The sequence below is a fragment of the Alcaligenes sp. 13f genome (assembly GCF_020496585.1).
Lineage (GTDB): Bacteria > Pseudomonadota > Gammaproteobacteria > Burkholderiales > Burkholderiaceae_B > Alcaligenes > Alcaligenes phenolicus.
Map to the genome: position 1 here is coordinate 1 of NZ_JAHKKC010000006.1, position 115,343 is coordinate 115,343.

Annotated in this window: 105 protein-coding genes and 1 pseudogene; 68 read left to right on the forward strand and 38 right to left on the reverse strand. The window is 55.2% G+C overall.

The genetic code is table 11. The features are described 5' to 3' along the window. Window positions 1-181: 181 nt before the first annotated feature. Complete coding sequence (locus tag KOE80_RS06285) at window positions 182-1,498, reverse strand: M20 metallopeptidase family protein (protein WP_026482608.1); 1,317 nt, start codon at window positions 1,496-1,498, stop codon at window positions 182-184. A gap of 132 nt (window positions 1,499-1,630) precedes the next feature. Next, window positions 1,631-2,404 (reverse strand): AraC family transcriptional regulator, encoded by a 774-nt coding sequence (locus KOE80_RS06290; RefSeq protein WP_226348644.1) that lies wholly within the window; start codon window positions 2,402-2,404, stop codon window positions 1,631-1,633. A gap of 97 nt (window positions 2,405-2,501) precedes the next feature. Here KOE80_RS06290 and KOE80_RS06295 point away from each other — a divergent pair, with 97 nt between their 5' ends. From KOE80_RS06295 to KOE80_RS06320, 6 genes are all read left to right on the forward strand, one after another. Continuing rightward, window positions 2,502-3,626 carry an MFS transporter gene (locus KOE80_RS06295; RefSeq protein ID WP_226348645.1) on the forward strand — a complete coding sequence of 375 codons (1,125 nt, stop codon included), beginning with the start codon at window positions 2,502-2,504 and terminating at the stop codon, window positions 3,624-3,626. A 170-nt stretch (window positions 3,627-3,796) separates the two neighbouring features. Then, entirely contained in the window at window positions 3,797-5,035 is a 1,239-nt protein-coding gene (locus KOE80_RS06300; RefSeq protein ID WP_226348646.1) for an MFS transporter, read from the forward strand. A 4-nt stretch (window positions 5,036-5,039) separates the two neighbouring features. After that, a complete protein-coding gene (locus KOE80_RS06305; protein WP_162090358.1) occupies window positions 5,040-5,903 on the forward strand; it encodes an alpha/beta hydrolase in 864 nt (287 codons plus the stop codon). Beyond that, window positions 5,900-6,892 carry a VOC family protein gene (locus KOE80_RS06310; RefSeq protein ID WP_226348647.1) on the forward strand — a complete coding sequence of 331 codons (993 nt, stop codon included), beginning with the start codon at window positions 5,900-5,902 and terminating at the stop codon, window positions 6,890-6,892. Before KOE80_RS06305 ends, KOE80_RS06310 begins: the two co-directional genes overlap by 4 nt. A gap of 10 nt (window positions 6,893-6,902) precedes the next feature. Beyond that, window positions 6,903-8,060 carry an FAD-dependent monooxygenase gene (locus KOE80_RS06315; protein ID WP_045931363.1) on the forward strand — a complete coding sequence of 386 codons (1,158 nt, stop codon included), beginning with the start codon at window positions 6,903-6,905 and terminating at the stop codon, window positions 8,058-8,060. Between the two features lie 71 nt (window positions 8,061-8,131). After that, window positions 8,132-8,587 (forward strand): MarR family winged helix-turn-helix transcriptional regulator, encoded by a 456-nt coding sequence (locus KOE80_RS06320; protein WP_035273713.1) that lies wholly within the window; start codon window positions 8,132-8,134, stop codon window positions 8,585-8,587. 8 nt (window positions 8,588-8,595) lie between these two features. Here the strand turns inward: KOE80_RS06320 and nudC are convergent, their stop codons facing one another. Both nudC and KOE80_RS06330 read right to left on the reverse strand, forming a co-directional pair. Then, window positions 8,596-9,357, reverse strand: coding sequence for an NAD(+) diphosphatase (gene nudC, locus KOE80_RS06325; RefSeq protein WP_060185054.1), 762 nt, complete (start codon window positions 9,355-9,357; stop codon window positions 8,596-8,598). A gap of 611 nt (window positions 9,358-9,968) precedes the next feature. Beyond that, entirely contained in the window at window positions 9,969-10,901 is a 933-nt protein-coding gene (locus KOE80_RS06330) for a YicC/YloC family endoribonuclease (protein WP_063690191.1), read from the reverse strand. Window positions 10,902-11,048: 147 nt separating this feature from the next. Here KOE80_RS06330 and KOE80_RS06335 point away from each other — a divergent pair, with 147 nt between their 5' ends. The 7 genes from KOE80_RS06335 (at window position 11,049) to KOE80_RS06365 (ending at window position 19,751) form a co-directional block, all read left to right on the forward strand. Then, window positions 11,049-12,167 (forward strand): metallophosphoesterase family protein, encoded by a 1,119-nt coding sequence (locus tag KOE80_RS06335; RefSeq protein WP_226348648.1) that lies wholly within the window; start codon window positions 11,049-11,051, stop codon window positions 12,165-12,167. Next, the gene (locus KOE80_RS06340) at window positions 12,157-14,778 is read left to right on the forward strand and encodes an AAA family ATPase (protein ID WP_226348649.1); all 2,622 of its coding nucleotides are present in this window, start codon (window positions 12,157-12,159) and stop codon (window positions 14,776-14,778) included. The genes KOE80_RS06335 and KOE80_RS06340 overlap by 11 nt, the downstream gene beginning before the upstream one ends. Window positions 14,779-14,807: 29 nt before the next feature. Beyond that, window positions 14,808-15,545 (forward strand): ribonuclease PH, encoded by a 738-nt coding sequence (gene rph / locus KOE80_RS06345; RefSeq protein ID WP_026482596.1) that lies wholly within the window; start codon window positions 14,808-14,810, stop codon window positions 15,543-15,545. Between the two features lie 153 nt (window positions 15,546-15,698). Beyond that, complete coding sequence (gene rdgB / locus KOE80_RS06350; RefSeq protein ID WP_009453909.1) at window positions 15,699-16,310, forward strand: RdgB/HAM1 family non-canonical purine NTP pyrophosphatase; 612 nt, start codon at window positions 15,699-15,701, stop codon at window positions 16,308-16,310. Window positions 16,311-16,314: 4 nt separating this feature from the next. Beyond that, a complete protein-coding gene (gene hemW, locus KOE80_RS06355; RefSeq protein ID WP_226348650.1) occupies window positions 16,315-17,529 on the forward strand; it encodes a radical SAM family heme chaperone HemW in 1,215 nt (404 codons plus the stop codon). 227 nt (window positions 17,530-17,756) lie between these two features. Next, the gene (gene glnA / locus KOE80_RS06360; RefSeq protein WP_021446603.1) at window positions 17,757-19,169 is read left to right on the forward strand and encodes a type I glutamate--ammonia ligase; all 1,413 of its coding nucleotides are present in this window, start codon (window positions 17,757-17,759) and stop codon (window positions 19,167-19,169) included. A 123-nt stretch (window positions 19,170-19,292) separates the two neighbouring features. After that, a complete protein-coding gene (locus KOE80_RS06365) occupies window positions 19,293-19,751 on the forward strand; it encodes a GNAT family N-acetyltransferase (RefSeq protein ID WP_226348651.1) in 459 nt (152 codons plus the stop codon). Window positions 19,752-19,807: 56 nt separating this feature from the next. Here KOE80_RS06365 and KOE80_RS06370 read toward each other — a convergent pair whose 3' ends face one another. Further along, entirely contained in the window at window positions 19,808-20,737 is a 930-nt protein-coding gene (locus KOE80_RS06370; protein ID WP_060185059.1) for a LysR family transcriptional regulator, read from the reverse strand. A gap of 102 nt (window positions 20,738-20,839) precedes the next feature. On the opposite strand from KOE80_RS06370, the gene KOE80_RS06375 reads away from it, so the two are divergent. After that, complete coding sequence (locus KOE80_RS06375; RefSeq protein ID WP_196784021.1) at window positions 20,840-22,033, forward strand: MFS transporter; 1,194 nt, start codon at window positions 20,840-20,842, stop codon at window positions 22,031-22,033. 125 nt (window positions 22,034-22,158) lie between these two features. Next, entirely contained in the window at window positions 22,159-22,920 is a 762-nt protein-coding gene (locus tag KOE80_RS06380) for a MauE/DoxX family redox-associated membrane protein (protein ID WP_226348652.1), read from the forward strand. A gap of 95 nt (window positions 22,921-23,015) precedes the next feature. Here KOE80_RS06380 and KOE80_RS06385 read toward each other — a convergent pair whose 3' ends face one another. The 3 genes from KOE80_RS06385 to KOE80_RS06395 all read right to left on the reverse strand — a co-directional run bounded on the left by KOE80_RS06385 (window position 23,016) and on the right by KOE80_RS06395 (window position 26,597). After that, window positions 23,016-23,798, reverse strand: coding sequence for an ABC transporter ATP-binding protein (locus KOE80_RS06385; protein WP_060185062.1), 783 nt, complete (start codon window positions 23,796-23,798; stop codon window positions 23,016-23,018). Further along, window positions 23,795-25,459: an ABC transporter permease gene (locus KOE80_RS06390; protein WP_226348653.1), complete on the reverse strand. Its 1,665-nt coding sequence runs from the start codon at window positions 25,457-25,459 to the stop codon at window positions 23,795-23,797. Before KOE80_RS06390 ends, KOE80_RS06385 begins: the two co-directional genes overlap by 4 nt. A gap of 94 nt (window positions 25,460-25,553) precedes the next feature. Then, window positions 25,554-26,597 (reverse strand): Fe(3+) ABC transporter substrate-binding protein, encoded by a 1,044-nt coding sequence (locus KOE80_RS06395; protein ID WP_026482587.1) that lies wholly within the window; start codon window positions 26,595-26,597, stop codon window positions 25,554-25,556. Between the two features lie 308 nt (window positions 26,598-26,905). On the opposite strand from KOE80_RS06395, the gene KOE80_RS06400 reads away from it, so the two are divergent. The 6 genes from KOE80_RS06400 (at window position 26,906) to KOE80_RS06425 (ending at window position 33,380) form a co-directional block, all read left to right on the forward strand. After that, window positions 26,906-27,682 (forward strand): ferredoxin--NADP reductase, encoded by a 777-nt coding sequence (locus tag KOE80_RS06400; RefSeq protein ID WP_042480593.1) that lies wholly within the window; start codon window positions 26,906-26,908, stop codon window positions 27,680-27,682. A gap of 73 nt (window positions 27,683-27,755) precedes the next feature. Next, a complete protein-coding gene (locus tag KOE80_RS06405) occupies window positions 27,756-28,142 on the forward strand; it encodes a Rid family detoxifying hydrolase (RefSeq protein WP_026482586.1) in 387 nt (128 codons plus the stop codon). Between the two features lie 12 nt (window positions 28,143-28,154). Then, on the forward strand, window positions 28,155-30,236 hold the full coding sequence (gene recG, locus KOE80_RS06410; RefSeq protein ID WP_226348654.1) for an ATP-dependent DNA helicase RecG: 2,082 nt from the start codon (window positions 28,155-28,157) through the stop codon (window positions 30,234-30,236). A gap of 37 nt (window positions 30,237-30,273) precedes the next feature. Continuing rightward, window positions 30,274-31,239, forward strand: a complete 966-nt coding sequence (locus tag KOE80_RS06415; RefSeq protein ID WP_009453943.1) for a LysR substrate-binding domain-containing protein — start codon at window positions 30,274-30,276, stop codon at window positions 31,237-31,239. 392 nt (window positions 31,240-31,631) lie between these two features. Next, a complete protein-coding gene (locus KOE80_RS06420) occupies window positions 31,632-32,099 on the forward strand; it encodes a Dps family protein (RefSeq protein ID WP_026482584.1) in 468 nt (155 codons plus the stop codon). Between the two features lie 156 nt (window positions 32,100-32,255). Continuing rightward, complete coding sequence (locus KOE80_RS06425) at window positions 32,256-33,380, forward strand: branched-chain amino acid ABC transporter substrate-binding protein (protein WP_026482583.1); 1,125 nt, start codon at window positions 32,256-32,258, stop codon at window positions 33,378-33,380. 88 nt (window positions 33,381-33,468) lie between these two features. On the opposite strand, the gene KOE80_RS06430 is transcribed toward KOE80_RS06425, so the two are convergent. The 4 genes from KOE80_RS06430 to ugpB all read right to left on the reverse strand — a co-directional run bounded on the left by KOE80_RS06430 (window position 33,469) and on the right by ugpB (window position 37,812). After that, window positions 33,469-34,554 carry a sn-glycerol-3-phosphate import ATP-binding protein UgpC gene (locus tag KOE80_RS06430; RefSeq protein WP_021446598.1) on the reverse strand — a complete coding sequence of 362 codons (1,086 nt, stop codon included), beginning with the start codon at window positions 34,552-34,554 and terminating at the stop codon, window positions 33,469-33,471. A 20-nt stretch (window positions 34,555-34,574) separates the two neighbouring features. Continuing rightward, a complete protein-coding gene (gene ugpE / locus KOE80_RS06435; RefSeq protein ID WP_021446597.1) occupies window positions 34,575-35,417 on the reverse strand; it encodes a sn-glycerol-3-phosphate ABC transporter permease UgpE in 843 nt (280 codons plus the stop codon). A gap of 21 nt (window positions 35,418-35,438) precedes the next feature. Then, window positions 35,439-36,323, reverse strand: a complete 885-nt coding sequence (gene ugpA, locus KOE80_RS06440; RefSeq protein WP_226348655.1) for a sn-glycerol-3-phosphate ABC transporter permease UgpA — start codon at window positions 36,321-36,323, stop codon at window positions 35,439-35,441. 181 nt (window positions 36,324-36,504) lie between these two features. After that, window positions 36,505-37,812 (reverse strand): sn-glycerol-3-phosphate ABC transporter substrate-binding protein UgpB, encoded by a 1,308-nt coding sequence (gene ugpB / locus KOE80_RS06445; protein ID WP_226348656.1) that lies wholly within the window; start codon window positions 37,810-37,812, stop codon window positions 36,505-36,507. Window positions 37,813-37,990: 178 nt separating this feature from the next. Here ugpB and proC point away from each other — a divergent pair, with 178 nt between their 5' ends. The 6 genes from proC (at window position 37,991) to KOE80_RS06475 (ending at window position 44,007) form a co-directional block, all read left to right on the forward strand. Further along, window positions 37,991-38,830, forward strand: coding sequence for a pyrroline-5-carboxylate reductase (proC, locus tag KOE80_RS06450; protein WP_226348657.1), 840 nt, complete (start codon window positions 37,991-37,993; stop codon window positions 38,828-38,830). Between the two features lie 335 nt (window positions 38,831-39,165). Further along, window positions 39,166-40,287: a high-affinity branched-chain amino acid ABC transporter substrate-binding protein gene (locus tag KOE80_RS06455; RefSeq protein ID WP_080723679.1), complete on the forward strand. Its 1,122-nt coding sequence runs from the start codon at window positions 39,166-39,168 to the stop codon at window positions 40,285-40,287. Window positions 40,288-40,391: 104 nt separating this feature from the next. Beyond that, window positions 40,392-41,321, forward strand: coding sequence for a high-affinity branched-chain amino acid ABC transporter permease LivH (gene livH, locus KOE80_RS06460; protein WP_009453959.1), 930 nt, complete (start codon window positions 40,392-40,394; stop codon window positions 41,319-41,321). Next, window positions 41,321-42,544 (forward strand): high-affinity branched-chain amino acid ABC transporter permease LivM, encoded by a 1,224-nt coding sequence (gene livM, locus KOE80_RS06465; RefSeq protein WP_226348658.1) that lies wholly within the window; start codon window positions 41,321-41,323, stop codon window positions 42,542-42,544. Before livH ends, livM begins: the two co-directional genes overlap by 1 nt. Continuing rightward, window positions 42,541-43,305 (forward strand): high-affinity branched-chain amino acid ABC transporter ATP-binding protein LivG, encoded by a 765-nt coding sequence (gene livG, locus KOE80_RS06470; RefSeq protein ID WP_042480621.1) that lies wholly within the window; start codon window positions 42,541-42,543, stop codon window positions 43,303-43,305. The genes livM and livG overlap by 4 nt, the downstream gene beginning before the upstream one ends. After that, window positions 43,306-44,007, forward strand: a complete 702-nt coding sequence (locus KOE80_RS06475) for an ABC transporter ATP-binding protein (protein ID WP_045931346.1) — start codon at window positions 43,306-43,308, stop codon at window positions 44,005-44,007. It begins immediately after the preceding gene. A 254-nt stretch (window positions 44,008-44,261) separates the two neighbouring features. Here the strand turns inward: KOE80_RS06475 and KOE80_RS06480 are convergent, their stop codons facing one another. Continuing rightward, on the reverse strand, window positions 44,262-44,876 hold the full coding sequence (locus KOE80_RS06480) for a glutathione S-transferase family protein (RefSeq protein WP_226348659.1): 615 nt from the start codon (window positions 44,874-44,876) through the stop codon (window positions 44,262-44,264). A gap of 65 nt (window positions 44,877-44,941) precedes the next feature. Further along, the gene (locus KOE80_RS06485) at window positions 44,942-46,849 is read right to left on the reverse strand and encodes a S9 family peptidase (RefSeq protein ID WP_063690248.1); all 1,908 of its coding nucleotides are present in this window, start codon (window positions 46,847-46,849) and stop codon (window positions 44,942-44,944) included. Between the two features lie 153 nt (window positions 46,850-47,002). Between KOE80_RS06485 and KOE80_RS06490 the strand changes: the two genes are divergently transcribed. The 5 genes from KOE80_RS06490 to KOE80_RS06510 all read left to right on the forward strand — a co-directional run bounded on the left by KOE80_RS06490 (window position 47,003) and on the right by KOE80_RS06510 (window position 52,581). After that, window positions 47,003-47,974 (forward strand): D-2-hydroxyacid dehydrogenase, encoded by a 972-nt coding sequence (locus tag KOE80_RS06490; protein ID WP_226348660.1) that lies wholly within the window; start codon window positions 47,003-47,005, stop codon window positions 47,972-47,974. 3 nt (window positions 47,975-47,977) lie between these two features. Continuing rightward, window positions 47,978-48,766 (forward strand): SDR family oxidoreductase, encoded by a 789-nt coding sequence (locus KOE80_RS06495; protein ID WP_226348661.1) that lies wholly within the window; start codon window positions 47,978-47,980, stop codon window positions 48,764-48,766. Window positions 48,767-48,778: 12 nt separating this feature from the next. Continuing rightward, a complete protein-coding gene (locus KOE80_RS06500; RefSeq protein WP_226348662.1) occupies window positions 48,779-49,822 on the forward strand; it encodes a type I glyceraldehyde-3-phosphate dehydrogenase in 1,044 nt (347 codons plus the stop codon). Window positions 49,823-49,872: 50 nt separating this feature from the next. Next, window positions 49,873-51,270, forward strand: coding sequence for a class II fumarate hydratase (gene fumC / locus KOE80_RS06505; protein WP_226348663.1), 1,398 nt, complete (start codon window positions 49,873-49,875; stop codon window positions 51,268-51,270). Between the two features lie 153 nt (window positions 51,271-51,423). Next, a complete protein-coding gene (locus KOE80_RS06510) occupies window positions 51,424-52,581 on the forward strand; it encodes a PQQ-dependent sugar dehydrogenase (RefSeq protein WP_413228924.1) in 1,158 nt (385 codons plus the stop codon). Between the two features lie 56 nt (window positions 52,582-52,637). Here the strand turns inward: KOE80_RS06510 and KOE80_RS06515 are convergent, their stop codons facing one another. Next, window positions 52,638-53,063 (reverse strand): universal stress protein, encoded by a 426-nt coding sequence (locus tag KOE80_RS06515; RefSeq protein WP_226348665.1) that lies wholly within the window; start codon window positions 53,061-53,063, stop codon window positions 52,638-52,640. 251 nt (window positions 53,064-53,314) lie between these two features. On the opposite strand from KOE80_RS06515, the gene KOE80_RS06520 reads away from it, so the two are divergent. After that, the gene (locus tag KOE80_RS06520; protein WP_226348666.1) at window positions 53,315-53,653 is read left to right on the forward strand and encodes a c-type cytochrome; all 339 of its coding nucleotides are present in this window, start codon (window positions 53,315-53,317) and stop codon (window positions 53,651-53,653) included. Window positions 53,654-53,701: 48 nt separating this feature from the next. On the opposite strand, the gene KOE80_RS06525 is transcribed toward KOE80_RS06520, so the two are convergent. The 8 genes from KOE80_RS06525 to KOE80_RS06560 form a co-directional block, all read right to left on the reverse strand. Continuing rightward, the gene (locus KOE80_RS06525; protein ID WP_226348667.1) at window positions 53,702-54,589 is read right to left on the reverse strand and encodes an AraC family transcriptional regulator; all 888 of its coding nucleotides are present in this window, start codon (window positions 54,587-54,589) and stop codon (window positions 53,702-53,704) included. Between the two features lie 147 nt (window positions 54,590-54,736). Beyond that, window positions 54,737-55,510 (reverse strand): aldolase, encoded by a 774-nt coding sequence (locus KOE80_RS06530; RefSeq protein WP_226348668.1) that lies wholly within the window; start codon window positions 55,508-55,510, stop codon window positions 54,737-54,739. A 74-nt stretch (window positions 55,511-55,584) separates the two neighbouring features. Next, window positions 55,585-55,986 carry a RidA family protein gene (locus KOE80_RS06535; protein ID WP_035271572.1) on the reverse strand — a complete coding sequence of 134 codons (402 nt, stop codon included), beginning with the start codon at window positions 55,984-55,986 and terminating at the stop codon, window positions 55,585-55,587. Further along, a complete protein-coding gene (locus KOE80_RS06540; RefSeq protein WP_226348669.1) occupies window positions 55,964-57,442 on the reverse strand; it encodes an aldehyde dehydrogenase family protein in 1,479 nt (492 codons plus the stop codon). The genes KOE80_RS06535 and KOE80_RS06540 overlap by 23 nt, the downstream gene beginning before the upstream one ends. Continuing rightward, window positions 57,435-58,958, reverse strand: a complete 1,524-nt coding sequence (locus tag KOE80_RS06545; protein WP_226348670.1) for an FAD-dependent monooxygenase — start codon at window positions 58,956-58,958, stop codon at window positions 57,435-57,437. The genes KOE80_RS06540 and KOE80_RS06545 overlap by 8 nt, the downstream gene beginning before the upstream one ends. Before the next feature lie 157 nt (window positions 58,959-59,115). Continuing rightward, window positions 59,116-60,333 (reverse strand): cyanate transporter, encoded by a 1,218-nt coding sequence (locus tag KOE80_RS06550; RefSeq protein ID WP_226348671.1) that lies wholly within the window; start codon window positions 60,331-60,333, stop codon window positions 59,116-59,118. Between the two features lie 51 nt (window positions 60,334-60,384). Further along, the gene (locus KOE80_RS06555; RefSeq protein ID WP_226348672.1) at window positions 60,385-61,059 is read right to left on the reverse strand and encodes an ankyrin repeat domain-containing protein; all 675 of its coding nucleotides are present in this window, start codon (window positions 61,057-61,059) and stop codon (window positions 60,385-60,387) included. Window positions 61,060-61,163: 104 nt separating this feature from the next. After that, window positions 61,164-62,117 carry a LysR family transcriptional regulator gene (locus KOE80_RS06560; protein WP_226348673.1) on the reverse strand — a complete coding sequence of 318 codons (954 nt, stop codon included), beginning with the start codon at window positions 62,115-62,117 and terminating at the stop codon, window positions 61,164-61,166. A gap of 139 nt (window positions 62,118-62,256) precedes the next feature. Between KOE80_RS06560 and KOE80_RS06565 the strand changes: the two genes are divergently transcribed. From KOE80_RS06565 to KOE80_RS06580, 3 genes are all read left to right on the forward strand, one after another. Further along, window positions 62,257-62,574: a DUF4148 domain-containing protein gene (locus KOE80_RS06565; protein WP_226348674.1), complete on the forward strand. Its 318-nt coding sequence runs from the start codon at window positions 62,257-62,259 to the stop codon at window positions 62,572-62,574. 138 nt (window positions 62,575-62,712) lie between these two features. Then, window positions 62,713-65,175 (forward strand): heavy metal translocating P-type ATPase, encoded by a 2,463-nt coding sequence (locus KOE80_RS06570; protein WP_226348675.1) that lies wholly within the window; start codon window positions 62,713-62,715, stop codon window positions 65,173-65,175. A 77-nt stretch (window positions 65,176-65,252) separates the two neighbouring features. Next, complete coding sequence (locus KOE80_RS06580; protein ID WP_319002381.1) at window positions 65,253-66,233, forward strand: LysR family transcriptional regulator; 981 nt, start codon at window positions 65,253-65,255, stop codon at window positions 66,231-66,233. 23 nt (window positions 66,234-66,256) lie between these two features. On the opposite strand, the gene KOE80_RS06585 is transcribed toward KOE80_RS06580, so the two are convergent. The 8 genes from KOE80_RS06585 to KOE80_RS06620 all read right to left on the reverse strand — a co-directional run bounded on the left by KOE80_RS06585 (window position 66,257) and on the right by KOE80_RS06620 (window position 74,632). Next, the gene (locus tag KOE80_RS06585; RefSeq protein ID WP_226348676.1) at window positions 66,257-67,666 is read right to left on the reverse strand and encodes an aspartate ammonia-lyase; all 1,410 of its coding nucleotides are present in this window, start codon (window positions 67,664-67,666) and stop codon (window positions 66,257-66,259) included. Window positions 67,667-67,754: 88 nt separating this feature from the next. After that, on the reverse strand, window positions 67,755-68,333 hold the full coding sequence (locus KOE80_RS06590; RefSeq protein WP_226348677.1) for a prolyl-tRNA synthetase associated domain-containing protein: 579 nt from the start codon (window positions 68,331-68,333) through the stop codon (window positions 67,755-67,757). After that, entirely contained in the window at window positions 68,323-69,639 is a 1,317-nt protein-coding gene (locus tag KOE80_RS06595) for an MFS transporter (RefSeq protein WP_226348678.1), read from the reverse strand. The genes KOE80_RS06590 and KOE80_RS06595 overlap by 11 nt, the downstream gene beginning before the upstream one ends. Window positions 69,640-69,895: 256 nt before the next feature. Beyond that, window positions 69,896-70,336: a YtoQ family protein gene (locus KOE80_RS06600; RefSeq protein ID WP_060185080.1), complete on the reverse strand. Its 441-nt coding sequence runs from the start codon at window positions 70,334-70,336 to the stop codon at window positions 69,896-69,898. A 170-nt stretch (window positions 70,337-70,506) separates the two neighbouring features. Then, window positions 70,507-71,475: a cyclase family protein gene (locus KOE80_RS06605; protein WP_371477525.1), complete on the reverse strand. Its 969-nt coding sequence runs from the start codon at window positions 71,473-71,475 to the stop codon at window positions 70,507-70,509. A gap of 102 nt (window positions 71,476-71,577) precedes the next feature. Beyond that, window positions 71,578-72,249: a DsbA family protein gene (locus KOE80_RS06610; protein ID WP_226348679.1), complete on the reverse strand. Its 672-nt coding sequence runs from the start codon at window positions 72,247-72,249 to the stop codon at window positions 71,578-71,580. Window positions 72,250-72,352: 103 nt separating this feature from the next. Beyond that, window positions 72,353-73,285, reverse strand: coding sequence for a LysR family transcriptional regulator (locus KOE80_RS06615; RefSeq protein ID WP_051316187.1), 933 nt, complete (start codon window positions 73,283-73,285; stop codon window positions 72,353-72,355). Window positions 73,286-73,432: 147 nt separating this feature from the next. After that, window positions 73,433-74,632 (reverse strand): tyrosine-type recombinase/integrase, encoded by a 1,200-nt coding sequence (locus KOE80_RS06620; RefSeq protein ID WP_226348680.1) that lies wholly within the window; start codon window positions 74,630-74,632, stop codon window positions 73,433-73,435. A gap of 189 nt (window positions 74,633-74,821) precedes the next feature. Between KOE80_RS06620 and KOE80_RS06625 the strand changes: the two genes are divergently transcribed. The 4 genes from KOE80_RS06625 (at window position 74,822) to KOE80_RS06640 (ending at window position 79,891) form a co-directional block, all read left to right on the forward strand. Further along, the gene (locus KOE80_RS06625) at window positions 74,822-75,889 is read left to right on the forward strand and encodes a DNA-binding protein (protein WP_060185084.1); all 1,068 of its coding nucleotides are present in this window, start codon (window positions 74,822-74,824) and stop codon (window positions 75,887-75,889) included. 582 nt (window positions 75,890-76,471) lie between these two features. After that, complete coding sequence (locus KOE80_RS06630; protein ID WP_226348681.1) at window positions 76,472-78,061, forward strand: multicopper oxidase family protein; 1,590 nt, start codon at window positions 76,472-76,474, stop codon at window positions 78,059-78,061. A gap of 150 nt (window positions 78,062-78,211) precedes the next feature. Further along, window positions 78,212-79,414: a formate-dependent phosphoribosylglycinamide formyltransferase gene (purT, locus tag KOE80_RS06635; protein WP_115633666.1), complete on the forward strand. Its 1,203-nt coding sequence runs from the start codon at window positions 78,212-78,214 to the stop codon at window positions 79,412-79,414. Window positions 79,415-79,432: 18 nt separating this feature from the next. Then, window positions 79,433-79,891: a hypothetical protein gene (locus KOE80_RS06640; RefSeq protein WP_226348682.1), complete on the forward strand. Its 459-nt coding sequence runs from the start codon at window positions 79,433-79,435 to the stop codon at window positions 79,889-79,891. A gap of 74 nt (window positions 79,892-79,965) precedes the next feature. Here KOE80_RS06640 and pap read toward each other — a convergent pair whose 3' ends face one another. The 3 genes from pap to KOE80_RS06655 form a co-directional block, all read right to left on the reverse strand. Continuing rightward, a complete protein-coding gene (gene pap / locus KOE80_RS06645; RefSeq protein ID WP_060185086.1) occupies window positions 79,966-81,495 on the reverse strand; it encodes a polyphosphate:AMP phosphotransferase in 1,530 nt (509 codons plus the stop codon). Between the two features lie 352 nt (window positions 81,496-81,847). Further along, complete coding sequence (mobH, locus tag KOE80_RS06650; RefSeq protein ID WP_264180204.1) at window positions 81,848-84,139, reverse strand: MobH family relaxase; 2,292 nt, start codon at window positions 84,137-84,139, stop codon at window positions 81,848-81,850. A gap of 159 nt (window positions 84,140-84,298) precedes the next feature. Further along, window positions 84,299-84,838 (reverse strand): hypothetical protein, encoded by a 540-nt coding sequence (locus tag KOE80_RS06655; RefSeq protein WP_131071802.1) that lies wholly within the window; start codon window positions 84,836-84,838, stop codon window positions 84,299-84,301. 530 nt (window positions 84,839-85,368) lie between these two features. Between KOE80_RS06655 and KOE80_RS06660 the strand changes: the two genes are divergently transcribed. From KOE80_RS06660 to KOE80_RS06765, 22 genes are all read left to right on the forward strand, one after another. Further along, on the forward strand, window positions 85,369-85,923 hold the full coding sequence (locus KOE80_RS06660; protein WP_045931322.1) for a hypothetical protein: 555 nt from the start codon (window positions 85,369-85,371) through the stop codon (window positions 85,921-85,923). Beyond that, complete coding sequence (locus KOE80_RS06665; RefSeq protein ID WP_226348684.1) at window positions 85,920-87,152, forward strand: hypothetical protein; 1,233 nt, start codon at window positions 85,920-85,922, stop codon at window positions 87,150-87,152. Before KOE80_RS06660 ends, KOE80_RS06665 begins: the two co-directional genes overlap by 4 nt. 11 nt (window positions 87,153-87,163) lie before the next feature. Continuing rightward, the gene (locus tag KOE80_RS06670) at window positions 87,164-87,724 is read left to right on the forward strand and encodes a hypothetical protein (protein WP_223254036.1); all 561 of its coding nucleotides are present in this window, start codon (window positions 87,164-87,166) and stop codon (window positions 87,722-87,724) included. A gap of 11 nt (window positions 87,725-87,735) precedes the next feature. Then, entirely contained in the window at window positions 87,736-88,527 is a 792-nt protein-coding gene (locus tag KOE80_RS06675; protein WP_021446581.1) for a transglycosylase SLT domain-containing protein, read from the forward strand. Next, window positions 88,517-89,068: a PFL_4695 family integrating conjugative element protein gene (locus tag KOE80_RS06680; protein WP_045931319.1), complete on the forward strand. Its 552-nt coding sequence runs from the start codon at window positions 88,517-88,519 to the stop codon at window positions 89,066-89,068. Before KOE80_RS06675 ends, KOE80_RS06680 begins: the two co-directional genes overlap by 11 nt. Further along, window positions 89,058-91,322 carry a type IV conjugative transfer system coupling protein TraD gene (traD, locus tag KOE80_RS06685; protein ID WP_226348685.1) on the forward strand — a complete coding sequence of 755 codons (2,265 nt, stop codon included), beginning with the start codon at window positions 89,058-89,060 and terminating at the stop codon, window positions 91,320-91,322. The genes KOE80_RS06680 and traD overlap by 11 nt, the downstream gene beginning before the upstream one ends. Further along, window positions 91,319-92,101 (forward strand): TIGR03747 family integrating conjugative element membrane protein, encoded by a 783-nt coding sequence (locus tag KOE80_RS06690; RefSeq protein WP_226348686.1) that lies wholly within the window; start codon window positions 91,319-91,321, stop codon window positions 92,099-92,101. Before traD ends, KOE80_RS06690 begins: the two co-directional genes overlap by 4 nt. A 40-nt stretch (window positions 92,102-92,141) precedes the next feature. Continuing rightward, window positions 92,142-92,468, forward strand: a complete 327-nt coding sequence (locus KOE80_RS06695; protein ID WP_003799953.1) for an RAQPRD family integrative conjugative element protein — start codon at window positions 92,142-92,144, stop codon at window positions 92,466-92,468. Window positions 92,469-92,490: 22 nt separating this feature from the next. Then, complete coding sequence (locus KOE80_RS06700) at window positions 92,491-92,742, forward strand: TIGR03758 family integrating conjugative element protein (RefSeq protein WP_045931317.1); 252 nt, start codon at window positions 92,491-92,493, stop codon at window positions 92,740-92,742. A gap of 45 nt (window positions 92,743-92,787) precedes the next feature. Continuing rightward, window positions 92,788-93,198 (forward strand): DUF2976 domain-containing protein, encoded by a 411-nt coding sequence (locus KOE80_RS06705; protein ID WP_081045521.1) that lies wholly within the window; start codon window positions 92,788-92,790, stop codon window positions 93,196-93,198. A gap of 15 nt (window positions 93,199-93,213) precedes the next feature. After that, on the forward strand, window positions 93,214-93,753 hold the full coding sequence (locus tag KOE80_RS06710; RefSeq protein WP_009454033.1) for a TIGR03750 family conjugal transfer protein: 540 nt from the start codon (window positions 93,214-93,216) through the stop codon (window positions 93,751-93,753). Continuing rightward, window positions 93,750-94,550 (forward strand): PFL_4703 family integrating conjugative element protein, encoded by an 801-nt coding sequence (locus KOE80_RS06715; RefSeq protein ID WP_080584946.1) that lies wholly within the window; start codon window positions 93,750-93,752, stop codon window positions 94,548-94,550. The genes KOE80_RS06710 and KOE80_RS06715 overlap by 4 nt, the downstream gene beginning before the upstream one ends. A gap of 11 nt (window positions 94,551-94,561) precedes the next feature. Further along, window positions 94,562-95,722 carry a TIGR03749 family integrating conjugative element protein gene (locus KOE80_RS06720; RefSeq protein WP_045931316.1) on the forward strand — a complete coding sequence of 387 codons (1,161 nt, stop codon included), beginning with the start codon at window positions 94,562-94,564 and terminating at the stop codon, window positions 95,720-95,722. Between the two features lie 15 nt (window positions 95,723-95,737). Continuing rightward, a complete protein-coding gene (locus KOE80_RS06725) occupies window positions 95,738-97,312 on the forward strand; it encodes a TIGR03752 family integrating conjugative element protein (protein WP_226348687.1) in 1,575 nt (524 codons plus the stop codon). Continuing rightward, on the forward strand, window positions 97,299-97,808 hold the full coding sequence (locus tag KOE80_RS06730) for a TIGR03751 family conjugal transfer lipoprotein (protein WP_045931315.1): 510 nt from the start codon (window positions 97,299-97,301) through the stop codon (window positions 97,806-97,808). The genes KOE80_RS06725 and KOE80_RS06730 overlap by 14 nt, the downstream gene beginning before the upstream one ends. Further along, window positions 97,798-100,719 (forward strand): conjugative transfer ATPase, encoded by a 2,922-nt coding sequence (locus tag KOE80_RS06735; protein ID WP_226348688.1) that lies wholly within the window; start codon window positions 97,798-97,800, stop codon window positions 100,717-100,719. The genes KOE80_RS06730 and KOE80_RS06735 overlap by 11 nt, the downstream gene beginning before the upstream one ends. Further along, the gene (locus tag KOE80_RS06740; RefSeq protein WP_226348689.1) at window positions 100,716-101,195 is read left to right on the forward strand and encodes a TIGR03757 family integrating conjugative element protein; all 480 of its coding nucleotides are present in this window, start codon (window positions 100,716-100,718) and stop codon (window positions 101,193-101,195) included. The genes KOE80_RS06735 and KOE80_RS06740 overlap by 4 nt, the downstream gene beginning before the upstream one ends. A gap of 9 nt (window positions 101,196-101,204) precedes the next feature. After that, window positions 101,205-102,551: a TraU family protein gene (locus KOE80_RS06745; RefSeq protein ID WP_226348690.1), complete on the forward strand. Its 1,347-nt coding sequence runs from the start codon at window positions 101,205-101,207 to the stop codon at window positions 102,549-102,551. Window positions 102,552-102,570: 19 nt separating this feature from the next. After that, window positions 102,571-103,962, forward strand: coding sequence for an integrating conjugative element protein (locus KOE80_RS06750; RefSeq protein ID WP_222668021.1), 1,392 nt, complete (start codon window positions 102,571-102,573; stop codon window positions 103,960-103,962). Next, window positions 103,959-104,360: a hypothetical protein gene (locus KOE80_RS06755; protein WP_226348691.1), complete on the forward strand. Its 402-nt coding sequence runs from the start codon at window positions 103,959-103,961 to the stop codon at window positions 104,358-104,360. Before KOE80_RS06750 ends, KOE80_RS06755 begins: the two co-directional genes overlap by 4 nt. A 15-nt stretch (window positions 104,361-104,375) precedes the next feature. Next, window positions 104,376-106,004: a conjugal transfer protein TraG N-terminal domain-containing protein gene (locus KOE80_RS06760; RefSeq protein ID WP_226348692.1), complete on the forward strand. Its 1,629-nt coding sequence runs from the start codon at window positions 104,376-104,378 to the stop codon at window positions 106,002-106,004. A 265-nt stretch (window positions 106,005-106,269) separates the two neighbouring features. Continuing rightward, on the forward strand, window positions 106,270-108,135 hold the full coding sequence (locus tag KOE80_RS06765; protein WP_226348693.1) for a hypothetical protein: 1,866 nt from the start codon (window positions 106,270-106,272) through the stop codon (window positions 108,133-108,135). A 257-nt stretch (window positions 108,136-108,392) separates the two neighbouring features. Here the strand turns inward: KOE80_RS06765 and KOE80_RS06770 are convergent, their stop codons facing one another. The 4 genes from KOE80_RS06770 to KOE80_RS06785 form a co-directional block, all read right to left on the reverse strand. Then, the gene (locus tag KOE80_RS06770) at window positions 108,393-109,409 is read right to left on the reverse strand and encodes a DUF4365 domain-containing protein (RefSeq protein WP_226348694.1); all 1,017 of its coding nucleotides are present in this window, start codon (window positions 109,407-109,409) and stop codon (window positions 108,393-108,395) included. Window positions 109,410-109,856: 447 nt separating this feature from the next. Beyond that, window positions 109,857-110,183, reverse strand: a complete 327-nt coding sequence (locus tag KOE80_RS06775; protein WP_226348695.1) for a type II toxin-antitoxin system PemK/MazF family toxin — start codon at window positions 110,181-110,183, stop codon at window positions 109,857-109,859. Further along, window positions 110,180-110,332: an antitoxin MazE-like protein gene (locus tag KOE80_RS06780; RefSeq protein WP_319002387.1), complete on the reverse strand. Its 153-nt coding sequence runs from the start codon at window positions 110,330-110,332 to the stop codon at window positions 110,180-110,182. Before KOE80_RS06780 ends, KOE80_RS06775 begins: the two co-directional genes overlap by 4 nt. Window positions 110,333-110,560: 228 nt before the next feature. After that, a complete protein-coding gene (locus KOE80_RS06785; protein WP_226348697.1) occupies window positions 110,561-110,932 on the reverse strand; it encodes a hypothetical protein in 372 nt (123 codons plus the stop codon). A gap of 151 nt (window positions 110,933-111,083) precedes the next feature. Between KOE80_RS06785 and KOE80_RS06790 the strand changes: the two are divergent. From KOE80_RS06790 to KOE80_RS06815, 6 genes and pseudogenes are all read left to right on the forward strand, one after another. Beyond that, a pseudogene (locus tag KOE80_RS06790) lies at window positions 111,084-111,892 on the forward strand (SprT-like domain-containing protein). A gap of 92 nt (window positions 111,893-111,984) precedes the next feature. Then, the gene (locus tag KOE80_RS06795; RefSeq protein ID WP_226348698.1) at window positions 111,985-112,473 is read left to right on the forward strand and encodes a PH domain-containing protein; all 489 of its coding nucleotides are present in this window, start codon (window positions 111,985-111,987) and stop codon (window positions 112,471-112,473) included. 21 nt (window positions 112,474-112,494) lie between these two features. Further along, window positions 112,495-113,253, forward strand: coding sequence for a DsbC family protein (locus tag KOE80_RS06800; protein ID WP_131071809.1), 759 nt, complete (start codon window positions 112,495-112,497; stop codon window positions 113,251-113,253). A 12-nt stretch (window positions 113,254-113,265) separates the two neighbouring features. Further along, window positions 113,266-113,865, forward strand: coding sequence for a hypothetical protein (locus tag KOE80_RS06805; protein WP_131071810.1), 600 nt, complete (start codon window positions 113,266-113,268; stop codon window positions 113,863-113,865). A gap of 11 nt (window positions 113,866-113,876) precedes the next feature. Next, window positions 113,877-114,767 carry a hypothetical protein gene (locus KOE80_RS06810; RefSeq protein WP_052695811.1) on the forward strand — a complete coding sequence of 297 codons (891 nt, stop codon included), beginning with the start codon at window positions 113,877-113,879 and terminating at the stop codon, window positions 114,765-114,767. 102 nt (window positions 114,768-114,869) lie between these two features. After that, the gene (locus tag KOE80_RS06815; RefSeq protein ID WP_226348699.1) at window positions 114,870-115,190 is read left to right on the forward strand and encodes an H-NS family nucleoid-associated regulatory protein; all 321 of its coding nucleotides are present in this window, start codon (window positions 114,870-114,872) and stop codon (window positions 115,188-115,190) included. Window positions 115,191-115,343: the final 153 nt, after the last annotated feature.

Below are 115,343 nucleotides of genomic sequence, written 5' to 3' on the forward strand. Positions count from 1 at the left end.
GGTCGCCCGGAACCAAGGAGTCCAGCGTGACCATTTCCCATTCATGTTGATAAGCAGTCGGGGTCTTAAGCATGAACGTATTATGAACAAGCCTGCTGTTTTATGGGAGGGTTTGTCAGCAGTCTGACCGCGCCGTAAATGGCGCGGTTTTTTTGTTCTCCATCTGAAACCATCAAGATGGCTACGGTTTTTTGTGATCCATCATATAAGTCAAAGAGCTGGCCACCAAAGCACGAGTGCCGATGCGCAAAGCCTTTTCATCAATCATGAATTCAGGCGAATGGTTAGGTGCTCCCATCTTGTCCGAATAGGGCGAGGCGTTCAGACGCCAGAAAACCACGGGCACGTTCTTGCCAAACGCACCGAAGTCCTCGGAGCCCATGCCAGGAGCCACTTCCTTGGCACCAATCCCGTCAGTAGCCAGATCCAAAGCTGGAATCACGGTTTGGGTGGCTTTAGGATCGCTGACCAGAACTTCATAGCCCGTGTCGATACGCACAGTGGCCTTCAAATCATGGTTCGCAGCAATGTTTTGCGCATAACGCTGAATCAGCTCATGTGCCGTTGCCTGGTTCTGCTTGGACAAGGAGCGCACGGTGCCGCTGATGTCAGCACTTTCTGGCAATACATTGGGGCGGTTACCGCTTTGCAACGAGCCTACCGTCACTACTGTGGTGCCGTCCTGGGGATTGGTACGCTGGGCAATGATGTTGTTCAAGGCCACAACGGTTTCAGCCGCAGCAACCACGGGCGAGGCCGCATTCCAGGGCGAGGAGCCATGGCCGCCTTTACCAGCCAAAGAGATGGAGAACACATCGCCACTGGCCATCAGGCTGCCTTGGCGGTAGCCGATACTGCCAGCAGGGTAGGAGGGTCCAATGTGCTGGCCCATCACCACATCCACTTTAGGCTGGTCCAGCACGCCTTCGGCCATCATGGCGTTGGCACCGCTCAAAGGTTTGCCAGGGCCTTGTTCTTCCGCAGGCTGGAACAGCAGCACAATCGTGCCGGGCAGTTCATCGCGCATGTCCGAAAACACCTTGGCTGCGCCTAACAACATGGCCACGTGAGTATCATGACCGCAAGCGTGCGATACCGACACTTCCTTGCCTTGCCAGGTGCCTTTGGCAACGGACTTGAAGGGCAGGTCATTGCGTTCCTGTACAGGCAGGGCATCCATATCGGCTCGCAGGGCCACAACCGGGCCCGGCTTTCCACCTTTCAATACGGCCTTGACGCCAGTTTGCGCAATGCCGGTCTGGATCTGATAACCGGGCATCGTTTCCAAGGCCGCCTTGATATAGGCGGCTGTGTTGTGCTCTTGGTAAGACAACTCGGGATTCTGGTGAATGTGGCGGCGCCATTCAATAACCTGCTGCTCCAGCGCATCGGCCTTGCTCAAAGCCGTATCCATCATGGGATTGCTGGCTTGCGCCAAAGCCGTACCGGCCATTAAACATGTTGCTGCCAACAGGCTCAGGCGAAATGAATGCTTCATAGGGTCCCCTCTCTTTTTTAGTCGTAATAGCGACTGATCATAGCACTGCCATATACAGTAAACGGAGCAATTCTTTGACACTTATACTAGTTGAATCCCCTAGTGCAGTGCGATGCTTATCCTTATAAAGGGCTAATCAAAATAGCGTTTTTGCCGACCGTAATGGCCGGGAGTCAGCCCTGTCTGCTCCTTGAAAAAGGCAATAAAAGCGCTGTCGCTGGCAAAGCCCAGGTCCGCAGCCAGGCGGGTCACCTGGCCCCCGGTAGAAAGTTGCTCAATTGCCTTGAGCAAACGCCATTGCTGTCGCCACTGTTGGTAATTCAGGCCGGTATTCCGCTTGAACAATCGGCTGATTGTTTTCTCGCTCGCTCCCAAATAACTTGCCAATTCATTCAGGGCGGGGGGCAGCGTATCCAGCGGGATTTGCCGTAAGCGGCTATCTTGGGGCAAGGGCAAAAACAGGGCTTGATCGGGTGCGCGTTGCAGCTCGTCCAGCAAGACCAGCATGACATGCAAGCCCGGAGGCTGATCCCAGTTTTCATCCAGATCCGCTTGAGCGATACGGTCCAGCGCGGCGGTCAGCAAATCGTTCGCTGCCAGCAACTGGACCTCCAGGGGTAAATCAGGGTAGTGGGTCGGGTCCAGATACACCGATCGGTAATCTACTTGTTCGCTCATTTGCGCCTGATGCGGCAGCAAAGCGGGAATCCAGATCAAGCGCCCTGGCGGCAACAAACACAATTGCTGATCCAGGGTGACAGTAATGCAGCCGCTGTGCGTGTACAGGATCTGACCCCAGGGATGTTGGTGCAGGCCGGAATCATGTTGCGCCAAACGGGCGGCAATACCCAGCACATGGCGGCCTGTCAGATCGGGAAAGGGGGCACTGACTTCTAACCAAGGCATGATTGTCCGATTTCATGGGTTTTTAATCAGAATACGTGTAATAGAAAAAAATGACCAGAGCTACGCTGATTCTTTTCAAATTGATGTGTGAATTGACATGACTCGTTTTCTTCTCTTGATGATCGCTCTGATCATGTTTCCGCAGGTGGTGGAGACCGCCTATAGCCCCGCCTTGCCGCTTATTGCCCAGAGCTACGCGGTATCGGCCAGTGAGGCGGGGCAAACCTTGTCCGTCTACTTTATTGCCTTTGCGCTCGGTGTACTGTTCTGGGGTTGGCTATGCGACCGGGCAGGGCGCAGGCCAACTGTTCTGGCTGGTTTGACGGTGTATGGACTGGGCTGTCTGCTGGCCCTGTTCAGCCCGAACTTCACTGTGCTCTTGTTGGCCCGCATGATTAGCGCATTTGGTGCGGCGGTCGGCTCCATTGGCGTGCAAACCATGTTGCGGGACCGTTATCAGGCCGAAGAACTGGCCAAGATTTTCGGCACCATTGGAGCGGCGCTGGCGCTAAGTCCTTTGCTGGGTTTGGTCATGGGTGTGGTCCTGTCCTCGGGTGCTGAAGTGATGCCAGTTTTCATCGGCTTGCTGGTTCTGGCCTTGGTTCTGCTGGGCATCAGCCTATTGCAGCTTCCTGAAACCTGCCCCGCACAAATTCAGCACAGCAGTTTGTGGCAGGTTCTGATTCGCTTGTTGAAAGATCCCGCGATCTGGCAATCGGCCTTGCTGGTAGCTTTGTTCAACACCACGATTTTTGCGTTTTATCAATGGGCTCCCTTCTTGCTGCAAGGCCTGGGCTCGGACAACCGACCCATGATGATTGCTGGTGTCCTGTTGGCTGCGGGCACGTTCATGGGTGCGTTTTTGAACCGCCGCTGGCTGGCAGCGGGGCAGTCATCTCACCATCTGATCTGGCGAGGCATCGCGCTATTGGCGGTATCGGCTGTTGGTCTGGAATTTGCAGGCAAACACCTGATTTTTCTGCTACCGGCCATGCTGCTTGCGCTGGCTTACGCGGTCGCCATTCCTAACCTTTTGTCCGGCGCCTTGCAGCACTATCGCTCGGTAGCGGGTATGGCAGGTGCGGTCTTTGGCCTGATGTACAGCCTTCTGCTGGGTCTGGGCTTGGCCTTGTCAGCCTTGTGGGGGGATCTGGCTGATGTGACCCTTATTTGTGCCGTTCTGGCCGCTATTTGCCTGGCTTTACCCCTGAAAAGGACCTGAGAAAAACCCTGACATGCCATTCGTAAGGCCCCTCACCATAGGGTATATACCAATACATATGTATTGACATAGATTAAGCCGAATCACCATAATCCTTCATGTTTAAAGCAATTAAAGAGTGTGTCTGACAAGCACTCTGCTTGAACATTTATCCAAAAGGAGAGGATGACATGGTGGAACAGGGGGTTATGGGTAGTCCGCTCGACAAGGCCAAGCCACGCGGCACAGTGGCCTTGCTCATGCTGTTGATGGCCGTGATGGGCGAAATGTGCCTGGCGGCCGACTTTTATGGCTTTGCAGCCGTTATCAAAATTGTGTCGGCAGACCTGTCACTTAGCCCCGCGCAAGCTGGCTTGGTGCAGGGCGCTTTCGGTGTTTCGTTCGCGCTGGGCATGTTGTTCTGGGCACCACGTGGTCGTTCCATGAGTTCGGCCCGTTTGTACCTGATTGGCTTGGGTGGCAGCGGCTTGCTGATGCTGTTGCAAACTCAGGCGCAAGATTTCGCGCAGCTCTTTCTGCTACGTCTGGTTGTGGGCTTTTTTGACTCCGCCGTCTGGGTCGGGTCCATGAAAATCGTCATGCAGTGGTTTGCGCCACGCCGCCAGGGCCTGGTGCTGGGCATTATTCTGGCCGCCTATTCGCTGGCCATTACCCTGGATTTTGCCCTGGGTCTGCCTTACGCCATGGCGCATGGCTGGCGCGCTTTCTTTCTGGTTCTGGGCGGGCTGACGTTAAGCGCCTGTTTGATCACGCAACTGGTGGTACGCGCCGGTCCTTATCAAGATCCACACGACAAGATCAAAACCGATGCCGGTGTGTTGCGCTCCATTGCTGCACGTCCCTGGATTTGGGTGGGCATTCTGGCGATTTTTGGTGCCTTGTTCTCGGTTGCGGCAACGGCTACCTGGTTGATTCCTGCCCTGATTGATGTGCAGAAAATGGCCCCCGAACAGGCTCCCTTGTTCGGCACCATCATGGGTTTGTCCCAAGTCTTTTTCCTGATTCTGGGTGGTTACGTCAGCGATCGCTTCACCCGTGTTGGCGTGATGCGTGTGGGCATGTGGCTCACCATTCTGGCGGCCAGCGCCTGCGTTCTGGTTGCCTGGCAGGCATTGCCCTACAGCGGCTTGCTGATCGTGGCCATTCTTTGCGGCGTAGGGGTGTTTCATGGCGGCGCCATTTTCAGCTACGTGGGTGAACGCTATGGCGTGAACCTGGGCCCTTGTGCCGCTGGCTATGCCGAGATGGGCGGTGTGTTCGCCACCTTCGTCGCACCGTCCTTGTTGGGCCTGCTGCTGAGCCTGACTGGTTCCTACATCTGGGCCTTTGGCAGCTTCCTGGCTGTGGAAGTGCTGGTCTTCATTGGTTTCCTCCTATTGAACCGCTTGCCATCGGCACAGGCGGAATAAAGAAATGAACAAACTCGTTTTCGATCCGGCAGACCTGGAGCAATACCGGCTCCAGGCCTCGGTGGCTGATTTTGACGCTGAAATGGCCGCCTACAAGCAGGCCAGCGAACGGGCCCGCGCTGCCTTGGGCACCTGTTTCAGCACCCACGCTTACGGTGATGACCCGGCAGAAAAACTGGATATCTATGCGGCCAGCCAGGCCGGTGCCCCGGTTTATCTCTTCATTCATGGTGGCTACTGGCGCATGTTGTCCAAGGACGACTCGGCCATGATGGCGCAAAGCCTGCATGCCGCCGGTGCCACGGTGATTTGCCTGGACTACGGTCTGGCTCCGGCTTACCGCTTGCCGCAAATCGTGGCGCAATGCGAACGCGCCTTGCAATGGGTTCACGCCCACGCAGCGCAATTTAATGGCGACCCGCAGCGTATTCATATCAGTGGCAGCTCGGCAGGAGGCCATTTAAGCGGCATGTTGCTGGCGGCCGATGCCCAACGTGAACAGCGTCTGATCCACAGCGCCAGCATTCTCAGCGGCGTGATGGATTTGCATCCCATCTTGCAGACCGCCGTGAATGACTGGCTGCAGCTGGACGAAGAACAAGCCCAACGTTACAGCCCGGCCTTGCATCCCCCCGCGCAGGGAGTTCCTGTGCTGGTGGCCTGGGGCGCACTGGAACCGGCCGTCATGCAAGAACAAAGCCGTCACTACGCCCGGCAATGCGAGCTGGCGGGCTGCCTGTTGCAAAGCATGGCCGTGCCGAACCGTAATCATTTCAACGTCTTGATGGATCTGGAACAGAGCGACAGCGCATTGACGCTGGCCGTGTTGCAGACCATGAATCGTCATACCCAGGAGGAGAGACTATGACACAAGCAACTTCCCACTCCACCCAAACCGCGTGCTTTGAGCCCCGCCGTCTGGGCCACGTCAACCTGTGGGTTGATGAGCTGCAACGCGGTGAAAATTTTTACAGCCAGGTTTGCGGCCTGAAAGTGGAATTTACCGAACCTGATCTGGTGGCCACTTTTTTGGGTACCGGCCACACGCCTCATGACCTGGGCATGATGGAAACGACCAAAGGCGTGAATCGCTATGGCCGCGATGGTCTGCTGCAACTGCCCGGAACAATCGGCCTGAAACCCGGCCTGAATCACCTGGCCTGGGAGCTGGAAAACGAGGCTGAACTGGTTGCAGGCTGGAAGCGCGCAAAAGAGCAGGGGCGCGACATTGACATGACCGTGGATCACCAAGTGGCCCATAGCGTCTATATGTTTGACCCCGATGGCAACTACAACGAGTTCTACTGCGACACCATTAAAGACTGGCGTAGCGTGCTGGGTGGCCCCATGGAGTTGCTGACCAGCCGCTGGGACCCTGAAAGCCAGGAACCCTTTACCGAAGGCCGCTACGATTCCGACCCGATTCTGGAAACCGTGGCCGACGCCCCGGTGCAACCACGCCGCGTCACCCACGCCGTATTGCGTACCGCCCAACTGGACGCCATGCGCCGCTTCTATACCGACGTCGGTGGCCTGGAAGTAGTTTATGAAAACGAACACGTTGTCTACTTGCGTGCCGGTCTGGCCAATTATGATTACAGCCTGATCCTGGTCCGTGACGAAGAAGCCTCCTTCTCGCATGGCAGTTTCGAGCTGGCCAGCGTCCAGGATCTGGAACAAACACTGGAGCGCCTGAAAGCCCGGAACATCACTCCCGTTCACGATGTAAATCTGCCTTGGAAGCGCGCTTTCTTCTTGCGTGATCCCGATGGTTTGCTCAGCGAGTGGTACGTGAATCTGGCTGGCGACCGCGTTCTGGATAGCAATCACTCTTTGCCTTTGTGGGCGCAAGTTTAAGGAAATCAGCATGTCCGATAAAAAACTAAGTGCCTTGATCGCAGGCGGTGGCCTGGGTGGCTTGGCAACCGCCGCCGCTTTGGCGCAACGCGGCTGGGATGTCACCGTACTGGAACGCCAGTCTGAATTGCGCGCCAATGGCTCCGGTATCTATATCTGGGAAAACGGCCTGCGCGTTCTGAAAGCCCTGGGGGCTTACGAACAAGCGATTGAAGGCGCTTTCTACGGTAGCCATTTTGAGCAGCGCGATCTGAATAATGAAGTTATCGATTGCGGCCCCACACCGCCCGATCGTCGCCTGATTACCGTGATGCGCTCGCAATTGCTGAAATCGCTGGAGCAAGCGGGCAAGCGCGCGGGCGTGAAAGTTCGCACCAATGTCGAAGTCATCGCCGCCAGCGCACGCGGGGAAGTTCAACTGGCCTCGGGCGAGCGTCTACGCGCTGATCTGGTCGTGGGTGCCGATGGTATCTGGTCGCGCATCCGCCAATCTCTGGGTCTGGAACTGGTGCACGAGCAAACCCGTGAGGGAGCCCTGCGCACCATGATCGAGCGCAAGCCAGGCGACACCGATGAACAAGATGCTCAAAAATACATCGAGAACTGGAACGGTCTGCATCGCTTGCTGATTACGCCGGTCAGCGAAACCCAAACCTATCTGGCCCTGACTTGCCCGCACGACGATGTGCGCGCCAGCAATACCCAGATCGACAAGGAATACTGGTCCGCCTTGTTCCCGCATTGGGCGCACCTGATTGAACGTGCTGATGGCCCGGTCAGTTGGGGTCGTTACAGTGTGACGCGTTGCAAAACCTGGTCCAGTGGACGCACGGCGATTCTGGGTGATGCCGCCCACGCTCAACCGCCCAACCTGGGGCAGGGTGGGGGCATGGCCATGCAAAATGGTCTGGCTCTGGCCACCTTCCTGGAAAAGGTACAGGATGCGCGCGATATCCCTGAAGCTCTGGAAGCCTGGGAAAACAATGAACGCGAGATTGTGGAGCACTGCCAGAAGTGGTCCTGTCTGTATGGCGAGATCAGTGCCTTGCCCGATGCCGTGCGTACGCAGGTCGTGCGTTCTGCCATGGCCAATCCCTGGAGCTACGCGCAGATTTTCCGCGCCGCCAGTCACACGCCTACCGGAACCGTCCAAGCAGAGCTCTGCTAGTATACTGACGGTCCGCTTGTCGCTCCGGTTTCATGGGGCGGCAAGCGCAGGACTGACTCTCCCAAGGCATTATGAGCAAAACTCCCGTCTCCATCCCTGACAGCAGCGTAGAAACCAATCTGGCTTTCCAGATGGCCAACATTATCTACAAGTTGGACCAAACGCTAAGATCGACCACCCTGCGTGAACACAATATGACCTATGTACACTTTCGGGTCTTGCAGTACCTGTGGGATAAGGACGGGCGCAGCATCGGGGAAATTGCCAAGGCCATCGTGGTACATCAGCCGGTCTTGAGCCGGGTGATTGACCAAATGGAAGAACGCGAATTGGTGCAGCGCCGCACGGACGAAAACGACAGCCGCTATATGCGTGTGTACCTGAGCGAAACAGGCCGTGAGCGCTATGCGCAAGTCTGGCCCGCCGCCAAAAAAATGATTGATGATGCTCTGTCGGTGCTCAATCCGAATGAGCGCGAGGATTTGGGCCGTATGCTGCGCAATGTCGCCGCCCATCTGGCAACCTGAGTCGCGCTTTAAGTCTTGGCCTGGCCCGGTAAATTGGCCCGAATCAAACGGCCCGCAATGGAGTCTGTATGGGGCAGATCGGGCAGGGCGTCACCCGGGCCAAACCAGCGCGCGTCATTGATTTCGTCAGCTTGAATGCGCAAATCCCCCCCGGCGTACTCGGCGGTATAAGCCACCATTAAAGAATGTGGGAAAGGCCAGGACTGACTGCCGAAATACTGAATATTGTCCACGCGCAGCCCCACTTCCTCCATAACCTCACGGTGAATGGCTTCTTCCAGGTTTTCACCGGCTTCCACAAACCCGGCCAGAGCCGTGTAGCGCGCCGTCGCGTAAGTGGAGTGACTGGCCAACAAGATACGGTCCTTGTCGCGGATCAGTACCATCATGGCCGGGGAGATGCGGGGATAGGCCGAGAAACCACAAGAGGTGCAGCGAAAGCACAGTTCATGCTTCACACGCTCCATGGTCGAACCGCACACACCACAGTAACGATGGCTGCGCGCCCATTCCGAGACTTGAAAAGCCCGATTCACCATACTGGCTTGATCTCCCAACTGCGACAGCACGCCGCGCAAGTGACGGAAGGTAAAGCCATCCGGAGCCGGGGTCTCGGCCGCTACGTGGCAGGCAAAATCCTGACAATCGTCACCTGGAGAAAGAGCATGCCATTGCGCCGGCGCTAAATCCAGTGCGGGTTTGGCAGGAATCAAGGCTTGTCCTTCCTGGCTGCTGACCAATATTTCATTTTCACGAAAAATGAAATTCATGTGTTTTCTGTCCTTTAATAAGCCGCCTAAGAGCAGCACAGCGCTGGCTATTGTACGGGAAGGACGGAGGCAGAAAAAAGCGGAGAAAAACCCAAGGGGCCGAGCAGGGCATTCAGACAGCGGCCAGAAAAAACCGCCGTTTTAAAACCAGAAACACAACTGTCAAAAAGGTGACGTGTTACCTGGCCTTGTCGAGAAAATCCCAGGACAAAACCGGCAAGCCACCTAATTAGCAGACAGATAATTAAGCATGAATTTATTTAAAACCGGTGATTCGTTTTTAAACTTTTAAAATCGGATTCATTATTTATAAAAACCATTTCTTATTTTTGTTTTATTTTTTTGTTTTAAAAATCGCTATTTTATTTTTATATATTAAGGCGGCTTATAAAGTGTCTGTATTTATTCCTGGCTTTACTAGACCACTTTCAAAAAAAACAGCAGCAGAGAGTTTAGGGCTGTTCAGAAAAAGCCCACAAAAAAACCGCCTGGCCTGAGCAAGACGGTTTTCTTGAAAAAACCGCATAAAACCTGGGGTTTACGGCGGTTTAAGCACACAGCAACTGAAGAAACAAACAGCTGGCAGACAAAAAATACGCTGCTGGCTGGTTTTACTCGATGTTTTGGGTCTGTTCGCGCAGCTGCTCAATGCACAGCTTCAGGTCGATAGAGGCACGCGTCATGTCCATGCTGCCTGCCTTGGAACCCAGGGTATTGGCCTCACGGTTCATCTCCTGGAACAGGAAGTCCAAACGCTTGCCGGTACTGCCTTGGCGCGTGCTTTTCTTGTTGGACGCCACACTGGTATCGCCGTTCAGAATCAGCTCCAGCTCGGTCAAATGCGAACGCAGGCGAGCAAGTTCCTCGGCCACATCAATACGCAGGGAGAAAACAGCCGCTTCCTGGGCGACGCGGGCAGACAGCTCTTCGCCCGAAATCAGGGCAAAACCATCCGGGCTGGCTTGCAGCAAGGCGTCATGCAAGCGGGTGGCAATCTTGTTCTTTTGCTCGGTCAGAATCGAGGGCAGGTGCTGCTCGACCTCGTCCACAATGGCGCTCATGTCCTGGCGAATATCCAGCATGGCTTGTGCCAGACGCTGGCCTTCGCGCTCTCGGGTCGCCTGAAAATCCTGCAAGGCCGCCTCGAAAGCCTGGCTGATCATGGGCAGCCAGACTTCGGGGTCCATGCCCGAATTATTGCCGCTTTGATTGCTCAACAAGGTATGCAGCTCCGGTGCAGGCAGGTCAGGAATGGCGACGCGAGCCACTTGCAGCATCTGTGCCGTGCGCTCCACCGCTTCCATATCCAGGCTGCGTTGCTGATCCGTGCCGCTACGGGCAAAGTTGACCCGCAATTCCAGCTTGCCGCGCTGTACGCCCTGGGCGGCCAGCTCGCGCAGCAGATTCTCCGCAAAGCGCAGTTCCTCGGGCAAACGCAGATTCAGGTCCAGAAAGCGGTTGTTGACGCTGCGCATCTCGATATTGATGGTGCCTGCTTCGGACTCGGCCTTGGCGCTGCCAAACGCGGTCATGCTACGGATCATGGGTGGGTCACTTTAAGAATGGAATAAAGCCGCCAATTGTACTCTCAGGTCCCGGCTTTGGCCGCTCCTCTTGCCGCGACAAAGCTCTATACTTCAGGTATTCAAGGCCTCCAAGGGCCGATTTTTTTATCATCACTAAGGGCAGTCATGCTACGAATCCTGCATACAGCCGATTGGCAAATAGGTCGCCAGTACTCGCGTTTCGAGCTGGAGGACGCGGCCGCGCTGGCTGAGGCGCGTTTCAAGGCTATCGAGAAGCTGGCCGCGCTGGCTGCAGAGCATCATGCCGATTTGTTGGTAGTAGCAGGCGACGTCTTTGATTCGCAGACCCTGAGCGACCGCAATCTGCGCCGCAGTTTCAATGCCATGGCGGGTTTTACCGGCCCCTGGCTGCTCCTGCCCGGCAACCATGACGCGGCTTTGAGCGAAAGCGTCTGGACACGCGCGCGGCGATTGAACTGCATGCCCGATTACGTGCATGTGCTTGATACACCGGCGCTTTTTCTGCTGGATAGCCTCAAGCTTGCGGTCCTGCCTGCGCCTTTGACCCAACGCCAGACCTATCAGGACTTGAGCGACTGGTTCGATCAGGCCGAAAGCCCGGCAGGCTACTGGCGTTTGGGTTTGGCACACGGCAGCGTCAGCGGGGTGCTGGAGCATCTGGACAGCCATAACCTGATTGATCAGAACCGTGTACAGCGCGCCAAACTGGACTATCTGGCGCTGGGCGACTGGCACGGCACCGTCAAAATCAACGAACGCTGTTACTACAGCGGCACACCCGAGCCGGACCGCTTTCGGGATAACGATTCCGGCCAGGCCTTGCTGGTGGAAATCAGCGAACCGGGCGCAACGCCTGTGGTTCAAGCCTTGCCGGTTGCCCAGCACCCTTGGCGCAGCATCCAGCACCATTTGAATGACGACACGGATCTGGACCTGCTGGAGCGGGAGTTGAATGCCTTGGCCGATCAAAGCGTGGTGGAGCTGGAGCTGTCGGGCCAACTGAGCCTGAGCGGTTTTGAACGTCTGGAGAGCATTCTGGGACAGGCCCAAGCTCGTTGCCGCGCCTGGGACTGCCAACGCGCGGCCTTGCGTCTGGCACCTTCTGAAGAAGATCTGGACGCCTTGCAAGCCGATGGCTATTTGCAGGCCGCATTGAAACAGTTGCAGGAGCTGCGTCACGGCAGCCAGCAGCAAGCCGCTGAAGATGCCTTGCTGATTCTGGCCGGTTTGCTGCGCGATAAGGAAGGTGGTCATGCACATTAAGTCCCTGCGCGTAGAGCAATTCAAGCGCTTTCGCCAGCCCGTCTCACTGGATAAGCTGGAGCCGGGCCTGAACATCATCAGCGCCCCGAACGAGGCCGGTAAAAGTACCCTGGCCGAAGCCCTGCGCACGGTGTTTTTCGAGCGTTATGGCACAGGCAGTCTGACAAAAATCCTGCCTTGGGGCGATTCTTCAGCCGCACCGGAAATCGAGCTGGATTTCAGTCTGAACGGCCAGGACATGCGACTGAGCAAGCGTTTCCTGAAGCGCAAACGCTGCGATTTATACATTGGTAATCAGCATCTGGACAATGACGAGGCCGAACAATACTTGGCTCAGCAAATGGGCTTTGAGTATGCCGCCAAAGGCAGCAGCCAGGCCCGTAACTGGGGCGTGCCGGGCCTTTTATGGATTGAGCAAGGGCAGGGCCAGGACCTGCGCAGCTCGGTCGAACACGCCAGCGGCACCTTGCAGCAGGCATTGGGTAGTGAAATTGCTGATCTGACCAGTGCAGACGGAGATTATCTGATCGAACAGGCCCAGCAACAGCTGGACCAATATGTGACTCAGGCTCAAGGACAGCCGCGCGGCGTCTGGCTGGCAGCGCAGAAAGAAGCCAAGGAGCTGGAAGAGCAGTTACAGAGCCAGCAGTCTGCCTTGCAGCAGTATCAGCAATGGGTGGACGAACTGGCGCAGGCCCGCAAACAAATTGCCCATGCCGAGGCTAACCGTCCTTGGGAGCAGCTACGCGAGCAAGCCAAACAAGTGCAGGTTCAGTTACTTCAAGCCCGCCAATTGCAGGAACGCGCCAAGGAACTGCAACAAGCGCTGAGCATGTTGGCAGAGCGTGAAAAGCTCTACCAACAAGCTGGGGAACGCGACCAGGAATGGGCTCGCCAACGCAGTCAGCGCGCCGAGCAGGTCAAATCCTTGGGAGCCAAGCTGGAGCAAGAGCAGGGCACACTCAACAACCTGAACCAGCGCCTGGAGCAAGCGCGCAGCCATAAAGACGCCAGCCTGCTGGAGCAGGAGCGCGCCCGTACCTGGCAGCAATGGTTTCAGGATCAAGCCAGCTTTGAGGGCACACAGCAGCAATTGCAGCAGGTGCAAGGGCAACTGGAAGAACTGGGCAAGCTGGAAACCCAACTGGCGCAATGCGGGGCCGCCTTGGTGCAGCTGAAAATCAGTGACGAGGCCCTGGACCAATTACGCCAGCAGCACCAGCTGATTCAGCGTTTGCAACACCAGCTTGAGACGATTTCCACCGAATTGCAGATCGAACTGCAAGACGGAGCCAGCCTGTTGCTGGATGGCGCATCCATTCAGGGCCAGCACCGCGCCCACCTTAGCGCCAGCACTCTGATTGAGCTTCCAGGAATGGGCCAGTTGCGCATCATTCCAGGCGGCCGCGATCTGGGCAAGGTGCAGCAGCAATTGGCGCAAACCCAGCAGGAATACGCACAGGCACTTGGCCAACTGGGCGGAAAAAGCCTGGAAGAGTTGGAACGCCGCCGCGAACAATATCGGGAACAAGAGCAGCAAGATCGACTGTTACGCAGCTCCATGAAAGCACTGGCCCCACAAGGCAAAGCGCACTTGCAAGGTCTGGTTCAGGCGGCTCAACAACGCGTAGCCCCACAACGCCCACAAGGCGAGGCCATCGAGGCCTCGGAGCTGGGCCGTATCGCCCAGGCCGCCACCATGGCCGAGCAGCAGTACCGTGCGCTGGAAAGCGACTGGCATGATGCCCGCGAAGCCGTCGCCCGCACCCAGGCCCGTCTGGAACAGGCCCAGGCTGAAGCCAATAGCCTTGAACAACAATGGGCTGACCCACAACGCCAGCAAGCACAGCAGGAGCGCGAGCAGCAATGGGGACAACTGCGCCTGCAACGCGAGCAGCAACTGGCCGATCAAAAGGCGTTGGAAGCCGAACTGGCCGCCTTGCCCGTCTCGGTTCTGGAGCAGGACCTGGAACGTCTGGAGCGCAGCGCCCAGCAGCAGGAGCAAAGCTATAACGAGGCCCGACTGGCCGCCCAACTGGTGCAAACCAAGCTGGAAACCCACGGTGCGCAAGGCCTGGAAGAGCAAATCGACCAGACCTCGCTACGTCTGCACGACTGCCAGCGCCGTTGTGCCACTTACGAGCGCCGTGTCACAGCCCTGCGCCTTTTGTTGTCTGTCCTGCGAGAACAGCGCAACGCCTTGACCCAGCAATTGCACGAGCCTTTGCAAAAGCACATCAACCACTATCTGCGTCTGCTTCTGGGCAAGGCACGGGTGGAGTTGGACGAGTATCTGGCCCCGCGCTGGCTGCAACGCGATAGCGGGCAAGGGCTGGCCGACGATATTGATGGCCTGAGCTTTGGCGCACGCGAGCAAATCGGCCTGATTGCCCGTCTGGCCTATGCGGATTTGCTGCAACAGGCAGGCCGTCCTACCTTGCTGATTCTGGATGACGTACTGGTCCACAGCGACAACGATCGCCTGGGGTCCATGAAGCGCATTATTCACGACGCTGCCCAACGCCATCAGATCCTGCTTTTCACCTGCCAGGCCGATAAGTGGATGGACATGGGTGTTGCGCTACGGCCCGTCCCGCAAGGCGTACAATAGGCGTTTTGAATTTTGTCCGGAGCCTAGCCTTGTCTGAAAACGCTACGATTGCACGCCCCTCGGGTCGATCTGCTGCACAATGCCGTCCTATCGAACTGGTGACCGGGTTTACCCGTCACGCCGAGGGCTCGGTCCTGATCCGTCTGGGTGAAACCCATGTTCTGTGCAATGCCAGCGTGCTCGACAAAGTCCCTCCCTTTCTGAAAGGTAAGGAACAGGGCTGGGTAACAGCGGAATACGGCATGCTGCCTCGCTCCACGCACACGCGCTCGGACCGTGAAGCGGCCCGTGGCAAACAAAATGGCCGTACCCAGGAAATCCAGCGTCTGATCGGCCGCAGCCTGCGCGCTGTCTTTGATCTGAAAGCCCTGGGCGAGCGCACCATTCACATTGACTGTGATGTTCTGCAAGCCGACGGCGGCACCCGCTGCGCCAGCATCACTGGGGCCTGGGTCGCAGCCAGCCTGGCCGTACGCAGCCTGCAAGAGCAGGGCAAGCTGCAAGCCTCGCCCATTCTGGATCAACTGGCGGCCGTCTCGGTCGGCGTGTTCGAATCCAACCCCGTCCTGGACCTGGACTACCTGGAAGACTCCGCCTGCGGCGTGGACATGAATATCGTCATGACAGGCAGCGGTAATCTGGTGGAAGTGCAGGGCACCGCCGAAGGCCAGACTTTTGCACGCCCCACCTTGAATCGCTTGCTGGATCTGGCCGAACAGGGCATTGCCGAGCTGATGCAAGCCCAGAAACAAGCCTTGCAGGGCTGATCGCGATGAAACGGGTCTGTCCTGCTCCCTGCGCGACACTGCCAGGTAGCGGGACAAACCGCTATTGGGACGCCGTCCCATGCAGCACACACTGCCTGGCACGGCGCCTTGCCATTTTTACTGAACAGGGCGCTTTGCCGCCTGCTGCGACTTATGAACACTGAATCCAAGCGTGTCGTCCTGGCCTCCAACAATGCCGGCAAGCTCAAGGAGTTTTCCGCCATCCTGGCCCAGGCCGGTATCAGCATGGTTCCTCAAGGCCAATTGAACATTCCCGAGGCCGAGGAACCCTTTGCCACTTTTATCGAGAATGCGCTGGCCAAGGCCCGTCATGCCAGCCAATTAAGCGGCTTGCCCGCCTTGGCCGATGACTCCGGCCTCTGTGTGCGCGCCCTGGACGAAGCCCCCGGCGTATATTCCGCCCGTTTTGCCGCTCGCGAACTGGGCGGTGAAAAGTCCGATGCAGCCAATAACGCTTTGCTGGTCCAGCGTCTGCAAGGACAAAGCGACCGTCGCGCCTGTTATGTGGCTGTTCTGGTGTATGTGCGCCATGCCCAGGACCCACGGCCTATCGTGATTGAAGGCGTCTGGGAAGGGGAGATTCAGGATCAACCCGCTGGCGAGCACGGCTTTGGCTATGATCCTCACTTTTATCTGCCAGAGCTCAAGCAAACTGCGGCGCAGCTCTCTCCTGAAGTGAAGAACAAATACAGCCACCGGGCGCAAGCCATGCAAGCCTTGTTGGCCCGTCTGGCCGCCGAGTAACACCATGACTGTTTTCTCTCCCGAGGTACGCATCCGGCCTGGCTCCGGCCCGGCCACCTTGCTGCCCAGCCTGCCACCCTTGTCCGTCTACGTGCACGTGCCCTGGTGCGTGCGCAAATGTCCATACTGTGACTTCAACTCACACGAAGCACCCGCTGAACTGCCCGAAAACGAGTATCTGGACGCCTTGCAGGCCGATCTGGAACAAACCCTGCCGCTGGTCTGGGGCAGGCAGGTAATTTCCGTATTTATCGGTGGTGGCACGCCCAGTCTGCTGTCAGCCCAGGCGCTGGACCGCATGCTGGCCTTGCTGCGTTCCCACCTGAACTTGCTGCCCGACGCAGAAATTACGCTGGAAGCCAATCCTGGAGCTTCCGAAGCCTCGCGCTTCATGGATTTTGCACACAGTGGCGTGAACCGGATTTCTTTGGGCATTCAGAGCTTTAACGATGAGGCCCTGAAAGCGCTGGGCCGCATTCACGACAGCCAGCAAGCGCAACAGGCTATTGAAGCCGCCATGAAAGCCGTGGACCGCGTGAATCTGGATGTCATGTACGCCTTGCCGGGCCAGACCCCAGCGCAATCCGAGCAGGACATTTTGCAGGCCATGTCTTATGAGACCGAGCACTTGTCGCTCTACCATTTGACCTTGGAACCCAATACCGTCTTCGCGAAATACCCGCCGGTCTTGCCCAATGACGACGACAGCGCCGCCATGCAGGACCGCCTGATCGAGCTGACCGCCAGCCGCGGCTGGAACCAGTACGAGATCTCGGCCTACAGCAAGCGCGGTGGCCATAGCCGCCACAATCTGAATTACTGGGAATTTGGCGACTATATCGGCATAGGCCCGGGAGCCCACGGCAAGCTGTCCTTTCACGACCGCATTATTCGTACGGCTACCACCCGCAGCCCGGCGCAATGGATGCAGAACGCCATCAAGCGCGACGGCAGCCACTATGCTCACAATGCCCGTGTCACACCCAAAGACTTGCCCTTTGAGTTCATGCTGAACGTGTTGCGCCTGAAAGAGGGCGTACCCGCCCAGTACTTCCAGGAACGCACGGGTGTGCCCCTTGCGAACATCCTGCCCGTGATCAAGCGCAATATCGAGAAAGGTTTGCTGGCTTCCGATCCGGTTCGTATTCGAACCACCGATTTAGGCTGGCGATTCTTAAATGATTTACAGGAAGCATTCCTTCCTGATGAAGGTTCCTGACATTTAATTGTTTATTTAAGACATTTTTTATTGTGCATCTGCACAATTGCTCTACAATTAATTTCTGGTAAGTCCTATGCCATAACTACTTTATCGGTATTGCGCTGTTTGGATCAGATTCAGCGGCAATCCCGATAAACGTAATTAAGACCTGCCGTAGTGGGTTACACAATGATCCGCGCCACTCCTCCTCACTTTTTGTTAACGTCATTGACGCTGGAGTAACCATGTCCTCCCCCGAAGATGTTCTGAAGATCATCGCCGAACGCGAAATCACGTTTGTCGATTTCCGCTTTACCGATACCCTGGGCCGTGAGCACCACTTGACCACCCCCGCACACGCGGTGGACGAGGATCGCTTTGAGTCTGGTGTCGCCTTTGACGGCTCTTCCTTGCCTGGCTGGAAAGGAATCGAAGCCTCGGACATGTTGCTCATCCCGGACGCCAAAACCGCCCGTATGGACCCGTTCCGTGAAGAGCCCACCCTGATTCTGACCTGCGATGTGGTCGAGCCTTCCGATCTGAAAGGTTACGACCGCGACCCACGTTCGTTGGCCAAGCGTGCTGAAGCCTACCTGCGCTCCAGCGGTTTGGGCGATACCGCGTACTTTGGTCCCGAGCCGGAATTCTTCGTGTTCGACGGTATTACCTGGAACGACGACATGTCGGGCAGCTTCGTGAAGATTCGCTCTGAAGAAGCTCCCTGGTCGCGTGGTCTGGAACTCAATGGCAACAACCTGGGTCACCGTCCTGGCGTCAAAGGCGGCTACGTTCCTGTTTCGCCTACAGACTCCTTTGCCGATCTGCGCGCTGAAATGTGTTTGCTGCTGGAACAGCAGGGCGTTCCTGTTGAAATCCACCACCACGAAGTGGCCGCTCCCGGCCAGCTGGAAATCGGTACACGCTTCTCGACTCTGGTCGAGCGTGCGGACTGGAACCAGATCATGAAGTACACCATCCATAACGTGGCTCACGTTTATGGCAAAACGGCGACATTCATGCCCAAGCCCGTGGTCGGCGACAACGGTTCCGGCATGCACGTGCACCAGTCCATCTGGAAAGACGGCCAGAACCTGTTTGCCGGTAACGAGTACGCTGGTCTGTCCGAGTTCGCGCTGTTCTACATTGGCGGCATCATCAAGCACGCCCGTGCCCTGAACGCCATCACCAACCCCACGACCAACTCCTACAAGCGTCTGGTTCCGCACTTTGAAGCTCCAGTGAAACTGGCGTACTCCGCCCGTAACCGCTCGGCCTCGATCCGCATTCCTTACGTCAGCAACCCCAAGGCGCGTCGTGTGGAAGCCCGCTTCCCCGATCCAATGGCCAACCCATACCTGGCCTTCTCGGCCCTGATGATGGCCGGTCTGGACGGTGTGCAGAACAAGATTCACCCCGGCGATGCAGCCGACAAGAACTTGTACGATCTGCCCCCCGAAGAAGATGCAAAAATCCCAACCGTTTGCGTGTCGCTGGAACAGGCGATCGAGTCCCTGGACAAAGATCGCGAATTCCTGACCCGTGGCGGTGTGTTCAGCAATGAAATGCTGGACGCCTTCATCGAGCTGAAACAAGCCGAAATCACCCGTCTGCGTATGGTTCCGCACCCAGTCGAATTCGACATGTACTACAGCCTGTAAGATCGAGGGCACTGGTTTTGGCCAGTACGATCAAAAAGAGCGGCTTTCGGGCCGCTCTTTTTATTCTGCCCTTGGACGATTACCATACGCAGTCACCCAAACTTTATCGTCATGGAAGTAAAGATGGACCTGGTTTTTCAATGGAAACGGTTGGACGATCTGTCCACGCGGGAAATGTACTCAATCATCCAGGCTCGCGAGGCGGTGTTTGTGGTGGAGCAGGAGTGTGCCTACCAGGACGTGGACGGCCTGGACCTGGATTCCTGGCATTTGTCCGTGCTCAAGGACGGCGAGCTGGCTGCTTATGCTCGCGTTGTCGAACCGGGCTTGAAATATGATGAGCCTTCCATTGGCCGTGTCCTGACCTTGGCCAAGTTCCGTAGCCTGAAAATCGGCTACGCGCTAGTGGCTGAAGCGATCCGCTTTACGGAAGCCCACTATCCTGGCGCAGGCATACGCATTGGCGCACAGGCGCATTTGCAGAAGTTCTACGGCTCTTTAGGTTTTGAGCCTGTGGGCCAGATCTACGACGAGGACGGCATTCCTCATATTGATATGGTCAAAGCAGCCGTCATTGCTTGATATAGCGTCGGTTGCTGCAACGACGACTCAAGCTCAAACCCTACAAGGCCCCCAAGTTAATGGGTGTTTAATCCAGGCAAGGTGCCGATATCAGCTTGGGCCTTCAGATACTCAATCAAGGCACGTGCCGAGTTCGACAAGTGTCGTCGATGCGTATACGCCAGTACCAGACGCAAAGGGGCAGGCGGCAAGGGCAGGGGAACGGCAATCAGACGCCCTTGGGCGATTTCTTTCTCACATCCCTGCCGCACCAGAATCGCAAAACCTAGCCCTTTGACGGCGCCAGCTCCCGCCAGCAAACCGCTATTCACACGAAAGCGGCTGGGGACGTTCAAAATTTGAAAGCGACCATCGGGCAAGACAAACTGCCAGGCTTGGCCATCCAAAGCCGTATCGGTCGTAATGCAGGGCAACTGTTCCAACTCTTCCAGGCTGCTGGGCATACCGTATTGCTCGATCAAGGCAGGTGCCGCCACGACCTGGCAATCAAAAGAACACAATTCCTGCACCACCAGACTGCTGTCTGGCAGAGCACCCCGACACATCAATAAGGCCAGGTCAAAATCCTGCGCCAGCACACCAGGGCCTTCCAGGTTGGTTTGACAATGCAGTTCCAGATCCGGATGCTGGGCCGCAAAATCCGCCAGGACACCCGCCAATAGAAACGGCCCCACCTCGGATGGAATACAAATCCGCAAGCGTCCCGACAAACGGGTGCGTTGATCCAGCAAATCCTGTTCAGCCTGCTTTAAGGCTCCCCACCAGGGCTGAACGGTATCAAACAAGCCCTGGCCCACACTGGTCAAACGCAGTTGCCGGGAACTGCGCTCCAGCAAGCGCTGACCAATCTGCCGCTCCAGTTGCGCCACATAACGGCTGACATTGGAGGTCGGCAAATCCAGCACCTGAGCTGCAGCCGTAAAACTGCCACTTTCGGCTACCTGGATAAAAACCCGCAAGGCATTCAAATTCAGCTGAGGAGCCATGGAATTATCCCGGTTTTGATAATTTAATATTCGAATTATAGAGACTACATATCAAAACCGCGAAGAATTAGGCTAGAGGCCTCTTTCTTTATGCGTATCATCATGTCTGATTCTGAAGTGTTTCGTCCCCGGCTGCGTGCCCGTGCCGTGTCTTTTATCCAGTTTGTTCATGCTCTGGAATTCATGGCCTTGACGCCTTTGTTTGTCTGGATGGCAGTGGACTTTGATGTTCCTGCCACCTACGCCGGCTATGCCGCTTCCGCCTATATGGGCGGCGCCGCTTTATCGGGCGTCCTGGCTGCACGCTGGATGCACCGCGCGGCACTAAAGCCTTTACTGCTCCTGGCACTGATTCTCTTGGCCGTATTAACCGCTTTGGGGTCCATCAGCTCCGAATTCGGGCTATTTATCTTGCTGCGTCTGGGAGCTGGTTTGCTAGGTGGTTTTTTAATGAGCGCCGCAACGACTTTACTGCTGCATGGCATGAATGCCGAGCAACGTACCGACGCGATTGCCATTGTGGTCAGCGCCTTTGCCTTGGTCAGTATCGCCGGAATGCCCGCCACCTTGTTCATCGCCGTGGAACTGGGCTGGCGTATCGCATTGATGACTCTGGCCGTGCTCTGCCTGCTTGCCGTCGCAATTGCTCATCGCTATCTGCCTTCCAACCCTTGCGTTGCAGCGCAACCCTCACCACTGGCTCTAGGTAAAGAGGCCTGGCGCTGGCTAAGCCTGCCGGCTATTGCGCAGGCAGGCTCACTATTACTGATCCCGGTCCTGATCCCCGTTTTGGCGCTACGCTACGACACTCAAGCACAGCAAATGCCTGTGATCTTCATGTTGGGCGGTATCGCCGCCTTGATCGCCTCCCGCCTATCCGCTACGGGCATCAAAAAATGGGGCGAGACCCGTCTATCTGATCTGGGTACGTTGATCTTGCTCTTGTCCTTGATCATGCTGGCCCTGGGGTGGGGAACAGCTCACGTATTCATGATTCTGTTCATGACGGGCAGCTACACCCGTCTAGTCTGCGCCAGCGCCCGCAGTACCAGCTACCCCACTCAAGCTCAGCGGGGCCGCTTCATGGCTTTGCAAACCACAGGCAACCACATCGGCAGCTTTATTGCTCTGGCTATTCCCTCCCTACTGCTCCGCACTCTGGATGTACCCGTGCCAGACCTTCATGTCTTGCTGCTCCTGACAGCGTTTGTTGCCCTTGTTCTGCCCATTTTCATGCGATGTGCTGCCACCCAGCCCCTGAGACCTTACGATCAGGCAAAAACAATCGATCACTAACACTACTAAATCACTACACCTGCTTACTCACACTTCCTGACACCTGGTTTAGGGTGTCAGATAAACGCTTGCATGGCGTCAGGGGAGGGCTTCCGACAAACAGCATCACGTCAAAGGAGTCGCATATGGCTACACACACCGCCAAACGCGCCGCGCTTTACCGCATGGTGACGGCAGAACATATCTGTCCCTTCGGACTTAAGGCACGCGCACTGCTCAAACGTAAAGGCTACGAGCTGGACGATCACTGGCTCAGGAATCGCGAAGAGATTGACGCTTTCAAGGCCAAGCATCAAGTCAGCACAACCCCCCAGACCTTTATCAATGGAAAACGGATAGGGGGCTATGACGAACTGGTCGAGTATTTCGGTGGGAAGGTCAAGGACAAGGATGCCGTCAGCTACACGCCCGTGATCGCCTTGTTTGTGATGGCTGGCTTGATGGCGCTAGCTGTTTCCTGGGCGGCATTCGGACAGATTGTCCTGCTCCAGGCGCTGGAATGGTTTATTGCCATTGCCATGTGTTTGCTGGCCGTGCAGAAGCTCAAAGATGTGGACGGCTTTGCCACTATGTTCCTGAACTACGACTTGCTGGCCCAACGATGGGTGCGCTACGCCTATCTGTACCCCTTTGGAGAAGCAGTGGCAGGCGTGTTGATGCTGGCCGGTGCCCTGATGTGGCTGTCTGTGCCCATCGCCTTATTTATTGGCAGCATCGGTGCCTGGTCAGTGTTCAAGGCGGTCTATATCGACAAGCGCGAACTGAAATGCGCTTGCGTGGGTGGCGACAGCAAGGTGCCCTTGGGCTTTGTCTCTCTGACTGAAAACCTGATGATGGTAGCGATGGCGGTCTGGATGCTGATCAAGCCATCCATCATCAGCGCTTAGAGGACACTCAGTTCACCGTCCACCCGGAAGAAAGCGAGAGCTACCAGTCCAATATGGCAGCATGGGGCACACTAGAGCTGCCGTACTTGCAACTACTACGCAGGCTCGCCACGCAAAAAGGCCTGGGCCCGTTGCGCCATGATGGCTTCGCGGCGGATGAAGTCCGCCACAAAGTCATTCACAGGACGATGGTGCAGGCTGTAAGGCGTATCCCACTGGATGATCTTGCCAGCCTGCATCACACCAATACGATCGGCAATCGCAAAGGCTTCAGCCTGATTGTGGGTGACCAGAATCGCGGTAATGCCTGCGCTTTTCAGAATGTCGCGCACCTCAAACGCCAAGCGCTCGCGGGTATCCACATCCAGATTGGAAAACGGTTCATCCAGCAACAGCAGAGAGGGTTTGGGAGCCAAGGCGCGTGCCAAAGCCACGCGCTGCTGCTGGCCGCCCGACAATTCATGCGGATAGCGCTGCGCCAAACGGGACAGATCGACCAGTTCCAGCATTTCCAGTACTCGGGCCTGACGCTGGGCTTTATCCCATTTGCGCAGACCAAAGGCCACGTTTTTTTCTACCGTCAGGTGAGGAAAGAGGGCGTAATCCTGGAACATCATACCCACATGGCGGTCTTCCGGCGGCACTTGCTGAGACACAGCCGACAAGACATGGCCATTCAACAGAATATGTCCGGCACGCAAAGGCTCGAAACCGGCAATGGCCCGCAAGACCGTGGTCTTGCCACAGCCCGAGGCCCCCAGCAGACAGCCGATTTCCCCTTGGGGCAAATGCAGGCTGAGCTGGTCAACAACCGGCCGAAAACCTTCAGACGTTTCGTAGGACAGAGTAATCGCCTGCAAATCCAGAAAATCGTTCATGATGCGCGTGGGCCAGAGGCCATCAATTGAGTACGTGCCAATAAAATAACGGGGATCAAACCGGCCAGCACAATGGCCAAGGCGGCAACCGCGCCTTCCTCATAAGTCCCACGAGCCGCTTCCGCATACAGCCAGGTTGCCAGGGTCTCGAAATTCATCGGACGCAGCAACAAGGTCGCAGGCAGCTCCTTCATGGCATCAACAAAAATCAGCAAAGCAGCCGCGCCCATGGCGGGGCGCAGCAAGGGCAAGTGCACACGTTTCAGCGTCCCCACCGGGGTTTCACCCAATAAACGGGAAGCCTGCTCCAGCGATGCCGGGATTCGAGCCAGCCCGGCTTCAATACCGCCAACCGAGATCGCCAGAAAGCGTAGGGTATAGGCCAACACCAAAGCCAGCGTTGAACCCATCAACAACAAACCCGTCGCCGAAACACCAAACCAGGACATAACTTGATTGTAGAAAGAGTCAAACATGACGAGGGGCGTCAACAGCCCAATCGCCAATACGGTTCCCGGAATGGCGTATCCCAGACTGCTGACACCTGCCAGAAAACGGGCCAGACGCGGTTTGCGTCCCGAACGTACTGCCCGAGCAGCCCAGGCGACGACCAAGCCACAAGATAGGGTCGCGATAGTGGCCAGCGCTGCGATATACAAGGTGTTCCAGGCGCTGCTCAGCAATTGCGCCGACACACCGCCCGCCAAGCTCACATGCTTGATGGTCTCATTCAACAAATACAGGGAGGGGGCCACAAAGCCCACCAGCACGGGCGCTACACCCAAAGCAATGGCGATACAGGCAGCGGAGCCTTTCAACCGGGTAGGTCGAATGGGTTCGGAACGCTGATTACTGGAATAGGCTTGGCGGCGGCGACCATAACGCTCGATGCTGATCAACGCCGCCACCAGACAGAGCATGGAAACAGCAATTTGCGCGGCACCCGCCAAATCCGAGCGCGTCACCCAGGTGGTGTAAATAGACACCGTCAGGGTCTGCACGCCCAGAAACTCGGAAGCACCAATATCGTTCAGGGTTTCCAGCAAAGCCAGGCTGACACCCACTGCAATCGCGGGGCGGGCCATAGGCAACACGACCCGGAAAAATACGCTACGGCCCGATTCACCCATAATGCGGGCAGCCTCCAGCAAGCTGGCCGATTGTGTCGCAAACATGGCGCGCGTGCTCAGGTATACATAGGGGTAGAGCACCGAACCCAGCAGAAAAATTGCGCCACCCAAGGAGCGCAGATCTGGCAAACGGAATTCACGCGGGCTGCTATAGCCCAAGACGTAGCGAATGGCAGACTGAATCGGGCCAATCGGATGCAGCAAATCCAGATACGCAAAGGCCACGATATAGGTCGGCACTGCCAGCGGCAGCAACAAAGCCCATTGCAAGACCCGTCGCCCGGGAAACTCGTAGGCGGTAATCAGCCAGGCCGACCCCACTCCCAGACAGCTCACCACCACGCCGACTCCCAGGAGCAGCAGCAAGGTATTGCTCATGGCTTGAGGCAGAACGAACTGGAACAAATGCGACCAGTGCTCAGTCGAACCGCCTAAGGCGTGGGTCAGCAGGGTAATCACAGGCGCTGCCACGATCAGGGCAATCACAGCGGCAGCCAGGGACCAAAAGGGCAGACGACGAAAAAAGGGCATTATGAAAGGCTAGGTATTACAGGCGCTTAAATGCGCGACGACCGCCGCTCTGATTTCTCAAAGCTGGCGGTCGTAGAAAAAGAGTAGGGCGATTTTAGTTGTCGAAGCCAACTTTATCTACCAACTCGCTGGCTTGTTTGCGATGTTTGGCGATTTCAGTCAATGGCAAAGGATCAATCGTCATGGGGCCGAAGCTGGCAACCACGGGGTCCAGCTCAACACCGGCGCGCACGGGGTATTCGTAGTTGGCCTTGGCATACAGGCTCTGGGCTTTCTCGGAAACCAGGTACTCCAGCAGTTTGACAGCGTTGTCCTTATTAGGAGCGTGCTTGGCCACAGCGGCACCGGAAATATTCACGTGTGTGCCACCGCCCTTGGTATCAGCAAAGGTTGGACGCACCACATTGATGGCTTCGCCCCATTTGTAGGCATCGCTACCAGGCTCGGAGTTTTTCATGCGACCCACGTAGTAGGCGTTAGCAATACCCACATCACAAATGCCGCCCAGAATGTCGCGCGCTACGTCACGGTCACCACCGGCAGCCTTGCGGCCCAGGTTGTCTTTCACGCCACGCAGCCACTGTTCCGTCGCTTCTGCACCGTTATGCGCAATCATGGCGGCGACCAAGGCTGTGTTGTAGGGGTGCTGGCCGGAGCGAATACACACCTTGCCTTTCCATTTTGGATCGGCGAAATCTTCGTAGTGAATGCTCTTCACATCCACGTCTTTAGCCACATAGGCCACGCGATCGCGCAAGGACAGGGAGTACCACTGTTTGTCGGCACCGCGCAGATTGGCGGGAATGGCGCCGTCCAGAGTGGCGGACTCAACGGGCTGAGTAATTCCGGCTTCTACCAGATCCAGCAGATTACCGATGTCCACCGTCATCAGAATGTCGGCAGGGGACTTGTCGCCTTCGGTTTTCACGCGCTCGATCAGGCCATCTTTCACAAACACGGTATTGACCTTTACGCCTGTGTCTTTGCTGAAGGTTTCCAGCAGAGGAGTAATCAGGCCAGGTTCGCGAGTGGTGTAGAGGTTGACTTCGCCAGAGGCAAAAGCCGCCATCGACATAGTACCCATAGCGGACAGAAGCAAAGCTTGGGTCAGGGCACGGCTACGAAGAGTAAAGCGCATTATCAACACTCCAAAACAGGCGTAAATAGCGTAAAAACCGGCAGTAAGCCAGAAAATGTGAATGATTATCAAACGTATGCAGAAACTAGGCAAGAGCTATTTGAATGTAGGCCCGTTTCCAGGCTGGAAATCGCCATACTGTCTGTGCCAAAGCAGGAGAATGGCGGCTCATGGAACTTAATGGTAAGTCCTGATTGCGATCAAATCGTATTGCTGAATGAGCATGGATTTACCTGGGGAACTCGGTACAATGGACAAATATTTGCTTACTGATCCGGGCAATGTTGCCCCTCTATACGACAACTAACATGGCAGCTTTCAATACCGAACAAGTGCTCAGCGTCCACCACTGGAACGACACCCTGTTCTCATTTACCACCACCCGCGACGCCGCCCTGCGTTTTCATAATGGGCACTTTGTAATGATCGGTCTGGAAGTCGATGGCAAGCCGCTGATGCGCGCTTACAGTATCGCCAGCGCCAACTACGAAGAAAATCTGGAGTTTCTCAGCATCAAGGTACAGGACGGTCCATTGACCTCGCGCCTGCAACACCTGAAAGAAGGCGACACCATTCTGGTCAGCCGCAAACCCGTTGGTACGCTGGTAATTGACGACCTGCGCGCAGGCCGCAATCTGTTCCTGTTTGGCACTGGCACCGGTCTGGCTCCGTTCATGAGCATCATCAAGGACCCCGACACCTACGAGCGTTTTGAAAAGGTGGTACTGGTTCACGGCGTGCGTTTTGTCAGCGAACTGGCGTACTCGGATTTCATCCAGAATGAATTGCCGCAGAACGAATACTTTGGTGAAGTGGTACGCGAAAAACTGCTGTATTACCCCACTGTCACCCGCGAAGAGTTCCGCAATACCGGCCGCATTACCGACCTGATCGAGACCGGCAAGCTGTGCGAAGACCTGGGCATTCCTCAACTGGATCCCGCTCAGGATCGCGCCATGTTGTGCGGCAGCCCCGCCATGCTGGCCGATATCAGCGCCATGCTCGATAAACGCGGTTTTGAAGTGTCGCCCGGTGTAGGTCAACCCGGTGACTACGTGATTGAACGCGCCTTCGTGGAAAAATAATCACGCCAAGATCTGTTAATTTTAGCTATAGGCGCTTAAACTCTGATAGTACAACACTCATCAGAGGTTTCTTATGACTAAGCAAGTTGTCTTCACCGATGCCGCTCCGGCTGCCGTAGGCCCATACTCTCAGGCCATTATTGCTTCGGGTGGCAAGACAGTATTTCTGTCTGGCCAAATCGGTCTGGAGCCTGCCACAGGCGAACTGGTATCTGAAAATTTTGAAGGTCAGGTACGTCAGGCATTTGCCAACCTGGAAGCTGTGGTCAAAGAAGCTGGCGCCAACCTGAGCGACATCGTCAAACTGACGTTGTTTTTGACAGATCTGTCCCGTTTTGCCAGCGCCAACGCCATCATGGCCGAACTGATTCCCCAGCCTTTCCCCGCACGCTCCACCATCGGTGTGGCCAGCTTGCCCAAAGGCGCTCAGTTCGAGGTCGAGGCTATCCTCAATTTCTAAAGACGTATTGCCATGACCGCAGGTCGGCCTGCGCCTCAGGCCAAACGGGCTGCGCCGCGCAAGGCGCTCAGTCTGGACCAGAAGTTTGAAAAGCTCGGCCTACGAGAGCCTGCCGACTTCGTGGTCCATCTTCCTTTGCGCTACGAGGACGAGACTCAGGTCGAGCCCATCGCCCATCTCTACCCTGGCAAGATGGCGCAAATTGAAGGGCGTATTCTTAGTACGGATGTTCAGGCTCGTCCCCGTGCGCAGCTCCATGCCCGTATTGCCGACGAAAGTGGCGAGCTGGCCTTGCGCTGGCTGCACTTTTATCCCAGCCAGCTCAAGCAGCTGCAAGGGGATTTGCCCCTGCGAGTACGCGGCGAAGTGCGCCAGGGCTTTCATGGCCTGGAAATGGTGCACCCCAAAGTCACCAAAGCCGGCCAACCCCTGGCCCGCGCCTTGACCCCTGTTTACCCCACGACTGATGGCTTGAGCCAGGTACAGCTGCGCAAAGCCATTGCCGATGCGCTCAATAATGCAGACCTGCGCGACACCCTGCCTGAAGAAGTTCGTAGCGAATATGGCCTGATGCCGTTTAACGAGGCTATCCGGCTGTTGCATTACCCACCGCCCGAGCTCAGCTACGACGATTTGTTCGAACACGGCCATCCGGCCTGGAGCCGCATCAAGTTTGATGAATTGCTAGCGCAGCAATTGTCCCTGGCGCAGGCTCGTGCTGCGCGTCAGGCTCAACGTGCCAAGCCTATGCGTGAAGGCAATAGTGACCTGGCTAAAGCCTTGCTGGCTTCGTTGCCCTTCAAGTTAACGGCCGCTCAGAAACGCTGCGCCAAGGAAATCAGCGCGGACATGAAGCGTTCGTATCCCATGCACCGGCTGTTGCAGGGAGATGTAGGCAGCGGCAAAACCATTGTGTCGGCCATTGCCGCCGTGCAAGCCATTGCCAGCGGTTTTCAGGTGGCCTTGATGGCACCGACTGAAATTCTGGCCGAGCAGCACTATCTGAAAATGCGCGCCTGGCTGGAGCCTTTAGGCGTCGAACTGGCCTGGTTAAGCGGCAGCTTGGGCGTCAAAGCTAAACGTCTGGCTTATGAGGCCATCAGCTCCGGACAAGCCAGACTGGCCATCGGCACCCAGGCCCTGATTCAGGACAATGTGCAGTTCCAGCAATTGGGCTTGGTGATTCTGGATGAACAACACCGCTTTGGTGTTGGCCAGCGTCTGGAACTGAACCGCAAAGGGGATGCGCAGGACAAGAAAGGGCAAGCCTACTTGCCGCATCAACTCAATATGAGTGCCACGCCCATCCCACGTACCTTGGCCATGGCTTTTTTTGCCGATCTGGATGTTTCCGCGATCGACGAGTTGCCCCCAGGCCGCAGTCCCATCATTACCAAGCTGGCCGCCGATAATCGCCGTGATGAAATCATGGCGCGCGTCCGGGCTGAAGTTGCCCAAGGTAGACAAGCCTATTGGGTCTGCCCCTTGGTCGAAGAAAGTGAAGCCCTGCAATTGCAAACCGCCGTCGATACCCATGCGGCTCTGGAACAAGCCTTGGCCCCCTTGCGGGTAGGCCTGATTCATGGCCGCTTGTCCTCAACGGAAAAAGCGGACGTCATGGAAGCGTTCCGTAGCGGCAATCTGGACGTGCTGGTCGCAACCACCGTGATTGAAGTCGGTGTAGACGTACCCAATGCTTCTTTAATGATTATTGAACACGCCGAGCGCTTCGGCCTGGCCCAACTGCACCAACTACGCGGCCGGGTAGGGCGGGGACAGATTCAATCCGTTTGCGTCTTGCTGTACCAGGCACCGTTGTCGGCCATTGCCCGCCTGCGTTTGCGCGCCATGTATGAAACCACCGATGGCTTTGAAATTGCCCGCCGCGACCTGGAACAACGCGGCCCGGGCGAGTTCATGGGCATGCGCCAATCCGGGCAGGCAGGCTTGCGTTTTGCCAGCCTGGAGTCCGATGAAGATTTGATCGAGCAGGCCCAAACATTGGCCAGCACCTTTCGCCGTGATTATCCAGACCACGCTCACCACCATTTACAGCGCTGGATGAAGGGCCGGGAAGAATTACTCCGTAGTTAACCCAAGGTCTTAATGCTGTTTTGCACAAGGAATTGTCATGACATTGACCGAGCTGAAATACATCGTTGCCGTAGCACGCGAGCGTCATTTTGGACGTGCTGCCGAAGCCTGCTTTGTGAGCCAACCGACGCTGTCGGTGGCCATCAAGAAGTTGGAAGACGAATTAGGCGTGGTCATCTTCGAGCGTGGCGGGCCCGAGGTGGCTATTACCCCCATTGGGCTGCGCATCGTCACCCAAGCACAGAAAGTGCTGGAAGAGGGCGCCAACCTGCGCGAGATTGCCCGCCAGGGCCACGATCCTTTGGCTGGCCCTTTGCGCGTTGGCATTATTTACACCGTGGCACCGTACCTGCTGCCCAAGCTCGTTCCCAAGCAGATTGAGCTGACCCCGCAAATGCCACTTTTATTGCAAGAAAACTTTACCGTGCGTCTGCTGGAATTGCTGCGCCAAGGTGAGATTGATTGCGCCATTGTGGCCCTGCCTTTGCCTGAAACAGGCTTGGTTATCCGCGAGCTGTACGACGAGCCTTTTGTGGTGGCCATGCCCCATGAACACGCCTGGGCCAAGCGCAAGGAAATTGATCCCGAACAGCTGAAAGATCAGACCATGCTGCTGCTGGGTGCCGGCCATTGTTTCCGCGATCAAGTGCTGGATGTTTGCCCGGAGCTGTCGCGCTTTTCAGCTTCCAGTGAAGGCATACAGCGCACCTTTGAAGGCTCTTCACTGGAAACCATCCGTCATATGGTGGCCACCGGCATCGGTCTGACTGTCCTGCCTGCCAGCTCTCTGACAGCCCCCGGCCAGGCCAACGAACTGCTGGCCTATGTCCCCTTCAAAAAACCCATTCCAGATCGTCGCATTGCCTTGGTCTGGCGCAAAAGTTTTCCACGTACGTCGGCCATTGACGCCTTGACCCGTGGGATCATGGAAAGTGGCTTGGCTGGGGTCAACTACTTAAAAGTCGAATACAACAGCAATTTCCCGTATCCTGAACTAGCGTAAATCGCACACCTACTGCGTGTTATTCTGCTTCAGTACCTATTTAGCCCTCTGTTCAACAGGAGTCCACTATGGCAAAAGCCGTGAAAGCAGTCAGTAAAACCGCCAAGGTCAGCAAGGCCGAAGAAGCCCCAAACACTGATACCAAGGTCGCAGTTGCAGCCGATGTAAAGGCTGAACCAAAACCGGCAGCCGCCAAGGCCCCCGCCAAAAAAGTGACCGCTAAAAAGGCCGTCGCCAAAAAGCCTGCCACCGCAGCCAAAGCTCCCGCCAAGGCGGCCGCTAAACCTGCGGCCAAGCCAGCTGCCAAACCAGCCGCTGCTCGCAAGCCTGCCGCGACCAAGCCTGTTGCCGCCGCCAAACCCGCTGCTCCTGCCAGCGCCGCCAGCAGCGCTCTGAAAATTGATATCGGTATTTCGACGGCAGACCGTGCTGCTGTAGTTAAAGAGTTGTCCAAGGTACTGGCCGACTCCTACACCGTGTACCTGATGACGCACAACTTCCACTGGAACGTCACCGGCCCTATGTTCAAGACTCTGCATGAGCTGTTCATGACGCAGTACACCGAACTGTGGCAAGCCCTGGATGACATCGCCGAGCGTATCCGCGCCCTGGGTCACTACGCCCCTGGTACCTATGCCGAATTCCAGAAGCTGTCCTCCATCACCCAGCCCGCTTCCGTGCCGGATGCCACCACCATGATCGAACTGCTGGTCAAAGGTAACGAAGCGCTGGCTCGTACTGCACGCACCGCTTTTGACCGTGCCGACTCGGCCGACGACCAGCCTACCGCTGACTTGTTGACCCAGCGTCTGGACGTGCACGAGAAAAATGCATGGATGCTGCGTAGCCTGCTGCAGTAATTTCCATCTTATCGCCCTCAAATAGCGATAAAAAAAGGCCACCAAACGGTGGCCTTTCCTATTCCCCCTATAGAAAACCCTGAATTCAGGCGTCAGGCAGGCATAAAGCCCTGTTATCGGTGTATGCTTTCCTGCATATTCACGGAGGTGTTTTCTATGAAAATTCGTTTCACTCCTGTTGCAGCGGCCATGAGCCTGGCAACGGGTCTGCTCTTGTCCGGTGCTGCTCACGCTGACAACATCCGTATTGCACTGGCCGGTCCTTTCACAGGCTCGGTTACCCAATACGGTGACATGGTCAAACAAGGCGTCGATACGGCCATCGAACAGATCAACGCTGCCGGTGGCGTTCTGGGCAAACAGCTCGAACTGGTCACTGTTGACGATGCCTGCGAACCCAAGCAAGGTCCCGTCGCAGCCAACCGTATCGTGAATGACAAGATCCACTATGTTGTCGGTCACGTTTGTTCGGGCGCTACCATCGCGGCCACCGATATCTACAACAACGAAGGCGTGTTGATGGTGACTCCATCGGCAACAGCACCTGCTGTTACCGACGGCAAAGGCTACGAAATGATCCTGCGCACCATTGGTCGCGACGATCAGCAAGGTCCAGCCGCTGCCAAGTTCATTCTGGAACAGATCAAGCCCACTAAAGTTGCCGTCCTGCACGACAAACAGTCCTACGGCCAAGGTATTGCCGCTTCGGTTCGTTCCGAACTGCAAAAAGCCGGTACCGAAGTTGCCCTGTTTGAAGGCATTAACGCGGGGGACAGCGATTACTCCGCCGTCATCACCAAGCTGAAATCCACCGGCGTGGACTTCGTGTACTTTGGTGGCTACCACCCTGAAATGGGCCTGCTGCTGCGTCAAGCCGCCGAGCAAGGCGTGAAAGTCCACTTCATGGGACCGGAAGGCGTGGGTAACCCCGACATTAACGCCATTGCCGGCAAAGCCGTTGAAGGCATGCTGCTGACCTTGCCTGCGGACTTCTCGCAAGATCCGGACAACCAGGCCATCGTCCAGGCTTTCAAGGACAAGAAGCGCGATCCTAGCGGCGCGTTCCAGCTCTCCGCTTACGCAGCCACGATTGCGATTGCCGAAGGCATCAAGGGCGCTGGCGAGGACGATCCAGTCAAAGTGGCCGACTACCTGCACGCCAACAGCGTGAAAACGCCTATCGGTCAAATCAGCTGGAACAAGCAGGGCGACCTGAACGACTTCAAATTTGACGTCTTCAGCTGGCACGCTGACGGTTCCAAAACCGTCTACGGCAAGTAATCCCTGATTCTTGCTCGTAAAAAAACCGGCCTTCGGGCCGGTTTTTTATTATGTATCGCCTTGGAGCACCTTGCTTCAGGCAGGCTGCTCAGGCCTCGATACGCAAACCCGTATCGCGGTCGAACCAATGCAAAGGGTGGGGTGGCATGTAGCCAATCTGGATGGCCTCGCCAATTTGAATTGGATATTCGCGAGTCTGCTCAATCGGGCAGCGCACGATGATGCGATAGTCGCCACAACCCAGATGCAGTAACTGCTCGGAACCCAGAATTTCCACCATTTCCACCTGCGTAGTCACACCGGGCACATGCAGCTGGATGTGTTCTGGTCGTATGCCCAGGAACACCTTGCGGCCACGCACCGCAGCGGGCACCATTTCCGGGCCAAACTGCACGGGCTGGCCATTGTCTTGCGTGATCTGACCTTGTGCATCCACCTCTACTGGCAACAAGTTCATGGGCGGTGAGCCAATGAAAGTGGCCACAAAAACGGAAGCAGGCTTTTCGAATACCTCGGCAGGTGTCCCGATTTGCTCAGGCATGCCCTGATTCATCACAATCATGCGCTCGGCCAAGGTCATGGCTTCAATTTGATCGTGAGTCACATACAGGCTGGTGGTTTTCAGGCGACGATGCAGTTTCTGAATTTCCAGACGCATCTGCACTCGCAGCTTGGCATCCAGATTGGACAGGGGCTCGTCAAACAGAAACACCTTGGGTTCACGCACAATCGCACGGCCCATCGCAACACGCTGACGCTGGCCCCCCGACAGTTGCCCTGGACGGCGTTCCAGCAGGGCACCCAATTCCAAGATCGCAGCGGCGGCATTGACCCTTTGCTTGATTTCATCCTTGGAAAACTTACGGATTTTCAAGCCATACGCCATATTGTCAAAGACTGACATATGGGGGTAGAGCGCGTAGTTCTGGAACACCATGGCAATGTCACGTTCAGCCGGTTCCAGATCATTGACGACCTTGCCGTCGATCAGCACCTGACCTGCCGTGACAGATTCCAGCCCCGCCACCATACGCATCAAGGTCGATTTACCGCATCCAGAGGGGCCCACAATCACCACGAACTCGCCATCCTTCACGTCCACATCAATGCCGTGAATAACGACCGTCCCGTTCGGGTAGGTTTTCTTGACGCCTTCAAATCGTAAGCTAGCCATTCAATAAAGCCTGTAGAGAATTACTTTTCAGAGTCGATGAGACCTTTGACGAACCACTTTTGCATCAGCATCACCACCAGGGCAGGCGGGATCATGGCCAAAAGGGCCGTGGCCATCACCACGTTCCACTCGGTCACGCTGTCACCACCGGAAATCATGCGCCGGATACCAACCACGATCGGGTACATATCCTCTTTGGTGGTAATGATCAGCGGCCACAAATACTGGTTCCAGCCGTAGATAAACTGAATTACAAACAAAGCGGCAATGCTGGTCTTGGACAAGGGCAGCAGAACATCTTTAAAAAACCGCATCGGGCCGGCACCATCAATACGGGCGGCCTCGATCAATTCATCGGGCACCGTCAAAAAGAACTGGCGAAACAGGAAGGTCGCGGTTGCTGAAGCGATCAAGGGCAGGATCAGGCCCCCATAGCTGTCCAGCAACTGCAGGTCCGCCACGACCTTGTACGTGGGCATAATGCGCACTTCCACCGGCAGCATCAGGGTGACGAAAATCATCCAGAAAAACAGCATGCGGAACGGGAAGCGGAAATACACCACGGCAAAGGCCGAGAGCATGGAAATAATGATCTTGCCAACCGCGATGCCCAGCGCCATCACCATGCTGACCAGCAACATGCGTCCCACTGGTGGGGAGTTGGTGGCCGTCCCCTGCAAAGCGGTGATGTAGTTCTCTACCATGTGCGAGCCCGGCCAGAGCGACATGGGCGCACGGGCCACTTCCGCGCTGGTCTGGGTGGAAGCCACAAACGTGATGTACAGGGGCAGAGCAATCACGATCACACCCAGGATCAGGGTCAGATGCGTGAAAAAATCAAGAATAGGGCGTCGTTCAACCATGACTATGTTCCTTGCTGCGCATCAGCTGTACGTCACTTTGCGATCAATATAGCGGAACTGAATCACCGTCAGCGCCACAACCACCACCATCAGCACCACAGACTGGGCTGCCGAAGAACCAATATCCAGGCCACGGAAACCCGTGTTGTAGACCCGGTAAACCAGAATCGAGGTGGCTTCACCCGGCCCGCCCTGACTGACCACGTCAATAATGGCGAAGGTGTCAAAGAAGGCATAAATAATGTTCACGACCAGCAGGAAGAAAGTCGTCGGGGCCAGCAAAGGAAACACAATGCCCCAGAAACGGCGCATGGGACCGGCACCATCCATGGCGGCCGCTTCAATCAGGGAGCGCGGGATGGCTTGCAGGCCAGCCAGGAAAAACAGAAAGTTGTAGGAGATCTGCTTCCAGACCGAAGCAATTACCACCAGCAACATGGCGTCATTGCCATTCAAGCGTGGATTCCACTGAATGCCATGCTCCAGCAGGAACACGGCCACAATCCCTACAGAGGGGGAGAACAGGAACAACCACAACACCCCGGCCACCGCCGTTGCCACGGCATAAGGCCAGATCAGCAAGCTGCGATACAGCAGCGCGCCCCGTATTACTCGATTCGCCATCACGGCCAGCACCAAAGCCACGACCAGTCCCAACACCGACACGGCGAGCGAAAATACCGCCGTCGTCTTGAACGAGGCCATATATTCTGCACTATTGAACAGCTCGGCAAAGTTATCCAAGCCTACAAACTGCGAAGACAGGCCAAAGGGGGCTTCCAAATGAAAAGCCTGCCACAGCGCTTGACCGGCAGGCAGAAAAAAGAAGATCAGAGTAATGGCTAGCTGCGGAGCAAGTAGCAAATAGGGCAGTGTCTTATGACGAAAGACGACACGTTTTTCCATAGGTTTGCGCGCAATGGGAAGGGAGCGCCACCATCAGGGTGACAGACTTCAAGTGAAACGAAAAGCGTATGAGTGGCTTGGACGATAGGGTGACAGCTTACTGGCTTGAAGCCAAGACAGGACACCGTCCGCACACACTCATACGCTGGATTGTAAACCACCCGCCCAAGGCGGGTCCGGCTTACTTCACGCTCTTTTCAAAGCGCTCCAACAGTTCATTGCCACGGCTTTGCATGGCTTTCAAACCTTCTTCAGGGGTGACTTTGCCGGCAAAAATCTGCTCCATCACACCGTCTTCGATGTCACGAATCTGTGGCAAGGAACCCAGACGAATGCCACGCGAGTTCTCGGTAGTGCTGGCGTCCAGCTGTTTGACGGCAACATCTGCGCCCACGTTCTTGGCGTAGAAATCGGAGTCCTTGGTCTTTTCAAAGCCCGCTTTGGTCACAGGCACATAACCGGTGTCCTGGTGCCAGGCGGCGGCTTGCTCAGGGCTGGAGATGAAGTGGAAGAATTCAGTCACGCCCTTGTAGACATCATCGGACTTCTTGGCAAAAACCCACAGGGAAGCGCCACCAATAATGGAGTTCTGAGGCGCGCCTTGTACATCGCTGTAGTAGGGCAGGCTGCTGGTGCCAAATTCAAATTCGCCGGTTTTGATGATGTTGGCGCGGTTACCGCTGGAGCCGGTAAACATGCCGCACTTGCCGCTGGTAAACAGGGCGTTGGCCGTATCACCACGACCGCCGTAGGAGAAGGAACCATCCTTGGACATATTTGCCAGGAAAGTCATGTGCTTCAGGAACAGTGGGTTATCCAGCTGCAGGCGAGCGCTGGGGCCGCCAAAGCCGTTGTTCTCGCTGGCAAAGGGGATGTTGTGCCAGGCGGCAAAGTTCTCCAGCAAAATCCACGAGGGCCAGGAAGAGGTGTAACCACACTCTTGGCCGGACTCACGCAGCTTCTTGGCGGCTTCGTGCAGTTCCTGCCAGGTCTTGGGTGGTTTCTCGGCATCCAGACCGGCCTTCTTGAAGGCGTCCTTGTTGTAGTACAGCACCGGGGTGGAGCTGTTAAAAGGCATGGAAATCAGCTTGCCTTCGTTGGAAGAGTAGTAACCGGCAACCGCACCCAGAAAATCACCAGGATTGATGGGCTTGCCCACTTTCTCCGACATTTCCTGCACAGGCTGGATAGCGCCCTTGGCCGCCATCATGGTGGCGGTACCCACCTCGAATACTTGGAGAATATCGGGGGCATTGCCGGCACGGAAAGCGGCGACACCGGCGTTCATGGACTCGCCATAGTTGCCTTTATACGAGGCTTTAACCTGGTAGTCCGACTGAGATGCGTTAAAGTCTTTAACTAATGCATTAACCCGTTCGCCCAAGGCTCTTTCCATTGAATGCCAGAACTGAATTTCTGTGGCCGCTTGCGCAGTGCCGATAGAAGCAATCAGACCGGCTAGAGACAGAGCAAATAGTTTTGTTCGCATCAGGCTTTCTCCTGTATAAAAGGTGCCGCTAAGGTGTAGCAGGTTTTAAAACTCAAGCTTATGACTTGTTTATGACGCTCTCGTGAATGTATCCATGGGAGCGCCATATAAGCAATGACTACTTACCCTCAAACGCTAAGAAAACGTGTCAGAGGACAGATTTTTAATGGGAGCGATGATGAATCCACACGATACCTCTTTTAAGCTGGCGTTTATTGGCGCGGGCAATATGGCCAGTGCCCTGGCTGCCGGTTTGATTGGGAAACGCTGCGGCGGCTCGGACGTTTTAGCGATTGATATTTACCCGCCAGCCCTGGAGTCGTGGGCCCAGCAAGGTGTACAAACCGCGTATGAACCCGGCCCGGCCTTGTCCAAGCAGCGTATCTGGGTTTTTGCCGTCAAGCCCCAGGTCATGAAAGAAACCGTGCTGGCCTGCAAACCCTATCTGCAAGAGGACACCCTGGTGATCAGCGTGGCTGCTGGCATTCCAGCAACCGCCCTGGCAGACTGGCTGGGCGAACCCGGCAAGCCGTACCAACGTGTGATCCGCTGCATGCCCAATACCCCGGCCTTTATCGGCTGTGGCATTACCGGCCTGATGGCCCTTGAACAAGTGGATGAAAGCGATAAAGCCATTGCGCAGCAATTGTTGAAATCCGTTGGGGAAGTGGTCTGGGTTGAAAACGATGCCGCCATTGATGCCGTCACGGCGGTATCGGGCAGCGGTCCAGCTTACGTGTTTTTGTTCATCGAAGCCTTGATCAAAGCCGGTATTGAACAAGGTTTGTCCCCTGAACAAGCCCGTCAGTTGTCGCTGGCCACCTTGCACGGCGCCACCCAACTGGCCACCCTGTCGCCAGAAGAGCCTTCAGTCTTGCGCGAGCGCGTTACATCCAAAGGGGGTACAACGGCAGCCGCTTTGAATATCTTTAATGAAGGCGGTTTTACACCTCTGGTGCAAAAAGCCGTCAATGCCGCCAAAGTACGGGCCGGTGAACTGGCCAAGGAGTTCTCCTGACACCGGGATTAGTCCCTATAGCATCGCTAAAAATTGATATGGCGCAATAGAAAAGCAGTAAAAAAACAGAGCAGGGGAGTTTCCAAGGGAACTCCTCTTTTCTTTTATGAATAAGGCTTTTAGTATGCGGGCGGTTTTTGGAAACACCCTGTTAACCATGCCGCGTTATTTTAAAAATGAATTGGCCGGGCGCTAGGGCTTATACGAAGTGACAAGTTTTAGGCGGCTCCCCCAAAATGGGTTCCCCTGGTGCAGAACAATGTAAACCCAAGCTCCAGAACAAGCACTTTCTAAAAAGCAATGCCGGTAGACCCCGGCCTCGGGAGACAGTTGCTATGACCTTTACTCGACGCTTTACCCCCGCTCTGACCGCTTTGGCCACCGTAATGGCCATGAGCACCGCCTATGCGGCAGAGACCATCAAAATTGGTATTCCTCAACCCATGACCGGCCCATCCACCCAGTACGGTGACCAGATCCAGGCCGGAGCCTTGACCGCGATTGACGCGATTAACGCAGCCGGGGGTGTCAAAGGCAAACAGCTGGAAGCCGTCCTGATTGACGATGCATGCGAACCCAAGCAGGCCGTGCCGGCGGCCAACCGCGTGGTGAACTCCGGTGCGAAATTCGCAGTGGCTCATGCTTGCTCAGGTACCACCGTGCCTGCCGTTAACATTTACGAGCAGGAAGGCATTGTGGCCATTACTCCCGGCGCCACCTCGCCCCTGGTGACCGACACCATCAAGCCCCATTACTTTTTCCGCACTATTGGGCGTGACGACCAGCAAGGTCCGTTCGCGGCCGATTACATTGCCGATGTTCTGAAACCCAAGACCATTGCCGTGCTGCATGACAAGCAGACCTACGGCTCGGGCGTGGCCACACAAGTGCGCGATGCCCTGAAGAAAAAGAACATGAACATTGTCATGTATGAGGGTATCAACGTCGGTGACAGCGATTATTCGGCCGTGATCACCAAACTCAAGGGCGTGAACCCCGATCTGATTTATTTCGGTGGTTACCATGCCGAGCTGGGCCTGCTGCTGCGACAGGCTCGCGAGCAAGGCATGACCAACACCTTCATGGGTCCGGAAGGCGTGGCCAACCGTGACCTGGTCGCCATTGCCGGTCCAGCCGTGGAAGGCTTGCTGGTGACCTTGCCAACCGACTTCACCAAGATGCCGGCCAACAAGGATGTGATGGAAAACTTCAGCAAATACAAGCGCAATCCTAACGGGGCCTTTACCTTCCCGGCTTACGCGGCCGTGCAAATTATTGCCGACACCATCAACGCGGTTGGTGAAGATTCGGCCAAGGGAGCCGACTACATGCACGCAAATGCGTTCAATACCGCCATTGGCAAGGTAGAATACGACGCCAAGGGTGATTTGAAGCATTTCGAATTTGCCGTTTTCAAGTGGGATAAAGAAGGTAACTTTGATCTAGTTGAGAAATAAGACTGGATGATGTGCCCCCGCTCTCTACGAAAAACGGGGGCATTGCTTTTGGATGCCCACAAAGCCTCAAAACAAAACGACGGACTCAACGGAAAAAAACAAGCATGTCTGATTTACTCCCTCAGATCGTGCAGCAGCTGTTCAATGGATTATCCTTGGGCGCTATTTATGCACTGATCGCCATCGGCTACACAATGGTCTATGGCATTATCGGAATGATTAACTTTGCCCACGGCGAGATCTACATGATCGGTGCCTATGTCGGGCTGGTAACCCTGACTGCGATTGGCGTAGGCTCGGGTCTGCCCATCTGGCTGATCATTCTTATCATGTTGCTGGTTGCCATCCTGGTAACTGCTGTTTACGGCTATGCGATTGAAAAAGTTGCCTATGCGCCGCTGCGTGGCAGCCCTCGGCTGGTCCCGCTGATCTCGGCCATTGGTATGTCCATTTTCTTGCAGAACTGGGTTGCCCTGGGCCAAGGCGCACGCGATATGGCAGTGCCCACCTTGCTGTCCGGCTCCTTTCAGTTCAGCCTGGGCGCAGACGGCTTTACCGTCACGGCGCCTTACTCACGCGTCATGATCATTGTCGTGACCGTGGTGCTGATGATCATGCTCAGCCTCTACATCAAGTACTCGCGTCTGGGTCGCGCCTCGCGTGCATGTTCACAAGACTTGCGCATGGCCAATCTGCTGGGTATCGACACCAATAAAATCATCTCCTTCACCTTTGTCATCGGCGCCATGCTGGCTGCCGTGGGCGGTGTGCTGATTGCTACCGCCATTGGCAAGCTGAACCCCTTCATTGGCTTTATCGCCGGCATCAAGGCCTTTACGGCCGCCGTGCTGGGCGGTATTGGCAGCATCCCTGGCGCCATGCTGGGCGGTGTCTTGCTGGGTCTGGCAGAAACCTTTGCCGCTGCCTTTATTTCATCGCAGTACAAGGACATCGTGGCCTTTTTACTGTTGGTCTTTATCCTGCTGTTCCGCCCAACGGGCCTGCTGGGTAAACCCGAGGTGGAGAAAGTCTGATGATGAACCGCTTTAGCAATGCATTTATCGCCGCTGTCTTGGCAGGCATTATTGTGGCTCCCGTCTTTGGCCTGCAAATTGTGCGCGCCGGGATGAACACCCATCTGGAAAGCGATTGGCAGATCATTCTGATCGGTATGGCACTGGTCTTTGTGGTCCAGCTGATCCGTCCTAACGTCAATCGCACCAAGATACGTGAAAGCCGCTGGACGCTGCCCAAACTGAGCATGCAGCACAAGAAGATCCTGCTGTACATCGTGATCGCTTGTGCCGTGGTCTGGCCCTTTTTTGGTGGCCGTGCCCAGGTGGACATCGCCACTCTGGTGCTGATCTACATCATGCTGGGTCTGGGGCTGAACATTGTGGTGGGCTTTGCCGGCCTGCTGGACCTGGGTTTTGTGGGCTTTTACGCCGTGGGTGCCTACACCTACGCCTTGCTCTATCACTACGCAGGCTGGGGCTTCTGGGAAGCGCTGCCACTAGCCGGTGGTATGGCAGCCCTGTTTGGCTTCCTGCTGGGTTTCCCCGTGCTGCGTTTGCGTGGCGACTATCTGGCTATCGTCACCCTGGGTTTTGGTGAAATCATTCGCCTCTTGCTCATCAATATGTATGACCTGACCGGCGGCCCGGATGGCATCTCCGGTATCCCCAAGCCAACCGTATTCGGTTTCCCCATGGCACGCCGCGCGCCAGAAGGGCAGACCACCTTCCACGACCTGATGGGCTGGACTTTCAGCAACCAGGACGTGGTCGTGTATCTGTACTTGATGGCCCTGGCTTTGGCCCTGATCACCTTGCTGGTCTCCAGCCGTGTGGTGCGCATGCCTATTGGCCGCGCCTGGGAAGCCCTGCGCGAGGACGAGATTGCTTGCCGTTCGCTGGGTCTGAACCCCACCACCATCAAACTGTCCGCCTTTACCATGGGTGCCATGTTTGCCGGTTTTGGTGGTGCTTTCTTTGCCGCCCGTCAGGGTCTGGTCAACCCAGAGTCCTTCACCTTTATTGAATCCGCCTTGATCCTGGCCATCGTGGTGCTGGGTGGTATGGGTTCACAAATCGGCGTCATTCTGGCGGCCATTGTGCTGACAGTGGTCCCTGAATTGGCCCGAGAGTTCGCGGAGTATCGGATGTTGATTTTTGGTCTGGTCATGGTGGCCATGATGGTTTGGCGTCCACAGGGCTTGCTGCCTGTGCAACGTCCTCATGTGGAGTTGCGTACATGAGCCCATTACTCCAAGTATCAGACCTGTCGATGCGTTTTGGTGGCTTGCTGGCGGTGGATTCCGTCAGCTTCGATGTAGCTAAAGATGAAGTCTTTGCCATCATTGGCCCCAATGGCGCCGGTAAAACCACGGTATTTAACTGCGTAGGCGGCTTTTACAAGCCCACTTCCGGTTCTGTCACCCTGGAAGACCAGCCCATTCACGGCCTGTCCAGCCACAAGGTGGCACAAAAAGGCCTGGTGCGTACCTTCCAGAACGTGCGCTTGTTCAAGAAACTGACCGTGCTGGAAAATCTGCTGGTCGCCCAGCACAGCCAGCTCAAGGCCGGCTTTCTGTCCGGCCTGCTGAACCTGTCGCGCTACAAGCAATCTGAAAAAGAGGCCAAAGAACGCGCAGTCACTTGGCTAGACTTCATGGGCCTGACTGACCTGGCCAACCGTGAAGCGGGCAACCTGGCTTACGGCCACCAGCGCCGCCTGGAAATTGCACGTTGCATGATCACCCAGCCTCGCTTGCTGATGCTGGACGAGCCTGCAGCGGGCCTGAATCCCCAAGAGAAACGCGACCTTCAAGCACTGATCGACCAACTGCGCCGCGAATTTGGCGTCGCCGTCCTGCTGATCGAGCACGATATGAGCCTGGTTATGGGCGTATCAGACCGGATCCTGGTAATGGAATATGGCAAACCCATTGCCACCGGCCTGCCTGAAGAAGTGCGCAATGATCCGCGCGTCATCAAAGCCTATCTGGGGGAAGAATAAGTGCTGAAGCTGGACTCCGTATCTACCCATTACGGCGCTATTCAGGCGCTGGATCAAGTTAGCGTGGACGTGAATCAGGGCGAGATCGTCACCCTGATTGGCGCGAACGGCGCTGGCAAAACTACCTTGCTCATGACCGTATGCGGCTCGCCCCGAGCCAGCTCGGGCAGCATCAGCTTCATGGGCGAGGACATCACCCAAGCCGACACGCATCGCATCATGCGCAAAGGCATCGCCATCTCTCCCGAAGGCCGTCGCGTCTTTCCAGACCTGACCGTGTCGGAAAACCTGAAGATGGGCGGTTTCTTTCTGAACCGCAGCGAGATCGAAGAAGGGGAGGAGCACGTCTACAAACTGTTCCCCCGTCTGAAAGAGCGCTCTGCGCAGCGTGCTGGAACCATGTCAGGTGGCGAGCAGCAAATGCTGGCCATCGGCCGCGCACTGATGAGCAAGCCGTCCTTGCTGCTGCTGGACGAACCTACGCTGGGCCTGGCCCCGCTGATCATTGCGCAGATTTTTGACATCATCCGCACCATTCGCGATGAAGGCGTAACGGTATTCCTGGTGGAGCAGAACGCCAACAAGGCCCTGCAAGTTGCAGACCGTGGCTATGTGCTGGAGACCGGGAAAGTAGTGATGCAGGATACCGGCGCCAATCTGCTGGCGAATCCGGATATTCGGAAGGCGTATTTGGGGGCTTAAAAGCCAGCTTATACAGCCTTGAAGTTGTACAGCAGGACGTATCTTTCAAGTACCGCTTGAATTTATGCGCTAAAAAAAACCTGAATCCCAGCTTGCGCTGGATTCAGGTTTTTTTATTCGGCATATGCGTCAGGACAAGAGCACAGGCAACTAAGCTAACGGCCATATTCATTTGTCGCTAATCTTGCCTCAAATGTCAGTGGGCTACCACTGTCTCATCCCCTGAAAGCTTGTATCGCTAGCCGTGATACGGCTTAATCCTTCAACAAACCCTCACCACGCAAGGCCGCCTTCACACCGTCGTTCTGCTCCATACGAGCAAAGAAAGCGTTCAGGCTCTTCATACCCGACAGGTCCAGCTTCATCAGGCTAGCCCAGCGCAACACCACGTACAGGTAAGCATCAGCCACAGACAAGGAGCCCGACAGGGTTTCTTTGCCTTCCAAGTGCTTGTCAATCACGCCCAGCTGCTTGGTCAGCAAAGCAGCGGTCTTGGCTTTGACCTCGGCCTGGGTCGCTTCCTGATCAGCGTAGCGATGCACACCGAACACCACGGCCACGTTGCGGTGAACTTCGGCGTTCAGGAAAGCAAGCCAGCGGCGCGCTTCAAAGCGTTGTTCGATGGTGCTGCCAATCAAATTGGCCTGCGGGTTCTTCTCGTTCAGGTATTCCAGAATGGCGATGCTTTGAGTCAGGACCAGATCACCGTCCACCAGAACCGGCACAGCGCCGTTGGGGTTCAGTTTCAGGAATTCTTCTTGTTGCAGCTCGTCGCGGCTGACGCGCTGGGATTCAAACGGCTTGCCTATCCACTCCAATGCAATGCGGGTCACCAAAGGACAAGCACCAGTCATGTAATACAGTTTCATAAGTTCTCTTTCTAAAAGTGCGATAAACAAAAATGGCGCGAGCTTGTCGCGCCACTCCAAAACAATTAAGGCTGCAAATGTCGCGCCAGGAAGCGTTCCATGCGCTCGTAAAACTCGAACTTGTTCTCGTCGTTGTGAAAACCGTGGCCTTCATTATCCTTGACCATGTATTCCACATCCACACCACGCGCCTTCAAAGCATCGACCATCTGATCGCTTTCTGCCTTGTTCACCCGCGGGTCATGTGCGCCCTGGGCAATAAATAGCGGTGTGCGGATCTTGTCGGCGTGCAAAACGGGGGAGTTAGCTTCTAGCAACTCCTTGTCCTTCTCCGGATCGCCCACCATGGCATGCATTTTCACCAGCAGAGGCTTCCAGTACGGGGGAATCGTGTTCATGAACGTCAGCAAGTTGGATACACCCACATAATCCACCGCCGCAGCGTACAAGTCCGGGGTTTTGACGATCCCGGCCAAGGTCGCGTAACCCCCGTAGCTGGCACCGTAAATGGCAATGCGCTTGGGGTCGGCAATCTTTTGATCGATCAGCCACTGAACGCCATCAGTAATGTCGTCCTGCATGCTCAGACCCCATTGCTTGAAGCCCGCTTCCCAGAACTTGCGACCATAACCCGTTGAGCTGCGGAAGTTGATCTGCAAGACAGCGTAGCCACGGTTGGCGAGGAACTGCACTTCGGGGTTAAAGCCCCAGTAGTCACGCGCCCAAGGGCCACCGTGCGGATTGATCACGACGGGTAGATTACGGCTTGGTATGCCCAGTGGCAGGCTCAGATAGCCGTGGATCTTCATGCCATCGCGCGCCGTAAATTCGATGGGGTGCATGACCGCCATGTCGCTTTCTGGCAAGGCGCTATTGATCACAGCCAGCTTGTGCAGGCTGTTGCTGTCCACGTCGTAAAGATAGCGTGAGCCTGGATTGCGGTCGCTGTAGCTGGCCACAATCATCTTCTTTTCATCGCGCGTCATGGACTGGATGCTGATCTCGTAGCCCGGCAATTGGCGCGCAATTGCCGCGTGGATCTTCTCGCTATGCTCGTCAAAGAAATGCTGACCAGGCTTGTCGGTGTAGTAATCCACCGACGTCAGCACCTGACGCAAGCGGGAATAGCCAGCCCCCATCAGATCGTGGCTGGGCAATTCATAGATTTTTTCTTCCTCGTCCGGCTTGGCGGGGTCAATCAAGACCAAAGCCAGAGTGTCACGACCGCGATTACTCAAGGCGTAAAAGCGCTGATTGTCGGCGTGGAAGAAAAGGGGGCTGACGTCGGTGCGGAAGTCCGTTTGCAAAATGCTGCGGAAGGGCTCGGATTCACTGTCACGGTAACGCAGTTCGGAATCTACGCCGGAGATCGAAATCGCCAGACGCACACGTCCTTGATGGTCCGTGCTCCAGCCCAGCACATCACCGGGGTTCTCGGCAGCCAGGGTGCTTTCGCCGGTCAGGACATTCACCTTGTAGACATCAAACACCTCCGGGTTGCGCCCGTTGTGCGATACCAGAATATGCTCCGGATCGTCCGGCAAATCGTCCTGCACACCGGCGCGCACACCTTCCAATGGTGTCAAATCGGTGACTTTGCCCGTGATCACGTTCACAGCCAGCACGTGATAGTTCTCGTCGCCATTGACATCTTTGGCGTAGATAACAGTCTCGTCGCCTTTCCAGAAGTATTCGGCAATATCGCGCTGGTGTTCGGCGGTAACACGACGGGGCTCACCTATCGGTTCACTGCCTTTCAACTCTTGCACAAAGATATTCTGACGGGCTGGGTTGCCGTCAATTTTGACGGGCTCCATAAAGCCGATCATGCGCCCCTGGTCCGAAATCCGGAAACCGCTGCGTTTGGGATTCTGGAAAAAATCCCGAATGTCGTACAGTGGGGGAGTTGTGCTAGCGACGTTATCCGGTATCAGGGCGTGAGCGCCCAAAGAGAGCAAGAGGGACAAGAGCATAAGCAATAACCTATAAAACAGGGTTATGAGGGTGAGACCAAGGACAAGCCCGCATCAATCCCATTACTATATCGGATCGTGGTCCCCGGAAAAGGTAAGAACCCTCTGAAAATAGGGACAGAATGCCAAGGACAGCTCAGGACAAGGACAGGCATGACTTCTTTGACTCGTATCGTTTTTCTGGATAGGGAAACACTCTCAGACAGCGTAGCGCTGCCACAGGTTCCCTTTAAGCATGAACTGCAAGTTTACGGACGTACGGCGCCCGATCAAGTAGCCGAACGTATTGCGGATGCCGAGATTGTCATCAGCAATAAAGTGGCGCTGCGACGCGAGCATTTGCAGGCTGCGCCCAATTTGAAAATGATCGCACTGGCCGCCACCGGTAGCGACAATATCGACCTGGATGCCGCCCGCGAACGCCAGATTGTGGTCAGCAATATCCGCGACTACGCCGTGCGTAGTGTTCCGGAGCACGTTTTTGCGCTGATCTTTGCCTTGCGTCGCAATATCTGCGCCTATCGCCAGTCCGTCAAGGAAGGCCGTTGGCAGGAAGCCCAGCAGTTCTGTTACTTCGACTATCCTATCCGCGATCTGGCCGGCTCCACCCTGGGGCTGATTGGTTCGGGCTCCTTGGGGCAAGCCGTTGCCTCCATGGGCCGCGCCCTGGGCATGAAGGTCATCTTTGCCCAGCGCCGTGGCCAGACCATCGTCAGCAATGCGGACGACCGCTTGCCCTTTGAACAAGTGCTGGAACAAGCCGACATTCTCTCCCTGCATTGCCCCCTGACTGCAGAAACGCAAAACATGCTGGGCATGGCCGAACTCGAGCGCATGGCTCCACGCCGTCCCTTGCTGATCAATACCGCCCGTGGCGGGCTGATCGACAATCAGGCACTGGAGCACGCCTTGCGGCAAGGCTGGCTGGGTGGCGCAGGCATTGATGTATGCACGCCCGAGCCGCCGCCTGCTGACCATATCCTGATGCGCTTGTTAGACTTACCCAATTACATTTTGACGCCGCACATAGGCTGGGCCAGTCAGGAAGCCATGCAAGCCCTGGCAAACCAGCTGATCGAAAACATTGCGGCTTTCCACCGTGGCGAAGCACGCCATACGCTGTAGACAATGACTGATTTAAGCTCCTATCAAGCCAATTTCTCCCTGGCCGGCCGCTACGCTCTGGTGACCGGCTCGTCCGCCGGTCTGGGCCTGGAAATCGCCCGTGCCTACGCCGCCCATGGCGCCCATGTGATTCTGCATGGCCGCAACGCCAGCAAACTCCTGCCGCTTGCCGAGGAATTGAACGCCGCTGGTGCCCAGGTCGATACCTGGGAGCACGATCTGGCCGATCTGGACTCCTTGCCAGATTCCTATCAAGCCCTGTGCCAGCGCGTCGGCACTCCCGATATTCTGGTGAACAATGTGGGCGTGCGACTACGCAGCCGCTTGCAGGATGCCGATTGGGACGATATTGAGCACCTGCTGCAGGTAGACCTGCTGGCCACGCTGAAACTTTCCAAATATGCGGCCCAGGCCATGCTGAAAGCTCAAACCCGCCAAGGCCGTATTGTGACCTTGACCTCCATTGCAGGCCCGCTGGCTCGTCCGGGCGACGCCATTTACCCCGTCGCCAAGCAGGGACTGGCCGGTATGGTACGTGCACTGGCAGTAGAATTTGGCGGGCAGGGCATTACCAGCAACGGCATCGCCCCCGGCACCTTTGCCACGGAAAGCAATGCGGCGCTGGCCCAGGATCCGGTCAAAGGCCCCCTGGTGGTAGGCCGCAATCCCTTGGGGCGCTGGGCCCAACCGGATGAAATCCGCGCTGCTGCTGTGTTTCTGGCCTCTCCGGCTGCTTCCTATGTCAATGGCCATATCGTGGTTGTAGACGGCGGATTCTCCATTACTTTCTGATTTTTCCAGATCATGCCGCTACCTCGTCCCATCCGCATCGCGATCAATGGCTATGGCCGCATCGGTCGTTGCCTGTTGCGCGCCATTTACGAGTCCCCACGACGCCAGGAGTTCGATGTCGTCGTCATCAACGAGCCCGCCACAATTGCCACCATGGCCTACCTGACGCGCTTTGACTCGACCCATGGCGTGTTTCCGGCCCAGGTAGAGCACAACGAACACGAGCTGATTGTGGCGGGCAAAGCCATTCGGGTGCTGCATGAAACCGACCCCAACGCCATAGACTGGGCGGCGCTGAACCTGGACATGCTGATCGAATGCAGTGGTGCCTTTGGCAGCCGCGCGCAGTTACAACAATTTCTGGACGCCGGTTGCCCGCGTGTGCTGGTCTCCAACCCGGGTAATAGCGCTCAGGATGTGGATTTCACCGCCGTATTGGGCATTAACCACGAGCAGTTGCAAGGCGACGAGTTGATTGTCTCCAACGCTTCCTGCACCACCAATGCCATCATCCCGATTCTGGCCGAGCTGGATAAAACCTTTGGCATACGCCACGCCTTTTTAAGCACGCTGCACTCGGTAATGAACGATCAGCCCATGATCGACGGCTACCACAGCAGCGATCTGGCCCGTACCCGTTCCGCCTTGCAGTCCATGATTCCGGTTTCTACCGGGCTGGCCACGGGGGTAGAGCGCCTTTTGCCGCAACTAAAAGGCAAGGTCCAGGCCAAGTCGATCCGCGTGCCCATCTTGAACGTGTCAGCCATTGATCTGATGGTCAATCTGGAGCGCGACACCAGCCGGGACGAAATCAACCAGTTGTTCCAGAAGGCGGCCCAGCAATGGCCGGGGATTCTGGACTACTCCGATCAGGCCCACGCCTCGATCGACTTCAATCACAACCCGCACTCGGCCGTGGTGGACGGCTCGCAAACCCGCACCAACGGGGACGGGCTGGTCAATATGCTGGTCTGGTTTGATAACGAATGGGGGTTTTCCAACCGCATGCTTGATATTGCCTGTGTGTGGGCTGCGCGCTTCTTGCGCCAGCCGTGAACACCCCATTTTCACATTGAACTGTCTTCCGAATTCTTACAGGAGCCATGATGAGTACGACACGTATTGAACAGGATTCCATGGGAACCATTGAGGTTCCCGCCGACCACTATTGGGGCGCGCAGACACAGCGCTCGATCCAGAACTTCCCGATTGGCCGCGACCGCTTCCAGTGGGGCCGCAGCATGATCGAGTCGCTGGGCATCCTGAAAAAATCCACGGCCCTGGCCAACCAGGAACTGGGCGAGTTGCCCGACGAACTGGCCCAGCTGATTGTCAAAGCGGCTGATGAAGTGATTGCAGGCCAGTGGGACACCGAATTCCCGCTAGTCGTTTTCCAGACCGGCTCTGGCACGCAAAGCAATATGAACGTGAACGAGGTGATCTCCAACCGCGCCATTGAACTGGCCGGTGGCGAGAAGGGCAGCAAAAAGCCCGTCCACCCGAATGACCACGTGAACCGCGGCCAATCCTCCAACGATACCTTTCCCACCGCCATGTACATCGCTGTGGGCCTGGAATGTCAGCGCCGCCTGCGCAAAGACGTAGGCCTGCTGCGCGACACCCTGGCCGCCAAAGCCAAGCAATTCAACAGCATTGTGAAAACCGGCCGCACCCACTTGCAAGATGCCACGCCCATCACACTGGGCCAGGAAATTGGTGCCTGGGTTGCGCAGATTGATTTCGGCCTGCAAACCGTGGACAAGGCGCTGGACGGCATCTATCAACTGGCTATCGGCGGCACCGCCGTGGGTACGGGTCTGAACGCCCATCCGCAGTTTGGCGAGCGCACAGCCGCCCATATTGCCAAGATCACAGGCCTGCCATTCCAGGCTGCCGAGAACAAGTTCTTTGCGCTGTCGGCCCACGATGCGCTGGTGAACCTGTCCGCCTCCCTGCGTACCCTGGCCGGCGCCTTGATGAAGATGGCTAACGACGTGCGCTGGCTAGCCAGCGGCCCTCGCTGCGGGATTGGCGAACTGCAAATCCCCGAGAACGAGCCCGGTTCCTCCATCATGCCCGGCAAGGTCAACCCTACTCAGTGCGAAGCGCTGACCATGGTGGCCGTGCAAGTCTACGGTAATGACGCGGCGGTGGGCTTTGCTGGCAGCCAAGGCAATTTCCAGCTGAACGTCTACAAGCCTGTGATGGTGCACAATGTGCTGGAAAGCATTGCCCTGATCAGCGACGCATGCCTGGCTTTTGACGAGCATTGCGCCCAGGGTCTGGAACCTGTCATGGAAAAAATCCAGCATAATCTGGACCAGAACCTGATGCTGGTGACTGCCTTGAACCGCCATATCGGTTACGACAAGGCCGCCTACATCGCCAAGACCGCCCACAAAGAAGGCCTGACCCTGCGTGAGTCCGCCCTGAAATCCGGCTATCTGACGAACGAGCAATACGATCAGTGGATTGTGCCACTGGATATGACCCACCCAGGCTAAGCCTTTACCTGGGCTATGCTTGACCGTATTCGCCCCTTCACTGGGGCGAATACATCAACAGCGTGGTTCTTTGTCCCTATGAAAGAGTAGGGGAGTGTCTCATCCCAGCTATCCGTCTTTCACTGCCTTATGCGTATAAAGAAAACCTTCAGCTTGTCCTCTGCATTGGCAGCCACCGTATTGGGCCTGGCTGCAGCCCTTGCCCCGCTATCCGCTCAGGCACAATCTGAACCTGTTCCTGCCATCAGCGGACCGGCTGTGTCGGTCGAGACCCTGGCCAGCGGGCTGGAGCACCCTTGGGCCCTGGCTTTCCTGCCCAACAATGCCGGAATTCTGATCACTGAACGCCCTGGCCGCCTGCGGGTTTGGACCCAGGAAAACGGCCTGTCTGAACCGATTGCCGGGGTTCCTAAAGTCCACGCGCAAGCGCAAGGTGGGTTGCTGGATGTGGCTCTGGCCCCGGATTTTTTCCGTAGCCGCCGGATTTATCTGGCTTATGCCGAGCGACGCGATAAGCAACACTCCGCCACCACTGTCGGTTATGGCGTGCTGTCCTCAGACCTGAAACGCATCGATGCCTTCCGCCCGATTTTCCGCCAGGAACCCGCCTTGTCCACCGGACAGCACTATGGCGTGCGCATGGCCTTTGATCCGGGTGGACGAGATCTATACATCGCCCTGGGCGAGAACAACCAGCCCCCGACCGCCCAGCAACTGGATCATCTGCAAGGCAAAGTCGTGCGTATCCGTCCGGATGGCATGGTCCCACGCGACAACCCCTTTCGCAGCCTACGCGGTGCCAGGGCGGAAATCTGGAGCTACGGCCATCGTAATCCGCAGGGCATGGCCTGGAATCCCTGGACGAATGAACTGTGGGTGGCTGAACATGGTCCGCAAGGCGGCGATGAACTGAACCGAATTCAATCAGGTGTCAATTATGGCTGGCCCTTGCGTACCGAGGGGCAAGGCTATGACGGCAAACCCATTCCCAACGCCAGTTCCACACCGATAGAGGGCCTGATTGAACCCTTGCACTACTGGTCAGTCTCGCCCGCGATCAGCGGCATGGCTTTCTATAACGACGAACGCGTCCCGGACTGGCAGCACAGCCTGTTTGTGGGAGCCTTGAAAGAACAAGCCTTGATTCGTCTGCAATTTGACGAAGAGGACGGCCATATCGTCGGAGAAGAGCGCTTGCTGCAAGACTTGAAACAGCGCATCCGGGATGTGCGTGTTGGGCCAGACGGCGATATCTATGTGCTGACCGACGACAGCAACGGCCAGCTACTGCGCATTCAGCCCAAGCCTTGAGCCCTTAAAAAAGGCCGTCTCAAGGACGGCCTGTACAGACTGAACAGTCAGCTCAATTACTTGATCAAGGTTACTGGCACATTCACCAGGCTCAGCACCTTGGTCGTGACCGAACCCAGAACCAGGCCGGGCAGGGCGCTCAGGCCGCGCGTACCCATCACAATGTGATCGATCTGGTTCTTCTCTACATAGTCTTTGATCGTTTGGGCAGCATTACCGGCAATAATGCTTTCCTTGATTTTCAGGGGAGAACCGGCCAGCACGGAACGAGCAGGCAAGAGCGCATTGCTGCCTTCATCTTGGTAGTAAGCCTGTAGCACATCATCCGAGAAAAAGCGTTTGACGTTGCCCGACACGATCGGTGTAGGAACAGCCAGCACGTGCAAAGTGGCTTCTGGTTTGCCCGTTAGGATGTCAACCGCTGTTTTCAAAGCACGTGTGGAAGCATCAGACCCATCGACAGGAACGAGAACATTAAGCATGAAGACCTCTTGTAGTGTGTGAACTGTTTAAGTATGAAGCACTAACTTCTACTAGGACATTACAGAATAAGCGCGCGGACCAGCTTGATCAGCATCAAGACCCACCGCTATTTGTGAAAGGCTGTTCTATCATAACCGTATGATCACGATGTGGATGCCATATCGTCCCGTTTATGTGCGGAAAAATGCAAGCGCAGCACCCACTCCACACTCCCGTTTCTTGCGCCCGTTTTACTTAGGAGATCCCCCTCATGAGCTTGAAGCAGCTACTGGTCTGTACGGCCTTGTTCAGTGCCGGTTTCAGTGCCCAGGCGGCCGAGGCCAGCTTTGACTCGGTCAAGGATGTGCTGACCAGAAATGCTTGTCTGTCCTGTCACACCGTAGACAGAAAAGTAGTCGGTCCCGCGTACAAGGATATTGCAGCCATGCGCAAGGATGATCCAGCCAACGCTGAAGTGATTGCCGGGCATATCCGTCAAGGCAGCAAGGGGGTTTACGGCCCTTTGCCCATGCCCGCGAACCCGGCCATTTCCGATGCGGACATCAAGGCGGTGGTGGACTGGATCATGGCGGGTGCCCCAACAGAATAAACAGGGCGAGCGGCATCCTGAAGCACGGTCATCTGAGGATGGCCGTTTTTATTGGCCGCTTGTATCCACCATCGGGACATGAATTTTTGCAAAGACATCCTCAATACGCCCATCCATATGGATACAGGGCTGTTCCTTTGACTCAAGCGGCAAGGTTTGGGTCTGGGCAAAAAAGCGGGCAGGGGTCGTGCCTACCGTACGACGAAACATGGTGATAAAGGCACTTAAACTTTCGTAGCCCAAATCCTGAGCTGTCATCGTCACCGAGGTTCCATTCGCCAGTTTCTGCAAGGCAATAGAACTATCCCAATGTTGCAGCCAGCGGCCAAAAGACATGCCGGTTTCGCGCAAGAACAGGCGCCCCAAGGTACGAGTACTGACCCCAACCAGGGCCCCCCATTGCTCCATGCTCAATTTCAACCCTGGACTTTGCGCTAACTGATCAATCAAGCGTTTCAAACGACGATCACTAGGCATAGGCAAGTGCAGAGATTTTTTGGGGCTCAGAGCCAGCTCATCCATCAGTACCGCGACCAATCGCGTATGGCGCAGCTCGTTCTCCGGCGCTGGGTTGGAGGACGACAGCAATCTCAGAATCAGCTCTCGCAACAGGGGTCGTGTAAACAGAACCTCGCAAGCCTCCAGATTGGCAGGGGGCTGAGCCTCAATGTACAGATTCGCCACACTGGCTTGCTGGGTCGCCCGGGCAAAATGCATCACGCCAGCGGGTATCCAAATCGCACACTGAGGGGGCACAGCCCATAGCCCTTGCTCTGTCTGCACCGACATCAATCCTTTCAGAACATACAGCAGCTGGTTCTTGCGATGTTTATGCGGCTCGGTATCGCCAACAAAGCTCAGCTCTACCTGCAAGCCCGTCACAGGTAAAGCAACCTGGTCCAGGTAATCCTGGACGGTAACAATGGCATCTTTCATTCAAGGGTCGCAGGCGTGCTTGAAACAGCTGAAGCTACGCCCTTTTAAAAGCCGAAAAAAATACCGTAACACAGCGCTGGGCTGCAAAATTGCGGCTAACAGCCAGTTTCTATCGCATTCCGGCCAAAATAACGTCGAATCTAGTGCCTACAAGAGCACGCCGTCGTCTGCCCGTAGCACGCGCCGCGCAAAGTTCGCAAAACTCAGTGCCAGCACCTTGGGTTTAAGCAAGAAATCCCGAGACTCTCGTGCCAGATCCGGCTTAATGTGCCTGATGGTACCCATAGCTCTGGCATTCAATTGCATTTGTGCCGCGTGCTCCATCCACACCGCTAACAGACACGCTTCCTCAATACTGCGTCCAGCCGTCAACAAACCATGGTGGGCCAGCAAAATGGCATGTCGGTCGCCCATTGCTTGCGAAATGATCTGCCCCTCTTCATCACCAATGGGCAAGCCAGGCCAATCCGGAAGAAACGCGCAGTTTTCGAAAAGAGGAGTGGCGTCCATATGAGCCACGGCCAATGGCTCTCCCGTCATGGATAAGGCAGCACAGGCCGGCGGATGTGTATGGACAATCGCTTGAACATCAGGGCGATTGGCATAAATCCAGGCATGAAAACGTACCCCAGGATTGGGCATGGCACTCCGTCCCCGAGGCTGTAGCTGTTGATCGACTTGCACCAAGGAACTGGCACAAGCTTCGTCAAAGCCAATTCCAAAACCCAGCGTCAACATATCCGTGCTATCCGGTGACATGCGAGCCGTAATTTGCCCGGCCAAACCACGCCAATGCCCCTCTTCAAAAAGAATACGACACGCCAGGGCCAACTTCTCCCGTTGAGTCCAAGAGCCGGTATTCAACTCTCCCATTTCTTGGTTCACTTGGGCGGCAATCTGATTTTTCTCTTGAGTTTTCATAGTCCATATCTTGTTGTACAGGCCAAAATCGCAGGACGGCTACCAGTGACAGGCAGCCGGTCAAACCATGCACCTTAAATCGTTGCCACTACCTGAACTTCCACCAAGAACCCTTCGGCAAACAGCGACTGCACGCCCACAAGCGTGCTGGTTGGCGGGATGGAGCCTGCCGGCCTTGCCTGAGTCAAGGCTTGAACCAACTGTGCTGTATGTTCAGTGCAATCACCAACGATATAGATCGTCTCGCTGATCACCTCGGAACGGCAGGTGCCTGCAGCCTGGAGCACGATGTCGATATTGCTGTAGGCACGCTCGAACTGGGCAAACAGATCACCAGCTACCAAATGGCCATTTTCATCCCAGGATAGCTGTCCCGAGGTATAGACCAAACCGGCCTTATTCAGAACAATACCGTGAGACACCACCCCAGGCAGCTTGGGCAAATTGTCAGGGTTAATGGCTTGTTTGTTCTGCATTCATATTCTCCTTTAGCGAGTCTTGGGCTGCTGAGCTCAGGCCCGGATTGATATTGATAACCTTGGCTTGGGTAAACTCCAGCAGCCCCTCCGCGCCCAATTCAATGCCAAAGCCGGACTGTTTACTGCCGCACTGAGGGATATGCGGCCCCAAGTCAATGTGCTGATTGATCCAAACCGTACCCGCTTGCAACTGATCGGCCACCACTCTGGCTCGCTCCAGATCGGACGCCCATACCGAGGCGCCCAGGCCATAAGGGCTGCGATTAGCCATGGCAATCGCTTGCTCCACGTTGCTGTAGCGAATGACAGGCAAGACCGGGCCAAACTGCTCCTCATCCACCAGACGAGTACCGTCTTCAATATCCAGCACCAGAGTAGGGGGCAGAAAATAACCGGCCCCCTCTGGCACCGTACCCGCACTTAGAACCCGCCCATGCTGTCGGGCGTCCTCCAGGAGGGATTTCACCTTCTGAAACTGCTGCTGGTTCTGCAAGGGGCCCAGCGTTGTCTGTGAATCCAGACCATCTCCCAGTACCAGGCGCTGACAATGACTCCATAGCTCATGACTCAAGGCTTCGTAAAGCGAATCAGGAACATAGAGACGTTTCAAGGCGATGCAGGCCTGCCCACTGTTAAAAAAAGCGGCTCGCACAATACCGGGGGCGATCTGCTTCGGGTCCGCATCATCAAGCACAATCCCGGGGTCATTGCCTCCTAGTTCCAAGGTCAAGCGTTTCAAGGATTTGGCTGCATTAGCCATGACCTTGTAGCCAGTTGCGGTAGAGCCCGTAAAAGAAATCTTGGCGACCAGAGGGTGACTGCTCAGCGCATCACCCAGATCGTTATGATCCGTGACGATGTTCACAACCCCCGCAGGCAAGGCATCGACAATAAGCTCACCCAGTTTCAAGGTGGTCAGCGGCGTGGTCGCCGGCGGTTTGATAACCACCGTATTACCCGCCAACAAGGCGTGAGGCACTTTGAAGGCCAACAGCATCAAGGGGAAATTCCAGGGCGTAATCACGGCCACTACACCCAAAGGCTGGCGTTGCAGATAAGCGTGTCTGGTCGTGCTCTCTTCCAAGGTCTGCGTCTCTATGCGGCACTGAGCGACATACCGAAAAAACGCGATAGTGCCTTGCACTTCAGCCTGAGCATCCCGCAAGGGTTTGCCTTGCTCTTGGGTCAGGAGATGCGCCAATTCCAGGCAGTGTTCCTCAATAAGATCGGCAATCCTCAAAATCCGGGCGCGCCGTGTCTGCATCGTGGTTCGGGACCAAGCAGGAAAACTGCGGCTAGCCGCGTTGATCGCCTGTTCCATTTGCCGGAGCGAAGCACGTGGACTATGAGCAAAGGACTGACCCGTACTGGGGTTGATGACAGCCATGGTTTGTTCGCCGTCCACCAAAGCACCGTCAATCAACATTCTGAACGTGGATGTTTGACTATTCATCGGCCAGCCTCTCGGTGGTTTCCAGCGCATGAGACGCAGTCTGAAAAGGCGTTAAAGCGTGTCGCATTGCCGAACGCAGGCGAGTGGCGTCTTGCTCATTGCTGGCCCAGGCGATATAGCCATCAGGCCGAATCAACACAGCAGTCACGTGCTCCCAACCCTCACTGCGAACGTCCAGTGAGCTCCGGTACAACACAGCCTGCAGGCCCTCCGGACATTCCAGCTCGTCGTCGTCGTGCCCACTCACCTCCAGCATCACGTAGTGCCCCTGTTCCAGAAGGCCAAAAAGACTTTGTCCGCCAACCAGATCCTGATCCGCTGCACGCCGTCCCACCAAGGCATGGTCACCCGGCACGGTTGATGGATACAGCACACTCAGGCCAGACAGCCTCTCGGCCAATGTTTTCTCCAAGGCAGGGGACTGCTTGATGAGCTTGTTCAAAAAGGAACGTAATTCCATACCCTCAACAGAGAAACAGCTCATCAAGGCAGTCTGTGCCTGAGTGTGCTCCAGCAAATCCTGGCCAACGGGATAACGCTCCTGATGGTAGCTATCAAGCAAAGAGTGCGGCATCCACCCATTGATCACGGCGGCCAGCTTCCAGCCCAGATTCATGGCATCCTGAATCCCGATGTTCAAACCCACCCCCCCGGCTGGCATATGCTGGTGTGCGGCGTCACCCGCCAGAAAAACGCGATTTTTACGGTAGTTTTCGGCCTGGCGGCTGGTATTGCTATAGCGAGACAGCCAGGAGGGACTGTGCAATCCAAAATCTGTCCCAAATACGGCTCGGACTTTTTCGCGGAGTTCTTCCAAAGGCAAGTCACCTGGCCATGGACGATTCACATCGTCTGGCGACAGCCCCACCAAACGGTGCTGACCGTCAGGCAACTTCGCCACCATGGCCGTACCATTCAAGCCCCACTCACCGATCATGACGCCTTCAGGCGGATCGGTCAGCGTCGCATCTCCCAGCCACCCCAACACCGTGGCGTCTGTTCCTGGAAACGCAATCCCAGCCTGTTGACGTACCGTGCTGCGGGTTCCATCGCAACCCACCAGCCATTGCGCGGTGGCGACGTATTGCTCTTGATCGCTGTTTTCAATCCAGACCGACACCCCCTCCTGGTTCTGCTCAAAGCGGCACACTTTTTCGGATCGGCGGATGTCAGCGCCGAGGGAGCGGGCACGCTCCTGCAAAATAGCGGTAATGCGCGCCTGGGGAATAGCCAGCGTATAGTCAAAGCGAGTGTCCAACTGCTTGAAGTCCAGACGATGCTCAAAGACGGCAAAATGTCCGCTAGGAATACGCACCGCCTGCGCCAGCATCTCGTGGTGTGCGCCACGCATGGCAAAGACTTCAATGGTTCGCGGATGAATCGTCAGAGCCCGTGATTGAGGGCTGATGGTGGCCGTCTGTTCAATCAGCAAGGTCTGCACACCTGCAAGCTGTAACTCGCAGGCCAGCCAGCAGCCAACCGGGCCGGCGCCCGAAATAATGACTTGATGTTCCACTGATGTCTCCTCGTTTTTTATGTAATCGTGGAGACATCATTGTTGAGGAAAGGCTGTCCGTCGGGATGCGCGTAACGGACGAGTTCTAGCCTGAAACGGCCAAAAAAAACCTGGCTTGTCACAAAGCCAGGCTATTTCTACCGATACGAGCTGCTACTCAGGATGCCTCATTTCGCTTCATCTTTTGGGCGTATCGCGCAGGCTGAAAGCTCCAGGCCATGATGGCCACCAATACCGCCATTGCCGCATGCAACATCCAGCCTGCCTGAAAGCCATTACTCATTTCACGCAAGTGCACGCTGATCATGGGAAAGAGGGCGGCAATCGGAAAGCCACCGCCTTGCATCAAGGCACTCAACGTCCCGGCACGGGCTGCATCCGGAAAGTGGTCCAGAGCCACCAACAGCAGCAAGGAAAAGCAGCCCCCCAAGCCGATGCCGATAATAATCGCCCACAGATAGGGGGCCATATCGGGAATATAGGCAAAGGCCAGGAAGCCCACGAGCTGACACGCCAGCGCCAGCCACACCCACATGCGGCGATCCTTATTTTTGGCCGCCAAGGTAGGCAGGCCAAAGGCGGCAATGGCTTGTGCCACCGATAGGACCGCCACCAGGCTACCGCTGGCTTCTGCCGTCCAGCCTCGATCTTGATAAAACGTTGCCAGCCAGGTCACCAAAGAGGCATAGCCGCCGTTGATCAGGCCGAAGCACACAATCAAGGTCCAGGTGCGAGGACGCGCCAGCAAGGACAAGGAGGGCGGCGACAGATTCGCACCCGGTGCCTCGCGCGGGACCACTTTCCAGGCAATCCACAAGGCTACGCTGATCGGCAAGGCCCAGAAAGCCAGGGCGATACGCCAGCTGTCCGTCAAGGAGCTGACCCAGGGCGTAATCTGCGCGCCCAAGGCACCGCCACCCATCAAGGTCGCGGAGTAAACCCCGGTGACCTGGGCAATATGGCGCGGAAACTGTTCCTTGATCAAACCGGGCATCCCAGCTTGCAGCAAGGACACGCCCAAACCACAAATCAGCGCTGTTGCAATCAGGCTTGCTCCATTAGGCACAAACCAGCGCAGCACACAGCCCAGGCACAGCAAGAGAAGGGAAGTAATCAGCACATGGCGCAGTGCCAGAACGCGCCGCAAAGAGGGCATGCAGAAAGCCCCCAGGCCCATCACCATCATGGGTAACAAGGTTAGCCAGGCCAGGCTGCTCAGGGGCATGTTCAAACCCTGGGCCACCTGTCGTGCCAAGGTGCCACTGGAAGTCAGAAAAGGGCGCAGGTTCAAGCCGACCAGAATGACGAAAGCCAGCCACAAAGCTGGGCTGGCTTGAACACCCGTCGACGACGGAGCAGTCTGAGTAGAAGACATAAAACCGTTATTGTTGTGATTAAAAAAACGCAGCAGCCAAGCCGGCTAGGCTTATGGATTTGCTCCGGCCTGTTCCAGAATCTCGGCCATCTCAGTCTGGCTGCGCTGTCGAGCCAGACTCAAGGGACGCACTCCCTGACGATCCGGCAAATTCACATCCGCTCCGGCCTTGATCAGCAAACGCAGCACTTCCTGATGTTCCGGCCCGCCATCAGAGAGCACAATCGCCTCGTGCAAGGCCGTCCAGCCCAGGTAATTCACATGATTGGGATCGACCCCCGCCGTCAGCAAAAGGCGTACAACATCGACATAACCATGTTCAGCAGCCGGAATCAGCGCCGTACCACCATAGCGGTTCACGCTACGCAGATCGGCTCCGTTCTCCAGAGTCATGCGCAGGATTTCCAGACGACCTTGTGCACCCGCGACCAAGTATGGGCTGTCGTGAATGGAGTCGGACTGGTTCACATCCGCACCCGCGCGTATCAACTGCCGGGCAATATCAATATGGTTCAACCAGGTCGCGCGCAGCAAGGGGCTTTGCCCTTGATCGTCGCTAACACTGACGCTGCCGCGAGCCCGTTTTTCTGACAGAATTTCGCGCACCTTGGCGCTATCGCCTTGCTCTACCGCTTCCAGCAATACGGTTTGCGAGTACACGCTGCCACTTCCCAAGGCCAAACTCATCACCATTCCAGCCAGCAAGCTTTGCAGTACTACTTTCATGCGCTTCCCCCCGGTCATGGCATTGGCCCCACAGGACCAAACATTTATAAATAGCATAGATAGGCCTTGGGCAACACCGATTCATAAGCATACTGCTTATTTTCTTACGGATAAGCTTGACCGGCTGTGGCTACATCCAGTTCGGGCTGAGACATCAATCTATCCAGCTCGCTACGCAGATAATTAAGGAACACGCGAGTCTTTTGCGGCATCAGACGCGAGGGGAGCAAAGCCAGAATAGGGAAGGGCGCAAACTCCCAATCCGGCAAGACACGCTCCAGGTGTGCGCAATCCGGATCCAATTTTCGTTCCAGCAAGGAAGAGGCGGTAATACCCAGGTCATGCACGGCCAGTTTGCGCATCATGATGGCGTTATTGACGGTAATGGGACCTTCCACAATCGCGTCATAGCGCTCCTGATTCGGACCACGCAAGGACCAGACTCGATCCGAGCTGGCGGGGCGGGCACAAATACAAGTATGACCTGCCAGTTCAGAAGGATGCTTGGGTCGCCCTTTGCGGTCCAGATAGTTGCGGGTGGCATACAGCCCCAGACGAATCTGTCCTAACATGGTGGCCACCGCGCTGGAGTCAGGCTGGGCACCCACACGGATAACGCAATCGTAGTTGTCGGCCTGCAAATCAATAGGCCGTATGGTCAGGTCAAACTCCAGCTCAATATCCGGGTACTGTTGATTAAAGCCTCGGATAATGGCGGGCATCAGCACAATGCTGAAACTGGCAGGCATGGAAACCCGCAAACGTCCTTTGGGGGTCTGAGCCACATCCAGCAATTGCTCATGAGCCAGACGAGCCTGTTCGACGACAGCTAGGCAGCGCTCGAAATACACTTGTCCCGCGTCGGTCACATCCACATTGCGCGTGCTGCGTTTAAGCAAAGCCACACCCACTTCTTTTTCCAGTTCACGAATACGGCGCGACACGGTGGAGACGGGCATCCCCAGAGCCTGAGCGGCACGGCTAAAGTGGCGGGCACGAGCCACTTCCACGAAGATCGCGATGTCGTTGAGCAGGGGGCCAGCGATAATGGTACTCATTTGAATTGTTCCATGAATGGAAATACGTTTGCAATATTAAGGGTTTTTACTAGGTTTAGAAAGGCTCATACTCCATCTAACGACTCGCTAAACACAACAGCGAACCACCGAAAAACACACCGTAGATTTGGAGTAAATAATGAAAAACATCGCACGCGCAACTATCGCCAGCCTGATTCTTGGTGCTACCGCTTTGAGCGGCACTGCCATGGCAGCCACCAACAATGTCGCTACCGGCGAAAACCTGAACTACCCAGCAATTGAATCGACCAACGCTCCTTTGAGTCGTCAGCAAGTGGTTCAGGAACTGGCTGCTGCTCAAGAGCAAGGCTACATCAGCACAGGTTCGATGGGCGACTACCCACGTATCGACACCCGCTCCGAACTGAGCCGCGATCAGGTTGCAGCAGAAGCCAAAGACTGGAACAACAACAACGGCACCTTTGTTGCTTACTAAGCTGCTGATTGATCCCTCATTAGTCGTAGTTCCCCCTTGAAACGCCTCTTCGGAGGCGTTTTTTTATCAACTGTTGACCTTCCCATCGGGTCAAGCCCTAAAGTGGCTTCATTGACGATCCATTGAAGGGTGATTTCGATGACAAGCAGCGCTTCAAACAAGAGCTCACGCCTGACTTTAGATGTGGAAGGCATGACATGTGCTTCCTGCGTCAGTCGGGTTGAAAAGATTATTGGCAAAGTCCCCGGTGTGCAATCGGCCCAGGTAAATCTAGCCACCAACAAGGCCACCGTGGAATTTGAGGGTGCCGCCCCGGTCGACGCCATTATGCAGGCAGTGGAAAAGGGTGGTTACAAAATTTCCCAGCAAGACATTGTGCTGGACGTGCAGGACATGACCTGCGCCTCCTGCGTGGGCCGAGTTGAAAAGGCCTTGCTGAAAGTACCGGGCGTACAAAAAGCCTCGGTCAATCTGGCAACCGCCAAAGCCCATGTGCAAGTAGCGCAGGGTGTGAAAGCGCCTGAGCTGATTCAGGCGGTGAGCAAAGCCGGCTATCCCGCCAGCCTTGCCGAAGCGGCTGTCACGAATGACCAGTTCGAGCGTGCCGAACAAACCTACGAAACGCTGCGCAAGCGTTTCTGGCTGGCGACGGTGCTGGCCTTGCCCGTTTTCATTCTGGAAATGGGCGGCCATATGGTGCCTGCTTTCCATCACTGGGTGGCCAGCACCATAGGTACACAAAACAGCTGGCTGATCCAGTTCGTGCTGACCACGCTAGTCTTGCTGTTCCCAGGCCGCGAGTTCTACACCAAAGGGATTCCTGTTCTCTTGCGTGGTGGGCCCGACATGAACTCGCTGGTCGCTGTGGGCACCCTGGCAGCTTACAGCTTCTCGCTAGTGGCTACCTTTGCGCCACAGTGGCTGCCTTCCGAATCCGTCTACGTGTACTTTGAAGCCGCCGCTGTCATCGTCGCCCTGATTTTGCTGGGCCGTGTCATGGAAGCGCGCGCCAAAGGTCGTACGTCTGAAGCCATTCAACGCCTGCTCAGCCTGCAGCCGCCTACCGCTCGTGTACGTCGCGATGGTCAGGAAATTGAGCTGCCCCAGGCAGAGCTGCATACGGGCGATGTCGTGCTGGTTCGTCCCGGCGAGCGTATCCCCGTTGATGGAGATGTTCTTGCCGGTCAGAGCTATGTGGATGAATCCATGGTGACAGGCGAATCCATTGCCGTGTCCAAATCCCAGGGCGATAAAGTCATTGGTGGCACAGTGAACCAAAAAGGTTCGCTGGAATTTGAGGCTACCGCCGTGGGGCAGGACACCGTACTGGCTAATATCGTTTCCATGGTTGAGCAGGCCCAAGGCTCCAAGCTGCCTATTCAAGCCGTAGTCGACAAAATCACGCTGTGGTTTGTGCCCACCGTCATGACACTGGCCGTCTTGACCGCCATTGTCTGGCTGATTTTTGGCCCATCGCCCGCATTGAGCTTTGCACTGGTCAATGCCGTCGCTGTGCTGATTATTGCTTGCCCCTGCGCCATGGGCCTGGCCACGCCGACCTCCATCATGGTGGGGACGGGCCGAGCCGCACAGGCTGGCGTGCTGTTCCGTAAAGGGGACTCTTTGCAAGCACTGCGCGATGTAAAAGTCGTGGCCGTGGATAAAACCGGCACCCTGACCAAAGGCGCGCCCGAACTAACCGATTTTGTCTGCGTGCCCGGAGAGAACCAGGATCAGACTTTGGCAGCGATTGCCGCTCTGGAAAACTACTCCGAGCATCCGATTGCCCAAGCCATTGTCAGCGCTGCCAAGGAAAAGCAAATCACCTTGCCCAAGGCTGAGCAGTTTGAGTCCCTGACAGGCCTGGGTGTCACCGCCCAAATCGGATCTGACCAATGGCATGTGGGTGCAGACCGCCTGATGACGCAATTAGGCGCGGACCTGTCAGCCTTTACCGAGCAAGCCCAGACGCTGGCACAGGACGGTAAAACCCCTATGTACGCCGCCCGCAACAAGCAGGTCATTGCGTTGCTGGCCGTGGCTGACCCGATCAAGGAAACCACACCGCGCGCCATCGAGCAGTTGCATGCCCGGGGCATCAAGGTGGTCATGATTACCGGCGATAACCGCCACACGGCTAATGCCATAGCCCGCCGTCTCAATATTGACGAAGTGGTGGCGGAAGTCATGCCCGAAGGCAAAGTGCAAGCAGTTCAGGCCTTGCGCGATACGCATCAGCATCTGGCCTACGTCGGTGATGGCATCAACGATGCCCCCGCTCTGGCCGTGGCAGACGTAGGGATTGCGATTGGCACCGGCACGGACATTGCCATTGAAGCGGCTGATGTAGTCTTGATGTCGGGCGATATGCAAGGCGTGGTCACCGCGATTGCCTTGTCCCACGCCACCATGCGCAATATCCGTCAAAACCTGTTCTGGGCCTTTGCCTATAACGTGGCACTGATTCCAGTAGCAGCAGGCGTGCTCTATCCCTTTAACGGCACCTTGCTCTCACCCATGTTTGCCGCCGGCGCCATGGCCTTGTCCAGTGTCTTTGTGGTCAGCAATGCCTTGCGTTTGCGGCGGGTGAAGCTGAGCTAAAATCAGGGCCATGCTTATCATAAGCATGGCCCTATTTTTCCCCAACCCTCCCATTCGTGCGCCAAGCTCGCTGAACTATGCAAGAAACTCGCCCCATCGACATGCAAGCGCTGCGTATCTTTCTGACTACGGCTCAGGACTGCAATATGTCCAAGGCCGCGGAACGACTGGGTATTACCCAATCCGCCGTCTCCCAGTCCATACGCTTGCTGGAGGAGAACTTTGGGACGCCCTTACTGAACCGTTCGGCTCGGCCCTTAACCTTGACCGCTGCCGGTCTGACCTTGGTTAATAGAGGGACAACGCTTCTGAACCAGGCCATGAACCTGCGCGGCTCCGTGATTGAAGCCAGCCGTGGGATCAAGCCTAATTTACGTGTCGGACTGGTGGATTCTTTTGCCGCCAGCTGTGGCACGCCCTTGGTTCAAGAGCTACTACGTGGCACCGCGCAGTTGTCAGTACGTACTGGCCTGACGCCCAATCTGGCCGAAGCGCTGGTACGGCGGGAACTGGATCTGGTGATCTCGACCCGCACACTAGATGTGGAGGGAATGGGGAACCACTTTTTGATGTCGGAGCGATTCCTGGTCATCGCCCCCAAGGGGCTGGCTGTTCCCTGTACCAGCATGGCAGACCTAGTCACGCTATCCAAGCAACTACCATTGATTCGCTTTAACGCCCAATCTCACTTGGGCACACAAGTCGAGCGCTCCCTGCGTCAGGCTGGCATCAGCTCGGCCCGCCGCCTGGAAGTGGAAACTGCAGATACGCTGACGTCCATGGTGGCGGGGGGAATTGGCTGGGCGATCACTACACCCTTGTGTCTGCTACAAGGCGCTCGATCAGCAGGAGCATTGCATTTGGGCTTTGTACCCGAGCTCAATGCCGAGCGTCGGATGTATCTCCACGTTCGTACTGGTGAATATGGTCAGCTGGGCAAGGAAACCTTTGAGCTGGCAGCCACTGTTTTGGGGACGCACGCTCGCAATGAGCTGCATGCTATCAATCCTATTTTGCCGCAGCTAATTGAGCTGCATCCTTGGGTGGAGGCCCCCTAAGTACACTTAGGGAGCGAACACAATCAAAAAGCCGGGACCGACGCCTTCTGGATAGCCTGCACGGCCTGTTCTTTAGTCAGAACCCCGGACTCCTCCAGAATTTCCAGCAAGGGGCGCTGTTCCGCTACCGATTGACGGGCCAGCTCGCTGACCTTGGCATAGCCCAATGTGGGGACCAAAGCCGTGGCAAGTGCCATGGAACGCAGCACATGGTTTTCATTGCGAGCGCGATCCGCACAAATGCCAGCCACACACAAACCATTAAAGCGCCGAATGCCTTGGGTCAGCATATGGATGCTGTCAAAAACCCGCGAGGCCACGACCGGCTCGAAATGGTTGATTTCCAGCTCGCCATACTGCACCGCCTGCGCCACAGCCACATCGTTGCCTACAACAGCAAAACTGAGCTGAATCATAGCCATGGGCAGAACCGGATTGACCTTACCCGGCATGATGGACGAGCCGGCCTGGGCCTCTGGCAAACGCAGCTCACCCAAACCACCTGTGGGCCCGGAGGACAGCAACGTTAAATCTGCCGCGACCTTGGCCAAGGCCGTCGCGCAGGTACGCAACTCTGCTGAGACTCTGGAAAAAGTATCCATGTTCTGCATGGCATCAAACGAATTATCCGGTGCCTGGTAGCAAACGCCTGTCAGTGTCGCCAAGTGCGTATACACAGCCGCACGATATCCTTCAGGAGCCCCAAAGCCTGTACCGATTGCTGTACCGCCCAAGGGCAAGGTACACAGCTTTTGACGCACTGCCATCAATTCCGCTTGCAAGCGCTGCGCCAGGGCGGCATAACCCTCAAACACCTGCCCCAGTCGCATCGGTTGAGCGTCCTGCAAACAAGTGCGACCCAGGTGCAGAATCTCGGCAAACTCCACAGCTTTTTGGCTAAAGGTCTTACCCAATTCACCCACAGCATCAATCAAGCCCTCCAACATGTCGTACGTCGCCATTTTCTGAGCGGACGGATACGCATCATTGGTAGATTGAGAGCGATTGACGTGGTCATTCGGGTGCACCACCTCGTAAGAGCCGAGAGGCTTGCCCAGAATCTCCTGAGCTCGATTGGCAATCACCTCATTGAAGTTCATATTGGTGGAGGTTCCACCTGAGCCTTCCATCAGGTCCACAATCAGGGAATCAGCCAGTTTTCCGTTCAGCAATTCCTGACAGGCCTGCGCAATAGCATTGGCAATTTCAGGGCTGATTACACCGCAGTCCCGGTTGGCCAAAGCAGCTGCCCACTTAACCTGCGCAAAAGCCTTGATAAAAGCAGGATAGTGGCCCACGGTTTGGGTAGAGACGGACAAATTATCTTTGCCCCGTACGCTATTGACGCCGTAGTACTTGCTACAAGGAATGGAGACCTGGCCCACGTAATCATTTTCGGTACGTACTGGCTCAATGTCAGAAGATACTTCCATATTTACTCCTACGATGCTGACAAATGCTCCGCCCACCAGGGGCAGAGCATCCTGAACAGCCATGTCCTGTTTTTGGAAAAAATCTCGGCTATGCGCTAGCGAGGTGGGGGCGAGAAGGGATAGCAAGCGTTTCCATAAGGTGGCCCGTCAGGGCCAGAAATCGGCTGAAATCCCTTTGACTGATAGAGACCGTGGCGGTGTTGCGCAGCGGATGAAATAAAAACGAGTCTTCACCCGCCAAACTCGCATCCCACAACAAGCGGACTTTGTGCACCTGGGAGTCCCCAATCAAGGCAAACGGACTCAACGCTCCCGACACCACATGCAAAAGCTCATACATCTGTTCAGCAGGGCACAGAGACAGCCTGCCTGCACCCATTAGTTGCCCCAAGGCAGCCAGATCGATACTGGTCTCGGGCGCCAGCACCACCAGAAAGAAAACCCGGCTCTTCTTGTCTCGCAGCAGCAAATTCTTGCAGCGGCGCCCGGATAAGGCGATGCTCAGTTCGGCGGAATCCGCCATCGTAAACACGGCCGAGTGGCTGACCAGTTCAAACTCGATGCCTGCCTGCTCCAGATAGGCCAGCAAGGTTTCCTGCGTCCATTCCTTAAAACCGTAGACGCTTTGCCATTCGTGAGGGGCGATAGGGTGGGTATCAAACATCATCCAATCTCATGCGCGAGGTTTCAGGAGCCCACAGATACGAGACCAAAGCACCGAACAGCAGGACAACGACACATGCGCCCAGAGCGATCGACACCCCGTAGTTTTGAACAATGCTGGGCAGCAGGAAGGTACTGATGGCTGCACCAAAACGGCTGGTCGCGGTGGCAAACCCCACACCCGTGCCGCGCAGATGCGTCGGAAACAGTTCAGGCGGGTAAATAAATTCCAGATTTGCCGAGGCCGACAGAATCAAGGCAAACAGAGCAAACGCGATGATCACGCCCGTCGAGTCCAGCACACCGACCGCCATCACGGACAAGACCGCAGCACCAGCAATGAATGTACCGATCAGGAAGGAGCGGCGCGCAATACGGTCTACCAGCATGGTCCCGACGATCGCCCCCAGCAACAGGAAAGCGTTATAGGTCAGACCACCAACATACTTGTCTGTCACATTGAGCGACTCAAGAATCTTGGGCAAGAAGGTGCCCAGAGCAAAGTAAGGAATCACCTGACAAGCATAGAAAATGCCACCCACCGCCGTGTTCTTGCGCCATTTCCTGGAAAACAGCTCTTTCCATTCTCCACCTGTTTTTTGCTGTACAGGGCTAGCCTCCGGCAACAAGATGCCATCGCCCAGTTTTTTGCGAACAATCTCCTGCGCTTCCTGTACTCGTCCCTTACGAATCAGCCACAGCGGTGACTCAGGCACGCCCAGTCGGAACACAAAAATCAGTAAGGCCGGTACGGCACTGACCATCAACATATAACGCCAGGCATCGGGCCCCAGATCACGCAGCAAAAACCCGGCCGCATAGGAGCAGGCATAGCCCGCTACCCAGGCAATGGCCATGATGCTCAACAAACGGCCACGAAAACGCACGGGCGAGAGCTCGGTCAACAGCGCTTTACTGACCACATAGTCAAAACCCAGCACCACACCCAAAGCAAAGCGCAACAAAAGCATTTGCCAAGCTTCGGTGACAAAAAACTGGGCAATCGAGAGTACGGCCGCAAACAGCATGTCCCATGCAAAAATTTTGCGTCTACCCACACGATCCACAATCACGCCCGACACCAGGCTGCCCAAGAACAGACCGGCCAAAGCCGCTGCTCCCAGCAAGCCCATCCAGACGGCATTCAGGTTCAGTGGTACCGCTGCCAAAGCAATGGCCAAACCAATAATGCCCAGCTCAAAACCATCTGCAAACTGTCCCCCGCAGGCCGTTGACCCCACACGAAGGTGAAAGCGCCGAAACGGCACGTTCTCAAATTGGATCATTTGACCCGACATAGACCCACTCATATTTTGTCTCCTCTATTCGCGACTAAGCAGTGTTAGGAGCGCATTGTAGACAGCAGAAGAAGCAGAAAGAATGGTAACGTCTATAGTATTAATTTTTTTTATAGTTAATCAGAAGTGGGGCTTATTAAGGTTAGCTCTTGTCACGTGATAGCTAGTCCTGATCGGATTCGAAGCCCTTACTCGGCGAAACCCCCCCCGACACCCAGTTTTCATTCAGGTGTCGGGGGCAGCTTTTTCAACGGAATCTGTGCGGTATTCAGGCTTTCAGCGTATAACGCAAAATCTCCACGATTTGCTCGGGGCTAGTTGCCCAGGCCTGCGCACTGGCATCCACTTCTTTCAAGGGGTGGATGATGTCTTCGGCGTGCAACGTCACGTACGGTTTGCCCAGGGCGGCACAGAAACCGGCATCAAAGGCAGCATTCCACTGTTTGTACTTGTCCCCAAAACGCACCACGACCAGATCCGCCTGTTCAATCAGGGTTCTGGTACGGATGGCATTGATTTTGGAGGATTTGTGATCACGCCAGAAACCTTCGCTGGCCGGTCCCAGGTGATCGCCAGCGGCATCGCTGGCATCGTGATCGGTAACAGGGCTGGTAAAGGTAATATCCAATCCAGCGGCCTTTGCACCTTGAGCAATCTGCTCGCGCCAATCCGTGTGAATTTCGCCGGACAGATAAACGGTGTAAGTCATTACATACTCCATAAAGAAAAGCCGGACGCCCCTTTAACAGGCGCCCGGCGCATTCAAACCCACCCAACAGTAGCATATTGAGCGGCACCTAACAGCAGGCAAACGCGATAGCCCTTATTCGCAAACGCATCAAGGGCTAAAGAAACGGGTTTCTTTATGAAGCCTGTGGATCAGCGAATCGGGATGGCAACTGGACGCAGCGGAGCCGCATCACCGCCCCGGATCTTGAGCGGACCGCCAATAAAGGCAAACTCATAGACCTTGTCCTTGGACAGTTCATCCAGGGCAATCAACTCAATGATCGGTGCACCTTGTTGAGCCAATAGATAGGTATGCAAGGGGACGTAATCATCAGGCACCTCGGAAGGGAAGGTTTCAAAGCTCAAATTGTCCGCACCCACAATCATCGCACCGCCTTCTTCCACCAGATAACGAGCAGCATCCAGACCCATGCCGGGCGGCGCGTTCATGTAGGCTTTAGGATCATTAAAGAGCTTCATGCGGCCCGTACGGATCAGGACAATATCGCCTTCTTTCAGCACCGTTTTCTGACGGGCCAGTGCATCCTTCAAGTCCTGGCGTGTGATGCGGTATTGATCGGGCAGCATGTCTACGCCTTTGGCGGCGGCCACATCAATCAAGACGCCACGGGCGATCAAGGGCGGGAATTTCTCGATGCCAGTACGGTTCCAGCCACGGTCACCCAGATGCTCATCAGCCTTGAAACCATTCCAGATCTTTCCATGAATGCCGAAGTGATTCAGGGCATCGATATGGGTGCCCGTATGGCTGTACATGGAAAAAGCCGTGCCTGTGTAGCTACGAACCGCGTTCATCTCATCGCCAACTCCCATCGGGTCATCCACTGCGGTACCACGAGGGGTATGGGTCATCCAGAACTGATAGTGCGGGTCTCCCGCGTCCTGCCAACTGGGCATGCCCAAGTAGTAGTCAGTTGCCAGGTCATAGACTTTGCTGCCATCCAGACGGGACAAGATGGCAGCCCGGGAAGCAGGGGTGATCAGGTTCAAGCGACCAATTTCATCGTCCGGCCCCCAGGGGCTGATGCCCACTTCCTGAGCACTAAGGGGCAAAGGGTTGCTCGCTGGGTGAGTGGAATGAGCCAGAGAGACGCTCATGCTGCTTGCACCAACCAGCAGTAAACCGAGAAGACGGTGAGAAAAACGAATCGACATGGATGTCCTTTTATGAAGCGTAGATAAGAAAGAGAGGGGCAGCGCTTACAGCAAAGCGCGCAAACGGCTTTTGAGCATTTCGGCGGATTGGGTCTGCAAACGGGCCAACACTTGGCCGGTCTCGCGTGAGGAGACTAATAAAGTGGGGATGGATCGGATCTCTAGCCGTACCGCTTCGGCGCGATCGGCTTGAACTCGCTGCTGCGCGATATCGCTATCCATAGCATTCAGAAAGGCCTCACCCTCAAAGCCTTGCGCAATGGCGACCTCCAGTAGCGTGTCCATATCGCCGATATTGCGACTTTCTACCAGATGCGCACGCTGCACCGCATCGAAGTAATCCCAATGGGCGTTATCGCCAGAAAGTAGCTGCGCCGCCTGACACGCCCGAGCGGACAACATTCCATGGGGATAGTCGAAGTTCTGTGCTCGCATGCCCTCGATATTGATGGACTGCGTATCGTCGTGTTGGGCGCAGGCGGCCCAGTGGCCCAGGATTTCACGTTTGGCGCGCTCCATGGAGCCGAAGGCTTGCAGCATCTGCTCGCGGCTGTCTTGCAGAACAAAGGTATGGTGGCGGACCTGGATGCCCAGTTCGGCGGCAACTTGCCGCAAGCGTGGCGACATGACATAACACCATCCGCAGACGGCATCATGGAAGAAATCAATAATCAGGGGGGAGACAAGCGGCTGGGTCGGGTGTGTTTGATCGTGCATTGTGATGTCCTTGTAAGATGGTCATCACAATAGCGTTCCCCGGAGCGGAGAATAAGCACGTGGCGGTGCAGACAGTTTTTACTCCGAGTTCATAAAGGTCTGTTTACAGGGCGTTGGACATGGCATGGGGCAGTTGGTCGGCCAGATAATCCACGAAGGCTTTGACCTTGGGTTGCAGGTGGCGATTGGTCGGATACACGGCGTAGATATGGCGGGGCTCATTCACCAATTCGGGCAAAACGCGTTGCAACTGCCCGCAAGCAATTGCTGGATCTGCCAGAAAGGAAGGCAGGGCGCCAATACCCAAACCGGCAATCAGAAAGTCGCGCAGCATCAGGCTGTTATTCACTTGACTATGCTCACCTGAGAACAGCAAAGCCGTACCACTGGGGGTGTGCTGTTGAGGGTTGCTGTCGAAATCACTATCAAAAGCAAGGCCCTGGGTATGTGCCAGGCTATAGCTGATCATTTTGTGATTGCGCAGATCCTGCAAGGTCTGAGGCAGGCCATGCTGCTTCAAATAGGTGGGGGCGGCGCATAATTTTTGCTCGATGGTGGCGAGGCGACGAGCAATCAGGGTGGAATCATCCAGGCTGCTACGCAAACGCACCGAGACATCAAAACCGTGAGCCACGGCATCCACGATCCGGTCTTCCATCACCAGCTCCAGCTTCAGTTCCGGATACTTGTGTAGAAAATCCGTCATCAATGGCGACAGGACGCTAAGTGCAAACGACAAGGGGGCATTCACGCGCAAGGTCCCCGTCACGCGCTGGGACTGCTGTTTGACCGAGCGCTCCAAAGCGTCCAGCTCATCCAGTATCCGACAGCATTCGGCATAGTAGCTGCGGCCAGTCTCCGTCAGACTCATGCTGCGCGTAGTGCGCTGGATCAGCACCGTATCCAGATGCGCTTCCAAGGTACGCAGTTGCTTGCTCAAACCCGCTGCGGATATCCCCAGATCCTCCGCGGCTTTGGCAAGTCCGCCCAGCTCCACAATGCGCCGGAAGGTGCGCATGACATTAAAAGTGTCCATAAGGGATAGGTACTCCAACAATCAGCTATAGCAAGGCATGGGCGGGGAGCATGTCTGAAAACAGGAACGCAGCCCCCACAGGAATCGTATCCTACCGCATTGCCGGGGGCTGTCTGCGTCTGATTTTCTTGTCTCGAAGCGAATCCCTTATTTCCAACCCAGGCTGTGGGATTGCTCCAGAGCCTGGTGACGCTGATCATCATCCGCATGCAGATAGATATTGGTCGTAGCGATAGACTCATGGCCCAAAGTGTCACGGATGATACGTAGATCCACCCCTTGATCAGCCAGGTGAGAACCCGCCGAGTGACGCAGCCAGTGAGCCGAGGCCTGCTCCAGAGTACGGGCCTGGGACTCCTGATCGGGATGCAGACTCCGTAAATGATCCGCACTACCTTGAAAAACCTGTTTGACCAGAACATGCGCCATGGCCCGCGTCAAATGCTTGTCGCTGGCACCGGCGGACATTAATAAAGGATAGGGCTCCAAAGCCTGGGGCGGTCCTTCCAGCCCATGCGCTTGTCGGTAGCGCATCAATTCGCCGTACAGCTCTTGCGTTAAAGGCACACGACGCCATTTGTCGCCCTTGCCGTGGATATGCAGCCACCATTGAGCCGTCGTTCCCGCATCAACACGTTCCTGAACATCGGCCATACGCGCCTGAACCAGTTCGGAAATGCGCAGGGCGCCGCCATAAAGAATGGAAAAGAGCCAACGTACGCGGGCTTTATAGCGCAACTCGCTCTGCGTATCTTCAGGAAGGGCCTGGATGTAATCCTGTACCCAACGCCATTGCAACCGGGTCAAGTACCGTTGCTGGGGGGCGGTGGTTTTCTTTTGACGTCGGCCCTGATGAGACAAGGCCAAAGGATTGCCCGCCAAATACCCCGCCTGCACCAGCCAGCTAAATAAAGAGTTCAGAATCAATAACGCCTGATTCCGGCTGCTTTCAGACAAGGGCCCCGCAAATGGCCGCCATGCCGCATGGTGACGAGCAGGGCGGGAGCGCCCTTGAACCACCCAGCGATGAGCGGGTTGAGGGTCCGCCAGAAACAAACGATAGGCCAGGATGTCTTCCAGGCTAAGCGAGGACAAGTCCTTGCGACGCTCCAATACCGCCCATAACAAGAGGCGCTCCGCCTCCTTGCGGTAGTTCGCATAGGTGCGTGGACTATCTATATAGCGCGCCAACCAGGCCCGCAACGCCTCTATATCTGTTTGCGCATCAATCTGTGCACGTCCGCCGATAGACCGGTTGGCCCCTTGCCGCCCGTCAAAACGAGCCAGCAATTGAGCAATATCGTCCGATCCCAGGTCGGTTGAGGGCGAAGTGTTGGCTATTTCCATGAATAAGCAGAAAAACGAAGGCGATAAGAGAGCAGGGAAGGGCTTTCAAACCCGTGCCTGTGCCAATCAGCCTGTTTAGGGTCAGATATTTGACATTATAGAGATAATGTCAAATTATAGAATCCGATTTGTTGATAATTTTATATATTACGTTGTATTATTAATTAAATTATCAACAAAGGTGGAAAAATGGAGCAAAACCAGCCAAACGAGGGGCAAATCCTGGCCGATGTTGCCCAATTACGTGATCGCTTCAGCCATACGCAGACTTTGTACAAAGAAGTGGCCGCACTCCTGTTTTTCCGCTATGGCGTCACACCTACGGCCAACAAGCTGTACCAATTGGTGCGCAAAGGCAGCATGAGCGCTCCGGCTCAGGCACTACAGACGTTCTGGGAAGATTTGCGGGATAAAAGTCGAGTTCGGCTGGATGTGGCCGACATGCCCGAAGAACTACAAGCCCTGACGGGGGAGCTACTGGGTCGTATCTGGCAAGAAGCGATGGGGCACTCGAAGCAGCAGATGCTGCATTACCAGACTCAGGCTGATGAACACGTCGCACAGGCTCAAGCCCAAACCCTGGAGGCCCAACAGGCACTGGAAGTAGAGCAGGGCGCCTTGAAAAATGCCCAAGCCCATATAGAAAAGCTGAAAGAAGAACTACAGGCAGCCAGTCAGGTACAAGCAGCTCTAAAACAAGACTTGCTGCACGCCAAACAACGTCAAAACGAGCTGGAAACCGAAAAACAATTGGTTCAACAAGAACTGCGCCGCCAAGGTGAGCAATTCACCCAGGACTTGGAGCGGCTGCAAAAGGCTATTGAACTGACCGAAGAACGCGCCCAGGCCAACGAGCGCCGTGCTTTATTGGAAATCGACAAGGAACGCTCCATTCAAACGCGACTGCGTCAGCAAATAGAAGAGGCCGAGCAAGCAAACAAGACCCAGCGTCAAGCTCACGAACAGGAGCTGAACAAACAGCAGGATCAAATGCAGAAACTGCGCCAGGAGTTGGGGCAAGAGCAGGGCGAGCGCCGCGCGATGCAAGCGGCTATGGATATCAGCCATAACTTGGCCAAAGAGATGCAGGGGCAATTGCAAATGTTGCGTACTCGCGCTGCTTTGCTGGAGCGGGAGAATGAAGAGGCGCGCAAAACAGCCCAACGACTCAGCCAGGAACTGGAACAAGCCCAAAGCCAGCCTGTACGCCCCCTACGGTTGAAGCGACGCCTGATCAAGAACGATCCTGAACAATAAAATCTATTTAGCAGCCTATGCCAGCCATCCGTAAGGTTGATTTGCTGCACTTTCAATCGCCTGGATAGACCACTGCGTGTAACGGTCTGTTTTAGCGCAAACGATGCACAGAAGGCTTATGCTAAGCTTTTGCCCATGCTGCGCGCCCCCATTTCATCTCGCAAAACAATAGGCTGGCTTTTATTAGTCGGCCTGCTTGTTTTTTTTGCCAGCATGAGTGTGAGTAGCAGCTTTGCCGCTCACGCCACGATTCAAAATACGGATCGCAGCACTGTTCAAGCGCAACATGCCTCGTCGGGGCAATCTCACCATAGCGCTCCCAACCATTGCAGCACTCCAATGAAAAGTGGTTGCTGCGCTTGTCTGGCGACGCAGGCTCCACCACCTGAAGCGGTGGCATTACAGCCCGTTTTCCCTCCCGTCCCCCTGCATCAAAACTACGTCTCCCGGCTGATTGGCCCCGCCCAGCCACCTCCGCGCTCGTCTTGATCATCTCGTTTTAATTGCCGCCCAAGCGCTAAAAGCCTGTGCTGATCCAGCCTGGGTGGTACGTGTGTATTGATGATTGATAGGGATAAACCCATGAAACGACGCGATTTTTTTAAACTGACTTTGGGTGCCAGCCTCTTGAGTAGCCTGCCTATGCGAAGCTGGGGGCAGGGCATGATGGGGCACCACGGCTCCATGTCTGAAGGTATGCACGGTCACGGCATGAGCACCCGCCCAGGCCTGATGCCCATAGAAAAAATGCCGGCTGGCCAGGCTCTGCAAGCTCTACCTGTACTTAAAAACAGTAGTCAGAAAAAAGGGCTTTTCCAGGCCAAAATTACTGCTGCTGCCCATCAACGCGTTCTGGCAGATGGAAAAAGCACCGAACTCTGGCTTTACAACGGCCAAGCTCCCGGCCCGCTGATCGAACTGTATGAGGGCGACCAAGTAGAAATCGAGTTTGAAAACCAGCTGGATCAGGCCACTACCATCCACTGGCACGGTTTGCCGGTTCCCTCTGATCAGGACGGCAACCCACAAGACGCGGTGATGCCAGGACAAAGCCGCTACTACCGCTTTACCTTGCCCGAAGGCTGCGCCGGTACATACTGGTATCACCCACACCCTCATGGCAAAAGCGGTGAGCAAGTCGCCCACGGATTGGGCGGGACAATTATTGTCCGCTCCCCCAAAGACCCATTGAAAGATTATACGGAGCAACACTGGGCCATTAGCGATCTGCGGTTGGACATTAATGGCCATATTCCGGCCAACACAGGTCCTGACTGGATGAACGGCAGGGAAGGGCAGTTCGTGCTGCTGAATGGTCAACGCCAACCCCTTATCCAGGCCAGCACAGCAGAACGCATCCGTGTCTGGAATTCGTGTTCTGCCCGTTATTTGAAGCTGCACATCCCCGGTGCCCGTCTGGTTCAAGTCGGTACAGATGGCGGACTGATAGAACAAGCCTTGGCAGCGGCCGAGTCGATTTTGATGGCCCCGGCCGAACGGGTGGAGTTCTTTATCCAGGCGGATAAAGATCTGGATAGCAGCTTGCAAGCACTGTATTACGATCGGCAAAAAATGATGGTGCAGGAAAGTCCTGAAACCTTGACGCTGGCAACACTGAAAATCCGCCATCAGGAAATCAAACTGCCCAAGCAATTACGCACAATCCCTGCCATTCCAGCAGCCGCCAGTACCGCAAAAGTCGTATTCAGCGAAGTCATGCCCATGAACCATGACATGCAGTCTGGGCACGGCTCTGGTATGGCAAACTCATCCGGGATGAACCACCAGGGTATGGCAGGCATGGACAACGATATGATGCCCGGCATGGCTGCCATGCGTTCCATGTTCCGTATCAACAATCAGGTCTACGACATGGACCGCATCGACCTGCGTTGCCCAACAGGGCAGTGGCAGTACTGGGATGTGATTAACGATTCCCATATGGACCATCCTTTCCATCTTCACGGAACACAGTTTCAGGTATTGGCGCGCCAAACCGGGATGCAGTCCGTACCGGAGGCGTTCCGGGCCTGGCGCGACACGGTCAATCTGCGGCCCAATGAAACAATCCGCTTGGCGTTCCGCCAGGAATTGCCCGGCCTGCGCATGTTCCACTGCCACATTCTGGAGCACGAGGACCTGGGCATGATGGCGCAGCTAATGGTGGAGTAGCCTGACCGCTGATGTAGAGCCTTGAAAACATCCGCCCTGCAAGCCTGTGTGCCAGCAGGGCGGACAAAGCAGTCCTGCCTGAAAAAAACCCGGCGTCGCCTGCATTACAATACCGCTTTTGAATTTCTCATTTTCAGCGGAGCACGCGCCATGAGCCTGTTGGGCACCCCTTTATCGTCGTCGTCGGACAAAATCATGCTCTTGGGCTCGGGAGAGCTGGGCAAAGAAGTACTGATTGCGCTGCAACGCCTGGGGGTAGAAACCATAGCGGTGGACCGCTACGAGAACGCACCTGGCCAGCAGGTCGCCCATCACTCGCGCACCATCACCATGAGTGATGCCGAACAATTGCGCGCCCTGATCGAAGAAGAAAAGCCCACCCTGGTTGTGCCCGAGATTGAAGCCATTGCCACCGGCGTGCTGGAAGAGCTGGAAGCTCAAGGCAAGGTACGCGTCATTCCGACGGCCCGTGCGGCTCGCCTGACCATGGACCGCGAAGGCATCCGCCGCCTGGCCGCTGAAACCCTGGGTGTTCCCACCAGCCCCTACCAGTTCTGCGAATCGCTGGAAGAGCTTCAAGCCGCTATCGACGACAAGATTGGCTACCCTTGCGTCGTCAAACCCTTGATGAGCAGCTCGGGCAAGGGTCAAAGCAAGATCAGCGGCCCGGACGATGTTGCCAAAGCCTGGGACTACGCCATGGCGGGTGGCCGCGTCAGCCAATGCCGCGTCATTGTTGAAGGCTTTATCGACTTCGACTACGAAATCACCTTATTGACTGTCCGTGCCGTAGGAGCAGACGGCCAGATCGAAACCCAGTTCTGCGATCCCATCGGTCACAAGCAGGTAGATGGCGACTACGTAGAAAGCTGGCAGCCCCAGCCCATGAGTCCCGCAGCTCTGCAAAGCGCACGCGATATTGCCCAAGCCGTTACCCAGAACCTGGGCGGCCAGGGCTTGTTTGGCGTCGAGCTGTTCGTGAAGGGCGATCAGGTCTGGTTCAGTGAAGTTAGCCCCCGTCCACACGACACCGGCATGGTTACCATGGCCACCCAATGGCAGTCAGAATTTGAACTGCATGCACGCGCCATTCTGGGCCTGCCTGTGAATACCGCCTTGCGTATGCCCGGCGCCAGCGCCGTGATCTACGGCGGTGTAGATGCAAAAGACGTGAATTTCCTGAATGTGGCTGAAGCCTTGCGCATCCCGCAAACCGATATCCGTCTGTTCGGCAAACCCGAGAGCTTTGAAAAGCGCCGCATGGGTGTCGCATTGGCCGCAGACGCTGATCTGGAAACGGCCCGTGCAAACGCCCGCCAGGCCGCTGTCACCGTAAAAGTCCAAGCCCGCTAAAACAAGGAGTTTTCCACTATGCCCATCATCGTCGTCCTGCTGTTCCTGGGGATTATTGCGGCGCTTGTGTATGGTGGAATGCAGATCTTTAGCCTGGTCAGTGCCAGTGCCGGTGTCATCGCCGCGATCTTGAGCCTGCTGATCGCGGCGGCCATTCTGGTGGCCCCCTTTATCGTATGGCGACGCCGTTATCTGGCCATTCACGGCAAAAACCAGCAAGGCCAGCGTATTCTGGAACTGGCTTTACCCGACGGTTCAATACGCCTGGATGCCCTGCAAAAACGCGGTCAGATTCAAACGGGGCAGGGAACACGAGCGTTTATTTTTGCGGATATAGACTCAGTCGAGCTGCAGGGCAGGGGATTGACGCTGACTTTGCGTAACCCAACGCAAAGTTGGGAAATCCAGCCTGCCCATACCGCAGAAGCCAAACGTTGGCGCAAAATCCTTAGCCTGGCAGCACGGCAGGATTTATAAGGCTCATCGTCACGGCAAGTCGACAATACGCCTAACCGAAGTAAAGCCTTGTCGGTAACAAAGCACGCGTAGCCTTATACCTGCTCACTGACCTGATCAGACAAGGCCGGCTCATTCAGGCTGATCATGTGCTCATCCAAAGACTCCAGCGTCTCGACGACCGTACGCAGAACCTGAATACGGGCGGCTTTTTTGTCCTTGCTGGGCACAATATGCCAAGGTGCCATGTGAGTATCGGTCTGGGCGAACATTTCCTCTGCAGCGCGTTGATACGCCGTCCATTTCTCCCGGTTACGCCAATCGTCTTCCGTAATCTTGTAATTCTTAAAGGGCGTTTCCTCGCGGGCCTTGAATCGTTTGAGCTGCTCGTCCTTATCAATATCCAGCCAGAACTTGATCACAGCCGTACCGTTGGCCAGCAACTGTGCCTCAAATTCGTTGATTTCCTCGTAAGAACGATGCCAGGCGGCACGGGAAATCAATTTTTCCACCCGCTCCACCAGCACACGGCCATACCAGGATCGATCAAAAATCGAGATTTCCCCCAGACGCGGCAGTTTGCGCCAGAAACGCCATAGATAAGGGCGTGCCAGCTCCACAGCATTAGGGGCAGAAATAGGGTGGATATCGTAAGTGCGCACGTCCAGGGCTTCGGTCAAACGGCGGATAGTGCCGCCTTTACCCGCTGCATCCCGCCCCTCAAACACCAGTACCAAAGAGTGCTTGCGGAAAGCTTTGCTACGTACCGCGCAGGATAAACGGCCCTGCCAATGCAAAAGCTCGGCGTCGTAATCCTGCACAGATTCTTCAGGAGGAGGGGACTGAAGCGAAGCAGTCGGGACGTTCAAGCGAAACGGGAAGGCATGCGGCTCTTTCACCTGACGCGGGACAATAGGCTTGTCCATGGCCTGCAACACCACCTTGGCCAAAGACACATCACGCAGGTTCTTATCTGCGCTAGGGATAACAACCCAAGGGGCGTAATTCCGATGAGTCAAATTAATAGTTTGCGTCGCGGCATTGCGCAAGCGATTGAATTGCTTGTGAACTTTCAGGTCAGCCTTGCTGACACGCCAGGCAGTACTAGGATCAGACATCAAGGTAGCGCATCGATCCAGTTGAGCCTGCGCAGAAAGATGGAACCACAGCTTCAGAACCTGCACACCTTGATACGCCAACTGCGCTTCAAAACGATTGATCAGATGGGTATACAAAGCAATCTTGGCCGGATCCGGTTCTTTACGGCCCAGCTCTTTCATTAAAGGCGCATACCAGGACCCAAACACCAAACCCGTCTGACCACGAGCGGGCAAGCTATTCCAATAACGCCACATCAAAGGGCGCATGGCTTCTTCTTCACTTAACTTGCCGAACGCCAGAGTGTGCACATGGCGAGGGTCCAGCCACGTGTTCAAGGTATTGATAGCAGAGCCTTTACCCACACCGTCCATACCTGCCACCACGATCAGCAGGGTTTGATCTGCCTTATCCAGACGTTCGTACTGCTTGGACAGCAAGGCTTCACGAAGGATTTCAATCTGCGCTTTGGCCAAATCATCACTCAAGCTGGGATCGCGTTCGGCAAACTGTAGTACATGGCCCATGGTGCTTTGCTCCGGTTTACATAGCTGCTCACTATAACCATGCAAAGGAGCACTTAACTACCTTCAGAGCAAAAATAATCCGGAAGAAGAGAGAGGAGTGACAAGCGATAAAAACAGGTGCTTAAGGGAATGGGGCTAAAGTCTATCGATTACTGACTTTACATAATATACATTATGCGATGTTTCCCAGCCGTCCTCTAGGGAGGAAAACGAGCCTGTTCAGTAGTCTTTTGCATTATGTGAAGTTAGGCACCTCACAGTAATCTAAACCGAAACCCCGTCGAAACGTTGAATTGCACGACTGATCGGACGGTAGCACAGCACTTTATCCTGTGTCAAACATCCCCTTCATTCAACGATCCAACTTTAATACTGGATTGACGGGCGGCACGGGTAAAACAAACCGGTCCGGGTCCATCAACACCACCGCCGCCAGCGAGGCGATCGGCACATTTCCTTTGCCAATGATCTGGTAGCGCAAGATGTTGACCTTGCCACCACCTTCTACTTGCCGCATCCGATGCCACCCAGCTTTGATAACCTCTCGCTGAATCTGCATCCCCATGGCGTCGGCCTGTTCTTCAGGCCCTGTTTGAGCCGCGTAGAGCTTGAAAATCTTGGGTGAAATCAGTGCCATGCCTTCCTCTACGAAATGCACGGGTGCCCCGGATTCGTTGTACTTAATCTCACGGCTGGCCAAGCCTTGCTGCAGCCACTGTATAAACGCCGTCGCGGCTTCACTGGGTTCCTTCACAGGAGCTTCGTGCGGTAGTTCAGGCAGGCTCGGGGTCAACACGACAGGCGTGGTGTTGGCCTGGCTGAACATGCGTTGCGATTTTGCCTGTGTCTTTGGAGCAGACTCAGGCTCAAGAACCGGCGCTTTAGGCGTCGGTAAGGCTGGTAATGCTCCAGGTGTGTGCTCAACAGAGGCTGGCTCAACACTTTTAGCCTGTGCTGCAGCTAGGGCTGTTGCTTCATGTTTATGTAATTTTTTGCCTGGCACAGGCGTGGGTTTATGCGACGCTTGCGGTGGGCTGCGATGAATAATGTTGGATGCTGTATCAGCTTCATCTAGAAAGTCATCGTCAACATCAAAGCCATCTACGGCGAGTTCGGCTGGCAAAATCACCGTCTCGTCGTCGTATGCCTGAATCGAAGCAGTTTGGTGAGTATTGCTTGAGGTTGGCACAGGTTTGGGCTGGTTGCCGCTTTGCGTTGCGCCATTTTTCGGTGTTTGACGCTTGGCTGCGCCAGTTGACGCATTTTTGGGCTTTCTAAACTCCATTGCTGGTACGAGATTACGCTTGGGTGCTGCAGTTTGGGAACGAGCTGAAGCAGTTTTGGCCGTTGTGGCCACCTTTTGCGGCAATATTCCTTCATCAATGTGTTCTGGAGCAGCTTTGGCTTGAATGACTGTTGTGTCAGCGCTGTGCTCACAATCAACCGCAGCTGGATCAGCCTCTGTTTCAAACTCATCATCGCCACGCTTGGCCCGGACATGGATCTCTCCGGACATCGCCGGTGGGTATAAGTTTGGATCATCATAGAGCTTTGACAGTGGAAAGCGCAGCACACTTAGTCTGTGTCGATATTGATGGGCTTCTGCGCCCTCTTCTGTTGCCGGCGTTTGCCCGTTGATTTCAACGTGCCAAATAGCTTGGCCAGAATGAGGACTGACTTGCAAGATTCCATATTCCTGCCATGTGTCAAACAGCCTATCGTTCTTGGCCTCTCCAGGTACAGACTCGTCAGGCTCATGCTTTTTAATCCAGGCCCGCGTGGCATCGGCCAAACGCTTAGCCACAAACCACACAGAGCCGTCATACACCCATCCGGCAGCTCCAGTACGATTGAGCGGCAAATCCGTTCCAGACTGCAACATGCTTTTGAGCGCTTGCATGAGTAAATCCACCAGCGGTACTGCATTGGCTGTCGCAAAACGAGCCTTACTGCCCTTCATCAATGCGTTGCTGGTGGAGGCCTGGTCAGCGCGTTTGATAATGTCAGCCAATAATCCATCCTTGTGGCCAGACAAATAATGAGTCAGCGCATCAAAGGCGTGAGGCGTTTGGGACAAAAAAGTTAAGGCAGATTTTGGTGCAATCTGATGAAGCAGGGTCAGTGCCAGGCGATTATGGGCCTGGTAGTCCCGGCTGGCTTTTGGCTCAAACTCGACCCGATACTCCAGATCCAGACGCCCCTGCCCCACTTCGAACAAGGAGCCAGCCAGCGGTTTCCATCGCAACGGTTCATCCATCGCCCCGCCTCGCCATAAGATCCGTAGGTCTGTCATCGGTTTGGCAATGTCATGAAGCAGTGCCGCGTAGAAGACCACATAGGTCCACTGATCACGCTCGGCGTCAATCTGCTCAACGGGAGCATTCGTAGGTAAAAAATGCGCGTTCCGCCAGGTCATGGCTGCCAATACCATCTCCAGCGTATGGGCCAACAAACCACCAGCGTGGGCGTGATGGTGTGCTTCTGAGGCAGGCATAAGCTGGACGTATTCTGCATATCGTCGGATAGCTGGGATGAAATCTCGTCGAAAAACAGGATCTGCTACGCGAGACTGCAGGAACATTTGATGAACCGCTTTTTGAGCTTTCAGCAGACGGATCAAGTCATCAGACTCAAGAACACGCAACCACCCTTCCTCCCGCCCTGCTACACGTTGGGCAACTGGAACTGGTGGGGGGCTTGGAGGTGGCGGAACCGGTGCGGGCTTAGTCGTACTGGAGGCGCGTCGCGGAATAAAAGTGGAGAACTTCGAGATCCAAGGCGGGGTTCGGCGGTGAGTCATGCTCTAACGTTCAAGCAAATGGGCTCGCAACGTCTCCAGAGTCGGACGAGGATGTCGCAATGTGAGCAAAATATGCAGTGACTCAGTGGGATGTTGCGGATCGCCCAGCTGCAGGAAATGGAACCAGCTCATCTGCAGTGGATTCCATTGAATTGAATCAGGATCAGGCAGCATATTTTTGCCCCAGTGGGCCCGATAATGGACAAATGGCTGCTGCAAAATATCTTCAACAATGCTCTCTTTGCGCCCTGCGAGATCTACGGCCTGGCTGCTTTCTTGCGCCAGGTTCTGACAATGATTCTTCAAAATCTCTCTCACACACAGATGAGGATCATCTTCATCCTCGGCATAAATTTCTAATCCGTCATAACGCGATAGCCAGGCTGAAAAATGGGGGACCCATTCAGCCAATCCGAGCTCAGTCAGGAGCTCGACAATGCGGTAAATCGCATGAGCACGGTCGTGCGCATCACGCCCAAAATGGGGGAACCCAGGATCGGGGTATGGATGCTCGTTTTCAGCGAGGTGGGCGAGGATAGTCATAGCGGCCACTCTACAAAGCGGTTTGCTATCACTCAACGCGATACCGGGTGCGACGTAACCTAGGGTTCTCGCTTGCGCGCAACGTTAAGTTCTGATAAGTCACAGCCCGCTATGCTGGCCGAGGCCATTTGTAGCGCTTCACCCAGCCCCTGGGTGAAGCGCTGCGTAACCCGTAAGCCCCCTTTTCCCCTACCTGTAAAGCCTTTCCCGACGGCCACCGGATTTTTAGGTGGACGGCGGCCCTTTGGATAAGGCCCTTGACCCGTAGCAACCTTTTCCCAGTAGCGGATTGACGCCCCGGCAGTCCGTCAACACATTCTTGTTCTAGTTGTATTGTGCAATGCAAAACATTTTAACTTGAATACCCTTTCTTCACTTACTCAAAAACGCATATAGCAGGCCGCGCGGATAACGCACATAACTGTTTTCGTCAAGCTGAAACCCCGTGTTACGTGACCTTGGGTTAACGAGCGACACCTTGGGGTGCCTTTGCAACACTGAACGCCATTCTCAATCGGATGGAGTACTTCATGAGCTGGACAGCTAGACTCGCTGTTGCCGCGCCACTGGCTGTTTTGGCGTTGCAGGCCCAAGCCCAGGTCGGGGATACCTACGACAACGGCACACAGGTGCGAATAGGACAATACAGCACACAAGCCAGCACACCAGGGCATAGCGTTTCTGATCCCCTGTCTGTGTTTGTGGCACTGACTTACCCACGTCAAGACGTAGCCACCATTGATGGTGCGATTGAGTACACCCTCAAACGGACTGGCTGGCAGCTTGATCGCTCCAAGCTGTCGCTAGAAGCCGCGCAGTTTCTTCGCTTACCCCTTCCAGAGTCCCAGCGGTCGCTGGGCACGTATCGAGTGCGTGATGTCCTAAATGCACTCGTAGGTGAGACCTGGCGCTGGGACGAGGACCCCATCCGTCGCAGACTATGGATCAGTCTAGCGGCACAGCCGACTCTGTCAGGCGTCGAACTGACACAGAATTGGCTCCACGCCCAAACCTACCCCGTCACAGTTGACCCTAAAAAGCCGTGGTTGCCCCTGACCGAGCGCATCAGCGGGGTGCAGCCATGAACCAACAAGATCAACAATGGCAACAGCAGCAAGACGATCTTCGCCGCCGGGAGCAAGCCGAGCAGCTAGAGCGTGAACGGCTCGAGCGCTTGGAACATGAACGAATGGAGCAAGACCAGCAGCTTGAGCGTGAACGCCAAGAAAAGCTGGATCAGCACGACTATGACTCCCGTCGTGAGTTGGAGGACGCTACCCCAAACAAGCCAGGTGTCTTGCGAACAGTCATGCAAATTTTGTTCTCTCGCAAAGAACCAACGGCAAGCGTTGAAAAACAGAACGTGGAGCCCGTGTTTTCGTCTGTAGTGGATCCCCTGACCGAGACGCAAAACAATGAAGCAGTCACCGATTTCTTTGCTGAACAAGAAAATCAACCGCAAGCAGCCAGCATTACGCCATCCCCATTGGCATCCGCAGCGCTTACCGATGCTCCAACGCTCAAGAAAAAGACAGGCTATCCGTGGAAGCTAATCCTGGCGTTGGTGCTTTTTGCTGTCCTTTTCTTGAGCTGGAAATACCTGTTTAACCAACCTGTGGTTGAGCAAACAGCCGCCTTGTCGGCAGCCGAACCTTCACTGGCTGAAATCGAAGACCAGGTCGCCCCTGTTGAGCATGAGGAAAAGGGTTCTGAGCCCTCCCCTGCTCCCACCACCAGTGAACTAGGCAATGTAGAGAAAGCTTCTGACATGCCCATGGGAACAGATCCGATAGACACGGCAGAGTCAACGGAATTCCAAGAACTTTCCATTGATCTCGGAGAGTCGTTCCCATCGAACCTTGAAACATCGCAAGCCTCGTACGCCGTTCAAGAAACACCAACATTTGAGGTGCAAATCTCGTCCCTGCAACGTGATGTCAACGAAATCAGGCAGTTACTCAATGAGCTCTTACAACAAAACGAACAGTTGATTGCTCTGTCCACACCTGCACCTACACCTGAACCAGAACCAGAGGCGGTGCCAGTTGTTGAACCTGCCCCCGTGAAAAAGCCGGTCACTCGTCGAGCCAAGGCCGCACCGAAGCCAAGCGTTCGTCTGGTCTCAGTCGATATGTGGGATGGCAAACCCTCCGTTGTCGTCGCCAGTACACGCGCAGGCGACAACCAAACCTTAGTGATGCGACCAGGTGACACCGTCAACGGCGTCACGCTGCAAAGCGCAAGCGCATCCGAGCGCAGCGCCTCTTTTCTCGTAAACGGAAAAACCACCAAATTAACTGTGGAGGGCCAGTGATGCCGCGCCTTATGAAAATCAAAGCAGTAGCCATCAGCCTGCCCCTGTTTTTCCCTGCGATGGCGCATTCGCAAACCCAGGCCACCGCTCAGCAGCGTACCGAAGAAGTCGCCAATGCTACGCAGTCACAAGGGCGTAATCCGATTGCGCTGGATGCCGTAGATCGCCTGCGCGCCAATATTTGGGGCTTAACCGACGAAGAAATGTTGCGCGCCAAAACCTTGCTGGAAGGCCCTCGCAAAGCATTCTCGGTGGAAAACCTCTCGCCTATCGAAGCGCTGGGCATTCACGCGACCTCGGAAGCAGAGCGCCGTAAGTATGCCGAAATGTTCGCCCGCGCCTTTCATGCCGACGTGGAGCGCTCATTGGCATGGAATCGTGCTTTCACCGAAGCGATGGCACGCCTTTACCCAAATGAGCCAGTTGTCAATTTCAGTCAAATCCCACCCGTTCCCGCCACGGTAGGTGCGGCTGACACATTGAACGTGCCGCGCACGGCCATCATCGAGACCCCCGCTCCGGGCTACACACCTCTGACTCAAAGTGTGCCAGCACAGGGCTCTGCAAAGTGATGGGTACCCCCATGCACCGCCGACAGTTTCTTGGCGCCCTCACGGCACTGACGGCCAGTGGCGTCATGACGCGCTCGTGGGCAATGGCTGCACCTGCGCAATCGGAGCTGGCGCAGCCTGAAGGCCTGGACCCGCAATGGTGGCCATATTGGTCAGATACGGCTGTGCGCATTGAGCCCAAGATCACACCCCAGGAGCAGACGACTATCCCCCACGGCTATGTTCGTCAGATGCCTCGCACACGCACCCGTCCTGGTGCGCCGATCGTGACGGCATCCTTGTTGCCACCCCGCGCTTATGACTGGGCGGGACAGCGCTGGAACATAGATCCGTGGCTGCTTTACGGCGTGGCACTGCAAGAGTCGCAAATGAAATTTGGTCGGCAGACGCTGCCCTACCCTTGGACTCTGTGCGTCAGAGGTGCTGCTAAGCGCTATGGCTCCTATGAGGCCACCCTCAAGGCCTTGCGCAAGTATGTGGATGTCAGAGGTATCCGCAATGTGGATTGCGGTGCGATGCAGGTGAACTGGGGCTACCACAACGACAAGCTCCAAAGCTTTGAACGTGCTCTGGATCCCTACCCCAATCTCGATGTAGGTGCACAAATTCTGCGTGAACACTTTGACCGCAACAGTTCCTGGCGTTTGGCGGTCGCTCTCTATCACACGGGCTCCAGAAATACGCAAGAACGAATCAGCCGCGGCAATCGCTATAGCCGTGGCGTTTTCAACAAATTAGCCAACCTGGGCTTAGATGCGTCGGAACTGGCCACTTCAACCGGTTGGAGGCGATATGCACCGTAATCTCGCCCTCGCCTTCTTTGCAGCGACCACACTGATCTCCAGCTCGGTCAACGCTCAGACTGCACCGGTCGTCCTGGACGATTCGGTTCCGGCTGTTTCCTATTATTCGGCCTTAATTTCAGGTGCAGACCAACCTGGTGTTGGTGCCGGCATCCAGTTTCCGCTGACGTCGAACTTGCTACAACCTGGCGTGCTTAAGCCATCGGCTGTTCCAGTATTTAACCCAAAATGGATGACCCAAACATTAGCCATTGTGGGTGACGACAAAGGCTCAGAAGAATGGCTCAAGCTCCATTTGGAACGCCTGCTTTCTCTGCAGGCCACTGTCATTGTGGTATCCGCAGCCAGTGAAAAACGCTTTAAAGACATCCAGCGACAAGCCAACGCATTGCCAATCGTCCCTGATCCGGGCCACTGGTTACAGAGCCGTCTTGCCGCAGCGCATGTGACTGTCTATCCCGTGCTGATTGGCTTGGACGGTCAAGCGCGACAGATCATCTTTTCAGAAGGTTTTGAACGAGGTGAAGCGCATGAAAAATAACGCCGTCTTGGAAGCGTTACTGCGTCCACCTGTCGAAATTTGGAGTGCGGCAACGGCCTGGTCCGTCACGGCCACGGCTGCCCTGGCGCCTTGGGCGCTGATGATGCCCCCTTCTTTGGGCTACGTTGCAGCAGCAGGATCGGGCTACTTTGGCGGGGTCCGCTTTAAGCAGGCGATGCGGATCAAGCGTTATCACCATCACCTGAAATACTACAAAGTCACGAAAATTGCTCCCGCCAAAATTCCCGTGGCACCGGGCGAGTTTTACCTGGGCGAAGGGTTCGAGTGGTCGCAAGCGCACACACAACGTAAACGTGAGGCCTTGCAACCGCAGGCCAAGCGTTTTGTGCGTCCATCGGGCAAAGAGCTGGCTCTACGCAGCCTAGGTTCAAAAGCCATCGAACAAGCGCAAGGCAAAGGCCCCGTCAAACCCATTGTGCGAGCCATTGCAGGAATTGCGGGCATTGATCATTGGCTCAACCCATTGCAGCCTCATCCAGACTTAGGTGGCTCACCCATCGTGCATGGCGTGGGCAGCATGGACGAAGCCCCCGTCAAGATTCGCCAATCTTCTCGCAATGGACACATGCTGGTCATGGGCACCACGCGCGTGGGCAAGACCAGGTTGCTGGAGTTATTTGCCACCCAGGACATTCATGCTGGGCACGTCACTATCGTGATCGATCCCAAGGGGGATGCCGATCTGATGCTGCGTATGTATGCCGAATGCGCTCGTGCAGGCCGCCTGGACCAGTTCTACATGTTCCATCTTGGCTACCCCGAGATCTCAGCCAGGTACAACGGCATCGGCAACTTCTCCCGTATCACCGAAGTCGCCACTCGTGCCACCAACGCCTTGCCCAGCAGCGGAAACTCCGCCGCTTTTAAAGAGTTCTCCTGGCGTTTTACCAATATTGTGGCTCAGGCCCAAGTTGCGCTGGGTCGTGTCCCGACCTATGAAGCCTTGCTCAAAGATGTGACCGGCATTGATGGTCTGTTCATGGACTATGCCCGCATGGTGTTTGGCCAACAAGCCCGCCAAGGCCGTCTGATCGACTGGGAAGTAAGACTGGCCAGCCTTGAGCTCGCGCTGCAGGATCGCAAAACCGCGCCTCCGGTGCCAAGAGCCTTGGCCGATCGACAGCCCGAATTTGTAGCAATGTTTTTGCTCATCAAAGAGGCCAAGATCAACGATACGGTCCTCGCAGGACTGGCAGCCGCCTTTAGCTATGAGCGTAGTTTCTACGAAAAGATCATCGCGTCCTTGGGGCCATTCCTGGAGAAGTTGACCACCGGCGCAGTAGGCAAACTGATCTCACCTGACTATTACGACCAAACCGATAAGCGTCCCATCTTCGACTGGATGAGCGTCATCCGGCAGGGAGGCGTGGTCTACGTAGGCTTAGATGCCCTCTCTGATTCCGTGGTCAGCTCTGCGGTCGGTAATTCCATGCTGGCCGACTTGGTCAGCGTGGGCGGCAAACTCTACAAGACCGGACTGGACCCTCATGCCCCAGACGGAAAAATCGTGTTGCCGACCATTTGTGCGCACTTTGACGAGGTCAATGAGATTGCAGGCCCTGAATTTGTGCCCATGGTGAACAAGCTGGGGGGCTCGGGCTTTCGGATCACCGCGTACACACAGTCAGCATTTGATATTGAGGCAAAAGTCGGAGATAAGGCCAAAGCGGGCCAGATCCTGGACAACTTTAACCACCTGGTCATGCTGCGCGTGCGTAGTGTCACTACGGCCAAGCTACTGACGGACCAGGTTCCCGAGGTCGAGGTGGTCCATCTCACGCCAATGTCAGGCGTCACAGACACCGCCGCCCAAGGCACCGGCGTCGATTTCATCAGTCGCAACGATGATATCTGGACCAAAACCAAGGTCCCTATGATTGAACCAGCCGATGTGCTGGAACTACCGCAAGGCCAAGCCTTTGCGCTACTTGAAGGCAATCGACGCTTCAAGATCCGAATCCCGTTGGCTGATGCAAGAAACGACGAATTTGTACCGCAGTCTTTGCAAAACGTCGCCGCGCAAATGAAGGCCCGCTACCGGACTTCCGAGCAATGGGCCAGTGAAACCGACTGGTTCACTGAAAACTGGCTCAATAGCCAGCCAATCGCCGATGGCACGGGCATGATCGCCACTGATCTGGCGGTGCAGGATCCTGACCCCGATGACGACACTCAAAGCAACAGCGCGATAAGCACTGACACGATGGGCCTGATCACAAGGGGGCACGGATGAGTACCAACTCGACCAGCCGCCCTGTTAAGCCCACCACTCGCGGCCCCATTTTGATGACATTTGAGATGGTCATGGGTTTGCTTATGGTCTCTGTCTCAGCGTGTGTGCTGGGATTGTTCATAGAACTGGCCGGCATTCATACGATTTGGAAGGACCAAGGCACAGGCCATGCTCGCTCTATCGTGGAGCAGGACCTGAGCTATATCGAGGCTGCCCCGAAGAGCCTGATTATTCCCAATACAGTGGCCTTCTCAAACAAGATGCTCGGCTACATCTCATGGCCTTACGAGAAGTTCGGAATCTTGCAGTGGTATGCCAATAGCCATGACCCCGCCATGCAGCGTCAACAGGCCCTTCGTCGTGCACAAGAAATAAAGGCTAACGGCAACAGCCTCTCCTCCAGGCTGAAAACGATTGGCGCTGATGCCAGCCAATTTATCAGCACGGTACTCGTGCTTTCCATGTATGTCGCCATGGATGTAGCGCTTCGACTTTCGATTGCCCTTTATGCGCTGCCAGCCTTCGTTCTTGCGTGCCTAGTGGGTGCGGTCGATGGCCTGGTACGGCGTGACTTGCGCCGGTGGAGCGGCGGCCGTGAGTCCTCCTTTGTATATCACCACGCTAAGCGATACACCGCCTGGGCGCTGACTGGCGGATTCGGACTGTATTTGACTTGGCCCTTCGGTAGCTTCAACCCCGCTTACATGGTTCTGATTTTCACCGCGCTGGTTGCTGCAACGCTCAGCACCACAGTGGCTTCCCTCAAAAAGTATATGTAGCGCCTCTCGCTCACATCACGACATTGGAGAAACGACAGAAATGAAACCACAGCAATCTGGCCCCTCAGAACGTAAGACTCATCGCGCCTGGGCAGCCGCGCTCATGCTCGTCGCATGCGCCACCGTTCAGGCTGGTGATGCCGATAGTGAGCGCGAAAGTCTGGCACGAATTGAAAACGAGCTGGCCGTCGTACAGCAGATGGTGGCCGCGGCCTCTCGTGATGCCCCTCCATCTCAACGTGTCAATTTTCGATATGAGTGGTTGATCAATGATCTGGACGTGATGCGTCGGGGAATTCAACAACACCTTAATGCCCCTATGCAGCCGCGCCCGGTCGAGCCACTGCGAGGCGACTACCGCCAATGACGCAGCTTCAGGAGATCTCCTTATGGGCATGAACAATGCACAGCTGGGTTCGAGCATGAGAGAGGCGTTTGCAGCGGGCTCGGGTGTTGACCCAAACGCCATGAAAGTCGTGCTGACGATCATCACGGTTGCGATTGTGGTTCTGTTCTTTGCCTGGCTAGTGATGACCGCCCTGGATAACTACCGGGAGGGCCAACTCAAGCAGGAAGAGGTGGTCTGGGCCTGCGTCAAATTAGTTGTGCTGTTGTCCTTAATCCTGTGGGTGTTGGTTTGACGCTCACAGGACTTCTTAACACATCAAACCATACGGAGTTTAGCTATGACCACACTGAACGCTCTGTTGGCGGCACCCCGAGCGGGGTGGCAAAAAGCCAAGCGTCACTTCGCGCAAGCCGCTTTGATCCCTGCTGTAGCGTTACTTTCGTCACCTGCCAGGGCAGCTTTGCCCACAATGCCCACACCGGGTTCTGGCATTGACGGGGCTCAAGTTGCCGATGGCGATTGGCTTGGAGCGATGGGCGCTTACTGGAAACAGGGCATCACTATTCTGGCCATGATCTTTGTCGGCTACTTTTTCCTGAAAGTCGTCATGGGTGCGATCACGAAGTGGAACCAATACACCCGCGGTCAAGCTGATATCAGTGACCTGAAAGAGTACGTAATTACTGGTGGCGTGTTGGCCATTGCACTCGTTGCCATGGCAACGTATGCCATCGCCACGCTCGGGTAAAGGGGAAAAGTCGATATGGCTCGCAAGCCCTCTGCCCCACACCTTGAACAGCTAGATGAGCAAGTTACCCAGGGCATCGCTACGCCGATAACCGATCGCGTGAATGTTCAACCAGCCATTCTGAACGGTATGACGGTCGATGAAGCACAAATCATCGGTCTGATCTCCGTCGTGGTGTGTCTGCTGCTGGGCTTGGTACTGCTGGCCATAACCGGCTTCTGGCAAACACTTTTGGCCATCATGCTATTTGGACCATTAGTCATTTTGTGGTTTGCCTCTAAATACCTGGCGGGACTTAAGCGCAACCGTCCTGACGGCTATTACAACCAGGCTATGCACCACTGGATGGCCTCTCGTGGGTGGGTGAAAGCCAAATTCATCCGCCACAACGGTTATTGGAGCTTGGGCCGGACCTTGCCCTTTAGCTTGTCCACTTCATTCAACCCTAAACCGTCCCGTCAGAACGTTGTTTCTACGGGCGAAACGGCCATCCCCTCTTCTTGCGCTGCTCAAGGTGTGACACCGATAGCGGATAAAGCGAGCAACAACGTATGAGTTCAAAATATTTAAACGCCCTGGCCACTGTTCAGGCGACAAATAAAAGACTGGGCGCACTTGTTTTAGTTGTCGCCGCTCTTGGGGCTGTGGGTATGTACTTTGCTGCCCGCACACCGCATCGAATCGACGTCAATTTGCACCCCAACATTCAAGGCGGGGATGTCGTCACCGTGACCGACGGCCAGTCGCCGGTCCCTGACGTCAATGTGTATGGCTTTGCCTACTACATCTGGCAGCAGGTCAACCGCTGGCAAGCCGACGGGTACAAGGACTACGGCAAGCAAATCTACTACTACCAGGCCTACATCACCCCGTCTTGTCGCGCTCAGCTAGAGAACGACATGAACACAAGAGATAGAGCCGGTGAGTTGCGATCACGCACACGCATCATGACCGAGATTCCAGGGTTTGGGTTTTCACCCAGACGAGTCATTTCGCAAGGCACCAACACCTGGACAGTACTGCTCGACATGCAATTGCAAGAGACATTTCGCGGTCAACAAATCAAAGACATCTACATACGGTATCCGATGCGTGTCGTGCGATATGACGTTGACCCCGAGAAAAACCCCTGGAAGCTGGCCATTGACTGCTATGGCAACAACCGCCCTGCCCGCCTGAATCCTGACGAAGTCGCCGCAGTACAGAAGAACAACCAAAGTCCCGAGCTGCCAACTGAGTCAGAAATCGTGCCCGCCACATTGCCCGGCACGATCACCGACCCGGCAACCAACGTGACCGACCCCGCTCCGACACCTATCCAGGTGCGACCCGTCCAACCTCAAAGCGAGTGAGATTGTCATCCATGAAAGCCATTCTTAGCATTCGCAAAACAGCTCTGGCCTGCGCTCTTTTGGGGCTGGCCCAGTACGCACAGGCACAAGTGCGAGACTTGGGGCCAAACTTGGAGAGCGTACCAGCAGATCTTATTGCTCCAGCCCCTGACAGCGTCAACTCAAGTGTCAATGTGGGTTCTGCAACAAACGCAGCAGTGAATAACGCGCCCGATCTGGGAGAGATTCCCAATCTTGGCTCCTCACCCTCTAACGCTGAGTATCAAACCGCTGGCGTCAATGTGATGGGTGACCAAGCTATGGTGGTGAGCACTGTGGATGCGGCCATTCAACAGGCCAAGGATAATCAGGACGAAAGCGGCACGACCATCCGCAAACCGCCACAAAACAAACCGCATGGCGTCGAGCGAGCCGTGTTTAATCGAGCTCCGGTACGTGCGCCACTGCCTGTGGGCATCGAACGCATGATTACCTTGCCTGCGCCTGCCGCCCTGCATGTGCCATCGGATATGTCCAAGATTGCCAGAATCGAAGTCATTGATCGCACGATGTACATCACGGCCCTCCAGCAGTTCACACCCGTGCGAATCATTGCTGAGCTCATTGACTCTGGGCAGCAAATTCCCTTCGATCTGGTTGCCGACAGCACAACAGCCAGTGCCCGTAGCGAACTTCAGGTTTTTGTCGTTGCTTCCTCATCGCCTGGTTCAGAGGAGATCGGAGGTGATGGTCCCGCTTCCCAAGCGGCAGCGCAAGCGACCAGCATGGCCAATGAACACACATTGAGCCAGCAAATGGCGGAATCAGCACCGACAGATATGGTCCAGCTCACCCGCTACGCCGCACGCCAGCTTTATGCCCCAAAGCGGCTTGCCACCCCGTTCTCAGGTGTGCAGCAGGTCGAAGTCACTGCTGAGCCAATTGCCAACCTAATACGTGGCGTCCATGTTGTATCCACCCCCGTTGGTCAGTGGCGTTCTGGCCAGCTCTATGTGACAGCCGTTCTCATCAAGAACCGGTCACATAACCCCTTGGAGATTCCACTTGAGCAAGTGCGCGGCCAATGGATTGCAGCCACCGCGCAGCACGGTCGAATTGGCCCAGCCGGTTCCGAGACGGACACCACCGCCATTTATCTGGTGTGCCAGCGCCGATTTGAAGCCTGCCGGTAATAAAGGAACAACAGCATGAGCAGCACGTCCAGCAACAAACTGATCCCCATCCTCGGTGGTGTCGCCGTCTTAATAGTCAGCGTGGTGATATACAGGCAATTTACGGGTTCAGGAGAATCTACCAACTCGGTATTGACCTCCATTCCTACACCTGAAAGTGCCACACTGCCTACCGCGCAAGGAGCGGACAACGACAACGCCGCCGAAACCCTACGCACCGTCACCGCCAGCAATGAACAGTTGCGGCGTGATGTGGCACGCGTGATCGAGATGAACAATCAACTCATCGCCGAGAATAAGCGCGTGGGCGGTGCTAATGCCACGGTCTCGCGTCGCATCGAACAAGAGCAACGCGACACGCTCAATCTTGACGGACCCCGTACGGACTCGATCGACCCAACCGGCGACGAGACGGGCGCCAAAAACGCAGTCAACCTCACCTTGAAGCGTGGCTCCGAAGCAGTCGATACGTTTTCACGCGCCTTTCAACTGTCACCGGCCCGCTCTGAGACCGAAGCAGCCAATCGAGCTGCTCAGACGCGAACGACTCCCCTGGTCCCACAACAATCATTTTCCCTGGGAACAGAATCGCCCACTCCGACTGTTACCTCATCAGGGCCATACCGTGTTTTACCTCCCATGGGGTATAGCGCGGTAACGCAGTCCGAGCAGGGCCGCAATGGCAATGACGGACCAGCCATTACGCGCTATGTCCGCACCAGTGGCAATCAGGCCTATGCCAATAGCTCCATGGGCCCTGTGTCCAGGACCACCGCCACACAAACACGGTCAGCACCACAAGCCGCCAAGCCTGAACCGATTCCGTACTTTACTGTTCCCGAGAACTCGACACTGGTCGGCGCAGTATCGATGACCAGTCTCATCGGACGTGTGCCCATTGATGGCCGTGTCACTGACCCGATGCAGTTTAAAGCGATTGTCGGCCGCGACAACCTGGCAGCCAATGGCTTTGAATTACCAGCAGACATTGAGGGGATGATCGTCACCGGTGTGGCAATCGGCGATATGGCGCTGTCGTGCTCAGAAGGAAAAGTGCGCTCGGTCACCTTTGTCTTTAATGACGGCACGGTTCGCACCATCTCTGAGCGCTCCAAAGGCGGGGGGAATGCCAACGTCAATGGCGGCGGTAGCACCCAGGACCTGGGCTACATCTCTGACGTACACGGCAATCCCTGCATTCCCGGCAAATTCGTCACCAATGCCCCGGCCTATCTGGCCGACCTGGCCATGCTCAAGGGGCTGGATGTCGCCGCACAAGCTTACTCCGATGCCCAGCGCACCGTCTCCAACAATCTGGGCACGGGCAATACCACCTCTCAAATCACCGGCTCACGCAGTGGTTACGCCATGGGGCAAGCGGCCTCTGGCGCAACCAATGAGATCGTCGCATGGATGACCTCCCGTTTGAAGAATAGCTTCGACGCCGTTGTAACCCCGGCTGGCAAGCAAATAGTTATTCACCTGGATAAAGAACTGCAAATTGACAAGGTGCCCAACGCCCGCAAGCTGGTGTACCGCCAGCAAGGGACGCAGCAGCTTTCTCGTGGAGCACATTATGGTCTGGAATAAAACTGCCCAACGCCTGGCGCTGACTCTAATCACCACCGCCATGTTCAGCGGTTGCACCGTCATGATGGATCGCGAATCCCCACTTAATGAGGTCACTAAGGATTCGCCAACGGTGCTGGACGTCTACCGGGGTACTGATTATCGAAACGAAGCGACTCGTCAGTCGCGCATTACCCCCCAGGAGCGGATGCGTGAGCGCACTCAGGCTAGACCGATTAATCCAGGTGATGAGTTAACCCAGCGATATTGGTCAGCTGTTGATTCCATGAACCAGCGATTCGCTCGGCTGCCCAACCCTGACCTGGTAATGGTGGTGTTTCCTCACTTGGCCAAGGGCCAGTATCCGGTTCCTGGCTACGTGACCGTCTTCCCGATGTATGACCAGACACAGTATGCGCTACCTGGTGAAGTCACCCAAGATCTGCTGCAGTGGCGAGGTGACTACTTTGAGGCTAAATCCAGCGCCAAGAAAAAGGGAGGCGCAGATGATCGCTAATGTGGCCAGCTTGCTCGGATTCACGCGTCAACGTGCAGCGCAACCAGACAGTAAGCGCGCTCCTCAAGTCACCGCAAAGGCATCGTCTCCTGGCCAGACCGTTGCAGATCGTCGACGCATGGCCCTACGGCCACCGTCGTTTACCGACATGCTGCCCTATATCAGCTATGCCCCTGATGAGCGCATTTTCGTGTTGCGTGATGGCAATACGCTCGGTGCACTGTTTGAGCTCTCTCCGATTGCGACCGAGGCCATGCCTATCGAAATTCTGAATGAACACGCCCAGAAGATTCAGGAGGCCTTGCAAGCCATGCCATCGGTCAACGGCGCACCGTGGATCGCTCAGTTTTTTGTCAATGATGACCGTAACCTGGATCATCTTAATGACACCTTTACCGACTATATCCTGGAGCAACACAAGGACGATGGCCTGGGCCAGGAGATCCTGAACTCGCCGTTTACCCAGGCGGTATTGGATGAGGTGCGCTCGCACCTGTCGAATGTCTCGCAACCCAATGGCCTGTTCACCGATACGCTTGTCACCGGTCAAGTCTGGCGCGGGCAAATCCGCCGTGTTCGTTGTTGCCTGTATCGTCGATTTGGCGGCGCAGCCGATGATCCACAAACGCCGGTGCAGCAAATCGAGTCTGTGGCCAACACCATCATGGCCACGTTTTCCGAGGCCGGTGTGGCCGTTCGCCGCTGTACCGGCAAAGACCTGTATGAGTGGCTACTGCCGTTTTTTAACCGTGATCTGCCTTGGGCGCCAGGCACGCAAATGATGCGTGAATTACCCTATCCCGGCGACACCCCGTTGACCGATGACGAGGATACGCCCATTTTTGGATGGGACTTGTCAGAGCTATTGAGCATCAATGAGCCCCGTTCGAACCTGGAACAGGGATTGTTTGAGTTTGATGGCGTACCCGTCAAGGCGTTGACCCTGCAAAATATGCGCAAGCAGCCTGAGATTGGTCATTTCACGGCGGAGCTGGCCAACGGTAAAGAGCGATTTGCACGGTTTGACCGTCTGCCTCCTGGCTCGATGCTCTCGGTCTCCATCACGATTGCGCCTCAACACATCGTCGAGTCACAAATTGAGCGGATCCGGGATGCCTCACGCGCTAAGACGGCGCAGGCCATCGAAACCTACCGGGAATGCACCAACGTTTTGAATGAAATAGTTCGGGGCAACCACCTGTTTCCAATGATGGTGACCCTGTACGCGACTGCCACCAGCACAGATGAACTCGATAGCAACATCAACACGATTAATGCGCTGTTGATCCCATCAGGCCTGAAGTTCATCAGCAATCAGCATGACCTGGTCCCGCTGGACACATTCATGCGTGCTCTGCCGTTTAACTATGACCCCGCCTTCGATAACCAGGTACTTCGTCGATCCCGTCTGACCTTCGCCTCCCATATTGCGCGTCTCTTACCGCTGTATGGCCGTGCCCGTGGCACACCCCACCCTGGCATGTGGTTCTGGAATCGCGGCGGGGAACCCTTGTTTGTGGATCCGCTCAACAAACGCGATCGTAAAAAGAACGCGCATATGCTGGTGCTGGGACCGACCGGAGCCGGTAAATCGGCCACCTTGAACTACATCGCCATGATGACGATGGCCATTCATCGGCCACGGCTGGTGATTGTCGATGCCGGGAACTCCTTTGGTCTTTTGGTGGATTTTTTTAAAGACCGAGGGCTATCGACCTACAAAGTTGAACTGAACAGTAGTGCAAAAGTGTCCTTGCCACCGTTCGTTCATGCGTACCAACTACTAGATGATAGTGAAGTGATGGAGAGTTTTGTGGCGGCCGAGCAGCAGGCACGAAGCAACGCAGGTCTGCCCGATGACGAACTGCTCAATGCCCTGCTTGGCCAAGATGATGAGCCGTCGACTGCCGACGTGTCTTTTCATGAAACGTTCCAGGCCAGGGAAGAGGACGAAGAGCAGGACGACGAGCTGGATAAAAGAGACTTGCTGGGCGAGATGCTGATTGCCGCGATCCTGATGATCACAGGCGGTGAAGCGGACGAAGTCGCACAGATGAGTCGAGCCGACCGGTACTTGGTATCACGCGCCATCATCATGGCCGCGATCAGTTGCAAAGAACGGGGAGCCAAGCACCCGTTGACACAAGATGTGGCCCTGCAGCTGATGCACATGAATAAGGACCAGACCATGTCACCGGCGCGGCGTGCACGCGCCGAAGAAATGGGTCAGTCCATGATGACCTTCACCCAGGCGCTGCGAGGCAAATTATTCAATCGTGAGGGACAGGACTGGCCAGATGCAGACGTCACTCTGGTCGAGATGGGTACGCTCACTCAAGACGGCTATGAAGATGCCTTGGCAGTTGCGTACACAAGCCTCATCGACTCAGTACAGTCCCGTGCCGAGCTGAACCAACACTCTGGTCGCCCGATGGTGTTCCTTACGGACGAGGGCCACTTGATCACAACCAATGAGCTGCTTGGCCCCAAGATAGCCAAGGGCACCAAAATGTGGCGCAAATTCAATACCTGGTTCTGGCTTGCCACACAAAACCTGAAAGACTTTCCCGACTCTATGGAGCGCGTGCTCTCGATGTGTGAGTACTGGATGCTACTGACCATGGACAAAGCAGAGATTGAAGAAGTGGTGCGATTTCGGTCGCTCACCAACGAGCAGCGAGCCATGATGGAATCCGCCCAAAAAGAGCCGCCGAAATACACGGAAGGGGTTCTGATTTCCGCGACCGGCCAGATGCTCTTTCGCAACGTCCCTCCAGCTCTCCCGATTGCATTGGCCATGACTGAGGGCCATGAGAAAGCACACCGACGTCGCCTGATGGAAAAGCATGGAATCAACGAAATGGGGGCTGCTCAAATGGTGGCACAAGAGCTGGCGCGGAGTCGCGCATGATCAAGATACGCTCACTTAGCAAAGGAGTTTCTCATCTCACGGCTTGCATCGCGGTTCTGACGGCACTACTTGCCGTCGTCACACCAGCGACTGCGCAACAGCCTGACCAAGACCTATACGCAGGCGTCATGACCGTAGAGGTGTTTGCCAACACTGCCATGCCGGTAACACCAAGCACTTCACCACACTATGCCTTGTCCATCTACCGCTTGGATGCAATGAATAATCTCGAAGCTCAGATGAATGAAGGTATGCCACAAGACGAAGCAGAAGCACGTCTATGGGTTGCCAACAATGAAGCCCGCTTGCGACAAATGATCCAACCCATGGTCGCGAGTGCCGTTAACGGCCTGGCACGCGCACAGCGTTATCAGATTGACCGATTACCAGCGGTGGTCATCAACCAGCGCTATGTAGTCTTTGGCTATGTCGACGTTGACCAGGCGCTTATGGCCTGGCGTGACAGCCAAAATTAAGGGGCACTCATGTCAATCACTACTTTGCGCTTTCGGCACATGCTTGCGATTAGTTTGCTGGTGCTGGCAACCGCACTGCGGCCTGTTCCAGCAACAGCTGCCACAACCACGGCGGGCGTCGTCACCAATACGGTCGCAGCACTCCCCAGTTGCACGTCCTATCAGGTCAAAGGCATTTGCGTCTGGCTGGTTTGCATCCCGCTCATTGGCTGCTTCATCCGGACGTCGGTTCGGGTTGCACATTACGTGCCCGATGTCGTGATCAGCACCTACAACGATCCTCTGGCTCACCCTTGGGCTGAGGTGGGTAAGCCATTGGCGACAGCTATATCCTCAGTGGGATCAGCCGTAGTCGGCGCCCCGATCGACGCATCAGCAGGAACACAGCGCGAGGGCACAGAGGTGACTACATATAAAAGTGCGGACGCCATTGGCAACCCCGCAGGCTTGATTGCCAGCATCGCCAGCGGCTACATCCCCAGCTTTGGCAGTTCATTCCAGTTTCCGGGCTATAGCGAATTGTTGGCCTTCACTCGCACAGAACTGCCTCGTATCGCGCAGTCTTGGCGGCAAGTCCCCCAACAGCTGGGCAACGAATTCATCGAAGCAGCCCGTGCAATGGCCAATGCACCAGCAGACATCATTTCCTCCGTCTCTGCATTTCCGGCAAAACTTGGCGAGTTGAGCTCATCAATTGGAAATTTGGGCAATGTCTTTGGTGGAAGCGTTAGCACCCAAGCCATTGGCTTGTCCGGTGTCGATATGGTGGGTGCAGATCTTGGGCCAATCAGAGACATGGTGCAGATCGCTCAGCGCCTGGGTGCCTCCGGTGGGCTATCTGAGATGTTCTGCCCCGGCTCAGCGTCGGTGTTCAATCTGCATTTTCAGTCAGACATGGACGCGATGAGCTGGCGAGGCTTTTGGCCGCTGGAGATGCTTTACCCCCAATCATGGGTGCCTGGTACAGAGGAAGTAAGCACCTCGCCCCTTTCCACGACCTGGGGGCCTATATACCCACGTAACGGCGAGCTTGTGCAGTCACACCCTGTAAAGGCCTCCGCCGTTCTGGCCACGCGTGTCGGAAGCATCATCTCGCAATCGGCACAGCCCCACATTTACAAGCGTCTGCAACCCGGTAGTGGCTACAAGTACTTCCCCACCTCCAAGCCCACTACCTGGCAGATGATTTATCCGAGTGCTCAGCGGTCCTGCATGACCTTTGGTGCAGATGACTCAATGAGCCTGGCCAGCTTCGGCGATTACAAAACCGATGGTGCCGATGGCTATATGTGGAATATGTGGAACCACTATGACTGCTGCCGCATCCGTGGTGAGTTTTTATACAGCATCCCTTAAGCGAAGGACGAGAATATCTATGCAACAACCACAATGCCCGTTCACACTGCGCTTGAAACCAGCCGCCATGATGCTGGCTCTTGCGTTGACCTCCATGAGCGTGATACCCGACGCCTACGCGCAACCCGTACGCGGCTCTTCGCTGTATTACCGAATGGGAGGCGGCTCGCCCGGCGGCTCTGCAAATTATCGCGGCCAGGTCGCTCACAACTTAGGCTTTGGAGGAAATGCTCGACTGAACTATTCATGTGGCAAGTTTGATATAGGCCTATCTTGGGCCAACATCATGAACAACCTCAACAACCTGGGCCAGACGGTGACTGGGGCGATTCAATCTGGTATCGCTGCCCTCCCCTTGTACGTCTTGCAACGCGCACAGCCAGGCCTGTATCAGATTTTTCAAAACTATTCGCAAAAGGTGGATCTCCTGCTCGGGGCCAGCCTTAAATCCTGCGAAGAGATGGAGGCCATGGTCAAAGCGGGCCAGAACCCCTATGAGGATTGGATCAAGATGGCCAAAGGTGAAGGCTGGAAGATCAAGGCCTCCGCGCAAGGTGATATTTACCAGGCAAAAATCGACATTGAGAAGAATGAAGAGGCCAATAAGGCCGGGGTGCCATGGGTCTTTGGCCAAAATGCCGGGGGTGTAGGAGGCCGACCCATTGAGCCGGTGCGAGATCTCTCTGTGGCAGGCTATAACGCTACCCTCAACAAACCAATCACCGCATCAGAGACCACGGACTACAGTAACTCACCTGCCGAGAAAAACTCTCGCCTGGTTCGTGCGTTTAAATCGCCGGCAGAGCTTGCTCAATGGACAACCGAAGTCCTGGGGGATCAGAAGGTCTATACCTGCGGCCAGCATCACTGCCCCGCCCCAACCACGGTCGTGACCTCCAGCGGACTGGGGCCCAAATATGAAGCCGAAGTCGATTTCGTCCAGCCTAAGCTAGAGGCAATGGCCAACCCATCGAACTCGGCCACGTACGCCGATCTCGCAGAAATTTCAGCTCCTGGCTTTGCCGTATCTCCCCAGTTGCTTGACTCATTACGGGCGATGCCGCCTGACACCCGCAGCATCGCTGTGAACCGCATTGCTCAGGAAATGGCGATGCACCGGGTGATCAATAAAGCGTTGGTGGCACGTAGCGTCTTGATGACAGGCCTAACCCTACCGGAGGTGACAGCTGCAGGAGATGCCATCCAAAACACCCAGGCCTCGGTCGATCGCTTAAGTGGCTACATTGACGACTTGATGTATGAGGCTCGGATCCGCAAGGATCTGACGTCCCAGACGGCACTGTCAATTATCAACACCCAGTCCGCCATTGACACTCAATCGCTGAACGTACCGGGCGGCAACCCTGTTGATCCTGCCCCAGCAGTGGGTGGACGGGTGCCTGGACTATGACACAAGTCGCTTTCACCAAAAAACGCAGCTGGCTGTGGCGAGCCTTGGTATGGCTCGCTATCGGTATGGCCGGATTTCTGCTGCTCATTGGGCTGCTCGGCGCACTAGCACAGTCATTTATCGGCCAGGAACATAAACTCCTGACCCTGCTTGAGGGAACGACGTCAGTGCGAGATATCGGTGCTCTCGCTCAATGTATCGCAGCACTACTCATAATCGGGCGCTGGCCAGCCGTCGTTCGCTGGCTTCAAGCCAGACATATTGTTCAAGAATTCGAATATGACGCCGTGCTGGCCAGCCGCCGCAAGGTGGCCGCATTTATCGCACTGTACTTAATCTTGATCCCGATTGGCCTCGACCGTATCTGGCGCTTGGCAATAGCGCTCATTACGGCTTAGGTGGGGGAATAAGCCATGCAACTAGACAGTTACCTCGAACTCTTTACCACTTTCTACGGGTGGGCTTTTGCCAATATTTTTGGCGAGATCGTGACCGGCACCGGCTTGGTCGTCATCCCCTTTCTGGTGGTCGTCCTCAATGCCTGGCGCGAAGCTGGCCAGCGAGGAATGCAAGACATCGGCGTTATGGGGGTCATCAAAAGCGTACAAACCCAGCTTATCGTCATGTTGTTTGTGATGTCGGTCTGCTTTTTCACATCGCCCATCACAAGCCTAACGTATGCGCGCTTGTCGTACGTGCCTCCTCCTTCGATTGATAACCCTAACCCTGTAGAGGCAACGCCTGGAGCCAGTGGCAGCACCTACGATACGGCACTACGCGATGCTATTGATGGAAGCATGAGTCAGGCCAGCGGACTGAGTAACGTGCCCCTATGGTGGTATTCCATCATGTCCATCAGCTCTGGGATAAACAATGCCTTTCGCAATGGCATGAATAATTCCGGCTCTGACATGCGGGTTTTGGAGGATATGGCCAAGAATGCCACAATCGAAGACCCCGCGTTGCTCGGCGATGTGCAACGGTTTTATAGCGAATGCTTTATCCCGGCACGCAGTCAGTATCTGCGCAGCGATCGCAGCAGAATCAGTGCATCAGGTGCCTCGATCTTGGCAGAATCCAATACCGACTATGGACCAACTGATGTGGATTGGATGGGCAGCCAGTTTTTCAGAACTGAGCCTGGATATTACGCCTCCATGCGCAGTCGTGCTCCAGTAACTGGTTTTGCGATCGATTACTCCCGCGATACGGAGTACTACGACCCATCGAGCGACGTGGATCCACAAGTCACCGGCGCGGTAAACCCAGAGTTTGGACGCCCAACCTGCAAGCAATGGTGGGAGGATCAGCTACGAGAAAAGCTGATCGATGGAAGCCCTGGGGTGCGAGCGTTCGCATCCAGAGCAGCGAACGTTCTCACCTTTACGTCGTTCGACAAACAAAAAGATGAAGTGGCTCGTCTGGCGTCAACCGCAGCCAATCCAGTCTTTGTTGATTTCGACCAAATGATGGGGACTCCCTATGACTCTGCCACGGTCGCGGGTCGAACAATAACGGGCGCAGGAAGCACGCTCGGTGTTGGTGGGGCAGCCTTCATGGCCAGCATGGCATGGATGCCCTTAGTGACGTCCTTACCTATGATCCAGGCCTTAGTCCTCATGGGGATCTACGCTTTTCTACCCTTGGCCACCTTGGTCAGCGGTTTCAGTCTCCGGGTATTGTTCTTAGGTGCCATGGCCATTCTTACTATCAAGATGTGGGCGTCGATGTGGTACATCGCCACTTGGATCGACGGCCACCTCATCAACGCCATGTACCCTGGCGCTCTGGGCAATATATTTGTCCAAGAAGCCATGATGATCGGTAAAGGAGCTATTCCGGCTGGCTACAAGAGAATGGTACTGAACACGATATTATTGTCGTTGTATGTCGGTCTACCGATCATTTGGTCGTCGATGATGGCATGGGCCGGATTCAATATTGCCGGGGGTATCGATAAAATGGTAAGTGAAGGAGGAAACGGAGCAGCCAACTCCGGACGACTTCCACTGCTAGGGAAATTTTTTGGTGGGAAGAAGTAAAATCCCATTTCATCGTGACTGACTTCTCGCAGACAATAAGATGCTTCAAATGGCTCCTCCCGAACGGGCCCGGACTTGGGGACCGCCCCGGCGACGACGAGTTCAGGTGGCTTGCGCATGCGATGAGGGCTAGGTGGCCTGACCCTATCGAGTCGGTCTTCAGCTTCTTGGAGTGAATTGCCCCGGGAATCGAGGAGGCTATTCACAGAGCATTACAATCTTGAAGTAAGCCTGTCTCACTTAGAATGCCTATGAGTGTACGCACATGACGAACAAAGAATACGAGGAAAAGCAGCAACTGATGGATGTGGCCACTTTAAAAGATTTTTCCCACATCAAGCTTTCATCACTTCTTGCCATGAGCAACTCGCTGAATTTCCATACACTAGAACAAGTGTTCCTAAAAGCCTCACGCCAAGCAGAAGAGGCTGGGGATTTCTCTGCTGTAAGAGCCTATAAAGTTCTCGCTGTTATATGCAGCTATCACTTCAATTCCGATAAAACCAACGCTTTTACGCCTCAGATCATGATGGAAGGTAAAAGATCACTCATTCCTAGCGACTATATCGGTGAGCAGCAGGACATACTCACAAAAATAGCTGAACAAGTCGATCATCCTCTATTGCGAGCTCGAATTGCTGATAGTTGCTGGGATAGCAATAGAAAATTGTACTTAATGGCTGACCTAGCCTCGAGTTCATATCTAGCTGCCGTCAAATCATTTTTCAATAAAGAGCTTCTATTCCAATATGAGTCTGATTTTGGTGTACCGGCTTCCCTTGTGGATTTTATCGAAAGAGCCTTCACCATATATTCTTTAATAGGTAAAAGCAGAGAAATCCCAGAAACCGCGAAAAAGATATTTGCACATGCCCACCAAACAGCCAGAAATAATAGCAATTTAGTAGCCTTTAGAAGGCTATCTGTTTTAGGCCAGTCATACGGCTTACTGGAATGGAGCGTGGTAGCCAAGGAGGCTGAAGCTATGGCTGCAGCTAATAAGGATAAACAATATGCTGAAGCTGTTAAGAGCGTATGGCATTTAGCAGCGCGTGCCTATTTGACTGGTGGGGACAAAGACTCCTCAAAGCGGTGCAAAGTGAACGCCGTAGACCAGACACTGCGAATGCGCGACGGCGTGAGTTCTGCCACGGCAAAAGCGTCTTGGACACGAGACGCTATTGGCGAGCTACGTGCCATCGGAGGCATGCATGCGAAGATCGAGATCCTCAAGAAGGAGCTACAACAATACGAAAAAAACTCACTATCTGAATATAGCGAATTCAGCATCCCGATTGACTTAACTAAAGAACGTGAGGCCACCAGTGATGAGTTCGCAGAACTTGAGGTCCACGAAATGCTCTTACGTCTAGCCTTTATTGCCCAAAACCCCAAAAAAATTGCACTCCATGCCCAATGCTTAAAAAAGAAAAACGAGTATTTTTTTTCGGCGATATTTAGAAAAACCTATTCAGACGAGGAAGGAAAAGTAATTGCAACTGCCCCTGCAGCACCTTTGTATGGCAACCCATCAGAAGAATGGTTTGATCATGAAAGCCTTACTGAGATGGCCTTGCACTACCACATCCTAGTTGAGGGGCGCATAAAGCCAGCGTTCATTACAATGTCTCGTAACCAAGCTATTGATGAACGACATTTTGAGCCAATTGCATACCACAGTATATTTGTACCTCCAGGGCATGAGTCAATTTTTTCAATTGGCTTCGCTAGGCTTATTCAAGGTGACATGGTTTCAGCGGCTCACCTTCTTATACCCCAGCTAGAAAACTCACTTCGATATGTGTTAAATAATCGAGGCTCAAGTACAGCGAAGATGAATCTTAATCTTACACAAGAGGATCAATCTTTAAGCCAAATGTACTCAAATCGGAGGGGGGAACTTGAGCAAGTGTTTGGCGTGGATATGACTTACGCCTTCCATCTACTATTCAACCTGAAAGGCGGTCCCATGCTGAGACACGAGATGGCTCACGGAAAATTTACTACCAGCCACTCCTATCAGAGTTCATGCATTTATGCTTGCTGGCTGATATACCACCTGACCTGTGCGCCTCTTAGCAGATACTGGGAGACACATATATCTAAAGAAATTCAAGAGGTCACGCATTAATTCATTTAAAGGTAGCACACATTAGCAACAACTCGCTGCGACCTAGCGCTGCTCTCAGGGGATAGGGAACTTGACAAGGAAAGTTGGTTTATTTGCCATGGAGTCGGCCAAACTTCGTTAGAAACAGGCATAATGACGTAGTGCCTGGAGGGCTATGTGGGCTAGTTTCGGGTACGCGTCCTGATAATCAAAACGCGATGTTGCCCTGGCAACAGTCCAAGGTCTGGCTCCAACGCTCCTCCTGCGCACACTGCAACTCACCGTCGTCTTGCAAGTTCGTAGACGGAATAGAGACAACGAGTGATCAGAGTACTAAATGGACCGCTGGTTTGTGTCGGTTCCATCTTCGTACACTCGATAATCACCCGAATAACAGCTTCCTGGCGCTCATAGAACGTCACTCGTGCCGTTATGGCCTCGTAGTAACGGTCCCACTTGCTCCCGTCTGCACGCGTCTTCTGCTGGGCGTTGCTTAGCCTCTTTCGAGGGAGACCGGAGGATTGTTCCAGCATCCTGCTCGCCACAGGCAGTAGCAATAGCGATTGGAACATGGTTTGTTTTGATCGACCGATACGCGTCATGTGCCGCCATCCCCTGTTGGTCACCTGCGCAACGAAGTGCCCTGGATTGGCCTTGCTATACCTCATCCAATCCGTATAGAACCCCCGGCAAGTATCGTGAAAGCTTCCAGCAAGCGCGAGCGCCTGGACAGGCATGTGATTGGACCATGGAAGCCTATTCGGAGCCATCAGAGTCGGCAGTTGGCGTAACTCAGCCCAGCGCCAACAAAGATTGTAAATTTCACCTTTTCCCGCCGCATCAAACTTCCGCTTCACATCAAATGTGATCTGGGCAGGTGTCGCCAATGTTCGTGGATCTTTCAGGTCAACCCAGTATGCGATCGGATCTCCCTTAGTAATCCGCGGAGGAGTGACGTGAATCATAATCGCAGGGCCTGGCATTGAGAGCCATCGTGGTAAATGTGCACTGTTGTACTTACCACCCAGATTTAAAGCATACGTGCCGGTCTTTGGGGGCATCTTGCTCCTGTAGCCGGTCTTGATCTGGGCGAAAATCACGTCGCCTGTCGGGCCTGCATAACCTTTAGTCTTTTCTCTTCGTTTGAGAAAGATTAAAACGTCGATGCTATTGTCATTATGGGCAGACACAACTTCGACTCCGCAACCCCACAGCCCTTCCACGATCCATGTGACCCAACTAACTCCGATCTGACCAATGTGAGTCGTGTCATAAATCTTCTTGCTTTTCTTCATCCGCGTTGGCTCTCTGCTGGCCCCTTGATAAAGCTTTAATTATGATTTTGTTAAGGGGTCTCACTTCGACGCTTGCCCCCCGATCGTAATCCTACATCTGTGGCTAGTATGTTGTGCGCTAAGAGGCAAACTCGCTCCGAATTCCTCCCGAATTTCCTAAACACTCAATGACCACTTCTGGTCGTAAACAATCGTTAAAAAATAATTCAGTCACTCACGATCCCCCCAGTAGAACTCCCAGCTAGGATCCATCCGATCCAACGGATCGGGGACTTCTGGTGCGGCCATATTATTCAAGTTTTCATTATTGTTTGAATTTATTAATAGTAGAAAAAAATCAATCACGAGCAATAACCCGATCCACATCACCCTTGCAATAAAAATACTCCCATGACGTGCTAACTTCAGAGCATATTTCATATACCTCAGCCCTCCTCACACCCAGTATTACTTTGCGATTCCCAAGAAAACAGCAAGGCACCGTTCAATTTCTACCAGTGTATCAGCACTAACAGATCCAAAGGTTTGGCCAATCTTATCCCGTTTAACGGTCAATGCCTTATCGATCATGATTTGTGATGTTTTTTGTAGACCATTATCTGGGTCTGGCTGAATGCTAATGCGCAATAAAGGCGCATTCACAATTGTGCTGGTCACTGGAAGTACAGTGACCGAGGAATGGGCAGCAAATAAATCCGCCTGGATCACTAAGGCAGGACGAGGCTTTCCAAAATCCCCTTGCATTGCAACAGTAACTAGATCCCCACGCCTCATTCTGTCCAACCATCCAGGTCAGCCAGAGCCTCATCCATAAAATGCTCTGTATCCACATCAGCCCTATCTGCCTTGGCCACCCGCAGCGCCTGACGACGGCATTCCGCCGCAAAATCAGGCCGACGGGTATCAGGCACCCAAAGCTGCACTGGGCGCAATCCTGCTTGCCGGAGCGAATCTCGGTGCTTCTGCACTCTCGCGTTTACATTTGCCATCTTGATCTCCATAACTATGCACTTATAGTACGGCCATCATCCGTTACATGCAACATGCCTCGGTAGTAGTTGTGCAACGCCAAGACAAGGCCCCTTGAGTTCGTGATCGATAGCCCAGGGTCCTGCGCTCAAACCGAAACAGCCGTCAATTACATAACACCATCAACGGGGCTTGCTTCGTGCCTGATGGTTCCGCTCTTGCATCACCTGCATCACTTCCTCATGGGTGTACAACCTGGCATTGGGATCACTGACTTCACCCAGAGCTTCTTCAACCTCCCGGGCTATCTGCTCGTATTCCTCCGGCCATAGCTCCTGCTCCATACGCAGCGACGCCTGGCCCAGCAAGTGCAGCAGGCCGAACAGCCGCATGTCGTTGGTCGCGACGATATGCTCCCGAATCAGTTCGTTTATTGCTACGCTAGCTTGGTACGCCGCAGGCGTGGCCGTCCCTTCGTAGTCGGTCGGGAATTCCGTTTCCTCAACGATCCGTGCCCAAATGCTGGCCAGGGCCTCAATGTTGGATGTACTCATTTCAATCCATATAAGCTTTTAGAACTGCAGTTTCAGGAGCACAAAATCTCATGCAGTAACTAGGTTAACTGTCCCCAGCCTCAAATTCGACCAATGCTTTGACGCCAAATGTAGTGTATTGTGCAATACAAATTCATACCTTAAGACCGCCATGAACATGAAAACGGCACCGACCCATCAAACATATACCGAGCTGCAACAAGCCTACGATCATTTTAATACCGCCCTATTCGACGGTAGGTTGCCTAACTGTTTGATTACTTTGCAACGCGAGAAACGCTCAATGGGCTACTTCTCAAGCCAGCGATTTGTAGATGCGCAAGGCACCTATACAGACGAAATAGCGATGAACCCGGCATACTTTGCCGTCGTGCCCTTGATCGAAACCATGCAAACTTTGGTACATGAAATGTGCCATCTCTGGCAATTCCATTTTGGCAAGCCTGGCCGTGGCAGGTATCACAATGAAGAGTGGGCCTCGAAGATGGAAGCGATTGGACTGATGCCCTCTTCGACAGGCCAGCCTGGTGGCGCACGCACTGGCCAACTCATGGCTGATTATGCGATTGAGGACGGCAAATTTGTGAAAGCGTGCGCCGATCTGCTCACCCAGTCATTCTGTCTGACCTGGTACGATCGCTTCTCACATGCCGACGCACCTCGTAGCGCCGCTGAGCGCTTGGACACATCTCAGTAGGAGGTGGAGCTCCTCCATACATCGCACTTCCAGCACTCACTCAAGCTTTGGCATCCAGTGCCACCTCCACAAGCAACGCCGCCCAGGGCGACGAGAGTATGCCAGTAAAACCCACCGGCAATTCAAACCGATGGAAGTACGTCTGCCCATGCGGCACAAGCGTCTGGGGTAAACCAAAGTTGAAGATTATCTGCGGGTCCTGTGAAAGCCCATTCACATCGCCGGACGCAGCTCGACTAAGCACCAACAGCGAATTGGCATAGAATTGATTTAAAGGCTTGTCAAGTCGAAACCCTTGGTTATGTGCCCAAGGGTTTGAACAGACACATACTTCATGCGGCCCTACAGTGGCCACATGGACCCATTCGACACTCCTACTCCACTATCACAGGCAGCTGCCAGCCACATTGCGCCTCCTGCATCCACACGAGAGACAGAACTTATCTGGGTAGGCACTGAAGGCCAGCTCGTCAATGCGGGCTGGTTCATTGGAGCTATCCTGTTCTGCTGGACAGTCATACCTGTCCTGTGGGCGATCTACCGATACCTTAAGGTTGCCAATCATCGCTATGAACTGACGAACCAACGCCTACTGGAGTACAGCGGGATCCTCGTCAAACGTGTCGAAACCCTGGAGTTATACCGGGTAAAAGACATCGCCGTTTCCGGCACCCTCTTTCAAGCCCTGTTCGGCCGTGGCCGTGTCGTTTTGCAAACCACTGACGCCTCGACGCCGACCGTGCACATCAGCGCGATCGCTAGCCCTCAGCACGTCTCCCAACTTATTCGTGACGCGGTCGAACAATGCCGTGTCGCCCGAGGCGTTCGCGCCTTTGATTACTGACAACCAGGATTCTTCCGAACAATGCTTACCTCAACCTATTCCCCTTCTTCTTTGCTGATTCGCCTGGCAGCCAGTGCAAGCCTTAGCCTGGGACTGGCCACAGCGTCCTGGGCTCAAAGCGTACCGTCTGACGTGCAAGCAGCTATTGAGGAACACACTCAAGGTTCTGTCCCCATCGATAGCATCTCAACCACGCCTATTGCCGGCATCTACCAGGTCACTAGTGGCAACGAGATTTTCTACAGCGACTCGACCGGGCGGTACGCATTTGTCGGCGGCGCCCTCATGGACATGAAAGACCGCCGTGATGTGACCGCACCAGCCCTTGAGAAGCTCAACACGATCCCATGGGAATCACTACCGCTGAGTCAAGCCATTGTGCAGGTCCATGGCAACGGACAACGCAAGATGGCCGTCTTTGAGGATCCGCTCTGCCCCATCTGCCGCGTGTTCACAAAATTCGTCGATCAGCTTGAAAACGTAACGGTCTATCGATTTGTCTTTCCCGTTATTGACCCGCAATCAGCCCCCATTGCCCGTAAAGCTTGGTGTTCAACAGACCGAAACACCGCTTGGAACATGGTCATGAATGGTCGAAATATTGATGGCCGTGAGGACTGCGACATTTCTGGTTTGGTGGAGATTTTAAAGTTTGGAGAAGCAAACAATATCGCTAACACACCTACAGTTATATTGGGCAACGGAAAGCGGTTAGTTGGCGCAACACCTCCAGAGCAATTTATTGCAGAATTAGATGCTTCAGAGTTATCAAAAAACTAAGGGAAGATAAAGATGAAGTTTAATAAATTAGCCAGCATCGCATTTACGTTCTCGCTAGTAATCTCTAACCTAGCACAGGCACAAGGCACTAACAGCCAAAGCAATCTACCGCCTGGGCTTAAGTGGGAGCCGATGACGGTGGTCGGTTTTAATACAGGATCTATGGAGCTTCCTCACGCTTCTCGTGCGGAAATGAGTCTTGCTAGAAATATTTGGGAAAAGGAAATTGAATCAACTGGATCTGGCTTAACGCCCGGATCGAAAATGGCGTCTTTCATCTTAATAAAACCGTATTCAGTAAACGGCAGCCAATTCGTTTTTTCAATCTTTAGCTCCGGTTTTTCTAATGGCTGCATTCCTCCCGCCAACGGTCGTGGAATTGAAGATATGTATTCCGTCTGCCCGATGCGCGTGACTCAAATGAATAGCAGCAAGTCCGTATCGAAGGATTTTCCTGAATACTGCCATCTCTATCCTGAGCCAGCTGATAAACCGGGAGAAATCAATCAATCTCAAATTGCTTTCGACCGAAACACGATGACTGCTTATTTTCGCATTATCCAACATGGCAAGCACGTGAAATCGTGCGATAGAACCCTACGAATCCAATAAAAGGCAAAACAGTGATACGCAAGCGATCGATCTCAGGGTGGCTTTTATATACAGCCTCAGCGGTAGCATTCGCAGCAGCACTTGTTACGGCAGCACAAGTGGCGGATGCTGTCCGCAACTCACCCAACGCCAGCCCATGGCTCAAGGCAAATGCGGATGCCGTAGGCCGGTTGGCCATGTTTGAATCGAGTGGGCAGCTTGACATCTATAACGGGTCTTGTTGTACAGGCATCCTGCAGATGAACAAAACCAATATCCGTGAATATGCAAAAACAACCCCTGATGATTTTGCAACTTGGGACTTGCAACGCCAAGTCGATGCTTGGACAAAACTGACCACTGATGCCATGCAAGCACGGGCTCCCAAGACTCTTGCGGGACTGGGAACGTTCGATGGCCGAGAAGTCGATGGTGATATGGTACTGGCATGCGTCCAGCTCGGAATCGGGAATTGCCAGAAAATGATCAACTCAGGCAGTTGTAACGGCTTTGCGGATATCAATGGGACGACCATCTGCAAAATGGCTGACCGAATACGAAATGGCCCGCCTACGGGTAATAACGGCGATCCAGTAGACGACATCATTCGACCAAACCCTGATCAAGGTGGCACCTACCGACCACCCATCGATCCGTGTATCCGTGAAGGTGAAGCCTGCCTGCCTTTAACCGAAAGCCTGGAGCAAGGATTTGCATCTGGATCTGGCGTCAGCATGGGCAATTTAAGAGCGATCATTTTTGCGATATCAACTGCTTTTGTTACCCTTATCTTGATGTCGTTTATTACGGCGCTTTTTCGAAACTACTCAACTGGTTCAATCGAAAAGGTTGAGCTTGTAAGTGGCGTACAGAAAACCATCATGATCGGAATGTCATTCATTGTTGTGATGTCGTTGTTCTAACTCAAGAAAAAAAGTTAGCCAGGCCGCTGGTGCCTGGCCAACATCCACGTTAGAAAGGCCACCTCTCAGTTTCGCCGGTTGAGAGATAATAAAGAGGAACGCATGAGAAAAGAATTTAATTCCATCACCGAAATAAAAAATGAAATTGCTCGACTGCAACGTGATGCCGATAAATTGAAACAGAAAACAAGATCTAAAGTAATCAGCGATATTCTTCGCTCGATGAAGGAGCACGACCTAACACCTGAAGATATTGCCCAGGTGTTTCAAAAAAACCCGTTAAAGACGAAAGCAGTATCGAAAATCAGGTATCAGCACCCAGATGGTCATACGTGGACTGGTAGAGGACGCACGCCGACATGGATCAAGCAAATTGAATCGGAAGGCCGTTCTCGTGAAGACTTTGCTGTTAGCAATAATTGAACTCAAACTATGGAGGCTGGCAACATGCTCAACTCAAACCCACAAATAGCAGAAATCCAAGCTCTGGATGGACGCATCGCTTCAACGCTGTCCTCTCTAGAAACGGCTGTACTGAACTTCTACCACGCCCGAGGCCGAAAATACGGTGTATCC

Bases quoted from the DNA above. Each gene is read 5' to 3' on its own strand.
- KOE80_RS06285 (WP_026482608.1), bottom strand. From the start codon at position 1,498: ATGAAGCATTCATTTCGCCTGAGCCTGTTGGCAGCAACATGTTTAATG.
- KOE80_RS06290 (WP_226348644.1), bottom strand. From the start codon at position 2,404: ATGCCTTGGTTAGAAGTCAGTGCCCCCTTTCCCGATCTGACAGGCCGC.
- KOE80_RS06295 (WP_226348645.1), top strand. From the start codon at position 2,502: ATGACTCGTTTTCTTCTCTTGATGATCGCTCTGATCATGTTTCCGCAG.
- KOE80_RS06300 (WP_226348646.1), top strand. From the start codon at position 3,797: ATGGTGGAACAGGGGGTTATGGGTAGTCCGCTCGACAAGGCCAAGCCA.
- KOE80_RS06305 (WP_162090358.1), top strand. From the start codon at position 5,040: ATGAACAAACTCGTTTTCGATCCGGCAGACCTGGAGCAATACCGGCTC.
- KOE80_RS06310 (WP_226348647.1), top strand. From the start codon at position 5,900: ATGACACAAGCAACTTCCCACTCCACCCAAACCGCGTGCTTTGAGCCC.
- KOE80_RS06315 (WP_045931363.1), top strand. From the start codon at position 6,903: ATGTCCGATAAAAAACTAAGTGCCTTGATCGCAGGCGGTGGCCTGGGT.
- KOE80_RS06320 (WP_035273713.1), top strand. From the start codon at position 8,132: ATGAGCAAAACTCCCGTCTCCATCCCTGACAGCAGCGTAGAAACCAAT.
- nudC (WP_060185054.1), bottom strand. From the start codon at position 9,357: ATGAATTTCATTTTTCGTGAAAATGAAATATTGGTCAGCAGCCAGGAA.
- KOE80_RS06330 (WP_063690191.1), bottom strand. From the start codon at position 10,901: ATGATCCGTAGCATGACCGCGTTTGGCAGCGCCAAGGCCGAGTCCGAA.
- KOE80_RS06335 (WP_226348648.1), top strand. From the start codon at position 11,049: ATGCTACGAATCCTGCATACAGCCGATTGGCAAATAGGTCGCCAGTAC.
- KOE80_RS06340 (WP_226348649.1), top strand. From the start codon at position 12,157: ATGCACATTAAGTCCCTGCGCGTAGAGCAATTCAAGCGCTTTCGCCAG.
- rdgB (WP_009453909.1), top strand. From the start codon at position 15,699: ATGAACACTGAATCCAAGCGTGTCGTCCTGGCCTCCAACAATGCCGGC.
- hemW (WP_226348650.1), top strand. From the start codon at position 16,315: ATGACTGTTTTCTCTCCCGAGGTACGCATCCGGCCTGGCTCCGGCCCG.
- glnA (WP_021446603.1), top strand. From the start codon at position 17,757: ATGTCCTCCCCCGAAGATGTTCTGAAGATCATCGCCGAACGCGAAATC.
- KOE80_RS06365 (WP_226348651.1), top strand. From the start codon at position 19,293: ATGGACCTGGTTTTTCAATGGAAACGGTTGGACGATCTGTCCACGCGG.
- KOE80_RS06370 (WP_060185059.1), bottom strand. From the start codon at position 20,737: ATGGCTCCTCAGCTGAATTTGAATGCCTTGCGGGTTTTTATCCAGGTA.
- KOE80_RS06375 (WP_196784021.1), top strand. From the start codon at position 20,840: ATGTCTGATTCTGAAGTGTTTCGTCCCCGGCTGCGTGCCCGTGCCGTG.
- KOE80_RS06380 (WP_226348652.1), top strand. From the start codon at position 22,159: ATGGCTACACACACCGCCAAACGCGCCGCGCTTTACCGCATGGTGACG.
- KOE80_RS06385 (WP_060185062.1), bottom strand. From the start codon at position 23,798: ATGAACGATTTTCTGGATTTGCAGGCGATTACTCTGTCCTACGAAACG.
- KOE80_RS06390 (WP_226348653.1), bottom strand. From the start codon at position 25,459: ATGCCCTTTTTTCGTCGTCTGCCCTTTTGGTCCCTGGCTGCCGCTGTG.
- KOE80_RS06395 (WP_026482587.1), bottom strand. From the start codon at position 26,597: ATGCGCTTTACTCTTCGTAGCCGTGCCCTGACCCAAGCTTTGCTTCTG.
- KOE80_RS06400 (WP_042480593.1), top strand. From the start codon at position 26,906: ATGGCAGCTTTCAATACCGAACAAGTGCTCAGCGTCCACCACTGGAAC.
- KOE80_RS06405 (WP_026482586.1), top strand. From the start codon at position 27,756: ATGACTAAGCAAGTTGTCTTCACCGATGCCGCTCCGGCTGCCGTAGGC.
- recG (WP_226348654.1), top strand. From the start codon at position 28,155: ATGACCGCAGGTCGGCCTGCGCCTCAGGCCAAACGGGCTGCGCCGCGC.
- KOE80_RS06415 (WP_009453943.1), top strand. From the start codon at position 30,274: ATGACATTGACCGAGCTGAAATACATCGTTGCCGTAGCACGCGAGCGT.
- KOE80_RS06425 (WP_026482583.1), top strand. From the start codon at position 32,256: ATGAAAATTCGTTTCACTCCTGTTGCAGCGGCCATGAGCCTGGCAACG.
- KOE80_RS06430 (WP_021446598.1), bottom strand. From the start codon at position 34,554: ATGGCTAGCTTACGATTTGAAGGCGTCAAGAAAACCTACCCGAACGGG.
- ugpE (WP_021446597.1), bottom strand. From the start codon at position 35,417: ATGGTTGAACGACGCCCTATTCTTGATTTTTTCACGCATCTGACCCTG.
- ugpA (WP_226348655.1), bottom strand. From the start codon at position 36,323: ATGGAAAAACGTGTCGTCTTTCGTCATAAGACACTGCCCTATTTGCTA.
- ugpB (WP_226348656.1), bottom strand. From the start codon at position 37,812: ATGCGAACAAAACTATTTGCTCTGTCTCTAGCCGGTCTGATTGCTTCT.
- proC (WP_226348657.1), top strand. From the start codon at position 37,991: ATGAATCCACACGATACCTCTTTTAAGCTGGCGTTTATTGGCGCGGGC.
- KOE80_RS06455 (WP_080723679.1), top strand. From the start codon at position 39,166: ATGACCTTTACTCGACGCTTTACCCCCGCTCTGACCGCTTTGGCCACC.
- livH (WP_009453959.1), top strand. From the start codon at position 40,392: ATGTCTGATTTACTCCCTCAGATCGTGCAGCAGCTGTTCAATGGATTA.
- livM (WP_226348658.1), top strand. From the start codon at position 41,321: ATGATGAACCGCTTTAGCAATGCATTTATCGCCGCTGTCTTGGCAGGC.
- livG (WP_042480621.1), top strand. From the start codon at position 42,541: ATGAGCCCATTACTCCAAGTATCAGACCTGTCGATGCGTTTTGGTGGC.
- KOE80_RS06480 (WP_226348659.1), bottom strand. From the start codon at position 44,876: ATGAAACTGTATTACATGACTGGTGCTTGTCCTTTGGTGACCCGCATT.
- KOE80_RS06485 (WP_063690248.1), bottom strand. From the start codon at position 46,849: ATGCTCTTGTCCCTCTTGCTCTCTTTGGGCGCTCACGCCCTGATACCG.
- KOE80_RS06490 (WP_226348660.1), top strand. From the start codon at position 47,003: ATGACTTCTTTGACTCGTATCGTTTTTCTGGATAGGGAAACACTCTCA.
- KOE80_RS06495 (WP_226348661.1), top strand. From the start codon at position 47,978: ATGACTGATTTAAGCTCCTATCAAGCCAATTTCTCCCTGGCCGGCCGC.
- KOE80_RS06500 (WP_226348662.1), top strand. From the start codon at position 48,779: ATGCCGCTACCTCGTCCCATCCGCATCGCGATCAATGGCTATGGCCGC.
- fumC (WP_226348663.1), top strand. From the start codon at position 49,873: ATGAGTACGACACGTATTGAACAGGATTCCATGGGAACCATTGAGGTT.
- KOE80_RS06515 (WP_226348665.1), bottom strand. From the start codon at position 53,063: ATGCTTAATGTTCTCGTTCCTGTCGATGGGTCTGATGCTTCCACACGT.
- KOE80_RS06520 (WP_226348666.1), top strand. From the start codon at position 53,315: ATGAGCTTGAAGCAGCTACTGGTCTGTACGGCCTTGTTCAGTGCCGGT.
- KOE80_RS06525 (WP_226348667.1), bottom strand. From the start codon at position 54,589: ATGAAAGATGCCATTGTTACCGTCCAGGATTACCTGGACCAGGTTGCT.
- KOE80_RS06530 (WP_226348668.1), bottom strand. From the start codon at position 55,510: ATGAAAACTCAAGAGAAAAATCAGATTGCCGCCCAAGTGAACCAAGAA.
- KOE80_RS06535 (WP_035271572.1), bottom strand. From the start codon at position 55,986: ATGCAGAACAAACAAGCCATTAACCCTGACAATTTGCCCAAGCTGCCT.
- KOE80_RS06540 (WP_226348669.1), bottom strand. From the start codon at position 57,442: ATGAATAGTCAAACATCCACGTTCAGAATGTTGATTGACGGTGCTTTG.
- KOE80_RS06550 (WP_226348671.1), bottom strand. From the start codon at position 60,333: ATGTCTTCTACTCAGACTGCTCCGTCGTCGACGGGTGTTCAAGCCAGC.
- KOE80_RS06555 (WP_226348672.1), bottom strand. From the start codon at position 61,059: ATGAAAGTAGTACTGCAAAGCTTGCTGGCTGGAATGGTGATGAGTTTG.
- KOE80_RS06560 (WP_226348673.1), bottom strand. From the start codon at position 62,117: ATGAGTACCATTATCGCTGGCCCCCTGCTCAACGACATCGCGATCTTC.
- KOE80_RS06565 (WP_226348674.1), top strand. From the start codon at position 62,257: ATGAAAAACATCGCACGCGCAACTATCGCCAGCCTGATTCTTGGTGCT.
- KOE80_RS06570 (WP_226348675.1), top strand. From the start codon at position 62,713: ATGACAAGCAGCGCTTCAAACAAGAGCTCACGCCTGACTTTAGATGTG.
- KOE80_RS06580 (WP_319002381.1), top strand. From the start codon at position 65,253: ATGCAAGAAACTCGCCCCATCGACATGCAAGCGCTGCGTATCTTTCTG.
- KOE80_RS06585 (WP_226348676.1), bottom strand. From the start codon at position 67,666: ATGGAAGTATCTTCTGACATTGAGCCAGTACGTACCGAAAATGATTAC.
- KOE80_RS06590 (WP_226348677.1), bottom strand. From the start codon at position 68,333: ATGATGTTTGATACCCACCCTATCGCCCCTCACGAATGGCAAAGCGTC.
- KOE80_RS06595 (WP_226348678.1), bottom strand. From the start codon at position 69,639: ATGAGTGGGTCTATGTCGGGTCAAATGATCCAATTTGAGAACGTGCCG.
- KOE80_RS06600 (WP_060185080.1), bottom strand. From the start codon at position 70,336: ATGACTTACACCGTTTATCTGTCCGGCGAAATTCACACGGATTGGCGC.
- KOE80_RS06605 (WP_371477525.1), bottom strand. From the start codon at position 71,475: ATGAGCGTCTCTCTGGCTCATTCCACTCACCCAGCGAGCAACCCTTTG.
- KOE80_RS06610 (WP_226348679.1), bottom strand. From the start codon at position 72,249: ATGCACGATCAAACACACCCGACCCAGCCGCTTGTCTCCCCCCTGATT.
- KOE80_RS06615 (WP_051316187.1), bottom strand. From the start codon at position 73,285: ATGGACACTTTTAATGTCATGCGCACCTTCCGGCGCATTGTGGAGCTG.
- KOE80_RS06620 (WP_226348680.1), bottom strand. From the start codon at position 74,632: ATGGAAATAGCCAACACTTCGCCCTCAACCGACCTGGGATCGGACGAT.
- KOE80_RS06625 (WP_060185084.1), top strand. From the start codon at position 74,822: ATGGAGCAAAACCAGCCAAACGAGGGGCAAATCCTGGCCGATGTTGCC.
- KOE80_RS06630 (WP_226348681.1), top strand. From the start codon at position 76,472: ATGAAACGACGCGATTTTTTTAAACTGACTTTGGGTGCCAGCCTCTTG.
- purT (WP_115633666.1), top strand. From the start codon at position 78,212: ATGAGCCTGTTGGGCACCCCTTTATCGTCGTCGTCGGACAAAATCATG.
- KOE80_RS06640 (WP_226348682.1), top strand. From the start codon at position 79,433: ATGCCCATCATCGTCGTCCTGCTGTTCCTGGGGATTATTGCGGCGCTT.
- pap (WP_060185086.1), bottom strand. From the start codon at position 81,495: ATGGGCCATGTACTACAGTTTGCCGAACGCGATCCCAGCTTGAGTGAT.
- KOE80_RS06655 (WP_131071802.1), bottom strand. From the start codon at position 84,838: ATGACTATCCTCGCCCACCTCGCTGAAAACGAGCATCCATACCCCGAT.
- KOE80_RS06660 (WP_045931322.1), top strand. From the start codon at position 85,369: ATGAGCTGGACAGCTAGACTCGCTGTTGCCGCGCCACTGGCTGTTTTG.
- KOE80_RS06665 (WP_226348684.1), top strand. From the start codon at position 85,920: ATGAACCAACAAGATCAACAATGGCAACAGCAGCAAGACGATCTTCGC.
- KOE80_RS06670 (WP_223254036.1), top strand. From the start codon at position 87,164: ATGAAAATCAAAGCAGTAGCCATCAGCCTGCCCCTGTTTTTCCCTGCG.
- KOE80_RS06675 (WP_021446581.1), top strand. From the start codon at position 87,736: ATGCACCGCCGACAGTTTCTTGGCGCCCTCACGGCACTGACGGCCAGT.
- KOE80_RS06680 (WP_045931319.1), top strand. From the start codon at position 88,517: ATGCACCGTAATCTCGCCCTCGCCTTCTTTGCAGCGACCACACTGATC.
- traD (WP_226348685.1), top strand. From the start codon at position 89,058: ATGAAAAATAACGCCGTCTTGGAAGCGTTACTGCGTCCACCTGTCGAA.
- KOE80_RS06690 (WP_226348686.1), top strand. From the start codon at position 91,319: ATGAGTACCAACTCGACCAGCCGCCCTGTTAAGCCCACCACTCGCGGC.
- KOE80_RS06695 (WP_003799953.1), top strand. From the start codon at position 92,142: ATGAAACCACAGCAATCTGGCCCCTCAGAACGTAAGACTCATCGCGCC.
- KOE80_RS06700 (WP_045931317.1), top strand. From the start codon at position 92,491: ATGGGCATGAACAATGCACAGCTGGGTTCGAGCATGAGAGAGGCGTTT.
- KOE80_RS06705 (WP_081045521.1), top strand. From the start codon at position 92,788: ATGACCACACTGAACGCTCTGTTGGCGGCACCCCGAGCGGGGTGGCAA.
- KOE80_RS06710 (WP_009454033.1), top strand. From the start codon at position 93,214: ATGGCTCGCAAGCCCTCTGCCCCACACCTTGAACAGCTAGATGAGCAA.
- KOE80_RS06715 (WP_080584946.1), top strand. From the start codon at position 93,750: ATGAGTTCAAAATATTTAAACGCCCTGGCCACTGTTCAGGCGACAAAT.
- KOE80_RS06720 (WP_045931316.1), top strand. From the start codon at position 94,562: ATGAAAGCCATTCTTAGCATTCGCAAAACAGCTCTGGCCTGCGCTCTT.
- KOE80_RS06725 (WP_226348687.1), top strand. From the start codon at position 95,738: ATGAGCAGCACGTCCAGCAACAAACTGATCCCCATCCTCGGTGGTGTC.
- KOE80_RS06730 (WP_045931315.1), top strand. From the start codon at position 97,299: ATGGTCTGGAATAAAACTGCCCAACGCCTGGCGCTGACTCTAATCACC.
- KOE80_RS06735 (WP_226348688.1), top strand. From the start codon at position 97,798: ATGATCGCTAATGTGGCCAGCTTGCTCGGATTCACGCGTCAACGTGCA.
- KOE80_RS06740 (WP_226348689.1), top strand. From the start codon at position 100,716: ATGATCAAGATACGCTCACTTAGCAAAGGAGTTTCTCATCTCACGGCT.
- KOE80_RS06745 (WP_226348690.1), top strand. From the start codon at position 101,205: ATGTCAATCACTACTTTGCGCTTTCGGCACATGCTTGCGATTAGTTTG.
- KOE80_RS06750 (WP_222668021.1), top strand. From the start codon at position 102,571: ATGCAACAACCACAATGCCCGTTCACACTGCGCTTGAAACCAGCCGCC.
- KOE80_RS06755 (WP_226348691.1), top strand. From the start codon at position 103,959: ATGACACAAGTCGCTTTCACCAAAAAACGCAGCTGGCTGTGGCGAGCC.
- KOE80_RS06760 (WP_226348692.1), top strand. From the start codon at position 104,376: ATGCAACTAGACAGTTACCTCGAACTCTTTACCACTTTCTACGGGTGG.
- KOE80_RS06765 (WP_226348693.1), top strand. From the start codon at position 106,270: ATGACGAACAAAGAATACGAGGAAAAGCAGCAACTGATGGATGTGGCC.
- KOE80_RS06770 (WP_226348694.1), bottom strand. From the start codon at position 109,409: ATGAAGAAAAGCAAGAAGATTTATGACACGACTCACATTGGTCAGATC.
- KOE80_RS06775 (WP_226348695.1), bottom strand. From the start codon at position 110,183: ATGAGGCGTGGGGATCTAGTTACTGTTGCAATGCAAGGGGATTTTGGA.
- KOE80_RS06785 (WP_226348697.1), bottom strand. From the start codon at position 110,932: ATGAGTACATCCAACATTGAGGCCCTGGCCAGCATTTGGGCACGGATC.
- KOE80_RS06795 (WP_226348698.1), top strand. From the start codon at position 111,985: ATGGACCCATTCGACACTCCTACTCCACTATCACAGGCAGCTGCCAGC.
- KOE80_RS06800 (WP_131071809.1), top strand. From the start codon at position 112,495: ATGCTTACCTCAACCTATTCCCCTTCTTCTTTGCTGATTCGCCTGGCA.
- KOE80_RS06805 (WP_131071810.1), top strand. From the start codon at position 113,266: ATGAAGTTTAATAAATTAGCCAGCATCGCATTTACGTTCTCGCTAGTA.
- KOE80_RS06815 (WP_226348699.1), top strand. From the start codon at position 114,870: ATGAGAAAAGAATTTAATTCCATCACCGAAATAAAAAATGAAATTGCT.